Genomic DNA, 114,666 nt, shown 5'->3' with positions numbered 1-114,666 from the left:
TGTGTCGCCACTGGTCTGGATGTCCTTTGTGTGATCGCAAACTCGATTGTGGGCCTTCTCGCGGTCGGCTATCCGCGGGTAGTCTGTCACCCTATAAGTGGTCTGTCCGCTGGGGGGCGCGCGGCCGCGTGTCGTGAGATCGGACCGACGGAGCACGTGTCTGAAACGGGGTAGGAGAAAACCGCATGGCGAGGCGTTGGATCGCAGTCGTTGCCGGGGTCGTTGCTGCGCTGTTGACGGCACCTGTGGCCGCACATGCCGCGCCCACGCCGACGGCGCGGATCGCGAAGTCGGTGAAACTGAGTGCCCTGCGGACCGACATCTGGGTGTACTCGCCGGCGATGAAGCAGCGGGTGAAGCTTTCGGTGCTCACGCCGGCCGGAGCGTCGGGTCCCCGTCCGACCGTCTACATGCTTGATGGCGCAGGTGCCGAAGGCGACGTGAGCGACTGGATCACCAAGGGTCGTGCGGGCCGTTTCTTCGCCGACAAGAACGTCAACGTCGTTCTTCCGACCGGCGGCAAGGGGAGCTTCTACACCGACTGGCAGAAGAACGACCCCAAGCTCGGTAAGCCCATGTGGGAGACGTTCCTCGCCAAGGAACTCCCCGCGCTGGTCGACAAACGCTTCAACGGCACCGGCCGCAACGCGGTGATCGGCTTGTCGATGGGCGGTCAGGCTGCCTTCGCGCTCGCCATTCGCCATCCGTCGCTGTACCGGGGTATCGCGTCGTTGTCGGGCTGCCCGCCGGTGTCGGGGCCCGCGAACGAAGCGTATGTCCGCACCACCGTCGGACGTGACGGCGGCGACGCCACCAACATGTGGGGGCCGTTCGGCTCGAAGGGTTGGCGTGCGCACGACCCGAGCCTGCACCTCGACGCCCTGCGCGGGAAGCAGATCTTCATCTCGGCCGGTTCCGGGGCCGTCGGCCCGCTGGACCTGCAGCGCCGGGTGGAGCCCGACGAGGGGCCGCGTGAGGCCGTCACCGCGTCGTCGTCGGCCCTTGAGCTCGGCGCCTACCGCTGCTCGTTGGAGTTCGCACTCACGATGCGTGCCGCCGGCGTCAACTACACCGACGGATTCCGTCTGATCGGCACTCACACCTGGGCGTACTGGGAACAAGACCTCCCCGCCCTGTGGCCGGTCATCTCGCGCGGGCTCTACAGCTGACCCGGCCACCGCTCCCGGACCCCACCACCGCTCCCTGAGGTGCGAGGAGCGCAAGCGACGAGCCTCGAAGGGCGCAGCGAGATGGCATTGTCATCGCACCACGGGCTCGCAGGCTCGCGTCTAGCCAGCGGTGGAACTCACGCAGCGTGAGGGGGCTGATCTCAGCCCCGCCGCCCGTCCCAGGATTCGGCGAACGCGAGGAACACGTCGTCCTCCTCCGGGTTGGTGACCGTCACTCGAACGCCGTCACCGGCGAACGGGCGGACCACCACTCCTGCCTCGACGCATGCGGTCGCGAAGTCGATGGCTGCATCGCCGAGGTCGAGCCAGACGAAGTTGGCCTGCGAGTCGGGTACGCGATAGCCCGCTTCGCGCAGACGCGCGGTCACTCGTTCGCGTTCGGCGACGACGCTGTCGGTGCGCGCCAACAACTCGTCGGCCGCCGCGAGACTGGCGAGCGCTGCCTGTTGGGCCACGCTGTTCACCGAGAAGGGCACGTGCACCTTGCCGAGGGCGGTGATCACCTCGGGCGTCCCGACGGCATATCCGACGCGGAGCCCGGCCAGCCCGTATGCCTTCGAAAAGGTGCGCAGCACAACAAGATTCGGGAACTCCCGACGCAGGTCGAGGGCGTCGTAGTGTTGCGATTCCGGTAGCCGCATGTACTCGAAGTACGCCTCGTCGAGGGCGACGATGATGTCCGACGGCACGGTCTGCAGGAAGGTGCGCAAGTCGTCGGCTTCGACGACGGTGCCGGTCGGATTGTTCGGATTGCAGACGAAGATCAGCCGTGTGCGGTCGGTGATGGCGTCGGCCATGGCCTTCAGGTCGTAGACGCGGTCTCCGGTGAGCGGTACTTGCACCGGCGTCGCACCGGCCACCCGCGTCGCAAGCGGGTACGTCTCGAACGAGCGCCAGCCGAAGATCACCTCGTCGCCCGGCCCGCTGGTGATGAGAATCAGGTTCTGGCAGAGGATCACCGAGCCGCAGCCCACCTGGATCTCGTCCTCGGTCACACCGAGCTGCTTCGCCAGTGTCGCGGTGAGCTCGACCATCCCGTTGTCGGGGTAGCGATTGACCGACGCGGCCGCGGCGCCGATGGCGTCGAGCACGCTGGGGAGCGGGCCCTGGGTCACCTCGTTGCTGGCCAGCTTCACCGCGCCCGGAAACGTCTTGCCCGGCACGTAGACGGGGAGGTCGTCGAGGTCAGGGCGGATGCGCAGCGTCACCCGTCCAGGGTAGGGGTCGACGAGAACGACCCACAAAGCGGTGGGTATCGGAGTCCTCGCTCTACTGGTTTGCTTCCCGGTGCGCCGAGTGTGTAACCTTTCGCTTCGGCAAGTTCGAAAGGACTCCGCTGGGAGGCGTGCCAGAGCGGCCGAATGGGACTCACTGCTAATGAGTTGTCTCACTAAAATGGGACCGGAGGTTCAAATCCTCTCGCCTCCGCCGCATCGCAGGCGCCACCCGCGATGGACAACTGAACAGCTATAACTGAAGACCACGCGCCCGTAGCTCAACGGATAGAGCATCTGACTACGGATCAGAAGGTTTGGGGTTCGAATCCCTACGGGCGCACGGAGAAGCCCCGTGGAACGCGCTGTGTTCCACGGGGTTTCTGCTTTCTCGACGTCGTCGTGCGCCGCTCCGTCACCGGTCTCGCGATCAAGACCGTTGTGAATTTTCTTCACTGACCTCTCGCGAATGCGGCGAATCGCTGTTCTACTGGAGCACGGGGGTTCCAGGCTGCTCGACCACGCATTCCCTAGCGAAAGGTCTCCATCGTGATCCCAGCTCCTGTGGCAAAACTCGCTGCCGAACTCTTCGGCACGTTCTGGCTCGTCTTCGGTGGCTGTGGTTCGGCCATCTTCGCTGCGAAACAGGTTGCCCAATCCGACAATGGCGCAACCACTTTCCAAGTCGGCATCGGATACCTGGGTGTCGCGCTCGCGTTCGGGCTCACGGTGGTGACCATGGCCTACGCGGTCGGCCACATCTCGGGCGGTCACTTCAATCCGGCGATCAGCCTTGGTGCTGCGGTCAGTGGCCGCCTTCCATGGAAGGATGTGCCAGGCTACTGGATCGCACAGGTTGCGGGCGGTCTGTCGGCCGGCTTGATGCTCTGGATCATCGCCAGCGGCAAGGAAGGCTTCGAGCGGAAGGGGTCGATGGCCGCCAACGGCTACGGCGACCATTCGCCCGACGGATACGGTCTGGTCTCCGTGCTGATCGCGGAGATCCTCCTGACGGCGTTCTTCCTCATCGTCATCCTCGGCGTCACCGACGCAAAGGCGCCGGCCGGATTCGCTCCACTTGCAATCGGCTTGACGCTGACCCTGATTCACCTCATCTCGATCCCGATCAGCAATACGTCCGTGAATCCGGCCCGCTCGACCGGAGTCGCGTTCTTCAACGGCAACGGTGCGCCCGCCCAACTATGGCTCTTCTGGGTGGCGCCGCTCGTCGGCGGGGCGATCGGCGGATTGATCTACGTGACTCTGTTCGCGAAAGAGGGCAGCGAGGACACCCAGTCCGAACTTGCCTGAACGGAGCACCTGCACGTCAAAGCGGACCCGGGTGCCACTTTGGACAGATGACCCACTGGGTCTTGCCCAATGAGTCGTTCTTGTGTGAAGGTGTCTTCAGTTCGCGCTCGTGAACGATGGTGGCCCTGGTCAGGGGGTTGCCGCCCCCCGCGTGGGGTGGGGGCGGCAGCACGGCCCGATGGTCTGCGACAACGGAGTCGATGACCATCACCACGCCACACGGCGCGTGACAGCTCGGCCGTATAGGCCTGACACCCGCGGGCTCATGGGGGTCCCGCGGGTGTCGCATCATCTCAGGGTCCCGCCGCGTGCCCGGCAGAATCGGACACCGGCTGACAGAATCTCCGGTCATGGAGTTGCTCATCCTCGTCCTGGTCGGGGCGATCATCGTGACCGCCGCCGCCGACCGGAGGGGCATGCAGCCGGCGCTGATCATCGTGCTGATCGCGCTGGGCGTGTCGTTCATCCCGGGTCTCCCGCAGGTCGAGCTGGATTCGGACATCTTGCTCACCGTCGTCCTGCCACCGCTGCTGTACTCGGCGGCGCTCGGGTTCTCCTTTCCCAACTTCCTGCGCAACATCAAGCCGATTCTCGGTCTCGGTGTCGCGATGGTGGTCATCACCGCGTTCGCGGTCGGCGCGGTCGCCGCGTTGCTGGTCCCCGAGTTCACCTTCTTGCTCGCGCTGCTCCTCGGCGCGATCGTGGCGCCGCCCGACGCCGTGACCGCGGTCGCCATCGGCCGCAAGCTCGGGCTTCCCAAACGCCTGATGGCGATCCTGACGGGCGAGAGTCTCGTCAACGACGCAGCGGCGCTCTCGCTGTTCGCGATCGCCATCTCGCAGATCGCCAACACCCACGCCTTCATCGACAACCCACTTCTGCTGTTCGGGTACAACGCACTGTTGGGCCCCGTCGTCGGGGTCGTGCTAGGCCTGGTCACCCTGTGGATTCGTCGCCATCTACGCAACCCGGCTCTCGAAACCGTGCAGGGTTTCGTGGTGCCGTTCGCGGCATTCCTCGCGGCCGAGCACCTGCACGCATCGGGTGTGTTGGCGGTCGTCATCGCCGGTTTCGTCGTCGGCTCGGGTTCGGTGCACGCCGGCTACCAGACACGACTGCAGGAACGCTATGTCTGGAACTCGGTGGATGTGCTGCTCGAGGCCTTCGTCTTCGCCTACATCGGCCTACAGCTGCGTTTCATCATCGAGGACCTGCGCGAGGCCCGCGAGTCCCTCGTGCAGATCGGCGTCGCGTCGTTGCTGGTTCTCGCGGTGGTCCTGGTGATCCGACCGATCTGCGTGTTCGCGATGTTCGGGCGCGGGGTGGTGAGTCGTCGGCTCGGGGAAGGCATGGGCGGCGTGCAAGTGCATGCCAACCCCCGACGACCCGCGGCCGCCCGCAGCACCCGGACCACCAAGACCCGGTGGGCGCGACTGCGCGAGCGCATCGACAACCGGCCGTTGACCTGGCAGGAGGCCACGGTCGTGGCGTGGACGGGTATGCGCGGTGTGGTCACCCTCGCGGCCGCCTCCGGTATCCCGGTCACTCTGGAATCGGGTGAACCATTCCCCGAACGCTCGGCCATCCAGGCGATCGCGTTCGTCGTGGCGGTGGGCACCATTCTGATCCAGGGCCCGACCCTGCCGTGGCTCATCGGACGCCTTCACCTGCACAACGAAGACGAGGAACGCTACGACCACGAACAGACCGAACGGGCCGAACGCATCGTGCAGATCGCGGCCCAGGTGGTGATCGACGACTTCGTGAAGAACCCGCCTGCGGGCCTCGACAACGCGACCGTCGACTACATCAAGGAGACGGTGGCGCGGCAATCGCGGGACGTCGAAGAAATGCCCGACCCCGACGCGCACACGGCCCGCACGGACGCGTTCGCCGCGCTGTACCGCGACGTGCTCTTGGCCCAGCGCGACTCGCTGGTGGAGAACCGCGACGCCGGCGCGGTCGAGGACGAAGCCGTGCGGGCGATGCTCGAGCGGCTCGACCTGCAGGAAGCCGGCCTGTCGTCGCGCCTGGAGAGCCGATTCTGACCGATCACCGCGTGACCGGTCCAGCGCATGACGCCGTACTGTCGAAGACATAGGCATCGATGACGCTCGGACCTGGAGGACTCGGACGAATGGGACAACCGCACGACCCGACGAGGTCTTCGGAGTCGTCCGACGACCAGGGTCGGAGTGCGAGCGACGACTACCGCGGTGACCTGAAGCAGTTCTATCCCCCTCTGGGCTACACACCGGACGGCACGCCGCGGTTCTGGCCCGGCGCTGCGCCGCCGCGTCGGGGAACTCGACGGGGTCAGGAAGCGATCACCTCGACGCCCGACGAGGCGTCGGCGTCACCCACCTCGACCTCGACCGCTGCGACGCCGGCGTCGTCGAGATCCGCATCCAGCGTCCCGTCGGTTCGGAGCACGGCGTTCACCGTCGTCGCCCTGCTCGCCGCGGTGGTCGTGGTATTGCTCGTCGCAATGGCCTTCTTCCGCAACGACCCCGATTCCGACACGACGGCGGCCGATCAGCCGACCTTCACCGCCGAATACCCCACCCGTGTACCGACACTCAACCCGCGTTCGACGCCGCGCCCGTCCGGAGTCCCGACCCGACCCCGCTCACCGTCGGGCATCGACCCCAGCGGCCACGAAGTCGTCTACCAGGTGACGATCGAGGGCACCGGCACCATCCTCTACGTCGATTCCCTCGGCTTGCGGACCGAATTCTCCCCACCGGCCACCTGGAGAATCGCCTTCACCGGTGGCTACAACCCACTGCGGCTGATCGTGGTCGTCGGCAGCGGCAGCAGTGCCACCTGCACCATCACCGTCGACGGCGAGACCATCGTCAGCGACGAGGTCAGCCCGTCGTCGACCAAACGCAGCGCCTCCTGCATCGCCTGACGAGTGGTCCGGGGCACAATTGTGCTGCTCACTTGGATTGAGCTTGTCGAAATCACCTGCACATCAGTTGTGTGGAATCGGTTCCTGGTCGCTACCGTAGGAGGGTGAGTTCTCCGCAAGCAGCCCCCCAGACCGCGACACCCACCGGTGAGTACCGGACGATGCTGACGTGGCGGGGCGAAGGAACCGACCGCCTCGAGCAGGTTCGCCTTCATGTCAACGGCACACGGATCAAGGCCTACGGCCGGATCATCGCCGCCGCCACCGACACCCACGAGGCGTTCTCCGCGTCGTACGAGCTGGTCACCAACGATTCCGGTGTGACCAAGCGACTGTCCATCCACCTCGTCCAAGTGAGTGGGGAAACCCAGTTCGCCATCAACCGTGACGAAGAGGATCACTGGCTGGTGCACTCACCGAGCGGCGAATCGATTCGCAGCGACTTCGGGGGCGCGCAAGACGTGGACCTGGCCCTTTCGCCGATGTTCAACGCGCTGCCCATCCGACGCCTCGGCCTTTCCGCCGGCAGCGGTGCCGCAGTCGAGGTTCCCGTCGTGTACGTGTACCTCCCGCAGGGCACCGTGGAGCCGGCCACCCTCAGCTACACGCCGAAGGCCGACGGTGTCGGCGTGGTCTCACCGGTCGCGAACTCCACGCTCTCGGTCGACGAGAACGGGTTCGTGATCGACTACCCCGGCCTGGCCACCCGCGTCTGAGCCGACCCGCCCACCGAAGAGTTGCCCTCCGCTGGCTGAGGTGCTCGAGGCGCTAGCCGAGAGCCTCGAAGCCCTGGTGAGACGACAATGTCAACCCACCCAAACCCGACCCGCATGGGCCTGGCGTCGGAATTCGTGCTGCCAGCCGTCGTCACCGACCTCGACGCCGTTGATGGCCTCCACCGCGCCGTTCGCCATCTCCTCGTAGGCGATGCGCGCGCGGTGCCCATCGTCGATGAGTACCTCCACGGTGCCCTTGTCCCGGAGGTCGTCGCGAGCCGCGATCAGGCGGTCGATCGTTTCGCTCAACACGTTGAGAACGGCAATTCGATTGGCCTCCACCATTGCTCGCTGCAATGCGGGTGCGCTCCCGGCCACGCGCGTGCCGTCACGAAAGCTCCCAGCGGCCAGACGTAGTGCCAAGCCGCTTTCGCCTGCGCCCACCGCCGCGGTGGCGGCCGCCGTCAGATGAGGCAGATGCGAGATCGCGGCGACCGCACGATCGTGTGCGTCGGCCGCCGCAGGAACCACCCGGGCGCCGGTCGCGAGCGCCATGGTCGCGACTGCGAGCCAGTCCCGTGCCGGTGTGGCGTCGTCGGTCGTGACCATCCACATCGCGTCGACGAAGAGGCTCGGGTCGGTCGCCGACCACCCCGACCGGCTCGTTCCCGCCATCGGATGTCCACCCACGTAACGCGCGTTCGGATGCAGTCGCGCCACGATCTCTGCGACCTCCTGCTTGACGCTGATCACGTCGGTGAGCAGGGCGTCGGGTGCGAGGTCGGCGATCGCCGACACCAACGGTTCGATCGTGGTGACCGGGGTTGCGAGCACGATCATGGCGTCCGACTCGGCGGCGCGACGCAGCGTCGCAGCCAGATCCGACGAAGCCTGGTAACCGTCGCGGACGGCGTCGTCAACCGTCTGCGTCGAACGGTTGTAGCCGAAGGCCTGGTGCCCCGCGTCGTGCAGGACGCGAAGCAGCGATCCTCCGATCAGCCCAAGGCCCAGCACGCAGACGGGTGGGAGCGGTTCGGGCCCGGCAGTATTGGGATCACTCACCTGGACAGATTCCCATATCGCGATCGGCGTCTGCCGAGGACTTGGGCGGTTCGCCGTTTACGGCTACCGTGACCTGCATGGCTGGTGCCGGCGCGCAGAAGACGGGCTCGAACACGCAGAACGACGATGACATCGACGGTTTTGCCATAGCCGTGGTTCGCGAGGACGGTGCGTGGAAGGTCACCGCGATGAAGCCCGCCGCGTTGGGGGATCTCTCGGACGCCGAACGTCAACTTCGTGAGTTGCGCGCAGCGGGTGCGGTGTTCGGCCTGCTCGACGTCGACGACGAGTTCTTCATCGTCGTCCGCCCGGCGCCTGGCGGTGCGCGGTTGTTGATCTCCGACGCCACCGCAGCACTCGACTACGACGTCGCCGCCGATGCGCTCGACGCGCTGGACGTCGACGTCCCCGACCTCGACCCGGATGACCTCGACGACATCGACCCGTGGGAGGAGGGCGACCTCGGGCTGCTCGCCGACCTGGGTCTGCCCGACGCGGTGATGAGTGTGATCGTCGGTGACACCGACCTGTACGCCGACGAGCAGATCGGCATGATCGCCGCGCGACTCGGGTTTGCCGACGAGCTCTCCAAGGTTCTCGACTCCCTCGGCCACTGACGGCCCGGAGATGGGTGAGCAGGTGAGCCCGCCGATCTGGGAGTCCATGATGGTGTGTGCTCTCGACGCGGCGGCCGACGCCGGAGCCGACGACGTTCCGATCGGAGCGGTGGTATTCGATCCGAACGGAATCGAACTCGCCCGGGCAGCCAACCGCCGCGAAGCCGACGCCGACCCGACCGCGCACGCCGAGATCCTCGCCCTGCGAGCCGCCGCCGCGGCGTTCGGGGACGGGTGGCGCCTTCCGGGCTGCACGATCGCCGTGACCGTCGAACCTTGCACGATGTGTGCCGGGGCCATCACCCTGGCGCGGGTCGATCTGCTCGTGTTCGGGGCGTGGGAGCCCAAGACCGGGGCGGTCGGATCCCTCTGGGATGTGGTCCGCGACCCGCGTCTGAGTCATCGTCCGCAGGTGCGCGGAGGTGTCCTCGAGGAGCAGTGCCGCGCGCTGATGGTCGGATTCTTCACCGACCGCCGGGATGCGCCACCGGCCGATTAGCCGCCTCGGGGTGGACTCAGGGAAATCTCCGTGACCGCTCCCGATGCGGACACCGCGCACCGGCTGGCAATCTTGAGTCCAGAACCCCCGACGAGGAGTACAAGATGAGTGAGTCTGCCGACAAGATCAAAGATGTCGTCGACACCGCAGTGGCCAAGATCGACGAATTCGTCGAGAGCGGCAAGATCCAAGATGCCCTCGGCGTCGCGCGCGAGAAGGTCGAGGCGTTTGTCGACAACGACCGCGTACAAGAGGTGATCACGGTCACCCGCCAGAAGGCCGGCGAGGTCGCCGACAAGTTCAGCGGGCGCTGATCCCGGCGCGCTGACCTGCGATTCTGGGCAGCTCTGCCGTGCTGTGGCACGGTGGGTATCGGGGGAGTGACTCCCTCGTGGCCTTTCGCGTCCAGCAGCGGCGCGTGAGCAGGCCCGATGTTCGATTCCGGGGTGGCAGCGGGCCACACCGGACCTCACTCGAGGAGGATCAGATGGCAATCTCTGACGATGCGAAGAACAAGGCCGAGGAACTGAAGGGCCGTGGCAAGGAAGCCGCCGGCAGCCTGACGGGCGACGAGGACCTCAAGAACGAGGGCAAAGCCGATCAGGGTGTGGCGCAGGGCAAGCAGAAGATCGCCGACGCTGCCGACGCCGTCAAGGGCAAGGTCGACGACGTCAAGGACAAGCTGACCGGCAACTGAAGGCAATCAGGCCGCTCTGACCAGCCAATTTAAGGCTGGACGCGAGCTGCGGTACAGTCTTCCGCGGTGGCGTGTCCGAGCGGCCGAAGGTGCAGCACTCGAAATGCTGTGTGCGGTAACCCCGTACCGAGGGTTCAAATCCCTCCGCCACCGCCACAGGCACCCTCCCACTTATCTGGTGGGAGGGTGCTTTGTTCTTCGGTGCGATGTCGTGGCCAACAATCGCTCGCGACGAGGGCCGATCCGCGATGATGTGGTGGACGCTGTACCGCCGGTCGGTGGGTTCGGTTCGGTGAAGTAGGAGGCACGGAATGCTCAGCTCGGTGTTCCGGATCGCAGGGGTGGTAGTACTCGCGGTTCTCGCTGTCGTGTCGGTGGTTGCGACCGTGCTCGGAGCATGGCAGTGGATCTTCGCGGCCGTCGTTCTCGTGCCACTGGCGGCACTGGGTGCTCACGATCTGACGCAGCGGCGGCACTCGCTGCTGCGCAATTATCCGATCGTCGGGCGGATGCGATTTCTGCTCGAAGCCGTCCGACCGGAGCTTCAGCAATACTTCATCGAACGCAACTTCGACGGACGGCCCTATGATCGCGACGTCAGGTCGCTGATCTACGAACGTGCCAAAGGGACTACGTCGGACGTGGCGTTCGGCACCGAACGCGACATCGACGCCGACGGCTACGAATACCTGGTCCACTCCGCGGCGCCGCTGATCCCACCCGACGCGCCGTTCCGGGTGCGCGTCGGCGGGCCCGACTGCACACAGCCCTACGACATGGCACTGCTCAACGTCTCATCCATGAGCTTCGGTGCGCTTTCCGGAAATGCGTTGCGCGCTTTGAACAATGGTGCGCACAAGGGTGGCTTTGCGCATGAGACGGGTGAAGGTGGACTCACCCCCTATCATCTCGGCGGCGCAGATGTGATCTGGGAGATCGGATCCGGCTACTTCGGGACCCGCGCCGCAGACGGGCGCTTCGATCCGCGCCAGTTTGCCGACAAGGCGGCCACCGAACAGGTGAAAGGCATCCTGGTGAAACTGAGCCAGGGTGCAAAGCCCGGCATCGGCGGGGTGCTGCCCGCGGCCAAGGTGACCGAGGAGATCGCTCGCTATCGCGGGATACCGGTCGGCGAGAAGTGCGTGAGTCCGCCGGCGCATTCGGCATTCTCGACGCCGCGAGAACTGGTCTTCTTCATTGCACAACTTCGAGAACTCGCCAACGGCAAGCCGATTGGGTTCAAGTTGTGCCTGGGTTCGCGGGTGGATGTGCTGGCCATCTGCAAAGCGATGCTGGCCGAGGGCATCACCCCGGACTTCATTGTCGTCGACGGTGCCGAGGGCGGCACGGCCGCAGCGCCGCCGGAGTACGGGGATCACGTCGGATTGCCCCTGACCGACGGACTGATGACCATGCACAACGCCCTGGTGGGGACCGGCCTGCGAGACCGAATCCGCTTGGGCGCCAGCGGAAAGGTGGCCTCCGGGAACGACATCGTCAAACGTCTGATCCAAGGTGCCGACTACACCAATGCCGCTCGCGCCATGATGATGGCGGTCGGCTGTATCCAGTCGCAGCGATGTCACACCAACCACTGCCCGGTCGGCGTCGCCACTCAGGACGCGCGGCGGGCGCGCGCCTTGGACGTCGAGGACAAGAGCGAACGGGCCTACCGGTACCAGAAGGCCACCGTCGCCCAGGCGATGCGGCTGATGGCGTCGATGGGCGTCAGCGACCTGTCCCAGCTGTCGCCGCACCTGCTGCGCAAGCGGGTGTCGCCGACCGAACAGCGGACGTACGCCGAGATCTACGAGTGGCTGAGTCCCCGCCAATTGCTGGTGGAGACGCCGCCGACCTGGCTCGACGACTGGATGCGTGCCAACCCGGACTCGTTCACGCCGAGCGCACTGATCAGATCCTGACGCCCGCGCTCCTCGGACCTGCGACCCACCCGCTGACGTCGGCGATCGTGGAGCGGGAAGATTTGTCTGCTGATTGAGTAGGCGAGCCCCTCAGGGCGAGTCGTAACGAAATCGGGTGAGATTTCTAAGTCCGCACGTCGTGGTCACCGACAATCTCGACTCACGAGGTTTCGATACGCGCGCGCTCGCAGGCTCGCGCGTCGCTACTCAACCAGCAGGTGATTCGCGCAGGTCAGGAGGCCTGAGGCAGTACCCTTCGAGTCGGAAAGCGACGCGTCATTGCCTCAAACGCCTCGGGGCGCCGGTCTTCGGGCAACATCAGGGCGTGGCTGCGTACGCAGCGGCGAGATCGATGCGGAGCCAGCCGCCGTCGGCGCCGGCCTGGTCGAGCGGATAGCCCGAGCCGATCGCGGTGCGCGTCAGGATTGCCAAGCGTTGGGCATCTGACAACCCGGGGAACCGCGTCCGCAGCAGTGCCGCCGCGGACGCCGGGATGGCGTTGCGCTGACCGGGCGCGATCCGTCCGAATCCGAACGTCATCATCCCTCGGTGTTCGGTGACGGCTGCGTTGGTGCTCAGGTAGGGCCGGTCGGTCGCGATGAATCTCGACAACGGCATACCGACGGCGCGTTCCAGTGCACCGCGAAGTTGGGTGCCGGCCTGCCTGATCAGTGATGCGAAACCAGGGTCGGTCAGCCTGGCGGCGACGATGTCGGTGGCCATGATCCGCCCACCCATCACATCGAGCGGGTAGTGAACTCCGAGCACCATGCGGCTGCGTCCGATCTCACCGGCGCGAGCGATGATCTGCGGACCCAGCTCGGGCAGCCAGTAGGCCAGCAATGCACCCTTCCAGTAGCCCATGCTCGTGTGGCCCGACGGGTAGGAGCCGTTGTTGCGCAACTCCGCGTACAGGTGCCCGCCGGGACGGTCGTAGCGGCGGATGCTCGACGGCGCCACCACAAACGGGCGTGGGTTGTCGAAGTACTCCTTCTCCAACAGCGTCGTTCCGAGAGGCACTCCCACGCGCGCGGTGTCACCCTTCACGAGCGCCGCGACCTTGGGCAGTTGGCCGCCCGCAATGAGCTTGCGGAACGTGGCACCGAGCTTGGCTCCCAACGCCACCGACAACGACTCGAGCCGGTCGTCGTAGTTGATCGCGATGGCGTCGGCCTGTTGCGCGGCGGTCGCGGAGTTGTTGGTGCGCTGCACGATTCGCAGGTTCTGCGCGATGATGTCGGGTCGGTGCGCCCGCAGGTACGAGAAGCCGTCCAGGACGGGGATGTAGGTGCCGCCCGGAGGAATGTCGGACGGGTACGGTCCGACGAGCTGCGCAGTGCTGAATCGGCTCGGCGCCGCGACCGGAGCTGCGACCGCTGAGCCGACGGCGGGTACCGCCAGCGCGATCACCGCGAGGATGGAGACGACGACGGACCGGATGCGCGTGGCGATCATGGTTGGTGATCCTTCCGTCCCGACACCGCCGCGCACAAGCCCCGACGACGACCTTCGGGTGTGAGCACCGTCAGGACGTCAGATGTTCACCGGCCGGACGCGTTCTCTACAGCACCTTCTCGATCGCACCGGAGAGTTTGTCCGGTGTGGTGGTCGGTGCGAAGCGATCGACCACGTTGCCATCGCGGTCGACGAGGAACTTCGTGAAGTTCCACTTGATCCGCCCGCCCAGAAGTCCCTTCTTCTGCGTGCGAAGCCACTCGTAGAGCGGGTGGGCGTGCGGACCGTTCACGTCGATCTTCGCGAACATCGGGAAAGTCACGTCATAGGTGAGTGAGCAGAAGTTCTTGATCTCGTCGGCGTCGCCGGGCTCCTGGTGCCCGAACTGATCGCACGGGAAACCCAACACGCGCAGACCCTGGTCGGAGTACTCGCGGCTCAGCTTTTCGAGTCCCTCGTACTGCGGGGTGAAACCGCACTTCGACGCGGTGTTCACCACCAGCAGCGGCAGGCCCGTGAAGGTCGAGAGTGGGACGGGTTTGCCGTCGATGTCGTCGGCGGTGAAGTCGTAGGCAGTGCTCACGTGACCAACTTTCGGTGAGGATTGGCGACCCATCATTCTGCACGAGACTTCCGCGTCAGGACGCTGCCGCTGCGTCGTCGAGCCCGATGTCGGGTAGTGCCACCACACGCAGCGCCCCGCGCAGCTGCTCGGTTGTGCCCGACCATCGTTCGAGTTCGGTCTGCGCGAAGGCCGCCTCCTCGGCGTCGGGTGATCTGGTCGCATGCCGACGCCAACTGAGACATTGGTATTGGCAGAACTCGACCAGATCGACCAAGAGGTCTGCGTTGCCGTTGCACAGGCGGGCGACCTCGATCGGACTCAGTGTCGTTGCGTCGGGATCGAGCTGGATGAGGACTCGTAGCTGCGCAGGAGTCTCGTCAGGGTCTCCTTCGGCGTCGTCCGCGTCGTCGTTGCCGGACTCGAGGAGCTCGATCAGGAGCGGGACCTGTTCGCTGAGGAACTCGCGCCAATTGCCCAGTGCCGAAATGAGATTGGCGGGATGGAAGACCGTCGCTTCCAGGACGAGCTGGGCGTAGATGTGGCGTCCGCGAGGGACGAGAGTGATGTAGGGATTCAGGTGTCGCTGTTCGGCGACGACCTTGGTGGCATGCGTCGGGTCGGAGATTCGGTGTGTCAGGGGAGCCGACAGGATGAGGCGAGGAACCTCCGGATCGATGTGCAGCCACGTCGGTACCGGTTCGGTCGCGATCGGGATGTCGTTGTCATTGTCGTCGAAGTTGATGGGCTCATCGGTTGCGTTCTCGATCACGCCGATCACCAGTGTGCGGAGGTGTTCGGAATCCCGCACGCGTACACCGACTTCGACGACCGGTTCCAGAACGGGGGTCGACGATCCGTCGGGGTCGGCGAGGAACGACGGGTCGATGACGCGGTAGACCTCGCGCAAGGTGGTGACCACCAGCGTCGCCACCTCGTCGACCCGATCGTCGTACCGTTCCACGAGAAAGGAGTCGTCGTTGAGGAGCCGCCAACCGATGCGCCGCAGTGCGGTCATGTTGTGGGTGAGTACGTGGTTGTCTTCGGAGAACACCGACATGACGTCGACCGTGACCCGGATTCGCTTGGCTGCCGTTCGTGTGACGCGAATGTCGTACGTTGCTGTGCAAAGGTTTTCGTCGTTGCCGATCGTGAACGTCTGGCCCGGTAGCAGGTCCCCGATGCGATCGGCGAGTCGTCCGCGGTACTGCTGCCATGCCTTCTCGACAGGTGTGTCGAATCCGTCTTCACTCATGGTGGCCCCCTGCCGGTGGTTGTGGTCCTTGACCGGACAGTAAACGTGGGCGATGACGGATACGGGCCGCCGAGTCGAGTTGTCCACAGGCAGACGCGGATGTGGATGGCGGTCAGCGTCGCATCGTCGGCACCGCGTGCGTTCGGGTGGCGGTGTCGATCGCACGAGCCGCGTCGGCGACAACAGCGGCAAGGTGATCGGTGCCAACGATGCGCGCACCGCTCATATCACCCGTTCTGGCAAGGTGACTCGCGGCGATGTCGGCCGCTTCGGTGGCGCCCGCCAGCACGATCTCGGGTGCTCGGAACAACACCGCAGACCCGACGTCGATCGCGTCGACGACGGCCGCCTGCTGCTGCGTTCGTGGCCGTGCCAGGGGTGGCGGGTTCTCGACGATCGGCGCATTGAGGGCATCGACGATCTGGGCGCGGCCGGCGTTGAACGCGCGCTGCACCCTGACAGACCCCGCCCCGGATCTCGCGACGTCGAGTACATGCAGCATCTCGACGATGGCCACCTCGAGGGCGTTCTGTGCCCGTGGCAGAACAAGATTCAGATCATTGCCGATGATCCCGGACATCGCGGATCGCGCCGGCGAGGTCACCGAGGTGAGTGCGATACCGGTCGCACGATCACGGGACCCGGTGCGCTGTTGCGCGTCGATGAATACTCGGGGAGCGCCGACGATCGCAGTCGGAACGTCGACGACGAAGTCGATGATATGCGGGCAGATGAGTGCGCAGTACTTGAGTTGGTTGCCGACAACGGCCGACGCGATGGCGCCGGGTGGTGGAACCGGTGCGTCGAGTGTCTGAGCCGCCCCGGCCGGCTGAGGCGCGAGCACCGCCAGAGTCGCGAATGCGGCCACCACCAAGGTGGTCTTCCGGCGCATCGTCATGCCAGCCTCCCGAGAGTCGGTTCGGAGTGTGGCCAAGTGTGCGATCTGTGAACTGAAGAGAAGCTGAAGTCAGTGGTCGCTTTCGGCGAGCGCGCGGAGATGTACCGACGCCCACGTCCGGAACGGTCGCCACGCCCGCGAGACCTCTGCGACGGTGCTACCCGGTCCGTACAGCTTCACGACCTGCGCTTCGAGCCGCTTCTCCCGCTCGGGAACCGCATCGGGTGCGTTGGCGCCCCGCAGGACGATCAGCCCCGACGCGAAGGGCCCGATCCCGGTGATCGTACGCACGGACTCGATCGCTGAGTCTGCCGGCATGGCGCGCAGGGTGGCGGTGTCCAGGCGCCCGTCGAGCGCCGCGGCGGCAACGGCATGCAGATACTCGGTCTTGCGCCCGGGCAGGTCCAGGTCGAGCGCAGCCAGTCGGGTGGGTGTGGGAAAGGCGCCGTCGTCGCCGTAACGGTCGGTGATCTGCTTTCTCAGCCGGGCCGCCTCGGGGATCCGCAGCCGTTGAGACAACACCGCCCATGCCGCCGCCTCGTACGCTGAGTGGAAGCCGCACGGCCGGAACCCCGGGAGCGCTTGCTGCGCACGGCCGATCACCGGATCGCGGACGCCCACCTCCGGCCAACCGCGTGCGTCGACGTCGAGCGACAGGAACCGTGCGACTTGTTCGGTCGCGGCGTCGAGGTCGCCATCACCTCCGACGGAGATCTCGGCGACGCCACCGTCCTGGGTGACGCTCGCGTGCGCAGCCGACCAATCCGCGTCGACACGGAACGTGGTGGTCAGTGCGTCGTCGTCCTGTTGTGCGGCGAGGGCTGCGGGTGTGAAACCTTCCCAGAACCGCCTGCTCACAGGCAGCGACCATGGGCCGAGGACTTCGCGGCTTGTTGTGAGAGAGCTCATGTTGGTGTCCATGCTGTCGACGGGTTGCCACCAAGTTAGGACTCGGGGGTGACATTCGTGCCGTGTCGGCGCGCCAGGTCACGTACGGTCGGGGAATGATCGACCATCTGGCCCTGCAATGCGCCGACCCTGAGGCGTCGCTCGGATTCTTCACGCACGTGTTCGGTGCGCTCGGCGTCCACGAGGCGATGCGCATCGACGGTCCGGATGGCGCGGTCCTGGCGCTCGGCGGGCCCGATGGCTTTCCGAAGCTGTGGTTCGGCCCGCTGGTCGACAGCGGTAACCGCCCGGTGCATCTGGCGCTCGCCGCGCCGAGCCGTGCCGCAGTCGACGAGGTGTATCGGGCCGCCGTCGCATCCGACGTCGAAGTTCTGCACGCGCCGCGTATCTGGCCTGAGTACCATCCAGGCTATTACGCTGTCTTCCTACGTGATCCGGACGGAAACAACGTCGAAGCCGTTCATCACACCTTCGGCTGAGGGCATGCCCGCGATGGATGACGACGCTGCGTTCGCCGCGATCGCCGATGAACGCCGGAAACTGGCCGACGATGTCGCGGGCTTGACCACCGAGCAGTGGGACACACCGTCTCTGTGCGCCGCATGGACCTGCCGGGACGTCGTCGCGCATCTGGTGGTCCCACTGACAGTGTCGATTCCGGCTTTCGGGCTGGCGATGATCAAGGCGAGCGGCAACTTTGACCGCGCCAATCTTGCAATGACCGCAAAGGTCGCCGAGCGGTACCGAGATCGACTGCCAACAATGTTGCGAGACAAAGCAGATAAGCGCTTCACGCCACCCGGATACGGACCGTCGGCCCCGTTGACCGACATCGTCGTGCACGGTCTCGACATCCGACGACCACTCGGAATGCCGTCCGGCGTCGACGCAGAACGTCAGCGTGCGGTACTCGACTTCCTCACCAGTCCCAAAGCGCGCGAGATCTTCTCGACAGTCGGTGACCAGGTGTGTTGGCGGGCAACCGATATCGATTGGACGGCCGGGCGAGGTCCGGTCATCGAGGGGGCTGCGGAGTCACTTATGCTGGTGCTGACGGGGCGTCGTGTAGGAGCGGAAGAAATTGGTGGAGAGGGTGTTTCGATCCTCAAACGCTGACAGCTGGCTGTGTCGGCAAGTGCGCCTCGACCCAGCCGAGAGCCAGCACGACGGTACTGGTGGCGGCGACATTCGCCGGGAGTTCGGCGTGCACGGTACGCCGATGTCCGGCGGTGTCCACAATGGTCACGTCGGACATGCTTGCTCCGCAAAGGGGATGACCGACGATGGCGAGATCGGCGATCACGGCGGTCAGCGGGAGCGCCGTGTCGATGTGTAGTGTCGCCCGGCCCGCGGTGTGACGTGCGGCAGTGACACGGGTGACGAGCGCCGGGAACAGCATCGACGCCGGACATAAGCTCTGACAGGTCGGTTCACCGTCGACGTCGAGGTAGAACGCGACCTTGCGTTGACGGGACTCCTCCCGCAACGAACGCTCACCGACGAGAATGTCGTCGGCTTGGGTGTGGATGGGTAGACGCCACGAGGTGGGATCAAAGGAACGGGCCACGGTTACCCCTTTCAGGGAGGGCAGGACATCTAACAACGTCACCTTTGACGGTCTACGCCTGCGCGGGTCCCACGCCAAGGGGATCGAGCCTTAAGAAGTCGTCAAAATCGTTGACCGTCAGCGATTGTGAGACGCGGGTCACTCTGCGGTCGGTGGTGTTACACCGACTCGCGCGAGAGCCTCCTGGGCGTCGAGACTTGCTGCCGGCAACCCGTCGCGCACCAGTCGGACGGTTTCGGCCTGCACCAGTTCGTTGACCGGTGTCGGCACGCCGTTCAGGCGCCCGAGCAACACGATCTCGCCGGCGAGATAGTCGACCTCGACGCTGCCGGCGCCCCGCTCGACGCTCTGCCACGTCGAGCTTCCGTAGCTGTTGTCGCCGGTGTCGCGGCGCTTGATGAAGTCGGCCCGCCGTGCGATGTCGGACTCCTCGGTGATCACCTCGATGTCGGCGGCATCGAGGACGGCCTCCCCTTCGGAGCGGGCGCGGCGAACGAGCTCGTGGTGCGCGGGGCCGTCGTTCCGGTAGGTGGCGTCGACACCGTTGACCAGATTGGTGATGAGTTTTCGGTACTTCCACGCGGTGATGTTGCCGCGGACCTTGGACGGAAACGACGCCGCGCGCAAGCGGGCGGCGATGGTCTCGGCTGTGTCATCGAATCCAGTTGGGTACCTTCCGATGTCGAGTAGTCCGGGAGTTCCGTCGGATAGCTGGATCACCACTCCGGGATCGAGGTGCAGTGCGGGCAGTACCACGCACAACGAATAGACGTTGGGGAACAGGCGCAAGATGGCGGGCTCGTTGGCCACACCGTTCTGAGCGGACACGATGGGCGTCATGGGGGGTGCGTGGAAACGCAGATCTTCGAGAGCGGCCGCGGTCTGCTGGGACTTCACGCACAAGAACACGACGGACTCGTCCGTCCAGTCGATCTCGGAAGCGGTTGCCGCGGTGTCGATCTGTAACGCCTCGCGACCCTGCGCGGTATCGAGCACAAGACCGTTCGTGCGGATGGCTTCCAGATGCCGACCGCGAGCGATGAGGGTGGTCGGGGTGCCCGACGAGAACAGATGCGCACCGATCACACCGCCGATTGCGCCGGCCCCGTAGATGACAACATGCATGAGTCCAGGCTAGCGATGGCCGGCTCCGAGGCACCCACTCGCTGGTCGAGCGATCCGCGCTGGTCGACTCCGAGCCCCCCCTCTGCTGGTGGACCTCTCCTCTGCTGGTTGAGTAGCGTCGCGCGAGCTTGCGAGCCCGGCGCATATCGAAACCCGGGGCGACGAATGTGTCCGCAACCAGGCACAACACCAGCACAACGATTCTTGTCAGACCCTCCCGATAGTGTGTTCGTAGTTCACCGAGATGACAGTCTCCACCCCTTGTGATGACAGTGCTGATGACGACGGCTCCTTGACCCTTGTCGCCCGAAAGGCACTGCGCGTGTTCACCTTCACCGATCCGCTTACGCTGGTCGAGCCGACTCCGAGTCCCTGGGCGAGGCGCCGTGTCGAGACCACCCCGGTGACCCGAGAGTGTCGGTGACCAGCGCCAACTCGAGCGCGACGATTCTTGTCAGACCCTCCCGATAGTCTGTTCTCAGTTGATGACATGACTGCGCGATTTCTTTGATGACAGTGCTGATGACGACGGTTTGTTGACCCTTGTCGCTCGAAAGGCGCTGCGCGTGTTCACCTTCACCGATCCGCTTACGCTGGTCGAGCCGACTCCGAGCCCCTGGGCGAGGCGTCGTGTCGAGACCACCCCGGTGATCCGAGAGTGTCGGTGACCAGCGCCAACTCGAGCGCGACGATTCTTGTCAGACCCTCCCGATAGTCTGTTCTCAGTTGATGACATGACTGCGCGGTTTCTTTGATGACAGTGCTGATGACGACAGGTCCCTGTTCCTGCTCGCCCGTGAAAGGCACTGCGCGTGTTCACCTTCACCGATCCCGAGGCCGATGACGCGGCGATTCGCGCTGCCTCCACACTCGGGTTGGAACACCACGCGATGCGCGAACTACGCCACACCCGTCGCGCCGAAGCCCGCACCGTGCTGCTGGCCCACAAGATCGGTGCCGGCGTCTACGACGACATGCTGGCCGACCCCGACCCCCACCGCGCCGACCCGGTATCAGCCGAGAAAGCTGCCGTCGGAGAAGTATCCCTACGGGTCGGGGTGTCCCGCTCGACCGCACACCGCTGGATCGAACTCGGTATCGCGCTGGCCGGTATGGACCGGGTGCGGTTGGCCTACCTCGACGGTGATCTGGCGACATCGCGGGCATTGGTGATCACCCGAGCCCTCGAGATCTTGGGCGAGTCGCTGCGGGTGGAGGTGGAGCCACTCGCCCTGGAGTTGGCGGCGCGCCCGACCCTGGACAAGACGTTGCGGTCGCAGTTGGCGGAGTTGATCATCACTCTCGACCCCGATGCCGCTGCGGATGCGCGGGAGGATTTCGCCGACCGCCACCAGAACGTGATCGTGCGGGATGATGCGCACGGGCACTCGTCGATTGATGCGACGGTGCCCGCTGAGCACGGCGAATTCCTGCGCGCACGTCTCGCGCAGTTGATCGGGGCGCGGGTGTGCCGCCACGATCCGCGCACCCTGGGTCGTCGGCGGGTGGCGGCGTTGGCCGAACTCCACGGCCTGCCCGGCGCCCGACTGACCTGTGAATGCGGGCGCCAGGACTGCCCCACCGTGCAACCCGCACCACCCGACGCACCCACCGACCCGGCCGACGTAGAACCCGAAGGACCCGCCCCGGAACCCGATGGACCCGCCCCGGAACCAGAATCGGACGACGCGGAACCCGAAGCAGCACCGGCGAACACACCGGAACCGGAGTGCGAGTCGCACACCGACGACCGCGACCCGGTAGAGGACGACGCCACCGCAGAGCAACCCGACACTGCAGAGCAACCCGACGCTGCAGAGCAACCCGACGCTGCAGAGCAACCCGACGCGGCGGAGGAGGCCGGCGAGACGGACGACGAGCCCTCAGGTGGGGCGCTACGGGACCCGGTGCCGTCGGTGACGGTGATTACCGACCCCACCGGTGTCGAGGTCCCGTATCTGGATGGGTACGGGGCCATCGACCCCGCGCACGCCGCTCAGATCGCCGAGCAGGGCGTCGGTAAGCAGATCGAGCTGCCCGAGACCGGCATCCGACCGGCGTGGTCGGGGTTGATCATCGGGGAACGCCGACCCGCCCCACCCATCGACCCGAGTGGGCACGGCGGACACACCACACCACCCCGCGGGGCCACCACCTACCGGCCGTCAGCCAGTGAACGGGCGACAGTGTTGGCCACGGATCGGACGTGTCGGTATCCGTTCTGCGCCAAACCTGCGTCGGAATGCGAGATCGATCATCCGGTGAAGTTCAACCATGCCGACCCCGAGGCCGGTGGCTGGACCGTGCACTTCAACCTCGCACCGTTGTGCACCCCCGATCACCATCGCAAGCATTTCGGGTTGTGGATACCGGTGATGTGTCCGGGGCGAGCGAAGCGACGGGGTAGTTTCACCGATCGGAGCATCCTGTGGACGAATCCGATGACCGGGCAACAACATCGGACCTACCCGCGGTGAGGGGGGTGGGTGGTGGCTGGTGGGTGCTGACATGGTCGGCTCACCAGGCGGTCTCGACACGACGCCTGGTTTCGAGAGCGAGCCTGCGAGCGCGACCCGTCTCGAAACCGAGGCACCGTGTCGAGATCGACCAGCGGGGGATCGGCTCGGTGGTGCATATGGTGGATGCACATTCCGAGCAACCTGGAGGCGACGATGCCCTCAACCGATGACCTGGCCCGCCGGCTACAGCGATTGGAGCACGTCGAGGCGATCACGCAGCTGAAGTACCGCTATTGGCGCGCATGTGACACCAAGGATCCCAAAGGGTTTCGATCCTGCTTCATCAGGTCGGGAGCACGGATCGACTACGGTCGCCTCGGCGGCTTTGACGACGCCGAGCCGATGGCCCGGATCTTCGAGAAGGTGGCGCTCGCGCGGATCGACGGCAAGTTCGTCGTCTACGACATGCACCACGGCATGCATCCCGAGATCACCATCCTCGACGACACCAGCGCCCGCGGAACCTGGAGTCTGCGCTTCCGGCAGGTCAACACCGTCGAGGCCACCGAGACCATCATGACCGGAGACTATGACGACGAATACGTCGTCGAGGATGGCGTGTGGAAGATGTCGGTCTGCCGGTTCACCGAGCACTGGGCGATCAAGCGTTCGTTGGGTGACGCGCAGATCATCCCGGGACACTTCTCAGCGCCGCCGCTGAGCACCTGATCGGCCGCCATCCACGAAACGCGAGAAGTAGGCGAGAGACTCGGGATCGTCGACAGTGTCGACACCGATGACCTGCTGCAGCGGCTTGCCCTGGATCAGCCGTTTCACCGGCACCTCCAGCTTCTTGCCCGTCCGGGTGTGCGGAATGGCCGGGACAGCGATGATGTCGTCCGGGACATGACGTGGTGACGCGCCGATACCGATGGCCCCAGCGATCCGAGCACGCAGATCGTCGTCGAGGGTGACGTGGTCGGCTAGCACGACGAACAACGGCAACCAGTAACGGTCGTCGTCGAGCTCAACGCCCACCACCAATGATTCACGGATCTCGGGCAGCGCATCGACGACGTCGTAGATGTCCGCACTACCGAGCCGGACGCCTTGTCGGTTCAGAGTCGCATCAGAGCGCCCGGAAATGATCACCGAACCACGCTCGGTGACGGTGATCCAGTCGCCGTGCCGCCATACTCCGGGGAAGGTGTCGAAGTAGGCGTCGCGATAGCGTTGGCCCGTCGGATCGTTCCAGAAGGACACCGGCATCGACGGCATCGGTGTTGCGATCACCAGCTCGCCAACCTCGCCAATTACACTGTACCCCTGGCTATTCCATGCTTGCAGGTCCACTCCCAAGAGTGGTGCCGAGATCTCGCCGGCCCAGACCGGGGTGTTGGGTGCACAACCGGCGAAGCCGCTCACGACGTCGGTGCCGCCGCTTGTCGATGCCAGCTGTATGTGCGTGCCCACATGATCCCGCACCCACTGGTAACTCTGAGCGGGAAGGGGTGCACCGGTGCTGCCGATCGTACGCAACCGGGACAGGTCGAGGTCGCACGCCGGACTCAGCCCGGCCTTCTCGGAGGCCGCCAGATAGCCGGGGCTGACGCCGAGCACCGTGACTCGGTGGTCCGACGCGATCTCCCATAGCCGTTGTGGCCCTGGGAATACTGGACTCCCGTCATAGAGAACGATGGCCGCACCGGTCAACAGCCCGGACGTCACCATGTTCCACATCATCCAGTTCGTCGTCGTGTACCAGAAGAACCGGTCTCCGCGACCGAGGTCGTTGTGCAAGCCCAGAAGTCGGAGGTGGTCGACGACCACGCCGCCGTGCGAGTGGACGATGCCCTTGGGTGCTCCGGTGGTACCTGACGAAAACAGCGCCCACAGAGGATCGTTGAACTCTACGCGGACGAACTCTGGTTCGGCGGGGTGTGCGACCACGTCGTCCCAGCCGGTGACGCCGACGCCGAACCGCGAATCACCGATAGCGGAAACGCCCAGTGTCGCAACGAGTTCGGGCATCGACGACCGAATCGTCTCGACCATTCCACATCGGCTGTGTACCTTGCCATTCCACCGATAGCCGTCGGCGGCGATGAGCACCTTCGGTTCCAACTGCCCCAACCGGGCAAGCGCGCCCGCGGCGCCATAGTCCTGCCCACACGCCGACCAGATCGCGCCGAGTCCCGTTGTGGCCAGCATGCCGACCACCGCGTGGAGAGTGTTCGGGAGGTAGCCGACGACTCGGTCGCCGCGTCGCACACCGTGCTCGACCAGCCAGCGCTGCACAGCGCCGACCATGCCGCGCAACACATTCCAGGACACCTCAGTGGTGTCTCCCGTTTCGCCGAGCGCGATGACTGCCGTGTCGTCACCCCGGAGTCGGAGGGCATGCTCCGCGTAGTTGATCCGCGCACCAGGAAACCACCGCGCGCCCGGCATCGTGCGGTCCGGCAACACGTTTGCCGGCGCATCGTCGATCAGAACGTCGAAATGATCCACCACCGCTGTCCAGAAATCGGCGGGATGGTCGACCGACCACCGCCACAGCTCCCGGTAAGTCGGATAGCGCTCACCGGTACGCTTCTCGACACGGCTGGTGAACCGGGCGAGTTGGCTCACCGCCGACGCCGCAACGTCGGGCGTCCAGATCGCTTCGGCCGGTGTGATGTCGACAGTCATCGGCTGTCCCTCAGGCGGCGCTGTGCGCGCCGGTCATCAGGGCGGCCAGATCCTCCGGGGCCAGGAACGACGGCGGAGGTGGGGGACCCCAGCTGAACAGTCCCTTGGCACCTTCGACCACTTCTGGGGTCCATAGCTGGTCGTCGACGATCGAATCCATGTCGGAGTAGTACTCGCTGAAGTTTCCCGCCGGGTCCTTGAGGTACCAGAAGAAGTTGGAGCCGGCGTAGTGCCGACCGAGACCCCACACATGGCGTCCGGGATCGGCTTCCAGCATGCTCATGGCGCCGCGTCCGACCTCGTCGACATCATCGACCTGCCACGACGTGTGATGGAGGAAGTTGACCGGAGCCTGCTGCACGAGAACGTTGTGGTGATCGGTGGAGCACCGCAGGAAGGCCGCCAGGCCCGGTACTTCGTCACTGACCTTGAAACCCAGGCCGTGGGTGAAGAAGCGTTGCGTGACTGCATGATCGGTGCTTCCGATCACCGCGTGTCCGAGCTTGCGGGGTCGGACCGCGGCCGTCCGCAGCACCCCCGGGGCGCGGCAGGTCTCGCGCCGAGGCGACCAGGCCCGTTGTACGGGGTCGCCGCCACGCGGGCTTGGGTGATGCGCGCTTGAACCTCGACGGTGACATGCAGATCGGTGGCGGCTTCGATCGCCGAGATGCTGTTCGTCGTCCGCTCGAAGGGGATGTCGAGTTGTGTCAGGTTGTGTGCGATGCGTCCGAGATCGTCGGGGTGGTCGGCGCCGACGGTGAGGGCGACCAGCCGCCGGGTTGGCGTCTCGATGATGCGGAGTTGACGTCCGCCGTCGGTGGTCGAGAACCATCCGTCGGCCTGTGGGGTGAGCCCGAATTCTGTGTAGTAGGCGGCAGTCTGGGCGACGTTGGGTACGCCCATGGTGACCGACGCGAGGCGATGCAGGGTCATGGCAGGTCCTTACTGGGGAGCAGAGATGAAGGTCTGATGCAGTTCACCGATTCCGGTGATCCAGCTGTCGAGTCGTTCGCCGGGTGCGAGGAACCGCTTGGGTTCTCGACCCGCGCCGACGCCGGCCGGAGTTCCGGTGAAGATCACGTCGCCCGGGTGGAGGGTGACGTTGCGGGACAATTCGGCGATCAACCGAGGAACGGGGAAGATGAGATCGCGAGTGCGTCCCTTTTGCATTTCCTCCCCGTCGACGGCGCAACCGAGTTCAAGGTCGTCCGGATCGGCGAACTCATCGGGGGTGACGAGCCACGGACCCTGCGGGGAGAATCCGGGATAGGACTTCCCCAGCCCGAACTGTGGTGCGGGTCCGCGTGTCTGGGTGATCCGCTCGGAGATGTCCTGTCCGGCGGTGAGCCCGGCGACGTACCTCCACGCGTCGTCGGCGTCGATCCCGGTGGCCTCGCGTCCGATGACCACGACAAGCTCGACTTCCCAGTCGACGGCACCGCCTTCGGGAATGGTGACCGTGGTATCGGGTCCGGAGAAACTGGAGATGTACTTGGTGAACACGGGCGGCAGATGTGTCGGCGACTCGAATCCCGATTCGGCGGCGTGATCGTCGTAGTTCAATCCGACGGCGAACACTTGACGTGGCCGTGGTGACGGAGCGCCCAGAAGTGCTCGATCGACCGGTGATCCGTCCGCGGCAGATGTGTCGAAAGCGACTGCCCAGCTGATGAATTCATTCCAGCCCCCGTAGACGAGATCGAGGTCCGGACCGAAGCGGCCTCCCGACGCGTCGAAGATGTCGACGCCGACCTCGGCCCCGGACTCACCGAGGATCAGCGTTGCGCGTTGGTTGTGATTGGCGATTCGCATGTGTTGTGCTCCTTGGTCTTCTGAATGTGTGGCCGTCAGACCATCGGGGTGATCGGGTCTTCGACGCCGAGCAAGGCTTTGCCGTACAGCTCGTAGCTGACCGCTGGTGAGACGATCGCGTGCCGGGCCGCGACCGCCGAGTCGCGCCAGATTCGTTGCAGAGGACTCACTTCGGCGAACGAACCCGCGCCGTGCGCCGACAGCAGGATGTCGATGGCGCGGGTCACGCAGTCGGCCACATATCCGGTGTCCGACCGGACGCGCGCCCGGATAAGATAGTCCGGATACTCGCCTCGTGCGGCAGCCTCGTCGATGTCGGCGGCAGCCCGGTATGCGTGCAGCTGGGCGGTGTCGATGAGCCGCGCGGCCTCGGCAATCTGCAACTGGAACGCAGTGGACTCCTGTTGCGAGGTGAAGAAGGTATAGGAGATCGGTTTCTTGGGCGCCTTGGCGATCACGAAATCGAGTGCCGCACGGCCCATTCCGAGTTGCGGCCCGACGAGTACGAGAGCAAGGACTGGGATCAGCGCAGACCGATACAGAACCTCGTCCTTGTGGGGTGTGGCGTAGTGACCGCCGATCGCCGGCGGGACGCTGATCACGCGATGGTCCGGCACGAAGACGTCATCGGCGATGAGGCAGTTACTTCCCGACGATCGCATGCCCGCGACGAACTACGTGTCCTCGAAGCCCATGTCGGAGCGGGGGATCAGCGCGCAGCCCTGGTCGACGACGTTGCCGTCGGCATCGGTGATGGGAATGCCCATGACCGCCCACGTGCAATGGTGTGAGCCGGAGTTGTAATACCACTTGCCGGTCACCCGGTATCCGCCGTCGACCTTTCGGGTTTCGGCGGTGGGAGCGAGCACACCGGACACCTTGGCGTCGGGGTCGGCGCCGAAGACCTCGTCCTGCGCCTGCTGTGACATGAGTCCGACAAGCCAGTTGCACACGTTGGTGAGCGTGACGACCCACGCGGTGCCACCGTCGGCTTCAGCGACTGCCGCCGAGATGTCGAGCATCGTGCGCATGGAGGTCTCGTAGCCGCCGTAGCGTTTGGGTACGGAGATGCGGAACAGTCCGGCGTCGGTGAGAGCCTGGATGCTCTCTTCGACGACTCGCCGATCCTTTTCTCCCTGAGCGGCATTCGCCGCCAGGAGCGGACGGAGTTCCCGCGCGCGGGCAACGAGTTCGGCGTCGGCTGGGACGGTGTGATCCACCGTTGCCGGACTGGTGGTGGTGATGGTCATGGGGTTCTCCTTCTGAGGGTGGGGACTGGGACTGGGTTGGTCAGCTTGCGCAGGCGACGATTTGGTCGACAATCGCGGTCCGCGGGCGGGTGGCAAACCGGGAATGGGTACCAAAGGTTCGGTGGCCGTAGACAAGTGGGGGACGCTGCTCGGACGCGGCGTGGGTCACCGAGCCGATGAGCAGCAGGTGGTCGCCGGCCTCGATGGTCTGCCAGAGCTCGCAGGCGGCCCATCCGGCGACAGCGTCGATCCGGGGTAGCCCGTTCGACGGCGACCACGGCGTCGTGCCGAATCGATCCAGGTCACGTGACGCGAAGGTCATCGCGATGTCGTCCTGTGTGGAGTTGAGCACGTTCACGCCGAATCGTTCGGTGGCGATGATGCGTGACAGCAGACTCGATCGGCGATCGAGCGCGATGGAGAGGAGAGCGGGTCGTAGCGACAGCGACGCCAGCGAGCTGACGGTTGCGCCGTGCGGGCCGTCGTCGTCGGCGGTCGTGACCACTGTGACCGGTGCACACACCCCTGCCATCAGGTTTCGGAACTGTTGGTCGTGCATTGCCGCACCTCCACGTCGACATAAGATTGGAGCAAATAAACATGATTAATTGCTTGGATCACAGACTGAGGGTGACCGGCATCACTTGTCAAGAGGAATCGGCATATTGATCATGGTTATTTCTTCGAGCCGCCGTGACCTGGGGCTCTTGTCGACGTACTACGACCAATGGCGGGAGGACACTCCCGCTCGAGGAAGTGGGAAGTGTGGTTGCGCGGTAGAAGCCGCACTTGTAGCCAGAAACCTTGGTGCACATCGGGTTTCTGACCAGACGTGCGGTATCTGAGATCACAACACGCCGTAGCGCCGCCTCGGCGAACGGTGACATGGCCGCCCATGCGTAGGGGAGGAACTAGTTTCCGGCAGCCGACGCCATCCGGAACCGCTCGCATATCCGCAGTTCAGCAGGCCTTCGAGCCAGCGCCCCACCCGCCGCCACGGCGGCGATCGTGGACCCAATCCGGCACAAAAAGTGGGGGAAGAAACTTCTTCCCCGGGCCTTGGTGTCCTCCCCTACAACTTTCTAGGGGACGACTATGAAACCCACGGAAGAAGTTCGTCCCCTAGTTTTTCTGCGGGCCGGGCGCGATGCGATTTACCCAGCTCAGCGGGATTGGTTACCAACTCTTCGGTTCAGCGGTAGGTTCCTCCAGGTCTGCTGGGCTCCACCTGACCTGTCGATTCAGGTGGAGCTGTCCGCCCGGAGGATCATCGTCGGATCGGTGCGACGGAGAGCGTCGACCGCGGCGTCGGCATCACCGGCGCCCAGGGCATCGACGAGGGACTCGACCACATCGGCAAGGCCGCCAAGGAAGACCGGCACCTGGTTGTCGGCGGCGTCGAGATGGGCGCGCAGATGCGAGGTGCCGACGTCCATGATGCTGAGGTAGAGGCTGTTGAGAAGCTGACTGCTGCCGATTCCGGCGAAGTACTCGTGCACGTGCCACGCCGCCCACACGAATCCGGAGAGGTCGTTCTCCGCGCGCGTGCGACGCAAGTCATCGACTCGCGCGCGCAGTTCGCGAAGATCTCGATCATCAATGGCCGCAAGCACTTCCGCCACCAAGAGGGGAGCCAGCGCGTCCCGGATCTGGATCGACTCGCCAAGTGCCGACCCATCCGCCGGGGCTGCGCGGAACCAGCCGTTCATCCGTGACAGGGGTGATGGGTTGGCGGCAAAGATCCCGCCGCCCGGACCTGGGCGCGAGGTGATGACGCCGCGCTCCTGCGCCAACTTGATCGCCTCGTTCACCGTGCCGACCGAGACGCCGCATACCTGCCGGATCTCGTCCTTGCTGCCGATTCGTTCGCCGGCGGGAGCTCCGGCGGCCAGGCGCGCTATCTGGTTGGCTGCGTACTCGGCACGAGACAAGCCGATCGACACCGTGCCGGGCAGGCTGATCGGGCGCCGCCACAGGTCCGGCGTGTAGGCCGGGATGTCGGGCGGAACTTGATCTGGGGCGTCGGTGGACACGAACCGATGGTAGCCGAATCAATCATGATCATTGAGGTGCAGGGGCCTCGCGATCGTCGAGCGTGAGCTGCAGAAACGCGAGGTCGAGCCACCGTCCGAACTTGGCACCGACCTGCTCGAGCACACCCACATTCACGAATCCGAGCCGTTCGTGTAGGTGGATCGATCCCGTATTGCTCGCATCGATCCCGGCGATCATCACGTGCTTACCGAGCGCACGCGCACGCTCGATCAGCTCGACCATCAACGTCTTGCCGATTCCGCGGCCGCGCTGATCGGACTGCACATAAACCGAGTGTTCGACGGTGTGCCGATAGCCGTCGAACGGGCGATAGTCGCCGAACGTGGCGTAGCCGAGCACCTCGTCGCCGTCGACCGCCACGATCACCGGGTAACCCGCTTGACGACGATCGGCGAGCCACTTCCGGCGATTGTCGACGTCGACGAGTCGCTCGTTCCAGATCGCCGTGGTGTTCTCGACGGCGTCGTTGTAGATCGCGGTGATCGTCTCGAGATCGGGCTCGGTCGCATCGCGGATGTCCATGCGAGATCTCCTGTCCAGAGGTGGCGATCAGAACGTAACAGGCATGATGAGTTGGAGCCCAACATCGACGTGTGAGCGGAGACCGATCATGACCAGCCCCGACATCGCCGGATTCGTCGACGCGATCACCAGCCGAACATTGCGCGTCGTCGACCTCACCACACCCCTGAGCGCCTCGACACCGGCGTTGCGACTGCCACCACCGTTCGCCAACCTCATCGACTTCAGTCTGGAAGAGGTCAGTGCCTACAACGAGCCGGGACCCTTCTGGCGGCACAACAACATTCACACCGGCGAACACATCGGGACCCACCTCGACGCACCCGTGCACTGGATCACCGGCCGCGACGGTGACGATGTCTCGCAGATCCCGGTCCAGCGACTCATCGGGAGCGCCGCGGTCCTCGACCTCACGGCTCAGGTCGACGACAACCCGGACCATCTGCTCACCATCGCCGACGTGCAGACGTGGGAGAACGAGCACCGCCCGCTCGGCGCCGGCGACTGGCTCCTGCTGCGCACCGGATGGGAGTCCAAGGGGCACTCCCAGGAAGCTTTCCTCAACGCCGACGAGACCGGATCGCACACGCCCGGCGTCGACGCAGAATGCGCCAAATGGCTTGCTGCCGAGCGTGATATCACCGGCATCGGCGTGGAGACCGTCGGCGTCGACGCCGGGCTGGCAGGCGGATTCGATCCCGCTTTCCCGGTGCATCACCACTTCCTCGGCCACGACAAGTACGGCATCACATCGCTCCGCAATCTGAATGAACTTCCGACCACGGGTGCGATGCTGATCGTCACGCCGTTGCCCATCGTCGGCGGAACGGGCAGCCCGTCTCGAGTCCTGGCGGTTGTCGACGGCACACCCGAATGACGGCCGCCGACATGACTGTCGGCGACGTGGTGGGCGAGGTCCTCGCCGATCTCGGCGTCGGCCACGCCTTCGGTGTGGTGGGCAGCGGCAACTTCGTCATGACCAACGCCCTACGACGCGGCGGTGTCCCGTTCACCGCCGCCCGGCACGAGGGTGGTGCCGCGATGATGGCCGACGGTTTCTCGCGCATGTCGGGACGGGTCGGACTGCTGTCTGTGCATCAGGGTTGCGGGCTGACCAACGCGATGACCGGCATCGCCGAGGCGGCCAAGAGTCGCACGCCGATGATCGTGCTCACCGCGGACAGCCCGGCGGCCACGCTGCGGTCGAACTTCCGGGTCGACCAGGACGCGATGGTGCGCGCGGTCGGCGCGATCAGCGACCGGGTCTACTCGGCCTCGACGGTGGTGGCCGACGTCACGCGCGCGTACCGCACGGCGGTCACTCAACGACGCACAGTCGTCCTCAATGTGGCCATTGACGTGGCAGCAGGTCCGGCGACGCATTCCGGCCCCGTGAGTGCCGACACCACGTCCAGTGCGGTTCGGCCCGACCCGGAGTTGCTCGCGAAACTTGTTGCCGCACTGAACAAAGCCCAGCGTCCGGTGTTCGTGGCCGGACGCGGTGGCCGTGGTGCCGGACGCGAGATCGCCCGGCTGGCAGCAACATCTGGCGCGCTCCTCGCGACATCGGCGGTCGCGAACGGCCTGTTTGAGGGTGAAGAGTTCTCGCTGGGTATTTCGGGCGGATTCGCCTCGCCGACCTCTGCGGACCTCATAGCGGGCGCCGACCTCATCGTCGGATGGGGGTGCGCGTTGAACATGTGGACGATGCGCCACGGTCGTCTGATCGGTCCCGACACCATCGTCGTACAGATCGATGACGACGTCGACGCGCTCGGTGCTCACCGGCCGATACACCTCGGAGTCCTCGGCGACTGTGCCGCGACAGCTCGCGACGCGCTCGCCGGACTGGCCGAAACGAGGCAGGGCTACCGCACTTCCGAGGTGGCCGCCCGGATTGCGGAAAACTCACGCTGGCAGGATGTTCCGGTCGACGACTCCTCCACCGCCGACCGGATCGATCCGCGCGCACTGTCCATCGCACTCGACGAAATGCTGCCGGCCGAGCGTGTGGTGTCTATCGATTCGGGCAACTTCATGGGTTATCCCGCAACGCATTTGGCGGTGCCCGACGAGAACGGATTCTGCTTCACCCAGGCCTTTCAGTCCATCGGGCTCGGACTCGGCACCGCGATCGGCGCAGGTCTCGCGCAACCGGGCAGACTGCCGGTCCTCGGTACCGGCGATGGCGGCTTCCTGATGGCCATCGCCGATCTCGACACCGCGGTTCGCATCGGTCTCCCGCTCGTCGTGATCGTCTACAACGACTCTGCCTATGGTGCGGAGGTGCATCACTTCGAAGGTGCCGACATGGCGACGGTGACCTTCCCGGATACCGACATCGCCGCCATTGCACGGGGTTTCGGCGCCACCGGAGTGACGGTGCGAACTGCCGACGACCTCGACAAGGTCCGTGATGCCCTCGGCGAGATCATCTCGTCCGGGGCGCCGCGGCCGCTGGTGATCGATGCGAAGATCACCAGCGACGGCGGCTCCTGGTGGCTGGCGGAAGCATTTGCCGGGCACTGAGCGCGTCGTGCGTATTACTCCTGATAACAGCTGAACTCGGCCTGGTAGGCCTTGCTGGTCGTCCTCGTTTCGGCGTCCACGGCCACCCCGGTGACGGTGATCTTGTCACCGTTGATCTCCACCTCGGCGCTGCCGCGGCTTCGGGTGGGATCCGTGACGTAGCGAACGCCGTCGATCTCGAAGACGGTCTTGACCAACCGCGGATGCTGGGTGTTGGTCAGATCAGCGGAGAAGACGGTCTCGCCATCGGAGGTCGCGGTGCCCGTCAATGCGAACGTCGACGAACGGCTACTGCGCGTACACCACAGGTTCGTCTCGTCGAGGCCCGGAATCGGCTGTCCCTCAACCCACACTTGAGCGAACTCGGGCATGTCGATGGCAACCGGAGTGGAGTCGGTACTGGCTGTGCCGACCGTCGCCGCCGACGAACACCCTGTGATCAGTGTGGCCGCCGCAACGAGCGTCACGACGACGCTGACGCCATGCCACAACCGCAAACCCTGGATCCCCGACCTACCCACGCCGCATATGGTAGGTCACACTGGCGGCGATGTCCGAATGGGCGCCACCACACTTCGCCATGGTGAACTGGTTCCGCGACCGTCGCGAATTATCTTGCCGTGCAGCGCTGTTTGCTGGTCAGTTGACTCAGTTGACTCAGTTGACTCAGTTGCCGATCGCGTCAGCGGCCGGGGCTCATGCCGGTGAACGGAAGCACCACTTCGCAGGGGACCCGCTGTCGATGGGCCGGATCAAGGGCGTTCATGACGATGATCGTCGTTCTTCGCGAACCGGCGATGGCCATGTGATCGGAGTAGTCGCGCGAACACGAATCCTGCACGACGATGTTCGTCACCCGCTGTCCAGGACGAGGCGGCGGGATACCGCTGGTGTACGGCGTGGCCATCTCGTCGTAGCGGGTCACGATGTTGGTGTAGGTCACCGGGCGCGTGTAGGGCGAACCGCCGGCATTGATGCGTTGCACGACCGCCGAATCGGCGTACACCTCGTAGCACATCCCGCAGTTCTGGCGGGTGATCAGCGGATTGAGGTAGACGAGGTTGCTCGGCCAGTTGACCCCTTGCAGGATGGCGGCGATGTTGACGACCTTGTCCACGTGCGCAGCGCCGCCGATGACCTTGACGTAATAAGCGGTTACCAGGCCGCCGAGGGAATGAGTGACGATGTCGACGGTCGGCGACCCGGTGGTGCGGCGGACTCGATCGACGAACCGGGAGACAGCCGCCGCCCCGGCGGGCACCGACGACATCCCGGCAATCGCGTTGAACGGCTTCGGGAATGCCGGATTGGCTCCCCATGTGAAGGTGAAGACGCAGTAGCCGGCTGCCCTCAGCGCCGGCCCGTAGACGGCCCAGTCGGTTTGCTGGCTCGCGAATCCTCCGTGCACCAGCACGACCGGGTGTGGATGGCGCGCACTGGGTTTGCACGACCAATCATTGGTGCCCGGTGGTGAGCGGTCGGGGTCGGCGAGATGGTTGAGCGACCCCTGAAGGAAGTTGTAGACCACCGGTGGCGGTGGGCCCTGAGGGCCGGCACCTGGTGCCGCAGACGCAAGTGCGGCGGGGATCGACAGCCCGAGAACCACGGCAAGGATGGTGATGAGCTTTCGCATGGCAGACCTCAATGAAGGAAGGTTGCGGCGGACTCGGTGAGGTCGAGCAACGGCTGGGGAAAGACCCCGAGCGCGATCGTCGCGACGGTACAAACCGCGATGCCGGACGTGGTGAAAATACTCGGCTTGACGACGTGGGGTGCGTCGACGGGGACGTCGCGGAAGAACATCGCCACGATGATCCGCACGTAGAAGTAGGCGGCGATGGCACTGCTGATCACGCCGATCACCACCAGCACTCCACCCCCGCTGCCGGCTGCCGCGGCGAACACGTCGAACTTCGCGATGAACCCGCTCGTCAGCGGTATGCCGGCAAATGCGAGCAGGAACATCGAGAACATCGCGCCGACAAGCGGATAGCGTCGGCCGAGGCCTGCCCACTGCGACAGGTCGGTCGCTTCGCGACCCGAGAGGTGCGGGCTACGTGACGGTTTCGTGCGGCCGGCGGTGGTTGCCTGGCCGACAGCCGCGCGCAGGGATGTGGGGTTGTCGGCGGCGGTGGTGTCGGGCTCCCGGACCACCGCGACGGTGGCGAATGCACCCAGGGTCGAGAAGCCGTAGGCGGCAAGGTAGAACATCGTCGCCGCGAGACCCGCGTCGTCGAACGCGATCACGCCGAGCAAGATGAATCCGGCGTGGGTGATCGACGAATACGCGAGCATACGTTTCACGTCGGTCTGCGTCACCGCCATCACCGCGCCGACGAGCATCGTCGCGATTGCGACCGCCCACATCGCCGGTTCCCATTGCTCGTGCAGTTCACCGAAGGCGACGTAGAACACCCGCAGCAACGCCCCGAATGCGGCGATCTTGGTGGCCGCGGCCATGAATGCCGTCACCGGCGTCGGCGCGCCCTGGTAGACGTCGGGTATCCACGCGTGGAACGGCACCGCACCGACCTTGAACAGCAGTCCGACCGCCAGCATGCCGAGGCCGATCAGCGCGAAGGTGGTGTCGCCGTCGGAAGCGCTGGTGGCGGTGAGGGATTCACCGATGACCGACAGGTTCAGCGATCCGGTGGCCCCGTAGGCGAAGGCGGCCCCGAACAGGAAGAAGGCCGACGAGAAGGCGCCCAGCAGAAAGTATTTGAGTGATGCCTCCTGCGAGATCAGTCGTCGCCGACGCGCCAGACCGCACATCAGGTACAGGGGAAGCGAGAACACCTCGAGGGCGATGAACATCGTGAGCAGGTCACCGCACGCGGGGAACAGCATCATGCCGCCGACAGCGAGCATCGCCAGCGGAAAGACCTCGGTGGTCACCGCGCCCGCGCGGGTGGCCTCGAACTCGGCATCGGTGTTGGGCACCGAGGCGCCGGAAGGCGTGAACATGTCGGCGTCGGTGCCCGAGCCGCCGCTCACCGCAACCATGGCGGCAGGCGCGACGACGCGCTCGAGTCTGCGTTCGGCCATGAACGCGATCCCGAAGAAGGCAACGAGCAGCAGCAACCCCTGGAGGTAGATGGCCGGTCGGTCGATCACGACCGCGCCGGACACCGCGAATTCGCCGTTGCCCGCGCCGATTCTCGTCACCGAGACCGTGATCACGGCGACAAGAGCGGCAACCAGACCGCCGAGTGACAGACCCACCTGCACCGGGTAGCGGAGGCGCCGCGATGCGAAGGCCTCGACCAGCACTCCCACCACGGCGACCCCGAAAACGATGAGCATCGGTGAGAGGGAAGCGTATTGGACGTCCGGAGGAGTGATCGCCGCCAGCGGTGAAGCCGGTGTGGTCATCGTGGTCCTCCCTGGTCTGCCGAGTCGGCCACGGCCGGCGCCGGGTCGTGCACGCCGACGGTGGTCAGGGTGTGGCCGACCGCAGGGTCGACGATGTCGAGCAGCGGTTTGGGATACACCCCGAGCGCGATGAGCAGAGCGATCAGCGGAACCACCACGGCCAGTTCACGTCCCACGAGATCGCGCATCGACGACGCGCGAACATCGGAGAGTTTCGGTGGCCCACCCATCATCCGCTGGTAGGTCCAGAGTATGTAGATGGCCGAGATCACCAGTGCGGCACAGGCGAAGATCGCGGCGACCGGATATCGGGTGAACGTGCCGATCAGCACCAGAAATTCGCTGATGAACGGTGCGAGCCCAGGGAGGGACAGGGTCGCGAGTCCGGCGACGAGGAAGGTGCCCGCCAGGACTGGTGCCACCTTTTGGACGCCACCGTAATCCGCGATCAGACGGCTGCCGCGACGAGACACCAAGAAGCCCGCGATCAGGAACAGCGCCGCCGTCGAGAGACCGTGGTTCACCATGTAGAGCGTCGAACCGGTCTGACCCTGACTGGTCATCGCGAAGATGCCCAGGATGATGAAACCGAAATGGGAGATCGACGTGTAGGCGATCAATCGCATCACATCGGTCTGTCCGATGGCCAGGACGGCGCCGTAGATGATCCCGATGACCGCCAGCACGCAGATGAACGGCGCGAAATACTGTGCGGCGTCAGGGAACAGCTGGAGGCAGTAGCGGAGCATCGCGAAGGTGCCGACCTTGTCGACGACCGCCATCATCAGCACGGCACTCGCGGGTGTGGCGGCGACGGCTGCGTCGGGCAACCAGGAGTGGAAGGGCCACAGCGGTGCCTTGACTGCGAACGCGAACATGAACCCGAGGAACAGCAGTTTGGCCAGTCCGGTGTCGCCGTCGATGGTTCCCGACGACACCGCGTCGGCGATGGTGCGAAGCGAGAAGGTGCCGGCCCCGTCGGCGCCCACGTCGTTCTGCACGGTCACCACATACAGGCCGATGACCGCGGCCAGCATGATCAGGCCACCAAATAGGTTGTACAGCAAGAACTTCACTGCTGCCGCAGATCTGCGCGGACCGTTGCCGAAGCCGCCGATGAGGAAGTACATCGGGATCAGCATCGCCTCGAAGAAGATGTAGAAGAGCAGGATGTCGAGGGCGACAAAGCTCATCAGCACCATCGCCTCCACCGCGAGGGTGAGAGCGAAGTAGGTGTGCGGCCCCTTCTGCGGTCGTCCGCCGGCGTCGTCGAGCGAGCCGGAATCGTCGGCGTCGCGCCACCCCGCGAGGACCAGCAACGGCAGCAGCGCCGCGGTGAGCAGGACCAGGGCAAGTCCGATCCCATCGAGACCGAGCGCGTACCGGGTGCCGAAAGCCGGTATCCAGCTGTGGTCTTCGACGAACTGGTACCGCGTGCCGTTCGGGTCGAAGCCGACGGCGAGCCCGACGGCGAGCACCAGCACCCCGACGGTGACACCGAGGGCGATGCCCTTGGCGACCTGCGGTTGGCGATTCGGCACGGCGAGCACGATGACCGCACCGATCGCCGGCGCGAGCCACAGGATGGTCAACCACGGTGTGTTCACAGCACATTCACCACCATCACCAGCGCCGTGATCACCGCGGCACCGGCGAACATCGACAACGCGTAGGAGCGCACGTACCCGCTCTGCCAGCCACGTATTCGCACGGACAGCCCGGAGATCGTGGCGCCGATACCTGTGGTGGCCCCGTCGATCCCCTCGTCCTCGAGTTGTACCAATCCGGCGGTGACGCGCTGCCCGGGCCGCATCAGCAGGGCCTCGTTGGCGGCATCACCATAGAGGTCGCGGCGGGCCGCGACGGTGAGCGCCGAGACGTCGTCGGGTGCGACCTCCAGCACCGGACGAGTGGCGTACTGGCGCCACGCAATTGCGACGCCGATCGCGACCACCACCAGGATGATGGCTGTCATCGCCCACACCGGGATCGCGAGCTCGTCGTGATGCTCGCCCACTACTGGCTCAAGCCACGTCTGCAGCGCCCCACCGAAAGCGAGGAAGAAGCCCGACGCCACCGAACCGATCGCGATGAGGATCATCGGGGCGGTCATCACCGACGGCGACTCGTGCGGGTGCGGCGCCGGCGCGTCGGTTCCGTCGTGCCAACGCTTCTCGCCGAAGAAGGTCAGGATCATCACTCGGGTCATGTAGAAGGCGGTGATGCCCGCTCCGAGCAGTGCGGCCCCACCGAGCAGCAACCCCTTGGTGCCGCCCGCGCCGAACGCCACCTCGATGATGTGGTCCTTGGAGTAGAACCCGGCGAACGGCGGTACGCCGATGATGGCCAGGTAGCCGATGCCGAAGGTGACGAACGTGATCGGCATGAGAGTGCGCAGAGCGCCGTACCGTCGCATGTCGGTCTCGTCGTTCATGCCGTGCATCACCGATCCGGCGCCGAGAAACAGTCCGGCCTTGAAGAATCCGTGGGTCAACAGATGCATGATGGCGAAGGCGTAGCCGGCCGGACCCAGGCCGGCGGCGAGAACCATGTAGCCGATCTGACTCATCGTCGACGCGGCGAGGGCCTTCTTGATGTCGTCCTTGGCGCAACCGATGATCGCACCGAACAGCAGCGTGACCGCTCCGACGACCACCACCCCGACCTGCGCGTGCGGGGCGAGATCGAAGATGGGGCCGGACCGCACGATGAGGTAGACGCCCGCGGTGACCATGGTGGCGGCGTGGATCAACGCCGACACCGGCGTCGGGCCCTCCATGGCATCACCCAGCCAGGACTGCAGAGGCACCTGGGCCGATTTACCGCAGGCGGCGAGCAGGAGCATGAATCCCAATGCGGTGAGCGTCGATTCGCCCGCCTGACCCGCACCGTCGAACACGGCGGTGAACGACACCGCGCCGAAGGTCGCGAACATGATCATCAGGCCGATGGCCAGCCCGATGTCGCCGACGCGGTTGACCACGAACGCCTTCTTGGCTGCGGTCGCCGCCGACGGCTTGTACTGCCAGAACCCGATCAGCAGATACGACGCCAGACCCACACCCTCCCAGCCGAGATAGAGGCCGAGGTAGTTGTCGGCCAGCACGAGGACGAGCATCGCGGCGAGAAACAGGTTGAGGTAGGCGAAGAATCGGCGTCGGTCGGGGTCGTCGTGCATGTAGCCGATCGAATACACGTGGATCAGTGAACCGACGCCGGTGATCAGGAGTACGAAGCACATCGACAGCTGGTCGAGCTGAAAACCGAAGTCCACGTTGAGCTCCCCGACGGGGACCCACGTGAACAGCGTCTCGGTGACTGCACGCTCGTCGGCCGACCGCGACACCATCCCGACGAACATGACCAGGCCGAGCACAAACGACGCGACGGCGAGCGCCGTGCCGAGGAGGTGACCCCAGCGGTCCGACGCCCGGCCCGAGATCAGGAGCACGACGGCACCGACCAACGGCAAACCGGGAAGCAACCAGAGCAGGGACGCCGTCTGATCGATGGTCACCGAGCCTCCTTAGCGCTTCAGCAGATCTGCGTCGTCGACCGAGGCCGATCGTCGTGCCCGGAAGATGGTCATGATGATCGCGAGTCCGACAACGACTTCGGCCGCGGCCACCACCATCGTGAAGAACGCGATCACCTGACCGTCATACGATCCGTGCATACGCGCGAACGTCACGAAAGAGAGATTCGCCGCGTTGAGCATCAGCTCGACGCACATGAAGACGACGATCGCGTTGCGCCGTAACAACACTCCCGCAGCACCGATGGTGAACAGCAGCGCCGAGAGGTAGAGGTAGTTCTCCGGATTCACTCGCGCACCTCGCTCTCGCGCTGTACGAGCGTGGCATTGACCGACAGCGCCGACGGTGAGCCGTCGGGCAGGCGGGCCGGGGTGTCGACGGCGTTGTGTCGCGCGTAGACGCCGGGACTCGGGAGCGGAGTGAGGTCGACGCCGGCCCTAAAACGGGCCTTGGAGATCTCGCGCTGGCTCATCTTGGGACCGAACCGTTCACGATGGGCGAGCACCATCGCCCCGAGCGTGGCCGTGATGAGCAGCGCGCCGGTCAGTTCGAAGGCCCAGAGGTATTGCACGAAGATCAGTTCCGCGATGGCTTCGACGTTACCGTCACTTGCGGTGCTCGACCCGCCGGGTGCCGGGGCACCGGCGAACGCGGCGACGCTCGCGGTGCCGATGCCGGCGATGAGGAGGATTCCGAAGCCGAGTCCGATGATCGCCGCTGCAACCCGTTGTCCCCGAAGGGTTTCGGTGAGTGAGTCCGACGAGTCGACGCCGATCAGCATGAGCACGAACAAGAAGAGCATCATGACCGCGCCGGTGTAGACCACCACCTGCACCACACCGAGGAACAGCGCGCCCTGCGCGACATAGAAGATGGCGAGGATGATCATGGTGGTCGCGAGGAAGATGGCGGAGTATACGGCCTTGGTGGCGAACACCACACCGAGCGCGCCGAGCACCGCCACCGCGCCGAGGATCCAGAACTGCACCGCTTCGCCCGTCGACGTGCGGGTGAGCTCGGCCGCGAGCAGTGTTGGCCCTGTGCTGATCTCGGTGGTCATGTCGAGGTCTCCCGAGGCTTCACCTGACCGTCGGGGGTGACCTCGCCGCGGTAATAGTTCTCTTCGGTCGAGCCGGGTGCCATGTCGTGTGGCGGTGCCTGTGCGTCGGGTGGCATGGGTGCCAGCAACCGGTCCTTCTCGTAGATGAGGTCGGCCCGGTTGTCGTCGGCGAGTTCGTAGTCGTTGGTCATGGTCAGCGCCCGGGTGGGGCAGGCCTCGATGCACAGTCCGCACCCGATGCAGCGCAGGTAGTTGATCTGGTAAACGCGGCCGTATCGTTCACCGGGAGAGTAGCGCTCGTCCTCGGTGTTGTCGGCGCCCTCGACGTAGATCGCGTCGGCCGGGCACGCCCACGCGCAGAGCTCGCAGCCGATGCACTTCTCGAGCCCGTCGGGATGCCGGTTGAGCTGGTGGCGACCGTGATAGCGGGGTGCGGTGGGTGTCTTCTCCTCGGGATACTGCTCGGTGATCGTCGGGGTGAACATACCGCCGAAGGTCACCCCCATTCCGCTGACCGGCTTGAGGAAATCAGGCATCGGTCTTCTCCTTGCTGCGTTGTGGCGGTGAGATCTTCGGCCCATCTATCCGCTGGCTGGGGAGTGGGGGCACCGGGAATCCGCCGGCCATGGCGTCGAACGGCTTGCCCGGCTGCTCGGCGTCGTCGGGCTCCTTGGGCAGACGCATGGACCGCCAGATGGCGTAGCCGATGAGTGCGGTGACGACGATGCCCGCGCCCGCGGAAATCAGCGCCCGCATGAGATCGTCGCTGCCTTCCGTGGCCGCCCGGATGAGCGCGACCACCATCACCCAGGTCAGCGAGATTGGGATGAGCACCTTCCAGCCGAGGTTCATGAACTGGTCGTAGCGCAGGCGGGGGAGGCTGGTGCGCAGCCAGATGAACACGAACATGAACACCCACACCTTGGCGGTGAACCACAGGATCGGCCACCAGCCGGAATTGGCCCAGTCGAAGACGCTCAGCGGCCAGGGTGCCTGCCACCCGCCGAGGAACATCGTGGTGGCCAACGCCGACACGGTCACCATGTTGATGTATTCGGCGAGCATGAACATGGCGAACTTGAGCGACGAGTACTCGGTGTGGAAGCCGCCCACCAGTTCACCCTCGGCTTCGGGGAGATCGAATGGCGCGCGGTTGGTTTCGCCGACCATCGAGATCGCGTAGATCACGAACGACGGCAGCAACAGCAGCACGTACCAGTGATCCTGTTGGGCGGCCACGATGCCCGACGTCGACATCGTGGTGGCGTCGAGGAAGACCGCGGCAAAGGTCAGGCCCATGGCGATCTCGTAGGAGATCACCTGGGCGGTGGAGCGCAGGCCGCCCAGCAGCGGATACGTGGAGCCCGACGACCAGCCCGCCAGCACGATGCCGTACACCCCAATGGACGTCACGGCCAACACGTAGAGGACGCCGACCGGTAAGTCGGTGAGCTGCAACGGGGTCTGATGCCCGAACACCGACACCATGGGGCCGAACGGGATCACCGCGAACGCCATCACCGCCGGAACGACCGCGATGATGGGGGCCAGCAGATAGATGATCTTGTCGACTCCGCTGGGGATGATGCCTTCCTTGAGCGCGAGTTTCACGCCGTCGGCGAGGCTCTGCAGCAGACCGCGCGGGCCGACGCGGTTGGGGCCGATCCGAGACTGCATGCGCGCCATGATCTTGCGTTCGAGAAGGATGGCCACCAGCGGGTTGGCCACCAGGAAGCCGAATACCGCCACCGCCTTGATGACGATCAGCCACCACGGATCGTGGCCGAAGTCGGCAAGCGTGGGGAAGTCGGCCGCCTGCGGTGTCATGATCCGCTCCCTGTGTCGGGGGCCAGGGCCACCAGATCACCCGACTGGGCGCGCAGGCTCGAATATACCTGCGATCCAGGTGAGTTCGTCGGGAGCCAGACGACGCGGTCGGGCATGTCGGTGATCTCGGCGGGCAGCACCACCGCCCCGTCGACGGTGCTGACCCGGAGCAGCGCGCCGGCGGTGACCCCCGCTTCGGCGGCCGTGGTTTGCGACAGTCGGGCGACGGGCGTGCGCGCGGTGCCGGCCAGATGCGGCTCGCCGTCCTGCAGACGTCCTTGGTCGAGAAGCTGGTGCCAGGTTGCCAAGACTGCTTGACCCGCAAGGGGCGTTCGGGGCGACGGACTTTCGACGGTGTCGGGAGTCGGGGCATCCGTGGTAGGGCGAGTGCCCGACCACACTCCTATGCGACCGAGGTCGAGATGAATTGTGTCGGTTGTGTCACAACGGATGTCGACGCCGAGCCGTCGGCCGAGCGCGTCGAGCACCCGATGGTCGGCAAGACGTCCGGAATCGAGGAGGGCAGCGGTGAATCCGCGTGGTCGGCCTTCCCAATCGACGAACGTGCCGGATTTCTCGGCGACCGTCGCCACCGGAAACACCACGTCTGCGTGGCGGGTGACCGAGCTGGGCCGCTGCTCGAGGCTGATGACGAACGGCGACGCGGCGAGCGCGGACTCCGCATCGGCCGGATCGGGCAGGTCGCCGAGATCGACGCCGCCGACAAGGAGCGAAAGCCCGTGATACTGAGCGGCCTCCAGCATTCCTGCGGTATCTCGACCCGAATGGGATGGCAGGTCGCGCACACTCCACGCGCGGCTCATCTCGGCGCGCGCGTCGGCGTCGGTGACCGGTCGTCCGCCGGGTAAGAGGCCGGGCAGGGCGCCCACCTCGATCGAGCCGCGTTCCCCCGCGCGTCGGGGTATCCACGCGAGCGAAGCTCCCGTCGTCCGTGCGAGCTCCCGGGCGGCGGTCAGGGCCCCGGGGGATGAGGCCAGGCGTTCGCCGACGAGGATCACCGATCCTGGCTGCGACAGCGCGTCGGCGACGGCCTGCGTTGTCAAGTTCTCTGCCTCGGCGCCGGGAACGGTGCGCAGGATTTGTCCGTCGAGCTTGCGCAGGCCGCGAGTTGCGTAGGGGGCCAACGAGTAGACGCGCTGGCCGATCTCCCGCACCGCTCGCCGCAGGCGGAGGAAGACGATCGGCGACTCCTCTTCCGGTTCGAACGCCACCAACAGCACGGCAGGTGCTGCCGAGAGGTCGTCGTAGGTGACGTCCATCCCGTGACCTGCGACGGTGGCGGAGATGAATGCCGCCTCCTCGGCGCTGTGCGGCCGGGCCCGCAGGTCGATGTCGTTGGTACCGAGCACAGTTCGGGCGAATCGGGAGTAGGAGTATGCATCTTCGACGGTGAGCCGTCCGCCGGTGAGTACACCCATGCCGCGCGAGGCGTCGCGGATTCCCTGCGCCGCAACGCCGAGTGCCTGTGCCCAGGACACCTCGCGCAACTCACCGTCGCGGTGCCGGATCATCGGGGCGGTGAGTCGTTCGCCGGCGGTCGCGTAGGTGAACGCCCAGCGGCCCTTGTCGCAGTTCCATTCGGAGTTCACGTCCGGGTCATCGCCGGCGAGGCGGCGCAACACTTTTCCGCGACGATGATCGGTGCGCTGTGCGCATCCACTCGCGCAGTGCTCGCACACGCTCGGCGTGGAGACCAGGTCGAAGGGACGCGCGCGGAAGCGGTAGGCGGCCCCGGTCAGTGCGCCGACGGGGCAGATCTGCACGGTGTTGCCGGAGAAGTAGGAGTCGAACGGTTCGTCGGCGTAGATGCTGACCTGTTGCAGCGCACCGCGATCGGCCAACTCGATGAGCGGATCACCGGCCACCTGAGTGGAAAACCGCGTGCACCGGGCGCACAGCACGCACCGTTCGCGGTCGAGCAGCACCTCCGACGACAGTGGCACCGGCTTGGTGAAAGTTCGCTTGACCCCGTCGAATCGCGATTCGGCGCGGCCGGCCGACATGGCCTGGTTTTGGAGCGGGCACTCCCCGCCCTTGTCGCACACCGGGCAGTCGAGAGGATGGTTGATGAGCAGGAGTTCCATCACGCCGCGCTGGGCGTCGGCCGCGACCTCGGAACTGCGCTGGGTGTGGATGATCATGCCGTCGGCGACGGTCGACGTGCACGATGCCAGCGGCTTGCGCTGTCCCTCGACCTCCACCAGGCACTGTCGGCAGGCGCCGACTGGGTCCAGTAGCGGGTGGTCGCAGAACCGGGGGATCGTGATACCGATCTGCTCGGCCGCACGAATGATCAACGTGCCCTTCGGTACTCGCAGCTCTTGACCGTCGATGGTGATGCCGACGAGGTTGTCGGCCTCGGCCTGCGTCGCGGGATCGTTGTCGTGGGTCAGGGTCATCGGTGCCCTCCGTTCGCGGAGCCGCCGAAATCTGTACGTGGCAGCCCAGCCAAGCGCATAGTGCAGTTCGTCGAGCTGGGAGGTACAGCTTTCCGCGCAAGGCGCGGTCCCCGCTCGCCCACAAAAAGTAGGGGAAGAAACTCTTCCCCGGGGTTTGGTGTCTTCCCCGCAAGATTTCGCGGGGAAGACACCAAGAGTAGGGGAGGAGTTTCTTCCCCTACTTTTTGTGCGACGGTGAGCCGCCACGGCGTGAGGTCGACGGCAATCACGACGCACCCCCGAACACGGTGGACTGTGAATGGTCAAAGGGACAACCGTGGTCGAGGTGGGCGATGTACTCGTCGCGGAAGTACTTGAGAGAGGAGACGATCGGGCTCCCCGCGCCGTCGCCGAGCGCGCAGAATGACTTGCCGACGATGCTGTTGGTGACATCGGACAGGGTGTCGAGGTCGGTTGCGGTGCCGCCTTCGGTCTCGAGCCGCTTGAGAAGCTGCACCAGCCAGTACGTGCCCTCGCGGCAGGGTGTGCATTTGCCGCAGGACTCGTGTGCGTAGAACTGCGTCCACCGCAGCACTGCCCCGACCACGCAGGTGGTCTCGTCGAAGATCTGTAATGCCTTGGTGCCCAGCATCGATCCGGCGGCACCGACTCCCTCGTAGTCGAGCGGGACGTCGAGATGCTCGGGCGTCAGTAGTGGGGTCGACGACCCGCCGGGCGTCCAGAACTTGAGTTGATGGCCCTCCCGCACGCCGCCGGCCCGATCGAGCAACTCCCGCAACGTGATCCCGAGAGCTGCCTCGTACTGGCCGGGCCGAGTCACATGCCCGGACAGCGAATACAGCGTGAAGCCGGGGGACTTCTCGGTGCCCATGGTGCGGAACCATTCGACGCCGTTGCGGATGATCGGCGGCACACTGGCGATGGACTCGACGTTGTTCACCACCGTCGGGCTGGCGTAGAGCCCGGCGACGGCGGGAAACGGCGGGCGCAGACGCGGCTGCCCACGCCGTCCCTCCAGCGAATCGAGGAGTGCGGTCTCCTCGCCGCAGATGTAGGCGCCCGCGCCCGCATGCACGACGAGCTCGAGATCGAACCCGGAGCCGAGGATGCCGGAGCCCAGATAGCCTGCGGCATACGCCTCGTCGACGGCGGTGCGCAGACGCCGGATCACCGAGGTGACCTCGCCGCGCACGTAGATGAAAGCATGATGCGCGCGGATCGCGTAGGCGGCGATGATCACACCCTCGACGAGGGCATGGGGCGTCGCCAGCATCAGTGGCATGTCCTTGCACGTGCCCGGCTCGGATTCGTCGGCGTTGACGACCAGATAGTGCGGAGGGGCGTCCGCATCGTCTGACTCGGTTGAATCCTTTTGGGGAATGAACGACCACTTCATCCCCACCGGGAACCCGGCCCCGCCGCGGCCGCGCAATCCGGAGGACTTGATGGTCTCGATGATGTCGTCGGGCGGTGTCGCCAGGGCGGTGCGCAGGGCGTCATAACCGTTGTGGCGCTGATAGTTCTCGAGAGTCCACGACCGCGGCTCGGACCAGTGGCGGCTCAGGACCGACACCTCGCCCGCGCTCACCTCGACGCTCTCCCCACCGCTTGCTTCCTGCCCGCTCTCCCCATCGCTCCCCCCTCCGCTCCCTGAGGTGCGAGCCTGCGAGCCTCGAAGGGCTGGCGACGACACCTCACCAGGCCCTTCGAGGCTCGTCGCTGGCGCTCCTCGCACCTCAGGGAGCGGTGGGGGGCTTTGTGGCTCGGGGAGCGGTGGGGGGAGCGGTTGGGAACTCGGCGCTTCCGATGCTGGGGAATCGAGTCCCGCCAGGATACGCGCCGTCGTGCGGAAGGAGCACAGAGTGCCGGTTCCGCGGCTGGGTTCGAGTTCGACGCCTGCGCGGAGATCCTCGACGAGTTCGACTGCGGAATCCGGGGTTTGGTTGTCGAAGAACTCCCAGTTCACCATCACCACGGGGGCGAAGTCGCAGGCCGCGTTGCACTCGACATGTTCGATCGTGATCCGGCCGTCGGCACTGGTGTCGCCGGGTTCGATACCGAGGTGATCGCAGATCGTGTCGAGGATCTCGTCCCCGCCGAGCGTCGCACACAGGGTGTTGGTGCAGACGCCGACCAGGTATTCACCGGTCGGGTTTCGGCGGTACATCGAGTAGAAGGTGGCTACCGAAGCAACTTGTGCGGCAGTGAGTTCGAGTTGATCTGCGCAGAAGCGGATACCGGCGCGGGTGATGAATCCGTCTTCGGATTGCACGAGGTGCAGCAGGGGTAGCAGGGCAGAGCGGGCCTTCGGATACCGCGCGATGATCGGCGCGGCATCGGCGGCGAGTCGTCGTACGACGTCCGGCGGGTACTCGATCGGCCCGTCGAAGGTGATCGTCGGCGCGGGGGCGACGGGGGTGGGTCCGGGACCTTCCACGGGCGGATCCACACTCAGTTCGACGAATACGGGCTCACTCATCGATCCACCCCTCCCATCACCGGGTCGATACTGGCGACCGCTGTGATGACGTCAGCCACCATGCCGCCCTCGCACATCGCCGCCACCGCTTGAAGATTCGTGAACGACGGATCGCGATAGTGCACCCGGTAGGGTCGTGTGCCGCCGTCGGAGACCATGTGCACTCCCAGTTCACCGCGGGGTGACTCGACCGCCACATAGCACTGGCCGGCAGGTACCCGCATACCCTCGGTGACGAGTTTGAAGTGATGGATCAGCGCCTCCATCGAGGTGCCCATGATCCTGGCGATGTGCTCGGGTGAGTTCCCGAGCCCATCGGGTCCGAGAGCCAGGTCGGCGGGCCACGCGATCTTTCGGTCGGCGACCATGACGGGGCCCGGCTGCAGCCGTTCCAGGCACTGCTCGACGATCTTGATCGATTCGCGCATCTCCCGCACCCGAATCAGGTAGCGGCCGTACGAGTCGCAGGTGTCCTCGGTGATGACGTCGAACTCGTAGTTCTCATAGCCGCAGTACGGCTGCGACTTCCGCAGGTCGTGGGGCAGTCCGGTCGAGCGCAGGACCGGGCCGGTGATGCCGAGTGCCATGCATCCGGTGAGGTCGAGGTAGCCGACCCCCTGGGTACGGGCCTTCCAGATGTAGTTGTCGTTCAACAGGTCACCGAGTTCGTCGAGCCGACCGGGCAGCAGCCCGATCACCTCGGTGACCTTCTCGACGGCATTCGACGGCAGGTCCTGGGCAACCCCGCCGGGCCGGATGTACGCATGGTTCATGCGCAGCCCGGTGATGAGTTCGAAGAGGTCGAGGATCATCTCGCGTTCCCGGAAGCCGAGGAACATTGCAGTCACCGCACCGAGTTCCATGCCACCGGTTGCCAGCGCAACCAGGTGCGACGTGATCCGGTTGAGTTCCATCAGCATCACCCGAATCACGGTGGCGCGTTCGGGGATGTCGTCGGTGATGCCCAGGAGTCGTTCGACTCCGAGGCAGTAGGCGGTCTCGTTGAAGAACGGCGAGAGATAATCCATGCGGGTCACGAAGGTGACGCCTTGCGTCCAGTTACGGAACTCGAGGTTTTTCTCGATTCCGGTGTGCAGGTAGCCGATTCCGCATCGAGCCTCGGTGACGGTCTCGCCCTCGATCTCGAGGATGAGACGCAGCACGCCGTGGGTGGACGGATGCTGCGGCCCCATGTTCACGACGATGCGCTCGTCGCCGGGTTGCTGCTCGGCCCGGTGCGCGACGTCGGACACGATGGCATCCCAGTCCTGGCCGGTGACGGTGTACGTACGGGTTGCCGTGGGCCCGGCGCCCGATTCGGTTGTGTCGGTGTCGGTCATCAGTTGTAGGCCCTCCGTCGGTCCGGCGGGGCCACGCGGGTTCCCTTGTATTCCACGGGAACTCCGCCGAGTGGATAGTCCTTGCGTTGCGGGTGCCCTTGCCAGTCGTCGGGCATCTGGATTCGGGTGAGCGCCCGGTGTCCGTCGAAGACGATGCCGAAGAAGTCGTAGGTCTCGCGTTCGTGCCAGTCGTTGGTGGGGTAGATGTCGCAGATGCTCGGGATGTGCGGATCCGCTTCGGGTGCAGCGACTTCCAGTCGGAGCCGCCGATTGTGGGTGATCGACGCCAACGGATAGACGGCGTGCAGTTCACGTCCCGCGTCGTCGGGATAGTGCACGCCGTTGACGCCCAGGCACAGCTCGAACCGCAGATCGGCATGGTTGCGCAGGGTCAGTGCGACCTCCCGGAGGTGGTCCCGAACGACGTACATCGTCATCTCGTCGCGGAAGATCACGACCTTCTCGACAGCTTCGTCGTAGCCCCCGCCCAGTTCGGCCGCCAGGGTGTCGGCGATGTCGTCGAAGTAGTCGCCGTAGGGCCGAGAAGTGTTGGCCGGAAGTGTGATCGGGCTGACCAGGCCACCGTAGCCGGACGTGTCGCCGCTGCCCAACGCACCGAACAGCCCGTGTCGGACGCCGATGACCTCGGGGTTCTCGTCTCGATCGGGGCTCATCGCAGCAACCCCTTCATCTCGATCGTCGGGGTGGCCTGCAGGGCGGCGCGCTCGGCCGCCCAGATGGCCTCCTCACGATTGACGCCGAGGGGCATCTCCTGAATCTTCTCGTGCAGCTTGAGGATCGCGTTGAGCAGCATCTCCGGCCGCGGCGGGCAGCCGGGCAGATAGATGTCGACGGGGACCACGTGATCGACGCCCTGCACGATCGCATAGTTGTTGAACATGCCACCCGACGATGCGCAAACCCCCATGGCGAGAACCCATTTGGGCTCGACCATCTGGTCGTAGATCTGCCTCAGCACCGGCGCCATCTTCTGGCTGACGCGGCCGGCGACGATCATCAGGTCGGCCTGCCGGGGCGATGCACGGAATGCCTCCATGCCAAAGCGTGCGAGGTCGTAACGGCCGGACGTCGTGGCCATCATCTCGATGGCACAGCAGGCGAGACCGAACGTCGCCGGCCACAGCGACCCCTTCCGCATGAAACCGGCGAGATCTTCCACGGTGCTCAGCAGAAAGCCGCTCGGGAGTCGTTCCTCCAGGCCCATCGCAAACCTCCTCTGCGTGATCGTTCTCGGCGTTGTGCCCCTAGTCCCAGCTCAGTCCCCCGCGTCGCCACTCGTAGGCGTAGGCGACGGAGACATTGACGATGAACAGCGTCATGGCCAGGAACCCGAACCAGCCCAACGCGTCGAACGCGACCGCCCACGGGTAGAGGAAGACGATCTCGATGTCGAAGATGATGAACAACATCGCGGTCAGGTAGTACTTGACCGGCACCCGATGTACCGGCCCGACCACTACGGCTCCCGCGTTGCGTCGCCGCGCGTCGCCGGAGACGAGACTCTGCTCCACCGGTTCGATACCGCATTCGTACGGTTCGAGTTTGGCGCGGTTGTACCGCTTTGGGCCGATCGCCACCGCGATGAACACCGAGAACACCGCGAAGGCCGCACCGATCGCCCCGAGCACCATGATCGGGACGTAAGCGTTCATAGGGTGGAGCCTCCCCGTAGCCAAGGCTGATGTGAGCTACAACACAACCCTACAGACGGTGTGACCTAGCACGCGACTTTTCACCGACATGTCGCGCGGCCCCGCGAAGTCGAGCCGACACCGAGCGAAGCGAGGCTCGTGTCGAGAGCCCTCTCAGCCGCGATCAACCTTCGAGGTCTTCACCATTTGCACAAAGGCATTTGGCAGCGCAATAGGGTCGACCGGCAGCGTCGACGATGCGTCGGCGCGTGACCAGTCGGCGAGCCAGCGGTCGTCGGCCCGGCCGAGCAGGACCATCGTCGGCGGACAGGGGTCGAGCTCGTCTTTCATTTGCTTGGCGATGCCCATGCCGCCCGCGGGGGTGGCCTCGCCGTCGGCGATCACGGCGTCGATGACGCCGGCGTCGAGCTGGGAGAACACCATCGGTGCCGTCGCGACCTCGATGAAGCTCAGTTCGGGAAGCGCAGGGTCGGGGTGGGTGCCGAGCGCGTTGATGACCTGTGCGCGGGTGTCGGCGTCGTCGGAGTAGACCAGCACACGCAGTGGCCGGGTTGGCGTGGTGTCGGTCACACGGTCGATGCTACGACACGTCGATGCGAATGGCTCCCAACGAGTATCGCGATCCTTGGCGAGTCGAAGGCGTCAGTGCTCGGTCGAGAACCCGACTTTGCGTTGATGCACGGTGAGCGCGAGCGTGACCAGCTGGTCGATCAGATCGGGATAGTTGATGCCCGACGCGTCCCACAGTTTGGGGTACATCGAACCGGGGGTGAAGCCGGGGATGGTGTTCACCTCGTTGAGGAGCCAACCGCGTCCGGACTCCTCGTAGAAGAAGTCGACGCGTGCCATCCCGGTGCAGCGCATCGCGGTGAAGATTCGTGCCGCCAGCTGCTGCACGTCGTGTGCGGCTTCGGGAGACAACGGCGCCGGGATCACCAGCTTTGCGGCGCCGGTGATGTATTTGTCCTCGTAGTCATAGAATTCGCTGCCCGGTTCGATTTCGCCCGGCACCGATGTCTCCGGTGCGGTGTCACCGAGGACGGCCACCTCGATCTCACGGCCGGTCACCGACTCTTCGAGGATGACGACGTTGTCGTAGCGGAGTGCGAGATTGATCGCAGCGTCGAGTTCGCTCTCGTCGTGAGCCTTGCTGATCCCGACCGACGAGCCCAGATTGGCGGGCTTCACGAAGATCGGCAGGCCGAGTTCCTCGACTGCGTGCGTGGTGATGGTGTTCGGGTCGTCGATGCCGTCGCGGAACTCGATCCAGCGGCACTGCGGGATCCCGGCCTGTTCGGCGACGATCTTGGCCATCGCCTTGTCCATGCAGACCGCGGACGACAACACGCCGGCCCCAACGTAGGGCAGGCGGAACAGTTCGAGCATCCCCTGGATGGTCCCGTCCTCGCCGTGCGGTCCGTGCAGCAGCGGGAGCACGACGGTGACCGAGGCATCGGCGTGGCCACGTAGTTCGGTGAGCGGGTCGACGACCGTTCCGGCCACCTCCAAGGCATCGGGCAGCGGCGTTCCGTCGGCGAGTGCAGCCACCGCCTTGTCGTTGCGCAGCCAAGTCCCGTCCTTGGCGATACCGATCGGGACCAGGTCGTACTTGGTGCGGTCGGCGGCGCCGAGCACGTGCGCAGCGGTGACGCGCGAGACGTCGTGTTCGGCGGACGCACCACCGAAGAGGACGACCAGGCGCAGCAACGGAGTGGACATGGGTGTCACGATACGGCCCCGGCGTGGCGTGCTCTCGGCGTGCCGCCTCCGATAGCGTGAACGTCGTGCATGTCATGGCGAGTGAGGTCGCAGCAGCGGTCGGTGGACGGATGGTCGGCGACGACGTCGAGATCGACGGCGTGAGCATCGACTCACGATCGGTGACCAGCGGGCAGTTGTTCGTGCCGATTGTCGCGGCGCGCGACGGGCACGAGTTCGTCCCGTCGGCCATCGGCTCGGGCGCGGTGGCATATCTGAGTTCGGCCGGTGTGGTGCCGGGAGCGGAAGCACGGACCGCCATCGTCGTGGAGGACACCGCTGCAGCGCTCGCCGACCTCGGTGGAGCAATGCGCGACCGCCTCCCCGGGCGGGTGGTCGGGGTGACCGGTTCGGTGGGGAAGACCTCCACCAAAGACCTGCTTGCCGGGGTTCTGTCGACCACCTTCCGGACCACAGCCAGCGCCAAGTCGTTCAACAACGAACTGGGGCTCCCGCTGACCCTGGCCAATGCGCCCGACGACACCGAGGCGGTGGTCGTCGAGATGGGTGCCCGCGGTATCGGGCACATCGACCTGCTGTGCAGCATCGCCCGTCCGACCGTCGGGATCATCACCCGCGTCGAAGGTGTGCACCTGGAGTTGTTCGGCGACATCGAGTCCGTTGCGCGGGCGAAGGGAGAACTCGTCGAGGCGTTGCCGGTCGCCGGCCTCGCGGTGCTCAACGCCGACCACAAGCATGTCGCCGCAATGGCCGACCGCACCGACGCCGCCGTCCTGACCTTCGGCCTGACGGCCGCGGCCGACGTGTACGCCTCGGGCGTCGTGCTCGACGACGAGCTGCGGGCGTCGTTCCGCCTGCACACACCCTGGGGTGAGTCCGACATCCGACTCGGTGCGCGCGGTGAACACCAGGTTCCCAACGCGCTCGCCGCCGTCGCTGCAGCCGGATGGCTGGGCGTGCCGGTCGACGCAATGGCCGACGGCCTGTTCGGCGCCGCGTTGTCTGGGTTGCGGATGGAACTGGTGACCACCGACGGTGGCGTGACGATCCTCAACGATGCCTACAACGCCAACCCGACGTCGATGGTGGCGGCGTTGCGGTCGCTCGTCGCGCTCGACGTTCGCCGGCGGGTGGCGGTGCTCGGCACGATGGCCGAACTCGGCGACGACTCCGCATCCCAACACGAGGCGATCGCACTGCAGGCACGCGAACTCGGTGTCGAGGTGATCGCGGTCGGCGAGCCGTCCTACGGTCCCGACGTCCGGCACGTGCCCGACGTCGAGGCCGCGGTCGCAGAGCTTTCCCGGCTCGAGGCCGGCGACGCGGTGCTCGTCAAGGGCAGTCGCGTCGCGGCACTCGAACGCGTCGCGCAGGCGTTGCTGGACTGACGGCCAATCGGTGCCGTAGATCTACGCCGCAGAGTGACTCGGATCTAGGGCATCAACCAGCATCAAACGCGGCGTTGGCGACGATCACCTCGCGCAGGTAGTTCGCGAGGCCGGGGGCTACCGCGTCGTAGTGCTCGGTGAACCGCGGGTCGGCGACGTACATGTCGGCCAGGCACACCTGCATCTCGCGGCTGCAGTCGTAGAACCGCTCGATCGACGCGCGATGCGCTTCGGCCAGCGCATTCGCCTCGTCGGTGCCCGGGTCGACGCCGCGTCGCATGGCGTCGGCGACCCGCGCCTCGAAGGCGTCGGTGTCGGCCTTGATCTGCTGCCAATCGTCCTTGGTGAACGACGACGTGCGCTGCCTGCTCTGCTTCCAGGCGTCGGTGTCGCCCCAGCGTTCCTCCGCCTCGGCGGCGTACTCGTCGCCGAGCCAGTCGTCGCCGAAGATCTCGGCCTGCTCGGCAGCGGTCAACTGGATTCCGGTCTTCTTCGCATTCATGAGTTCCTCCACAGCGGCGACCATCCGGTGCAGGCGATCGATCCGGGCACGGAGTTGATCACGCTGGTCTCCCAGGCGAGTGAGCATGTCGGTGTCCGGATCGTCGAGCAGGGTCGCGATCTGCTCGAGCGGAAAGCCCAGCTCCCGGTAGGTCAGTACCTGGTGGAGACGCTCGATGTCGGCGTCGTCGTAGACGCGGTAGCCCGCGGGCGTCCGGCCCGACGGTGTCACCAATCCGATGCGGTCGTAGTGGTGCAGGGTGCGCACACTCACGCCGACCAGACCGGAGACCCCACCGACGGTGAGGTCGCGTATCTGCTTTCCATCGCTCACATCAGACACTGTCGGGCCTCACGTCGCGTCAGGGTCAAGCTAGGGCGTGAAGCCGACCGCGTCGTTTCCGCGCACGCAGGCGGCCAGCATGCCCTCGATCTCCGACGGCCCGCATGTCCAGCCGTTCACGGTCTGCTGCTCACCGGTGGCGATCTTCGGCCCGTAGTCGGTGGCCAGTTGCTTTGCGGTGTCACAGTTGACGTTGCCGGCGAGGACAAGAATGCGCAGCGATCCGTCGGGACCCGGAATCTTGCCGCACTCCTGGGCGGCACCGCCCGGCTTCGATGCCGACGACTCTGCGGCCGACGAGGCCGGACGAGGACCTCCGACCACGGGTGCGCTCGACGACAGGGCGGGTGGCTCGGACGCGGTCGTCGAACTTGCGACCTCCTGTTCGGAGCCGCAACCGAGCAGGGCGAGGCTCAGGGCACCGGCGCCGAGCACGCCGACGGGCAGGATCCGATTTCGGGAAAGCAACATGTGTTTCACCGTAGCGAACCCGGCATCGCACGTGTCCTTCTCCGGGTCGCCGTTTTGGGCCTGATGGAGTGGACCTGCGAAGATGCACCGATGAGCACGACCCCGGCAGACCATGGATTCACCCTCGGTACCCGGCTGCCCGATTCCTTGGGCCGCACCGGGGTGATCAGCACCCCGCACGGCGAGATCCACACTCCCGCATTCGTGCCGGTCGGGACCAAGGCGACGGTCAAGACCGTGCTGCCGGAGTCGGTGGCCGCTCTCGGTGCGCAAGCCGTGTTGGCCAACGCCTACCACCTGTATCTGCAACCGGGACCGGAGATCATCGACGAGGCCGGCGGACTCGGCGCGTTCATGAACTGGCCGGGTCCCACCTACACCGACAGTGGTGGATTTCAGGTGATGTCCCTGGGAGTGGGATTCAAAAAGGTCATCTCGATGGACGCCGACCACACTCCCGACGACGACCTGACCGCCAACGGAAAAGAGCGTCTGTCCCGGGTCGACGACGACGGTGTGACCTTCAAGTCGCATCTCGACGGTTCGGCGCACCGGTTGACGCCCGAGGTGTCGATGCAGATACAGCATCAGCTCGGTGCCGACATCATCTTCGCGTTCGACGAGCTGACCACACTGATGAACACTCGTGAGTACCAGGAGAATTCGTTGGAGCGAACCCGGTTGTGGGCGATTCGCTGTCTCGCCGAACACAATCGGCTGACCGCGGCGCGTTCGCATCGCCCGCTGCAGTCGCTGTGGGCCGTTGTTCAGGGTGCGCAGTACGAGGACCTGCGCCGCAAGGCGGCCCGCGACCTCGTCGAGATGAGCCGACGCGATCAGGCTGAAGGCGGACGCGGATTCGGTGGCTACGGCATCGGGGGCGCGCTCACCAAGGACGACCTCGGAACCATCGTCGGCTGGGTCAACGAGGAACTGCCCGAGGAGTCGCCGAAGCATCTGCTCGGCATCAGCGAACCCGACGACATCTTCACCGCCATCGAGAACGGCGCCGACACCTTCGACTGCGTCTCGCCGACGCGCGTCGCCCGCAATGGAGCCATCTACTCGCTCGACGGTCGGTACAACATCACCAATGCTCGCTACCGCAGCGACTTTCGGCCACTCGACCCCGAGATCGACAACTACACATCGCAATACAGCCGCGCGTACCTGCATCACCTGTTCAAGGCGAAAGAAGGACTCGCCGCGACGCTGGCGACACTGCACAACGTGTCGTTCGTCGTCCAACTCGTCGACGGAGCACGGCAAGCCATCGTCGACGGCCGGTTCTTCGAGTATCGCGACGAGTTCCTTGGGCGGTACTACGCCGGGTCGCGCTGAGTTCCCGTTTACCCCACCGGTTTCGGTGATGGCGGGAACCACTGCAGATCGGTCGGCACGTACTGCCGGACGATGAGCCGGAATCCGCCCCTCGGTGCGGGCAGCCAGTTCGGGAACATCCGCACGTCGCGCGGCGCCGTCGACGACAACACGATGTCGACAGATCCGTCGCGGTTGCGGGTCAGCGCGGCCGGGTTGCTGCCCAATGAGTAGCGCCCGATCAGGTTGGGTACCAAGAAGTTTGACGTGTCGTACATCGTGACCGACCACCATCCGCCACGGCCTGGATCGACGGGGACCAGCGGACTGCGGGCGGGTAGGTGGATGACATACCGCTTCGACCCGGTGAGCGCGGCGCCCGTGCTGTCGGTCGCGCTCAGGAAGTACCTCGACTCGATCTCCTCGTTGGCGGCCAGCGCCCACCGGGCGACGGCAGCGCGCGTCGAGAAGTCGGTCCCGAAATGGCCGGCTGTCGCCAGCGTCGTCCACGCGCCGCGGTGAATGAGGTCGTTGCCCACCGCGTCGTCGACGGCTCGGGTGCCCGCTGCCATGCCTGCCGCGAGAGCGTCGGCGTGTGGTCCGGCACTCGGCCGGGCGCCCGGCCGCACGCCGACGCTGGCCAACGACGCCACCGCCGCTCGATCGGCCGCCGGCGGCGGGTTCGAGGCAAGCACATCGGCGAGTTCGTCGAAGAACACCGTGCCGTTCGCGTTGAGCTTCTGGGGAGAACGTCCGGTGCAGGTCGGGGTCTTCAGACGCGGTGGCACCGCTGCCGGATAGCCGATTCGCTTCCCGACGCTCAGCCGGGTCTGGGCCTGCAACACCTGGGCGAGCGGACGCTGGTTGCCGGTCGCGAGTATCCGGCCGAGCATCCACACATCCCACGTCGTCGACGACAGACGTCGTGAGCCCGCAGGTATCGGCCCGCGATAGCCCGGTGGAACGACGGTCACCGACGTCGGACCGAAACCGGCGGTCCGGCTGCCGACGTTGCCGATGACGTTGGTGTACATGTCCAAGAACTGCAGAACGACGTAGCGCCCGTGGGACGCGGGATGGCTCAGGGTCACCGGGCCGCGGCGGAGATCGAGAAAAGCGTTGCTGTACAGCGTGTCCGAGTTCGGTGCGACGATCTGCCGGATCAACGGGTTGGCGGTGATCGGGAGGTTGATCAGCGTGTTCGGGGCGCGGTTGCACAGCAGGGTGGATCGGGTTCGCACGACGGCGACGGGAGCCACGCCGTAGATGTAGCCGTTGGTCGCTGCCTGGGCCGCCGACGCGGCGGGCGCTGCCTGGGCCGGCGTTGGTACCGACATCGTGCCGACTCCGGCCAGCAGAGCGGTGACGAGGATGGTCGCCGCTCGCACCCGAATCCGTGGTCGTCTCATCGGGTTCTCCCTGTCAGGTGTGTACGTGCGGTTGTGAACGCGAACTCTATCGGCATCGGGGCGAGCGAAGCGACGGGGCAGTTTGTCCGTTGGCCGCGGGACTGGTCATTGTGGCCAGGAACTCTCGTCGCCCAAAAGTCGTTGAGTTTGCGAAGGTGCTCGTTCTTCAGGCACCCTGGAATTCTCTTGACCATCTCTTTACGAAAGCAGCGATGAGACGACGCGCCAAGCGCCGAAAACGCCGACGACGACGATCTACCTCTTCTGGTGACTGGGCGGCATCATGCTGCTGACCCTGCTCGGAATCTTCATCGGCATCCTCGTGGTCGCCGCGATCACCGCGCTGACCGGCTATTTTGTGGCCCAGGAATTCGCCTACATGGCGGTCGACCGGTCGCGACTCAAGGCGCGTGCCGCCTCCGGTGACGCCGCCGCACGCCGTGCCCTGTCGGTCACGCGTCGAACGTCGTTCATGCTCTCGGGCGCGCAATTGGGGATCACCGTCACCGGTCTTCTCGTGGGTTACGTGGCCGAGCCGCTCATCGGCAGCGGGGTCGGTGACCTGCTCGGCGACGTGGGAATTCCAGTCGGTATCGGTGTCGCGATCGGCACCGTGATCGCCCTCCTGTTCTCCACCGTCGTCCAGATGGTCGCCGGTGAGCTGTTCCCGAAGAACCTCGCGATCGCCCGGCCCGAACCGGTCGCCCGCTGGCTCGCACGCTCGACAACCGCGTATCTCGCCGTGTTCGGCTGGCTGATCGCGCTCTTCGACAAGTCGTCGAATCTGCTCCTGCGCGCGCTGCGCATCGAACCCGTACACGACGTCGAGCATTCGGCGTCGGTGCGCGACCTCGAGCACATCGTCGCCGAGTCTCGCGACGCGGGTGAGCTGCCCGCCGACCTGTCGGTCCTCCTGGATCGGGTGCTCGACTTCCCGACCCGAACCGCGGAACACGCCATGATCCCGCGCCCGGCCGTCGACCATCTCGACGGCGCGACGCCGGCGTCGGAGGTCATCGCGGCGATGAGCACCGGGCACACGCGCTACCCGGTGATCGACCAGACCGGTGACGAGGTCGGAGGCATCGTGCACCTGCACGACGTGCTCGAGTGGTCGGATGCCGTGAAAAACCGTCCCGCACAATCGGACCCAGATGCGACCGCCGACGACCTGTCCCGAGCCGCGGTCGTCGTGCCGTCGACCCTGCCGCTGCCCGAGGTTCTCGAACAACTCGCGGCTGCCGACGACGAAATGGCGGTCGTCATCGACGAATACGGCGGATTCGCCGGCATCGTGACCGCCGAGGACATCGCCGAAGAAGTTGTCGGCGAGATCGACGACGAACACGACGACGTGTCGTCAGATGCCATCGCACGCGCCGACGACGGGTGGCGCGTCCGTGGCGACGCGCACCTTGACGAGGTGTCGCGGACGATCGGTCGTGACCTGCCAGAAGGTGACTACGAAACCGTCTCCGGTCTGGTCATCGCGACCTTTGTGGGACTGCCGAAAGTCGGCGATCAGGTGACGATCGAACTCGCTCCCGATGCCGCCGCCCTCGCCGACGACGAGAACACGCCGAACGAACACATCGTGGCGACCGTTCTCGAGGTGCGCAGACACGTGCCATCGCTGGTGCTGCTGGCACAACCGGAGGCCGACGATGAGTAATCCCTGGGTCGTGTTGGTCGCCACCGTCGCGTTGATCGCGGCAAGCGCCTTTTTCGTGGCGGTCGAGTTCGCACTGATCGCTGCCCGCCGTCACCGGTTGGAGGATGCGGCGTCGACGAGTCGGAGCGCTCGCGCGGCGTTGCGGAGTGCCTCCGAGTTGTCGGTGCTGCTCGCCGGATCTCAGCTGGGCATCACGTTGTGCACGCTGGCGCTCGGTGCGATCACCAAACCCGCTGTGCACCACTGGCTCACGCCCGCCATCTCCGGGTGGGGCGCGCCCTTGTGGTTGGCCGATGTCGCGGGCTTTGTGCTGGCGCTGATCGTCGTCACGTTCTTACACCTCGTGGTCGGCGAGATGGCGCCCAAGTCGTGGGCGATCGCCCATCCGGAACGTTCGGCGATCTTGCTGGCCGTGCCGATGCGTGCCTTCATGTGGGTGACGCGGCCGGTGATCGTGCAGCTCAACCGCCTGGCCAACTGGTGCCTGCGCAAGGTGGGCGTGGACCCGGTCGACCAGGTCGCAACCGGCCAGGACAGCGACGCTCTGAAGCATCTCGTGGAACACTCCGCGACGGTCGGCACGCTCGACGAGCGGTATCACGCGCACCTCACGAGTGCGCTGGAACTCGAGTCACTGACGGTCGGCGACGTGGTCGCGTCGGAGAACACGGCGCTGGTCGGCACGGTGACCCCGGACGCCACCGCCGATGCGATCCAGACCGCCGCACGAACGTCGGGCCATCAGCGGTTGTTGGTGCTGCCAAAGGAGGCTGGGGCGTCGGTCGAGGGTGTTGTGCACGTGCGTGACAGCTTGCGGTCCAACGCCTGCGCCGCCGAACTGATGCGTCCGGTCCTGTCGGTACCGTCCGACGAACCGGTATACGCCGCGCTCGCCACCATGCGTCGCACCCGCACTCACCTCGCGTTGGTCACCGATGACGGCCGGGCGGTCGGGCTGATCACGCTCAACGACGTGCTGCAGCGGCTGCTCTCGACCGCGCACTGACGCGTCGTATTGACCAACGAGCACCCGAAGGCAGGTTGCTGTATCGGCCTGGAATCCGCCCCGGAAACCTGCCGCTGATTTCCACCCTCCGAGGTGCGGCTGCGGGCGAAACGCCGGTATTGGCGGCGTGTCGCGGGGGGTAGTGCGGGGCGGTTCTCGGGGGGCGTGGGTGCCGTCAGCCCCATTCGTCGGCGGTGAAAATCCAGGGCTCCCGGGGTAGCCGTTCAGGGTCGAATCGCTGCGCCAGGACGTTCACCCCGACCGCCTCGTCGCGTCCACCGAGACCGAGTGAGCACGCGATCCGACTGAGCACGGTCGCCACCGGAACGCCTGCGTCGGCAAGGTCGGGGAGCGTGATGGCGCCGTCGCGTTTGCTCAGCCGAACATGCTCGGCGTTGAGCACCATCGGGACGTGTGCGTAGGTCGGCGGGGTCGCGCCGAGCAGCGTCGCCAGATACGCCTGACGCGGCGCCGACGAGAGCAGGTCGTCGCCGCGGACCACTTGGTCGACTCCCTGTGCGGCGTCGTCGACGACGACTGCGAGGTTGTAGGCGGGGGTCCCGTCGTTGCGTTGCACCACGAAGTCGTCGACCACTCCCTCATACGTTCCGTGCAGCATATCGTCGACCGTGAAATGCGTTACCTCGGAACGTATTCGGATTGCGGGCGGACGTCCGGAGGAGCGACGATCAGCCCTCTGTGCCTCGGTGAGGTCGCGACAGGTACCCGGGTAGGCACCCTGCGGTGCGTGCGGCGCGGAGGGCGCCTCGAGGATCTCGCGTCGCGTGCAGTAGCACTCGAAGGTGCGGCTTTGTGCCTGCAGGCGGTCGATCACCGCTCGATACGTCGCCAGGCGGTCGGTTTGATAGATGACCGGCGGCTCCCAGTCGATCCCCATCGAGGTCAGGTCGGCGATCTGGCGTTGATCCGAACCGGCAGCGCTACGATCCAGGTTTTCCATTCGCAGGAGGAAACGCCGTCCGCTGGTGCGCGCGAACAGCCACGCGAGCAACGCCGTGCGGAGATTGCCGACGTGGAGATCTCCCGAAGGAGACGGCGCAAAGCGTCCGGCGTTGGGGTCAGGCATCGACGACGAGATTACCGTCGGGGCGAGCGAAGCGACGGGGGAAGTCGGGGCGAGCGAAGCGACGGGGGAAGTCGGGGCGAGCGAAGCGACGGGGGAAGTCGGGGCGAGCGAAGCGACGGGAGAAGTCACCGCAGCGATGAGATCCGCCGCGCAGCCCGGTCTGTCTTGGCGACCCGCCGCGCCGTTGCGGTTTGTTCGACGAGTGAGGAACGATGGCACCCATGGATCTCCCGGTCATGCCGCCGGTCGCGCCGATGCTGGCGAAGGCGGTCACAGCGGTTCCCGATCAACCCGATGGCGCGCCCGTCTGGTCGTACGAACCCAAATGGGATGGCTTTCGGGCTTTGATCTTTCGCGATGGCGACGAGGTGAGCATCGGATCGCGGGGCGGTAAGGATCTGGCCCGCTACTTCCCGGAGATCGTCGCGGCGGCCCGCGAAGAACTGCCCGACAAGGTGGTGCTCGACGGGGAGATCGGCGTTCCCGCGCTCACCGGCGACACCCACCGTCTGGATTGGGACACGCTGGCTCAACGCATTCATCCGGCTGCCTCGCGGGTGAACATGCTGGCCGAAACCACGCCGGCCATCTTCATCGGCTTTGATGCTCTCGCGCTGGAATCGGCGAGTCTGATGGACGAACCCTTCGAGGTCCGACGCGAGGCGCTGCTGCGCGCGGTCGTCGAACCCGGCCGTGATCGGCGGTTCCACGTCAGTCGGGTGACGACCGACCCTACCGTCGCGCAGGACTGGTTCTCGGCGTTCGAGGGTGCCGGGCTCGACGGCGTGGTCGGCAAACGGCTCGACGGTCGATATCTGCAGAACAAGCGGGAAATGGTCAAGGTCAAGCACAAGCGGACCGCGGACTGTGTGATCATCGGCTACCGCGTACACAAGAGCGGAACTGGTCTCGGATCAATGCTGCTCGGTCTCTACACCGACGACGGCGACCTGCACATGGTCGGCGGCGCGGGTGCCTTCTCCGACGCCAAACGCATTGAGCTGCAGGAGATGTTCGAGCCGATGCGCAAGGACCCGGACAAGCCGTCGCTGGGTGAACCCACGCGATGGCGCTCGGAGAAGTCGGGGGAGTGGATACCGATCCGGCCAGAACTGGTGGCGGAGTTCGCCTACGACCAGATGGAGAACCACCGGTTCCGGCACACGGTGAAGTTCCTGCGGTGGCGACCCGACCGGGAACCGGAGAGCTGTGGCTACGACCAGCTCGAGGTGCCGCTCACCTACGACCTACACGACGTCCTGGAAGGGTCTTGAGATGGCATCCCGTTCTCCCGCAGAGGAACTCGACGTCGACGGTGTCGCGGTGCGACTCAGCAACCCCGACAAGATCTACTTCCCCGAACTCGGTGAGAACGGTGGCCGCAAACGGGATCTCGTCGGATATTACCGAAGCATGGCGCTCGGCGATGGGGCGCCGGAGTACGGCCCGATCATGCGGGCACTCCGGGATCGCCCGACATTCCTGCAGCGTTTCCCCGACGGCGTCGACGGGGAGGAGATCTATCAGAAGCACATCGCCAAGAAGCGGCCCGAGCATGTGCAGTCCACTCGAATTGTCTTTCCCTCCAGGCGTACCGGGGATGCGATCCGTCCGACCATCCCCGCCGACATCGTCTGGGCCGCCAATCTCGGAACCGTGACGTTTCATTCGTGGCCCACGCTGGACGGCGACAACGATCATCCCGACCAGCTGCGCATCGACCTCGACCCGCAACCCGGCACCACCTTCGACGATGTGCGCCGCGTCGCGATCGACGGACTGCGGCCGCTCCTGGAGGAGTTGGGCTACACGGGCTATCCAAAGACCTCCGGCGGCCGTGGCGTACACGTGTACGTGCCGATCGAACCCAAGTGGGATTTCATCGCGACCCGCCGTGCGGTGATCGCATTGGCCCGCGAACTCGAACGTCGACAACCGGATTCGGTGACTACGTCGTGGTGGAAGGAAGAGCGCGGCGAGCGTATCTTCATCGACTTCAACCAGAACGCCCGCGACCGGACGATGGCCTCGCCTTACTCGGTGCGGCGCAGTCCGACCGGCCGGGTGTCGACGCCGGTGACGTGGGCAGAGCTTGCCGACGTCGATCCGGAAGACTGCACGATGGCCACCGTCCCCAAGCTCGTTGCCGACCGCGGCGACCCGTGGGCCGACATCGCCGGCCACCGCCGAGGCCTGGAACCACTACTCGAGATGGTGGCAGCCGACGACGCGAACGGCTTGGGCGACATGCCCTATCCGCCGAGCTACCCGAAGATGCCCGGCGAACCGCCACGGGTACAGCCGAGCAAGAAGGTCGCCGACCACTGGGACGAGAAGGGCAACCGCATCGAGGGCACCTGACCGTGCGTCCCAATCCGTTGACCGTGCGTCGAAAACCGCTGACTGGGCGTCGAAAACCGCTGACTGGGCTTCGAAAACCGCTTACCGTGCGTCTTGACCCGAAGAGTTCGGTGACTAGCGCTCTGACCTGCACACAAGCGTCCACCACCCCACCGCTCTGAGGTGCCCGAGGCGCCAGGCGAGGGATGCCTCGAAGGGCAGGCGAACGGGCCACGTCAGCGAGGCGCCGGACCACTGAAAGTAGGGGAAGGTTCTTCCCCTACTTTCTGCCCCTGCTTGTTGAGTCGTCCGCGAGAAAATTCGCGGGGAGGACTCCAGGGGTAGGGGACGAGTTTCTTCCCCTATTTTTCGTGGATCATCGTCGCCGCGTCGCGCTCCACGGCCCTCTTCCCGCCTCCACGATCGCCGCCGCAGGCGGCGGGTGGGTCGCTGACTCGAAGGGTTGGTGACCAGCCCCGCTGACCTGTGATCCTTGACCGTGGACGGGTATTCAGGTGCGAAGTGCGATGACCAGTGTCAGGTACACGAGGTAGGTCGCCACAAACGCGATGCCCTCCAGGCGGGACACGCGTCGACCCGTGATGAAGACGGGAATGCAGAGCAGCGCGACCCCGGTCATCAGCGGTATGTCGACGTGGATGAGATCGTCGGTGATCGCCAGTGGTCGCACGAGAGCAGCTGTTCCGAGAATGAAGGTGATGTTGTAGACGCTCGACCCGATCAGGTTGCCGATTGCCAGATCTCGATCTCCTCGAATGGTCGAGACGACCGTCGTCACGAACTCGGGCGCCGACGTTCCGATCGCGATAACCGTCAGACCGATGAGCGCCTCGCTGATGCCGAGGTCGGTGGCGACCCGCACGGATCCGCGGGGACGACTTGGAAGTTAGGGGAGGAAGTTCTTCCCCTTAATTTTGCGGGCACGACGCAAGCGCATTTGCCCAGGTCAGCGGGATTGGTCACCTAACTCTTCGAGAGCGCCCCGACCGCCCACTCGGCAAAGGACTGCCATCCGACGTCGGGGAAGCGTGCATGCAGGGCGGGGATGTCCGCGCTGTAGCCGTCGCCGCTGAGGAAGGTGAACATCGCCCGCATGTCGGGTGATGAGATGCGTTCGGGGTCATAGGATTCGGCGTGCACCGGCCGTCCGAGAACCTCGCTGAGGGTGGTGGCCATCCCGGCGGGGGTGGGTGCGTCGGAGGCGATGTCGAAGCGCTCGCCGGCATGGGCTTGCGGATCCGCGAACAGCGTCGCGACAAACCGGCCCAGGTCGCGTCGCGAAAGTTGTTGCAGCTCTTTGTCGGCGGGCATGGCGATGGGCATCACGCCCGCGGCGAGGGCGTCGGCTCCGCCGAGGAGGTTGTCGTAGAAGTAGGTCGGGCCGACGATGGTGTGCGGGAGGTCGCTCTGCGCCAACAACTTCTCGACCTCGAACTTACTCTCGAAATGCGGTACTCCCGTACCGAGGTTCGCGCTCGCCACCGATGAGAACACCAAGTAGGGCACCGCGGCCTGTTTCGACGCGGCGATGAGCGCGGTGCCCTGGGTGATCTCCGCGTCGACGCCGGTCTCGAACGGCGTGGTGAGTCCGAAGACGCCGGCGGCCCCGTCGAAGGCCTCGGTCAGTCCGTTTCCGGTCACCATGTCGCCGACCGCGAGTTCGACGCCACGCTCGGCCAGTCGTACTGCTCGCGCCGATTCTGCGTCGCGCACAACGGCCCGCACGGGTCGGCCGGCGTCGAGCAGCGCATCGACCACCGCTCCTCCCTGTCCACCGGTGGCTCCCAGGATCACGTATGGCGCGTTGTGGTCGGTCATGACTCCACCCTAGCCCGCGCCTCGTTCAGCAAAGCCGTGGTTTAATACCGCGAATAGTTGGGGCTACTGGTGTCAGTGTGACGCTGGTACCGTCGTCGGCAAGGTGATCTCCTCGAGAGCCCCGCGCTCGATGACGATCCGATGAGAACGGACCAATGACGATGAGGGGATCACACATGCGTATGAAGTTTCTGGCCGGAGCGCTGCTGTCTGTCGGAGCATTGGTGGCCGCACCCGCGGTCACAGCCGAAGCGGCACCCGCCCTGACCGTGCGGTCAGGCATGGAGATCGACGTCGAGGAGACGATCGTGACGGCCAGCGAATGCACGCTCGGCGCAGTCCTCTCGCCCCGCAAGGCACTCACCGCGGGCCACTGCGGCGAGGTCGGCCGCGGGGTCTACGACGCCCGCGGAAACCGGATCGGAACCATCACCGCCAATCGCATCGCCAAGGGCCTCGACATCGCCGTGATCACCCTGGTGCCGCGGGCGCGCGTCCAGATCGACCGCATCAACTGGTCCGGCCAGTTCTTCCGCGGCCAGCCGGTCAGCAAGAACGGCGTGACCACAGGTTTCGGTCGCGGTGTGGTGACCGACCCCAAGCCGACCAAGCGGACGGCCCGCGGATTCGTCTACGCGCCGCCGTTCCTGCTGCAGCACTCGACGATCAGCATCCGGACCAGCCTGCTGTCGAAGGCCGGGGACAGCGGGTCGGGAGTGCGCGACGCGAGCGGCCGCATCGTCGGCATCGTGTCGTCCGGGGCGTCGGATCGCGCCACCGCCGTCGCGCCGGTCTCGTACCTGCCGGGCTACCTCCGCTAGACCTACGCGGGACAGTCGGTTTTGGGCCGCGGTGCCCGGACCGCTATCATCGCGGAGTTGGAGGATTCGCCTAGTGGCCTATGGCGCTCGCCTGGAACGCGGGTTGGGTTAACGCCCTCAGGGGTTCAAATCCCCTATCCTCCGCCAGATGATGCAACATCAGACCCCCGGGCACGCGCGAGCGTGACCGGGGGTTTCTGCATCTGCGCACCGTGATCTCGGGTCAGTGACGTCGGCCGAAATCGGGTGGGTACACTTGTCTCCGGATCCCGCGCGGCGTGCATCCTGTGAACTCCCCCAGGGCCGGAAGGCAGCAAGGGTCAACGGGCTCTCTCGGGTGCGCGGGGTCCCCTATCCCCGACACGATCATCCAGGTTTGCGGCGTCGGCCACCCGCACCGACGTTGCGGCGAGAGGGCCAACGTTGAACTTCCATTCGATGAGTTCGGATCAACTTCACGCCACCGCGCAGGATCTGCGAAAGCTCTATGACGAGCTGTGCGCAGCCGGCCTCAAACTCGACCTCACCCGCGGCAAGCCGGCGCCCGAGCAACTGGACCTCTCGAACGATCTGCTGTCGCTGCCGGGTGACGAGTACAAGGACTCCGCGGGCACCGACACTCGCAACTACGGCGGCATCAACGGCCTGCCGGAGCTGCGCGAGATCTTCGGCGAACTACTCGCCGTCGACCCCAAGAACCTGATCGCCTTCGGCAACTCCAGCCTCGAGCTGATGCACGACCTCACCGCGTTCGCGTTGCTGACCGGAACCCAGGACTCCGATGCCCCATGGCACGGACAGAAGGTGAAGTTCCTGTGCCCGGCCCCCGGATACGACCGGCACTTCGCCATCACCGAGACCTACGGCATCGAGATGATCGAGGTGCCGATGCTGCCGAACGGCCCCGACGTGGACGCGTGTGCCGAGTTGACGCGCAACGACCCGAGCATCAAGGGCATGTGGGCGGTACCCACGTACTCCAACCCCACCGGTGTCACCTTCACCGAGGAGGTCACCCGTGGGCTCCTGGAGATGCCGGCCGCACCGGACTTCCGCATCTACTGGGACAACGCCTACGCCGTGCACACCCTCGTCGACGCACCGCCCACGCCGCTGCCCGTGATCGACATGGCCGCGCAGGCCGGGAATCCGAATCGCGTGTATGTGCTGGGCTCGACGTCCAAGATCACCTTCGCCGGTGCAGGCGTTGCGTTCTTCGGCTCGTCGCCCGCGAACGTCGACTGGTTCGCCAAGCATCTGTCGTTCACGACGATCGGCCCCGACAAGGTCAACCAGCTCCGGCATGCGCGCTTCTTCGGCGACGCCGCCGGGGTGCGCGCCCACATGGCCCGCCATCGCGAGATCCTCGCGCCCAAGTTCAAGCTGGTGCTCGAAATCCTCGCCGACCGCCTCGCCGAGTCCAAGGTCGCGGCGTGGTCGGAACCCGAGGGTGGCTACTTCATCAACCTCGACGTGCTCGACGGTGCCGCCAAGCGGACCATCCAGCTGGCCAAGGAAGCGGGCATCGCGCTGACCGCGGCGGGGTCGACCTACCCGTACAAGAACGATCCCTACGACCGCAACATCCGTCTCGCGCCGACCTTTCCGAGCACCGACGACCTGCGCGTCGCCATGGATGGGGTCTCCACCTGCGTGCTGTTGGCGGCCACCGAGACGTTGCTCGAGAAGGACTGATCACACCGGTCGGTGAGTTGCGGACCGGACTGTGGGACCGGGCAGGGGACTGTCGGGGTTCGCCGGTAGTCTCGACGCGTGGCCCTGTATCGCACCTATCGCCCGGCTACGTTCGCCGACGTCGTCGGTCAGGAGCATGTCACCGATCCGCTGAGCCGGGCACTCGACGCCGGTCGAATCAATCACGCATACCTCTTCTCGGGGCCACGTGGTTGTGGCAAGACGTCGTCGGCGCGCATCCTCGCGCGGTCACTCAATTGCGAGCAGGGACCGACGTCGACGCCGTGTGGTGTGTGCTCGTCGTGCGAGGCGCTCGCGCCGGGTGGGCCGGGCAATCTCGACGTCATCGAGTTGGACGCGGCCAGCCACGGCGGCGTCGACGACACTCGCGAGCTTCGCGACCGCGCATTCTATGCACCGGCCGAGTCGCGCTATCGGGTGTTCATCGTCGACGAGGCGCACATGGTCACCACGGCCGGCTTCAACGCGCTGCTCAAGATCGTCGAAGAACCGCCGGAGCACTTGATCTTCGTGTTCGCGACGACCGAGCCGGAGAAGGTGCTGCCCACCATCCGTTCGCGTACGCACCATTACCCGTTCCGGTTGCTCGCGCCGCCGGTGATGCGCGGGCTGCTGGAGAACATCTGCGAACGCGAGCATGTGACCGTCGCGGCTGATGTCTTTCCACTGGTGATCCGTGCCGGTGGTGGGTCGCCACGAGATTCGCTCTCGGTCCTCGATCAGCTCATCGCCGGTGCCGACGAGAAGGGAGTCACCTACGATCGGGCGCTGTCGTTGCTGGGTGTCACCGACATCGCGCTGATCGACGACACGATCGACGCTCTTGCCACAGCCGACGGAGCGAAGCTGTTCGGGACGGTCGAGAAGGTCGTCGACGCCGGACACGATCCCCGCCGATTCGCCATCGACCTCCTCGAGCGGCTGCGGGATCTCATTCTGCTGCAAGCTGTTCCGGACGCTGCCGATCGCGGGCTCGTGGAGGCGCCCGGCGACCAGCTCGCGCGGATGAACGCCCAGATCGCGTCGCTCGGGTCTGCGTCGCTGACGCGGTTCGCCGAGATCGCGCACGCCGCGCTCGGTGAGATGCGCGGCACCACCTCGCCGCGACTGCTGCTCGAGGTGATGTGTGCGCGCATGCTGCTGCCGGCGGTCTCCGCGGACGACGCAGCGTTGCTCCAGCGTCTCGAGCGGCTGGAATCGGGTGCACGGACATCGATTCCGATCCCGGCGACCCCGGCCGAACCGGAACCGGAACCGAAATTCGTGCGTGCGTCCCAGCGCAAGGCGATCGAGGAGGCCAAGGAGCAGGCCGCTGCCGAACGCACCGCCGCCGAAGAGGCCGAGGCCGACGACCGCGTGCTCGCGCCGGCAGAGTCTGCTGCGCCGGCCGATGTGGTGGTGGCTGAACCGGCTGATGTGGTCACGCCTGAGCCGGCTCCAGTCGTCGCGGATACGACTGCTGCAGAAGCGGTTCGGGGTGGCGGGACGCCGACGGCACCGCAGCCTCCGGCGCGCACACCGGCGGCACGCACCGAGGCGGCACCCGAGCCCGAGCCAGAGAAGACGCCAGAGCCGACGCCGGTTCCGAAGCAACCGACACCTGAACTGACGCCCGAGCCGGAAGTTGCTGCAGCCGACGATATTCCACTTCCTGATGAACCATCCGACGACTACGACGCACCACCCGACGATCCCCGGCCGCGCCTCACGTCGAAGGCAGAACCGGAGCCTGCAGAGCCGCCGGCTCCGGGGCTTGATCTGGACACGCTCCGCAAGCGCTTCCAGGAGGTGCGCACGGCCGTGCGTGGCCACAGTTCGCAGGGCAAGACCGTCGAGCCGATGCTGTCGTCGGCAACCGTCCACGATCTGCAGGATCAGACCGTGATCTTGTCGCACCCGGTGGAGATCCTCGTCGGCCGGTTGTCGGCGCCGCACGCCATCGCGATCATCAGGGAAGCCTTCAAGGATGTCCTCGGGACGGAGTTCGACGTCCAGACCATCCATCAGCCGCCCGGTGGCGGCGCTGCGCCATCCGGCCAGGCGCGTACGTCGGCGAAACCTGCGCAGTCGGCTGCCAAGTCGCGGCAAACCTACGCACGGCGCAGCCAAGCGGCCACGCAAACTCCTTCTGCTGCAACGTCATCGGTGGAATCGGCACCGGAGCCGGTGGCCGAACCCGAGGAGCCCGAGCCGCCGCGCGCCGATGAGGACATCCCCCAGGACGAACGCGAGGAAATGGTCGCCGACGCCCAGGCGGCCACACCCGAAGGCCGGCACGACCCGGGGAAGGCCGCCCTCGAGCTGCTCCAATCAGAGTTGGGCGCACGCCCGCTCGAGTGAGAGAACCCCCGCTCCCTGGTCCCGGATTCCGCTGCCTGAGGCGCGACGAGCGCTAGCGAGGAGCCTCGAAGGCCTGGTAAGCCAACGATGTCATCTCACCAGGGGCTTCGAGGCTCGCAGGCTCGCACCTCAGCCGGCGGGGGCAGGCTCGTACGTCGGCCGGTGGAGGAGTGGGCGCTCGTCTCTACAGAATCACGGTGTCAGGCGTCCCACCACGGGCGCAGCGGGAGGTCGCTGTTGCCGAACTTGTCGAGTTTGGTGGCCAAGACATGATGTAGCTGGATGATGTTGCGGTCGAACCCGATTCGACACCCCGCCATGTACAGGCCCCACAGGCGCGCGGTGCCTTCGCCGACCTCTTCGACGGCCTCGTCCCAATGCTCGACGAGGTTGACGTTCCAGTCGCGCAGCGTCATCGCGTAGTGCTCGCGGAAGTTCTCCTCGTGCACCACTTCCATGCCGCCGATGTCCTGAAGCTTGGAGATGATCTTGCCGGAGCCCGTCAGCTCCCCGTCGGGGAACACATAGCGGTCGATGAACGATCCGGCCCGGTTGCGTCCGGAGTTGTCCGGGCGGGTGATGCAGTGGTTCAACAGCATTCCGCCGTCGCGGAGCTTGTCGCGCATGAACCCGAAGTAGGCGGGGTAGTTGCTCACGCCGATGTGCTCGGTGAGACCGATCGACGACACCGCGTCGAAATCGCCCTCGGGGACGTCGCGGTAGTCGCTGTGTCGGACCTCGGCGAGTTCGCCGAGTCCCTCGTCGGCGATGGCCTTCTGCGCCCATTCGGCCTGTTCGGCGGACAACGTCGCGCCGATGACCTTGACGCCGCGTCGGGCGGCGTAGCGGACCATTCCGCCCCAGCCGCAACCGATGTCGAGCAGCCGGTCGCCGGGCTTGAGCCGCAGCTTGTCGTAGACGAGCCGGTACTTGTTGTCCTGTGCGGACTCCAGCGACGCGTCGCGATCGGGATAGACCGCGCAGGTGTAGGTCATCGACGGCCCGAGTACCCACTCGTAGAAGGTGTTCGAGACGTCGTAGTGATAGTGGATCACTTCGGCGTCGCGGGACTTGCTGTGCCGGAAGCCCTCGGCGAATCGGCGCCAGCGGGGCACGGCCTCCTGGGGCGGCGGTGCGATCGGCTTGAAGTGTTCGAGTCCGATGGAGCGGGCGATCTGCGCGAGCGCCAGGGCGGACGGACGGGTGAACTCGAGGTCGCCGGCCAGCGCGCGCAACGCCTCGTACGGGTCGCCCGGGTGTGCCCCGATGAGTTCGAGGTCGCCGGCGATGTAGGCGCGTGCCAGCCCGAGATCACCGGGCGCGGTGACCAGATAGGTTGTGCCACGCGGAGTTTTGAGATTCAGGCCGTACGGCGCGTCGATCGGGCCGGCGGAACTGCCGTCGTAGGCGGTGATCCGGATCTGGAGGTTCCCGCCGAGGAGCGACTCGAAGATCTCGGCAAGACTCATCTTGGTCGAACCGGTATCGAGTCCCGACGACGTTTCACGGAATGTGGTCATTGGCGCTTCACCGCTTTCGCATAGAGATCCAGCAGACGTCCCCGCGGGTCGTACCGCTTCTTGAGCAGCCGATAGTGTTCGCCGCCGTAGAGCTCGTCGAAATCCTCGGGGCTGTAGAAGGATTCCGAGTACAGCGACTTGTGACCGTCGAGCTCGGCCACCTTGTGTTCGATCATCTTGTTGGCGTGGCCGGGGTCTCCCGGCGTCACCGGGACCGCCGACCAGAAGCCGACGTTGACGTAGGTCTTGTGCGGTTGCAACGGATACAGCGGCCACGGGCGTGCGGGGTCGGAGCCGGAGAGTGCCGGCTCACGTAACCGCAGCGGGCACAGCCAGATCGGCTCGATCGGGATGTTGGCGAGAAACCATTCGAGGTAGGCCGTGGTGTTCTCGATCGGGACCTCGATGTCCTGGACGACGCGTTCGCCGGGCGGTTCACCCTTGCGTGCGTTGAGCCGGTCGCCGATGTCGTACCGCTGATCGAGGCCGATCAGCTTCCAGTAGAAGCTGCTGCGCAGATAGCGTTTGGGCCACAGGCGTCGGATACGCGGGTTCTGAGCGCCGAACGCGCGGGAACACCAGAACCAGTCGGTGTCCCAGCGCCATAGGTAATCGTGGATGGTCAGCCGGTCGGTCTTCTTGCTCTGGATGGACCGGTAATAGATGTCCATGCCGGTGTAGTCGGAGACCGGTCCCGGCTCGGTCGTCGACCGACCCAGCGTCAGGTAAGACTCGGTGGCCGAGAACACCACGCCGTCAAGGTAATCGACCTGCTGCCCGTCGTAGGTGCCGGTGTCGACGATCGTGCTCATCGTCGACTGCAGGTCGGCGAGCCGGTCGAAACGGACATGGCGCAGTTCGACATACGGAGACACCGGCACGAGCTCGATCTTGAGTCGCACCGAGTAGCCGAGTGTGCCGTAGGAGTTGGGGAACCCGAAGAACAGATCGGAATGCTCGTTCGTGGGTGTGGCGGTGATGATGTCGCCGCTGCCGGTCAGGATGTCGATCTCGAGCACGGCCTCGTGCGGCAATCCGTCGCGGAACGACGTCGACTCGATGCCGAGTCCGGTGACCGCGCCGCCGAGCGTGATGGTCTTCAACTGCGGCACCACCGTCGGCGCCAGGCCGTACGGGAGAGTGACCGCGACCAGGTTCTCGTAGGTGCACATGCCCGCGACGTCCGCGGTCTTCGCGTCGGGGTCCACCGAGATCACCCGGTCCAGACCCGAGACGTCCAGACCGGGATATGGATTGGCCGCACGCTTGCGAAACAGGTTCGACGTCTTCTTGGCCAGCCGCACGGTGGCCTCGGGCGGAATGGCGCGATAACTCGCCAGGAGGGTCGACACCCCCTGGTCGAAAGCCTCTGCCCCCATCTCCAACCGGTCAGAGTTCACTTGGCTAGCCTAGGACGTGATCAGTGCACCCGCCAATCAGTTCTAAGGAGAGCCCAATCGTGGGTCAGATTTCCGCAACTCAGTCGGTCGACATCGCCGCCGCTCCCGACGCCGTGATCGGCGCGCTGGCCGACTACAACGAGGTGCGTCCGGCGATCCTGCCCGAGCAGTACCGCGACTACGCCGTGATCAGCGGCGGCAACGGCGACGGCACCGTGGTGCACTGGATTCTGCAGGCCACCTCCAAGCGTCAGCGTGACGTGAAGGCCACCGTGTCGGTGGTTCCCGCCGCCGGGAGCGGAGCGAGCGGGGCGAATGCTGCAGCTACCGTCACCGAACGCGACGAGAACTCGACGATGGTCACGACGTACCAGGTCGTCGCCGCGGGCAACGGCTCCAAGGTGACCACCACGACCACCTGGAACAGCAACGCCAGCGGCATCGGCGGCTTCTTCGAGAAGACCTTCGCGCCGAAGGGACTTGCACGCATCCAGGCTGCGCTGCTCGCGAACCTCAAGACGCGCCTGGAGAGCTGACCGTCGGTGCGTCGGGGCCGCCGGCGACCATCGCCGCTGCCGATTCGTGACGGGGTCGATGCGACGCGTGTGGTCTTGCGCTCCGGCCCGGATCGGACCGTGCGCGAGTGCCTGCTGACCACACCCTCGCTCGACGGCCTCACCGACGATGACCTGAGCGATCGCGCCGACGCCGGAGAGATCGTCGATGCAGCCGGCCAACCGATCTCGCTGGACGACCCGGCCCGCCTGAACACGTCGATCTACCTCTACCGAGACGTCGCCGACGAGGTGCCGATCCCGTTTGACCTGCCGATCCTGTATCGCGACGACAACATCGTCGTCGTCGACAAGCCGCATTTTCTGGCGACGATGCCGCGCGGCCGACATGTGACGCAGACAGCGTTGGTGCGTCTGCGGCGCCAACTCGGCTCCGACGACGTCGCACCGGCGCATCGGCTCGATCGGCTGACCGCCGGAGTGCTGCTCTTCACCCTGCGGCCGCAGGTGCGCTCGGCCTACCAAGAGTTGTTCGCGTCGCGGACCGCCGCCAAGGAGTATCGGGCGCTTGCCCCGGTCGACGCATCGCTGACCGATACCGTCACCGTGCGCAACCGCATCGAGAAAACCGCCGGGGACCTGCGCGCACTCGTCGTCGACGGCCCGGTCAACGCGATCAGCGACGTCACCCTCATCGACACCACTATGGATGGCGGCGTCTACCGGTTGGTCCCGCACACCGGTCGCACGCACCAGCTGCGGCTGCACATGTCGCAGCTGGGCGTGCCGATCGTCGACGACCCGCTCTATCCTGACGTGCGCCCCGAACTGGCGGCGCGGCCCGACAAGGGAGACTTCTCCGCACCACTGCGACTGATCGCGCATGCGCTGGAGTTCACCGACCCGATCACCGGCGAGCGTCGTCGCTTCGAGAGTCGGCGGTCGGTGACCGGATGAGCACAGACGGTCATGATGGATACATGGCGCTTGATCTGTGTTGTCTCCTGTGGGCTCACCCCGGTCGTCGGGCGGAGATGCACTCCTACGAGGACAAGGTGCTTGCCCTGGTCGCCGACCATGGGGGCGTCGTGCGACAGCGCGCTATCCGTTCGGTGCGACAGCGCGCTATCCGTTCGGTGCGACAGCGCGCCCTCTGTGACGATCCGGACGGGCCCGACGAGCTTCAGATCATCTCGATCGGGGACCGAGCGGCGCTGGACCGCTTCATGGCCGATCCGCGTCGGACTGCACTGGCCGCCGAGCGTGACAGTGCGATTGCACGCACCGAACTGTTCGAGGTGGCACTGGTGGCCACTCCCGTCACCGAGGAGACGACATGACGCAGTTGCTGCGAGTCCAGAATTTCGGGGTGTCGCGCGACGGATACGGCGCGGGCGAGGGACAGAGCGTCGAGCGTTCGTTCGGTCATGCCGATCCGGCGAGCATCTTCGCCTGGGCGGGGGCAACCGCGAGCTGGCCCAATCGGACCGAACCCGGCGGCACTCGCGGTCTCGACGACTACTTCACCCGCGACTTCCACCACAACATCGGCGCCGAGATCATGGGGCGCAACAAATTCAGTCCGCTGCGCGGTCCCTGGGAGGATCACGACGAGTGGCTCGGCTGGTGGGGCGACGAACCACCATTCCACACCCCGGTCTTCGTGATGACCCACGATGCTCGGCCGTCGTTCAGTCTGTCCGACACCACCTTCCACTTCGTCGACGACGAACCCGCAGCCGTACTCGAGATGGCGCGCGCAGCGGCCGACGGCAAGGACGTGCGACTCGGTGGCGGGGCGGCGATCATCCGCTCATTCCTCGACGCCGACCTCGTCGACACCATGCATGTGGCCGTGTGCGACGTCGAACTCGGTGGCGGATCGCGGCTGTGGGAGACACCCGACGAGCTGCTCGACCGCTTTTATCTGGAGGTCGTGCCCAGCCCGAGTGGCGTCACGCACCACCTGTTCTGGCGACGCTGACGTCTGGACGCGTCCGCTAGCCTGGCGAGGTGACGATCCGCGCGTCGTATGAACGACATCCCGACCTGGGATGTGAGGCCGTCGTGTTCATCGACGACGAGTCACTGGCCTGTTTCCAGATCCAACGCGACCTCGTCGGCGGTCCCCGCGCCCACGAATACTGCGTGACCACCGGGGCCAGCGCGCCGATCTACGGCGGGATCGCCGACTGGCGCCGCGTCGAGGACCGGTTCGAATTCGCATTGACGCGTCGCGCGAGTCGCCTCTTCGGGGACGAACTGCTGTCCTTCGAGATCAGCCCCGCCGACGAGTCCACCGTCGACGACATCGCGGCGCATGTCGATCGATTGCTGCGTTGAGCTGACGGTTACCCTGGACGGGTGACTCAACCTTTCGATCCCAGCGCACTGTTCGGCGGCGGCGGGGGTGGCGACAACCCGATGGCCGGGCTGTTGGCCCAGGCCCAGCAGATGCAGGAGCAGCTGCTGAACGCACAGAACGAGATCGCCGCGACGGAGGTCGTCGGGACCGCGGGAAACGGCCTGGTCACCGTCACCGGCAACGGCACCGGGGAGATCACCGCAGTGACCATCGACCCCAAGGTCGTCGACCCGGACGACGTCGAGACCCTGCAAGACCTGGTGCTCGGGGCACTCGCCGATCTGTCGACGAAGCGCGAAACGCTCGCGACCGAGAAGATGGGCCCGCTCGCCGGAGGACTCGGCGGCCTGCCGGGACTCGGCTGAGGCCCCACCGAAGAAGCCGGGACCACCGATGTACGAGGGACCGATCCAGGACCTGATCGATGAGCTGGCCAAACAGCCGGGACTCGGGCCCAAGGGCGCCCAACGGATCGCGTTTGCGCTGCTCGCGGGCGAGAAGGTCGACATCGACCGGCTGATCGCCGCCCTCGGTCGGGTGCGCGACGACGTGACCTTCTGCGCCGAATGCGGGAACGTGTCGGCCAACCGGCTGTGCCGCATCTGTTCGGACGCCCGGCGCGACGCCACCAAGATCTGCGTCGTCGAAGAGCCCAAGGACGTGCACGCCATCGAGCGGACGAAGGAATTCCACGGCCGCTATCACGTGCTCGGAGGTGCACTCGACCCGTTGTCGGGGATCGGGCCCGATCAACTGCGCATTCGCGAGTTGCTCCGGCGTCTGGCGAACACCGAGGACGGCAACGACGTCACGGAGATCATCGTGGCCACCGATCCCAACACCGAGGGCGAGGCGACCGCAACCTACCTGCTGCGCATGCTCAAGGACTTCCCCGGACTGTCCGTGACGCGACTGGCGTCGGGGCTTCCGATGGGCGGAGATCTTGAATTCGCCGACGAACTCACACTCGGGCGGGCCTTGTCGGGTCGTCGTATCCTCGCCTGAGCCGCTGCGGCCTTTCCGGCGGCGCGTGCCGGGACGGCGTCTGCTAGAGATATAGGGATGCCGAGACGGGGGAGTGTGTGTTGAAACACCGAATGGGTGTGCGATTGCTGGGTGCCGTCGTGGCGATCGGCGCCGCCGCGGGTGTACTGACTACCCCGCCGCAAGCTGTCGCGGCCCCGCAGTCGTTGCAGTGGGGTCCCTGCCCCAAGGTGCACAGCACCAGCAGTGCCGTCCAGTGCGCAACGGTCGTTGTGCCGCGTGACTACGCCAAGCCGAATGGTCCGACGATCAACGTGACCGTCAGCCGCATCCCCGCCCGCGACCCGGCGCACAAGATCGGGGTGCTGGTCGGCAATCCGGGCGGTCCCGGCGGCGACGCGCTCGGCCTCTTCTCGTGGGCGCCACCTCCCGCACCTGTGCGCGACCGCTTCGACCTGGTGGCCGTCCAGCCACGTGGGCTGTGGAGCGCCACGCCGATTCGGTGTGCGAAGTTCAACGCCGACAACGACATCGAAGCATTGATGAACTACGGCGCGATCAATCGGCAACGCTGCGAGCGGCAGAGCCCGGGCTATCCGTCGACCATCACCACCGAGAACACCGCACGAGACATCGAGATGGTGCGACGCGCTCTCGGAGTCAACAAGCTCAGTCTGTACGGACTCTCGTACGGCACCACGCTGATGGCCACGTATGCGACGTTGTACCCGCAGCACACCGATCGTCTCGTGCTCGACTCGGCCGTCGACCCGACCGGTGTGTGGAATCGTGTCGGCAACGACCAGACGCCCGGGTACAAGGCGCGGGTCAACGCGATGATGACGTGGATTGCCCAGCACGACAACATCTATCACCTAGGGAAGACACCACTCGCGGTGTACCGCAAGTGGAGTGCGCTGGTGGAGAAGCAGGCGGGTGTACCGCCCTCACTGGCCGCGCCGCCTGCACAGGTGGGCGATGTTCCGCCAGGCCTGAAAGCCGTGTCGCAGCAGTACATTGCGGGTGTCAACCTGACCGCCGATGTCCGGGCGCGGTGGGAGAACTTCGTCGCGACGATGCTGACCGGCAAGGAGCAGTCGGATTCGTCGTTGCTCGTCGGGACGCGTCAGCTCGCGCCCGACCGCAACTACTGGCCGATCGTCGCATTGCGCCTGGCCAACAAGCTCCCGCGTCGGAAGGCCGTCAAGCCGACGCAGGAGGAGATCGCCGCCGCCGAGGCGTCGAGCAATATGCACAACATCATCATGTGCAACGAGAATCAGTACCCGGCGCAGCCGTCGCAGATCCCTGCGGCGCTCTTCAGCAACCTCGTCGTCAGTGACGTCTTCGACGCTCCCGGACTGTTCTGGGGCGCCGGAATCGCCTGCGCCGGAACCACTCCTATCGTTCGGCCGGTGGCCACGCGAAACCGTGGGCTTGCGGTGCAACCGCTGCTGATCAACAGCCTCGGCGACCCGCAGACGCCCTATCGTGGCGCGATGAGGCTGCGCGCGCAGATGGGTGCACACCTCATCACGGTCGGCGGCGGCGATCACGGACAACTCGCCCGCGGGAACCGTCCGCTCGACGCTGCCATCGCCCAGTATCTGATCACCGGCCACACGTCGGTGACGTCGGCACCGCAGGCGCCGATCACCACGCCGCTCACCCGTCTGCCCGGTCCTACCTCCGAGTCGCGCAGCGAGCGGGTCGGCTACGGCTGGTGACACCCGTCGCGGCGGCAGGGCTCGATCCTGCAGTCGACGCTCGGCTCGACGCTCTCGCCGCCGAGATGGTGTCGGGGATCGTTGCGATCGACGGACCGTCGGGCGCGGGCAAATCCCGTGTTGCCGACGCGCTGATGGCCAAACTTGCCGCCAACCGCACCGGTGCGGTGCTCGTCCGCACCGACGACTTCGCCACCTGGGACAACCCGGTGGCGTGGTGGCCGGAGCTGGAAACCGATGTGCTGCACGCCTTTATCCGCCGCCACGACTATCAGTACCGGCCACGTGTCTGGCACGACGGGGTGCCCGAGCCCGGAACCCGCGTCTGGTATCGCTGGCAGCCGTTGCTGGTCATCGAAGGCGTGTCGTCGGCTCGGCGTCGGATCGCGAACCGGCTGACGCACACCCTGTGGCTCGACGGTCCACCCGCGGAAGAACGGCTCGAACGTGCCGTCGCACGCGACGGCGAGCAAGCGCGACCCCACCTCGCACAGTGGCAACAGTTCGAGCGCGGGTGGTTTGCCGTCGACCGCACCCGAGAGCGTTGTCGGGTTCTGGACTGATCGGCATAGGCTCGGAGCATGACCATCGCCGACCTCGACCGGGAACTGGTGCAATGCCGCGCCTGCCCGCGGCTCGTCGAATGGCGCGAACGCGTCGCGCAGGAGAAGCGGGCAGCGTTCGCCGACGAGACCTATTGGGGCCGACCGGTACCCGGCTTCGGGCCGACCGACGCCGCAATCGTGATCATCGGCCTTGCCCCTGCCGCCCACGGTGCCAACCGGACCGGCCGGATGTTCACTGGTGACCGTAGTGGCGACATGCTGTTCGCCGCGCTCTTCGAAGCGGGGCTGGCCAATCAAGCGACCGCGGTGTCGGCCCACGACGGGATGAAGCTGTACCGAACGAGAATGACGGCACCGGTGCATTGCGCACCGCCGCAGAACAAGCCGACCCCCGAAGAACGGGACCGTTGCGCGCACTGGATGCATGCGGAGCTCGAGTTGCTGGCACCCAGCATGCGGTCGGTGGTCGCGCTCGGTGCGTTCGGATGGCGTCAGACACTGCACACTCTCGCGGAACTGGGCTGGACCGTGCCGCGCCCGCGGCCGGTGTTCGCCCACGGTGCCACGGCATCGCTGGCTCGGGGGCAGCAGGAGATCGTCGTCTTCGGTTGCTACCACGTCAGCCAGCACAACACCTTCACCGGCCGGCTGACCTTACCGATGGTCGTCGATGTGCTTACTGCCGCAGCAGAATTCGCGGGAGTCGATCCGGGGAACTCAGCCGCGTCGTCCGGCGACGAGCCGTTCGCGTCGTAGGCGGTCGACTTCGGGTAGTTCCAGCGGGTCGAGCCGTTCGACGCCCATCGCCCGGGCCAACAGGAAATCGGCCAACTCCGGATTGCGGGCCAGTGCCGGTCCGTGCATGTAGGTTCCGATCACCGAACCCTGCACCACACCTTCGGTGCCGTCGCCGACGCCGTTCCCGACGCCGTGTCGCACCCGGCCGAGTGGCCGGGCGTCGGAGCCGAGTGTGCTTCCGCCACGGTGGTTTTCGAATCCGGTGAGCGGCGAGGTGAGTTCGTCGATGACGGGGTCGGTGACGAGTTCGCCGATGCTGCGAGCCGCTTGCGGCGACGTCGTGAGGTCGAACAGCGAGATGCCGTCGACGCGCTCGCCGGCCGACGTCTCATACCAGTGTCCGAGCACCTGGATGGCCGCGCAGATGGCCAGGACCGGACGCCCGGCCGCGGCAGCGCGCTGTAACCCGGGGAACTTGGTCAGGTGGCGTGTGGCGAGCCGCTGGGCGTAATCCTCTGCGCCACCGAGGGTGTAGACGTCCAGGGACTCGGGTACCTCGTCGTCGAGCGTGATCTGCACGACCTCGGCGTCGATGCCGCGCATCCGGGCGCGCTGCCGCAGGATGAGCGCGTTGCCGCCGTCGCCGTAGGTGCCCATCACGTCAGGCAGGACCAGCCCGATCCGCACAGTGGACTCGCTCATTGCTCACCCCTCCGGGACCGAGCGGCACGATCCAGGGCGATACCCAGATCGCGGAACGCGGTGTAGTTCGCGAGTACCTCAACGCGGCCCGGCGGACAGGATGCGATGGCGCGCACGGGATCCGGGATGGTGGTGTGTTCGGCGCCCGCGTAGAGCAGCCGGACCGACAAGTCGGCGGCACGTTCGCCGGCGGCGACCACGGCCATGGTCTCGAATGCCTCGAACCGCACATCCCACAGCCACGAGAGATCCTCGCCGTCGGGGACCTGGCCGTTGACGGCGATCACCAAACCGTCGGCGTCCTGGTCGATCATGGAGAGGGCCTCTTGCCAGCCGGCCGGGTTCTTGGCGAGCAGAGTGCGCACGGAGTGATTGCCGACCTGGTGGATGCCATACCGTCCGGCGACCTCGCCGACGGTGCCGACGGCTGCGACGGCCTTGTCCGGATCGGCGCCCATCGCGACCGCTGCCGCGACCGCCTGCGCGGCGTTGCCTCGGTTGGCCCGCCCCGGTACCGCGAGATCGAGGCGCGACCGGAAGCCGTCCGGGCCATAGATGTTCTCGTCGTCGACCCACCAATCCGGGGTGGGTCGACGGAACGATTGGTCGCCGGTCGAATACCAACCGTCGTCGGATCGGACGATGGGTTCGCCGGTGCGTGGACAGCTCACCGAGTCGCCGACCCAACTCGCGCCGGCCGCCACCCACACAACATGCTCCGCGTCGAAGGCGGCAGAGGTGACCAGCACATCGTCGCAGTTGGCGACGACGGTCGTCTTCGGATGGCGCGAGATTCCTTCGCGCAGCCGCCGCTCGATCATGTTGATCTCGCCGACGCGGTCGAGCTGGTCGCGGGAGAGATTGAGCAGCACAAGGACTTCGGGGTCGACGGCGTCGCTGACATGCGGTACGTGCAACTCGTCGACTTCGAGCGCGCACACCGGTGCGCTGCGCTGCAGGGTCAGGGTGGCGATGATCCCGGCGTCCATGTTGGCGCCGTCGGCCTGGGTGGCCACCTCACCGATCTCGGCGAGTGCCGCAGCGGTCATCCGAGTGGTGGTGGACTTCCCGTTGGTTCCGGTGATGATCGCGGTCCGTTTTCCTGCGGCGAGTCGTCGCATGATGTCGGGATCAATCTTTGCGGCCACCAGGCCGCCGATCATCGAACCCTTGCCTCGTCCTGCCGTGCGCGACGCCCAGCGGGCCGCGGCGGCAGCCGTCAACGCGATCGAGGTGCGGACAGGTACACGGTCGGGCATGGGGACGAGTCTGTCATAGGACTTCGGCACGGGTGTGTGCGCAGATGCGCACGCCGCGTAAGGTCCCTGCTGTGAGCCGTGCCACAACGATGAAGCTGTCGCCCCTCGCCCGACCCCAGCGCGCCCTCATGTCGGGGATGGGAAAGCTGCAACCCCTGGTCTCTCCGCTGTTCGGTAGACGCACGCGAGTGAACGCCGACGGTGAACGGCTGGCGCCGGAGATGGCTGCCGTGGGCTGGTCGGCGGCGCACATCCCCGGGATGGGTCTCGGCGGTCCAGAAGTGGAGCCCTCGCGTCGTGGTGTCGACGAGGGTGCTGCGGGACTGGCCGAGAAGTTCCCGCCGTTCGCGGTCGAAGAAGATCTGGTCATCGACTCGCCGAGCGGGCCGATCCCGGCGACGCGATACCGTGCCCGCGAGGAATCGTCCGGTCTGCTGGTGTTCTTTCACGGTGGCGGTTTCGTCCTCGGCAGTCGGATCAGCCACGACGGTCTCGTCCGGCGACTGGCCCTGGGTGCAGACGTCGACGTGCTGTCGGTCGACTACCGGCTCGCCCCCGAGCACCCTTTTCCGGCTGCCGTCGAGGACGCGGTCGCGGCATGGCGGTTTGCGGTCGAGGCGGCGCCTCGCTGGGGGCGCTCGCCGAACCGGATCGTCGTCGGCGGCGACAGTGCCGGTGGAAACCTGAGCGCGGTGGTGGCTCAGCAGGTCCGCGGCGACGGCGTGACCCCGTGCCTGCAACTGCTGCTCTATCCGATCACCGATCTGGGGAATGTGCGGCCGTCGCGCCGCGAGTTCGAGTCTGGCCTGTTCCTCACCGAGGAGCGGCTCGAATGGTTCAACAACCATTACGTGCCGGAACCTGCGATGCTCACCGATCCACGCTGCTCGCCGCTGCTGGCCGAGGATCTGAGCGGCCTCGCTCCCGCGCACGTCGTGGTGGCGGGCTTCGACCCACTCCGCGACGAGGGCCTCGAGTATGCGCAGCGGCTGGTCGACGCCGGAGTTCCGGTCACGGTGCAACGAGAGGGCGCCATGATCCACGCCTTCGCCAACATGACGCTGATCAGCGCCGGTGCACGCGCGGCCGTGGACCGGGTCAACGAGGCCGTTCGTGAAGCGATCGAGAAGGTGCAGCCCGAGGACTGAATCGAAGAGTACTGCTTTCAGGCCTCCTGAACTGCGGAAACGCTTCGACCCCACCGCTCCCTGAGGTGCGAGGAGCGCCAGCGACGGTCCGCTACGCCCCCACCGCTCCCTGAGGTGCGAGGAGCGCCAGCGACGAGCCTCGAAGGGCCTGGTGAGACAACAATGTCATCTCACTGGGCCGAAGCTCGCAGGCTCGCACCTAGCCGGCGGGGAGGCGTTCTTCCCGCCGCCACGATCGTCGCCGTCACCTCATCTCAGCCGGCGACCGGGAGCCGCGGCACCGACGAGTTGGGGCTCGGCGCTGTCGTCGGCCGACGGAGTTTCCGGCAAATGCGGTCGGGACACCGGCGCGGCGAGCACGCCTGCCGCGCACCCCACGATCACGACAGCGGCCCCGGCCAGCTCGACGATCGTCGGCGTCTCACCGAGAAACGCCCACGACGCGCTGATGCCGACGATGGGCACGAGCAGCGACAACGGTGCGACGCGACTGGCCGCGTGCCGGGACATGAGCGAGGTCCAGATTCCCGAACCGGCGATAGTGCCGAGTAGCACCACGTAGGCGAGACCGCACAACGCGAGGATGCCGGTGTGGGTGCCGAGGGTGGCGACCGCGTCGAATCCGGCCGACGGTCCCTCGACCGCAAGGCTGAGGGCATAGAGCGGGATCGGCGGGATCACCGACATCCACAGCGTCATGCGCAGGGCGTCGTCGGGCTGTGCGAGCCGCCCGCCGATGTTGCCGAAGGCCCAGGACAATCCGCCGAGGACGGTGAGCGCGATCGGCAACAACGCGCCGACACCCAGACTGCTGTGCGCGGTCCGATCCACCGCGATGAGTGCCATTCCGCCGACCGCCGCGACGATTCCGATCACCTGCAGCGGCGCCATGCGCTCCCGCAGGAACACGACGCCGAGGATGACGGTGAACGGCGCGGAGGTCTGCAGGACGAGTGAGGCGAGACCTGTCGGCATGCCCAACTCCATCGCGAGGAACAAGCACGCGAACTGCAGTGTGCCGAAACCGACTGCGTACAGGAAGAACCAGCGCAGTTGCACCTTGGGGAACCGCACGAACAGCATCACCGGGATCGCCATGACCGCGAACCGCAGCGCCGCGAAGAAGAACGGTGGGAAGTGGTCGAGGCCCAGGCGGATGGCGATGAAGTTGAAACCCCACAGGAGGACGACTGCCAGGCCGAGGGCGCGATCACGTGGGGACATGATTGCCATCGTGCGGCCTGAATCGGTGAAGGACAATCGAATTTATCCGCATAGATAGTTCATACTTGCTACATTAATTGCCCGGTGGTGAGGCTTGCCACAATGCCGACCCGGTGTGGCATCATTCCGGCATGAGCAGATTCGGGGTCATGCTTTCGGGTGCAGCGACAGTTCTCGCCGTGACGGCGGTGGGGGTGGGCACGACGATCGGTGCGGCCGACGCGCGGGCCGTCGTCGGCCCGCGCATCGCTGTGTCGATTTCGGGCAACACCGATTGGCAGGTCACTTTCGACAAGGGCGACGCACGGTCGGAGAGGTGCAAGCTCTTTGTCGGGAACAAGGTTGTGCCGATCTCGACCGGTGGCACGGCGACCGTGTCGGGTGCGGCGGTGAAGGCCGGCCGGCACCCGGTGGTGTTGAGGTGCGGCCGGCAGAGCAGCCCCACACTGTGGCTCTATGCGCCGCGCGGCCAGATCAACGACATCGCGACCTGGGCGAGCAACACCACCGCGGGCATCCTCGGGATCTGAATTCAGCGCCAACCGAGTTCCGGCGCCACATGCGTCAGGATCGACTCGATCACGTGTGCGTTGTATTCGACGCCTAGTTGGTTGGGTACCGTCAGCAGCAGCGTGTCGGCGGCCGCGATCGCCTCGTCCTCGCGTAGTTGCTCGATGAGCTTGTCGGGTTCGTCAGCGTAGCTCCGACCGAATCGCGCGACGCTGTTGTCGATCACGCCGACCTGGTCGTCCTCGGCACCACCACGTCCGAAGTACATCCGATCGCGATCGTCGATGAGCGCAAAGATGCTGCGGCTCACCGAGACTCGTGGTATGCGCTCGTGCCCCTCGTCGGCCCAGACCTTGCGGAAGCGTTCGATCTGTTCTGCCTGCAGCTGATGGAACGGCACTCCGGTGTCCTCGGTCAGCAGGGTTGAACTCATGAGGTTCATGCCTTGGCGGGCCGTCCATTCGGCCGTCGCACGCGTGCCTGCGCCCCACCAGATCCGATCCCGGAGCCCGGGTGATTGCGGCTCGATGGGCAGCAGGCCGGGCGGATTGGGGAACATCGGCCGAGGGTTCGGCTGCGCGAATCCCTTGCCCTCGATGACCTTCAGGAAGACGTCGGTGTGCTGACGCGCCATATCGGCGTCCGGCGCCGGGAACGGAGCGAGCGGGTCGCGTGTTGCCGTCGATTCCTCAGGTGGGACGTAGCCGAAGTACTTGTAGCCGTCGATGACCTGCTCGGGTGAGCCACGGCTGACGCCCAGCTGCAGGCGGCCGCGCGAGATCAGGTCCGCGGCGCCCGCGTCTTCGGCCATGTACATAGGGTTCTCGTAGCGCATGTCGATCACGCCGGTGCCGATCTCGATGCGGTTGGTGCGCGCGCCGATGGCTGCCAGCAGCGGGAACGGTGATGCGAGCTGGCGGGCGAAGTGGTGCACACGGAAGTAGGCGCCGTCTGCGCCCAGTTCCTCGGCTGCGACCGCCAGTTCGACGGACTGCAGCAAGGCGTCGGACCCGGACCGCACCTGCGAACCGGGGGAATCGGACCAGTGGCCAAAGGAGAGGAAACCGATGTTCTTCATAACCGTCTAAACGTACCGCGGTCCGTTTAATTCCGACCCCGGCGATGCGGTGTCCAGCACCAGTCCCATGACCACGGCGTCCCAGAGTTCGCCGGAGCGGCGCCGGTAGTGCCGCCGCAGACAACCCTCTCGCACAAATCCGAACTTCTCGTAGAGTCCGATCGCCGGACCGTTGTGCGGCCAGACCTGGAGTTCGAGTTTGTGGGCTCCGCGCTCGGTGCTCCACGCGATGGCCTCGGTCATCAGTGCACTGCCGATTCCGCGGTGTCGCCAGGCGCGGTCGATCTGCATGCCGAACTCGGTGACACCGGGCAACCCGAAGGCGATACCGAGACCGCCGACGATGTCGTCGCCGATGAGCGCGATGAACAGTGCCTTGTCCTCCGAATCGACCAGCGACCGGAAGAGTCCGCGCTCGCGCGCCGGGTCGAGTGGGGCCTCGGAGCCGATCCACACCCCCTCGGCGGCCACGCGTTCACGGAGATCGAACAGACCCGCGGCGTCGTCCTCGATCGCCGGTCTGATCACGAGGTCATCGGTCATGTCCAGATCGTAGTCCGCGAAAAACGATAAGACAGTAGCCCTTTCGTCTTACGCTCTCAGCGTCGCACGACCGCAGGTGGAGTCCAGCGGCCATCGAGAACCTCGGGATGGGGTTGGTAGAGGCGCATCGTCACGCCAAGGGTGCCACGCGGTGCGGGCAGCCAGTTGTCCCGTTTGTCCGCGCCCGGATCGGCGTGCTGGAGATACAGATCCAGCGAACCGTCGTCGTTGTACCGCAAGCGATCTCGATCGCCGATGGCGAATCGGTCGAGCTCGTTGGCCACCTGATAGCCCTCCGCGTCGTACATGGTCACCGACCAGAACGCGTCCACCGGTGGCAGCCCGTCGGCCGGGAAGTGGATGACATAGTCGTTGTCCCCGTCGAGTGGTGTGCCGTCCGCGTCGGCCACCAGCACCGGGTACGCGGCGTCGTCGGCCGGGTTCGCCCCGAGGCCGAGCAGCGTGATGCGTGCACGCTGCAGGTAGTCGTTGCCGTAGACCCCGATCGAGTTCGTCAGGGTCATCCATCCGTTCACCGGCTGCGCAAGGTGTGAAAGGTCGGTGATCTTCGCCAGCGCGGCAGCCCGGCCCTTCTCGAGTTCGGCCAACGCTGCGTCGTCGAACTGCGCAGCATCGAACGGCATGCCCGGCACCAGTCCGATGCGCGCGATCCGCGCCAGCACGGAGAAGTCGGTCGGATGCGGAGGATTGACAGCCAGGATCTCGGCCGCCCAGGCGAAGAACTCCACCACAGACAACCCGTTGACGAGTCGCACGGGTTCGGTCTGCACGTCGATGTCGCCGCCGGTCGTCGCGAGGTTGCCGGGTGTGAGTTCGGTGATCGACAGTCCGTCCTGAAACTTGCCGACAGTGGCGTAGTCGGATGGGCCGTTTGTCTGGACTCGGCCGATCGCCCACACGTGGGGAGTCGGAGTGATGATGAGGGTCGCGACGTCGGGGATCACGCCGTTGTCGAGGCCGACGTTCCCCGGACCGACGAGAACGTAGCGCGCGGGACCGTTGCCGGTGGTCCGGGTGCCCGGCGCCGCGAAAACGTCCGTCCACATGTCCAGGAACGGCAGCATGTAGTAGCGATCGGCCTCGGGAACCTCGATCAACACCGGTCCGCCGGTGAGATCGAGCCAGACCATCGAGTACAGGGTGTCGAAGTTGGGGCGGACCACCGAGCGGAACTCGGCGGTGGGGAACGCCCGCAAGTGGTTGAAGCGATTCGCGCCACCGAAGCCCGACGGCGACCGCGGCGATGTCTGCTGTCGCCGGGTGACGTCCATCGTCACGAGTGGGTACAGGTAGGTGTACGCCTCGGCGGCCAATGTGGCCAGGTTGTCGTTCGGGGAGCTTGTCATGTCCGCCCTCGCGGTCGGTGGAGTTTGGGTCGACGGAGCATGGTCGGCGCTGCTCTCACGGCGCCGCCGAATGGCCGCCCTGACCACGTCGGCAGCGTTGTCATCGGGCGTTGCTCGCACCACGGGATGCCCGATGACGGCACCTCGTTGCAGGCGGCCAGGTCGGATCATCTCCACCTCCACACTCTCCGAGCACCACGGTCGACGCCGACCGACCACATCGTCACCGACAATGTTCTGTCCATGCGTCACCCGGTTCGTATGACCGACCGTCTACGATTCCTTCGAGTACGGACGCGTTACTGCAGCGTGTCGTGAAGATCCGGGGAACTGAGGTGCGCGATGGGCCAGCCGGCTCTGCAGGTGGTGCCGGGCGGTGGACGCCCGGCCGTGCCGCCCGGTTTCGTGCGCCGTCCGCGCGTTGCCGACGCGCTGAACCGAGGCGTGCGCCATCCTCTGACCGTGGTCTGCGCGGGAGCCGGCTACGGCAAGACCCTTGCAGTGGCCGCATGGGCGTCGAAGACCGACCAGCACATCGCCTGGCTGGTGGCAGGTGGCGCAAGTGGCCTGCGATCGTTCTGGCTTGGCGTGGTCGCGGCGATCACCGACGCCGACGGTGACTCCGGCAACGCGGCACTTGCCGACCTCACACCGGGCGTCGAGTTCGGTTCGGCCGAGCTCGAACGGATCCTCGACGCACTGTGCGAGTTGAGGGCGGACACGGTCCTCGTGGTCGATGACTTTCACACGATCTCCGATCCGGAGGTGATCGCCTCCATCAGCGAACTCCTCGATCGCCGGCCGTCGACGCTGCGCCTGGTGCTGATCACCAGGACCGAGCCGCCACTGCGTCTGCGGCGCCGCCAGATCGCCGGTGACCTGGTCGAGATCGGCGCCGACGAACTCGCCTTCACCAGGCCCGAGGTCGAGGAGTTCTGCCGTCGAGCGGGTGCCGACGTGTCGTCCGCCGACATCGACGTCATCGTCGAGAAGACGGCCGGCTGGCCCGCAGGCCTCCGGCTTCTGCTGCTCTCTGCCGACCGCGGCGACCTGCACGAAGGTCTGCGCAGGTTCGGCGGCAAACAGCGGCTCGTCGCCGCCTACCTGCTCGAAGAGGTGCTCGATCACATCGCGCCGAGCGATCGTAAGTTCTTGCTGGCCACCAGTATTGCCGACCCTATCAACGCAAACCTGGCGCGGGCGCTGACCGGCCGAGCCGACAGTGGAACCGTGCTCGATGGGCTGGTGGCGATCAACGCGTTGACGGTGCAGCTGACCGATCGGGAGGGCTGGTATAGCTACCATCCGTTGCTGCGTGAGCTGCTGCGTTCCCGGCTCGACGCCGAAAACCCTGACATCGCGGCTCCTTTGCACCGAAAGGCGGCAGCCTGGTTTGTCGGTGCGGGGGACCCGATCGAAGGTCTGCGGCATCTCGGGCTGGCGGCCGACTGGGATCAGATGCTGACGGTCCTGGCGACCGTGGCGGTTCCGTTGATCCTCTCACCGCACGCACCCGCTCTCGTCGCCGCGATGAGTCCGGCCACGGTGCAGAATTCGCGCGGCCCCACCGTGGCCACTCTCCTGATCGCCGCTGTCGCCGAGTTTCAACGTGGCGACTTCGCAGCGATGCATCAGAATGCAATGGCTGCAAAGGAATTCGCCGACGAAGGCCTTCCCGCGCGACTCATCATCGCGCTGTGTGAGATGGTCCACGCGCGAATCAGCCGTCTCGCCGAACTTGTCGACCGCGGTGCGGCGGTCGCGACGATCGTGCGGAGCGTCCCGAGTTCGGAGCTGCCGAGTGCGGCCGGGCTCCTGCTCATCGCCGAGAACGCCCGCGGCATCGGGCTGATGCATCGCGGTGACCTGGAAGCCGCGAGCCAGATTCTGGCCGTGTGTCGGGATCGCGCTGCGGGCGCAGGCATTTCCCTGATGGCGATCGCCGCTTCGGCCTACCTCACCATCATCGACGTCATCCACGGTGCGCTTCCGGCGGTTGGCCGGCAGGTGGGTGAGGTCCTCGCCACGGTGGACCGTCGAGGCTGGAGTCGGGAGCCGCAGGTCACCGCGCTGTACGCCGCGGCGGCGCTGATGCACCTCGAGCGCAACGAACTGAAACTCGCCGAGGCCGCCGTGGAGCGCGGATGTCGGGGCAGCAGGACGCAATCCGATGCGGGGGCGCGAGTCTTGCTCGAGATCGCCGCGGTCCGGATCGCCGTCGTCCGCGGCGATGTGTTCGCGGCGCGAGAGGCGCGAGTGCGGCTGACCGCAGTGTGTGCCGCGGCGGGCGCCCTGCCTGACCTGTTGCGACGGTGGTCGCATGTTGCCATGACCGACGTCGACCTGATGGAAGGCGCGGCGACCGATTCGGTGCTCGTCGAACCGCCCGAGGGTGATGACTACGCCGCCGCCCTGGAACGTACGCTGCTGGCGCAGTTCTACTTACGGACGGGCCACCCGGAGGAAGTCTTTCGTGTGCTCGGCAACGCCGCACGGTTTGCTCCGTACCGGGTGATCGCTGCCAAGGCCGCGGTGCTCGGAGCCGTTGCGGCTCATATGCTGCGTCGCGACTCCGATGCGCTCGTACGGATCGGCGAGGCCATCGCGCTGGCGGAACCGGTGGGTGCGGTGCGACCATTCATCGTCGGCGGCCCCTCGGTTCCGAAGCTGCTTGAGCGATATCACGTTGTCGGAGAACGAAATCAACGCTTTGTCGAGCATGTCTTGGAGCAATTGGCCGACGGTCCCCGCCGTCCGATCGAGGACGACGAGTCGGCCGACAATCACCTCACCGAACGAGAACTGGCCGTTCTCCGCTATCTTCCGACGATGTACAAGGCCGCCGAGATCGCGGCAGATCTGTTTGTTTCGGTGAACACCGTGAAGACGCACCAGCAATCGATCTACCGCAAGCTCGGGGTCTCCACCCGCCGCGCCGCCGTCGAGCGTGCCCGCGAGCGAAATCTACTCTGAGGCGAGGGCCGACACAATCGCCCGACCGGGAATACGGCCGCGCGCCACCAGCTGCGCGCCGCTTGCACGTGCCGCCCTGGTGAAGGATGCGGTCGACAGGTATTCCCACACGATGACGGCGGCCGAACGTCCGGGCGAGATGGACGACGCCAGGTTCTCCACATCCTCCCAGGCGAGGAGTTCGGCAGTTGTGCCATCGAGGACCGTGAGTCCGCTGTCGACGAGTTCTTCGACCTCGACGACGTCGATCTCGCCGGTGTCGCGGCGCGAGAACACCAGGAGGTCGAGAATCCTAATGGTGCCGTCCCGTACGAGCGCGGCGAGCTCGATTGTCATGGCGTTGCCGAAAGATGTTGTACTGTCCGGGAATTCATAGACAACGTAATCCACAGGTCCGAGTTCGGTCGAATCGGGCATCGAACCTCCTCGGCGGTTGTGTGTACCCAAGTGTCGAGGTAGCCGGGTCCGATGTCCTCATCCCGATCGGGTGAACGGGGTGCTGCGCGCAACCGAACGACTCGGATCCGCGGTTAAGCATCATCGAACGGTCTTCGGTGGTTGACGTAGCCTTTCTTCATGGACATCAAGAGGTTGCGCATCCTGCGCGAGTTCGCCGACCGCGGTTCGGTGGGCGCGGTGGCCGACGCCATGCATCTCACGCCGTCGGCGGTGTCGCAGCAACTGAAGGTCCTGGCACGCGAGGCGGGCGTCGAACTCGTCGAGCAGGACGGTCGGCGTATTCGTCTGACCCCGGCCGGACGGGCGCTGGTTCTGCGTGCCGATGAGGTGATCGCCGTGATCGAGCGCGCACAAGAGGAGATGGCGTCCTATCGCGGTGGCAATGCGCTCGTCCGGCTCGCGATGTTCCCGTCCGGATCGACGCTGCTGCTGCCCACAGTGCTCGACGGTGCGGCCGCGGCCGGCATCGACATCGACGCGTCGCACCTCGACGTGGGCTATCCCGAGGCGCCACCGGCGCTCGCCGACCATGACGTGGTCGTCACCCACCGCGACGAGCGAACCGCGTCGGTCAGGTTGCCGCGGGTGGTGGTGACAGAACTGATGCGCGAGCCTGTTGACGTGATTGCCTCCGGGGCATCGGAACTGGCTCTGCGTGATTCGGTATCGGTGTCGGAGCTGGCCGATTTCGACTGGATCTCCGTCGAGGGTGGCTTCCCGGTCGACGATGTGCTTTTGTCGATCTCCGCGATCACCGGAGTGGCTCCACGGGTGACGCAGCGAATGCTGGATTTCACCACCATCGAGGCATTGGTTGCGGGCGGTCATGGGATCGCCCTCATGCCACGCTATGCCGTGCGTCATCCCGGGGTGAGAAGGCTTGAGCTGAAGGGTGTTCGGGCCGCGAGGGTGTACGAGGCGCTGACCCGTCCGGGTGGCCGCAGTGCTGTCGGAAGCGTCGTGGGCCTACTCCGCGAAGCCAGTGACCTCGCGAAGTAGCGCCCCCGACCCGTCGACCGGGCGTTACAGGCCCAGATCCCGACCGATGATGTCCTTCATGATCTCGGTGGTGCCGCCGAAGATCGTCTGGATGCGAGAGTCCTTGTAGGCGCGGGCCACTCGGTACTCGTTCATGTAGCCGTAGCCGCCGTGCAACTGCACACAGGCGTCGATGACGCGCTTGCCGAGTTCGGTGCACCACCACTTGGCCTTGGACGCATCGACGGCCGACAGATCGCCGTCGAGGACGGCCTGCAGGCAGCGGTCGATGTAGACCTCGGCGAGGTCGAGCTCGGTGGCGAGCTCGGCCATCACGAACCGGTTGTGCTGGAAGGTTCCGATGGGCTTGCCGAATGCCTTGCGGTCCTTGACGTATTGCAGCGTCTCGTCGAAGATCGCGCGGGCGCCGGCGATGGCGCCGATGGCGATGGAAAGGCGCTCCGACGGCAGGTTCTGCATCAGGTGGTAGAAGCCCTTGTTCTCCTCACCGAGGAGGTTCTCCTTGGGTACACGCACGTTGTTGAAGTTCAGCTCGGCGGTGTCGGCCGACTTCAGGCCCATCTTGTCGAGCTTGCGGCCGCGCTCGAAGCCCTCCATGCCACGTTCGACGACGAGCAGCGAGAACGCCTTGTGTCCGGCGCCCGGATCGGGGTTGGTGCGGCAGACGACCACCACGAGGTCGGAGTTGATGCCCGCCGAGATGAAGGTCTTGGCGCCGTTGACGATGTAGTCGTCGCCGTCCTTCTTGGCCGACGTCTTGATGCCGGCGAGGTCCGATCCGGCTCCCGGCTCGGTCATGGCGACCGCGAGAATGGTTTCACCGGTGGCAATTCCGGGCATCCAACGCTTGCGCTGCTCCTCGTTCGCAAGGTGCAGGAAGTAGGGGGCGAGAACGTCGTTCTGCAGGCTCAGGCCCGGCGCGGCTCCGTCGAACTTGGCGAATTCTTCGACGACGACCGCGTTGAATCGGAAGTCCTCGCTGCCGCCGCCACCGAACTCCTCGGGGATGTTGAAGCCGAGCAGTCCGGCGTCGCCGGCCTTCTTGTAGATCTCGCGATCGACCTGGCCGTTGGCCTCCCACTCGTCGCTGTGGGGTGCGCATTCACGAGCGAGGAACTCCCGTGCGGTTGCCCGCAGTGCCTCGTGGTCTTCGTTGAAGATGGTGCGCTTCAATGTGATTCAACTCCTCAGATAGGTGCTAGGACAACGGATGTGTTCGGTTGGGCGCCGACGGCGCGCATGGAGGTGGCCGCGTAGGACTGGGCCACCTGAGTCGGGGTACGGGCGCCCCCTGGCCGATACCAGATCGAGACGGCCTGGCAGGCGCCGAGCAGATAGCGCAGGGTTTCCTTGATGTCGCCGTCGATGTGGAAGTCGCCTGCGTCCAAACCGCGTTGGAGGATGCCTTCCACGAGGTCCTCCATCTCGGTCCGAAGCGCCACATACTCCGCGCGCTGCGGGTGATCGTGTTCGACGTATCGGAATTCGCCTGCGGTGCTGGCCAGTTCGAGATCGGCTGTCATATGCAGCACGATGGCCTCGATCGCATTCGAGAGTTGCCCGGCGGGTGTGTCTGCCTCGGCGATGGCTGCACGGACCCGGCTCAACACCGCGTCCATCGCGGCCTGCAGCACTGCGACCAGCATGCCCTGCTTGCTCTCGTGGTGGTAGTACAGCGTCGGCAGGGAAACGCCTGCGCGGGCAGCGATGTCGCGGGTCGAGGTGCCGTGGAAGCCGCGCTCGTGGAACGCGCTCTTGGCGGCGGCCAGGATCGGCGACAGGGCAGTGGGTTCGGTGCTGCGCCAGCCACCGGGCGGGAGCCCGGCGGCCGGTGACGTCTGTGCGGTGATGGTGTCAGACACGTTCGATGATGGTGGCGTTGGCCATGCCCGCGCCCTCGCACATGGTCTGCAGGCCGTACCGTCCGCCGGTGTCCTCGAGGTGATTGACGAGCGTTGCGAGGAGCCGGGTGCCCGACGAGCCGAGAGCATGTCCGAGCGCGATGGCGCCGCCGCGCGGGTTGAGCTTGGCCGGGTCGGCGCCGAACTCGTGCGCCCAGGCCATCGGCACCGGCGCGAAGGCCTCGTTGACCTCGTAGGCGTCGATGTCGTCGATCGTGAGTCCGGCCCGGTCGAGAAGCTTGTGGGTGGCCGGGATCGGCGCGGTGAGCATGAAGACCGGGTCGTCGCCGGCGAGGGCGAACGTGTGGAACCGAGCGCGGGGCGTGAGGCCCAGCTTGGACGCCATGGTGTCGCTCATGATCAGCGCGGCCGACGCGCCGTCGGTCAGCGGCGATGAGTTGCCCGGCGTGATGTGCCAGTTGATCTCGGGGAAGCGCTGGGCGTAGGCCTCCGAGTAGAACGACGACTTCAGGCCGCCGAGTCCTTCGGCGGTCGTGGAAGCGCGGATCGTCTCGTCGACGCGGTGGGTGGCGGTGTTCCCGTCGGCATCGACGACGTCGATCGGCAGGATCTCACGGTCGAAGAATCCGTCGGCTGTGGCCTGTGCGGCACGCTTGTGTGACTCGGCGGCGAAGGTGTCGAGTGCCTCGCGGTCGAGCTTCCACTTCGCCGCCACCAGCTCTGCGGAGATGCCCTGGCCAACCAGGCCGTCGGGGTAGCGTGCGGCGATACTCGGGCCGTGCGGTTTCTGGCCTGCGACGGAGAAGCCCATCGGCACCCGGCTCATCGATTCGACACCGGCTGCGATCACCACGTCGTACGCGCCGGCGATCACGCCCTGAGCGGCGAAATGGGCGGCCTGCTGGCTGGAGCCGCACTGCCGGTCGACCGTGGTGGCCGGCACCGACTCCGGGAATCCGGCCGAGAGCAGGGCGGTGCGGGAGATGTTCAGGGCCTGCTCACCGGCCTGCCCGACGCATCCGCCGATCACGTCGTCGACGAGGGCGGGGTCGAGGTCGTTGCGTTCGACGATGTTCTTGAGGACGTGGGCGAGCAGTTCGACGGGCTTGGTCTCCGACAGGGCGCCGCCGGGCTTGCCCTTTCCGGAGGCGAGGCGGGCGACGTCGACGATGACGGCTTCGGGCATGAGCAGGTCCTCTCAGAAGAACGATGAATCGCCTGACTACAGCGGAATCGGCCGGAATCCCGGTACCGATCTAACGCTCGTTCTACTGGTCTAGCACGTACTCAAGCGCGGAGACAACACCTGGGTCGAAAATCGACAACCCGTGTGGTCAGATCGCGCCCTTGCCGGCATCCCCGGCCGGGACGGCGGTGAAGGTCTTGACGTCGAGCGGGCCGGCGAGGAGGTCGCCGATCGCCGCGCCGAGTTCGGTGAGCGCCGGCGCACCACCGTGCGTGCCGAGCGCCTCGATCGATTGCCAGCGCTCGATCATCACCAGATCGGTCGAATCGCCCGTCGCCTCGTGCAGCGCGTACTTCTCGCAACCCGGTTCGTCGTGGACCTTCGGGATCGCCGCGAGGATGGCTGCCCGAACCTTGTCCTCTTCACCGGGCTTGGGAGAGATGGTCGCGACGACGATGACTTCGGACATGGGTGAGTTCGCTCCTGACGTGGATCAACGCCCGGACGAGGGTCCAGACGTCGATCACGCTAGGCGATCCGCGGGGTCCCCTAGGCGGAATTCGCGAGATGTCCCGGCAGGCGGACGGAACCGGATCGGGCCGAGGTGCGTCCAAGTGAACATGACCGACAACAATCTCAAGCTCCCCGCCCTGGTGTCCGAGTGGCTCGCTGCCGGAGACCGGACCACCGAGATCTTCACCGATACCGTGCACGTCAATCGGACACAGTGGAACGCAGAACTGTCTGCTCACGGTTTGCCTGAACTGACTGCCGATCGGATCTCTCGCCGTGACCTGTTCCGCATGGGCGAGGACGCCGTCAGCAGCCCGGACGCGGCCATCTCGCTGCTCTGGCACACCGTGGCGTTCTGCCAGGGCCAGAAGATGACCGACGCCAAGCGCCGCATCGCCGCGGTCGCTGCAGATCGCGACCACCTCGGTGCCCTCCTCATGCGCACCGCGACGACGAGTCGGACCGATCCTGCCGAGGCGTACGCATTGCTCAAACCTGAGCGCATCGGCAATGTCATCGCGCGGCTCGGCCCCACCGGATTCACCTGGTACCTCTACTTCGCGGGTGCCGGCGCCCCGCACCATCCGTGTCAGCCGATCGACGCCAAGATTGCCCGCACCCTGAGGTGGGCCGGCTGGCGGACAGTGCGTGACAACAGCTGGGCGGCAACAGAATATGCGGCCTACACGCGGCTGGTCGACCGCTGGCGGGTCGAGGCCGGTACCGATCGGAACGACGTCATCGTGCGCGGCCTGTTCTCGGTGTCACCGCCGACCGACTGGGACTATCCGTGGCAGAACTGGGACGACCGCGAAACCTGGAACAGTGATGATTGGATGCACGGACCGCTGAGCGAGAGCGATCTGAAGCAGATCTATCACTGGCTGGCGCTGATCGCCGACATGTACCCGATGTCGACTGCGGCATATGACTTTTCGACGATCGGGGAGAAGATCAAGAACGTTGTCGGCGGGTCGATCGGATCGACATCGCCGCGCCTGCGCGTCGTCGGCGATCCGTACGACGAGCGCGACAGCTTCCGAGGGCGACTCGGGAATCGGTCGTAGTCAAGAGATCCGCGCTCTGCCCATGGATCCGCGGAAACGGAGCCAACCTCCGCTCCCTGAGGTGCTCGAGGCGCTAGCCGAGAGCCTCGAAGGGCCTGGTGAGACAAGACAATTCGGCGACCAAGGTGCGTCGCTCGGCTCATCCTTGCAGGCGCGACTCGAGGGTGATGGGCCGGACACGGCGGACGGGGATCGCTCGTCTCGGTGCCATGTCCGGCCCAACCCGACACGGTGCAGGCAGGGGTCACCCGCGCACCGTGGGTCTTGGGAGCCACCGCGAAGGTGGCATCGAAGGTGTTGTCTTACAGGGCCTTACGGTGCCCAGGTGCGCGGCGCGGCGCCGCTGTCGGCCTCCACCGGTGCGCTCACCCGGTAGGCGCGGTTCACCGCGGAGACCACGGCGCGCAGGCTGGCGGTGGTGATCGACGACGCGACGCCGACACCCCACACCGTCTCACCGTTGACCTCGGCCTCGACGTACGCTGCTGCGCTCGCGTCTCCGCCGGCGGTCAGCGCGTGCTCGCTGTAGTCGAGCACGCGGACCTCGTAGCCGACGGTCGAGAGCGCGTCGACGAACGCGGCGAGCGGGCCGTTGCCGGTGCCGGCGATCTCGCGTTCGTTGCCTTCGACCTTCACGATCGCGGTGATGTTGTCGTCGCCGCCGTCGACCTCGGCCGCGTCGACCCGCTGGCGCATCCGCTCGAGCGGCCAGATCGGCTGAAGGTAGTTCTCCGCGAAGACATCCCACATCTCCTTGGGATTGACCTCGCCACCCTCGCCGTCGGTGATCTTCTGGATCTCCCGGCTGAACTCGATCTGCAGACGGCGTGGCAGGTTCATGCCGTGGTCGGCCTTCATGATGTAGGCGACGCCGCCCTTGCCGGACTGGCTGTTCACGCGGATCACGGCTTCGTAGCTACGGCCGACGTCCTTGGGGTCGATGGGCAGGTAAGGCACCTGCCACAGGATGTCGTCGACGTCCGAGTCGGCGTCGTCGGCGTCGATCTTCATCTGGTCGAGACCCTTGTTGATCGCGTCCTGGTGGCTGCCGGAGAAGGCCGTGTAGACCAGGTCACCGCCGTAGGGGTGGCGTTCGGGGACGTTCAGCTGGTTGCAGTACTCCACCGTGCGACGGATCTCGTCGATGTCGGAGAAAGAGATCTGCGGGTCGACACCCCGGCTGAACAGGTTCATGCCCAGGGTCACCAGGCAGACGTTTCCGGTGCGCTCTCCATTGCCGAACAGGCAGCCCTCGATGCGGTCGGCGCCCGCCTGGAAGCCGAGTTCGGCTGCGGCGACCGCGGTTCCGCGATCGTTGTGCGGGTGCAGACTCAGGATGATCGAGTCGCGACGCTCCAGGTTGCGGTGCATCCACTCGATCGAGTCGGCATAGATGTTGGGGGTGGCCATCTCGACAGTGGCGGGCAGGTTGATGATCATCGGGTTCTCCGGGGTGGGAGCGATGATCGCGGTGACCGCATCGCACACATGCTTGGCGTAACTCAACTCGGTGCCCGTGTAGGACTCCGGTGAATACTCGTACCGCCAGTTGGTGTCGGGGTACTTCGCCTGTTCGGCCAGCACCTTGTGTGCCGCGTCGGTGGCGATCTTGGTGATGGCGTCCTTGTCGGCGCGGAACACCACGCGACGCTGGAGCACCGACGTGGAGTTGTAGAAGTGCACGATCACCTTGTTGGCCCCGCGGCACGCGTCGAAGGTGCGCTCGATCAGTTCGTCGCGGCACTGGGTCAGGACCTGGATGGTGACGTCGTCGGGGATGGCGCCGTCCTCGATGATCTCGCGGACGAAGTCGTAGTCGGTCTGGCTTGCCGAGGGGAAGCCGACCTCGATCTCCTTGTAGCCCATCCGCACCAGCAGGTCGAACATGCGGCGCTTGCGCGCCGGGCTCATCGGGTCGATCAGCGCCTGGTTGCCGTCACGCAGGTCGACCGCACCCCACATCGGGGCCTTGGTGATGACGTTGTCGGGCCAGGTGCGGTCGGGGATGGCGATCGTCTCGACCTCGTCGGCGAACTGCCGGTAGCGATGCACGGGCATCGCGGAACCGCGCTGGGTGTTCCAGGCGGGTTGCCCCTCGGGGATGGGTCCCGCGGGTTCGATGATGCGGCTTGCGCCGGAAGTGAAGGTATCTGCTGCAGCCATGATGGTCAGTCTCCGGATGAAAGTGGAAAGTGACCGGCGCGTGAAAAGGCCCCGCGACGGAGGGCCGGTCGATTCAGACCCCGCCGCGGCAACCGAGAAGGAGTGCACGCTGCATGTGCGTCACCATACTCTTTGCCACCCGCGACGATCAAATGCGGTTCCGGCGCCCATCCGTGCGCAACGGTCTCAGGAGTCGAAGGGTTCACCCCATGTGGTGCCGAACGCCACCTCGGACAACGGCAGTCGTTCGCGCGGCCACGCGTCACGTTCGCGGATCTCGGGTGGAAGAGTGTCGGGGTCGTCGGCCAGCCGACCGACGGCCAGCACCACGAGCGGGCGCTTGTCATGCGGGATGTCGAACCGTTCGGATGCGGCGGCGGCGTCGAATCCGGCCATCGGATGCCCGTGCAACCCCAGCGCCCGTGCCTGGACCAGCATCTGCGACAACGCGAGGCCCAGGTCGACCGCGCCGTAGGTGTGCGCCTTCGCGTCGTCGGGATCGTTGGTGGTGCACAGCAGGATGAACGCGGACGCGCGAGGCGCCCACCCGATGTTGCCGCGATTCAGGGTGCCGGTCAGCCGCGTGAACGTGTCGTCGCCCCGTAGCCCGACGACGAACCTGAGCGGCTGGATTCGGCCCCACGTCGGCGCCCACCGTCCGGCGTCGAGGATCTCGGTGATCTCAGACGCCGAGACGGTGGCGGTGTCGTCGTAGCCGCGCGGACTCCAGCGACTCTCGATGAGTTCGTGCACGCGGCCGAGACTAGTGGGTGTTCTTCCGCGGCGTGCGCATGACGAAGGTCAGCACCACACCGAGGACGGTCAGCGCGATCACTGCGGCGAGTGACGCGGCGTGCATCCCGTCGACGTATGCCTGACGTGCCGCGTCGGCCAAAGCCGTTCCGCCGTCGCCCATGTCGAGAGCGCGATGCAGGGTCTCGCCGAGCGTGTCACCGAAGTCCCAGCCCCCGGAGCTCTCCCGGAACACCAGCGTCGCCAGCGACCCGAGCAGTGCCAGCCCGAGCGCCGTGCCGAGTTCGAAACTGGTCTCGGAGATGCCCGACGCCGCGCCCGACCGCTCGACCGGAACCGACCCGACCACCACGTCGGACACCAGGCTGAACTGGATGCCGTAGCCGATTCCGGCGATGGAGGTGAAGACCAGGTAGATCCAGATCGGGCTCGACGTGGTGAGCAGGAGCAGCCCCAGGTTGCCGGCCGCGGCCAGCGCGACGGAGCCGACGAAGGCCGCACGCGTGCCGATGGCGTCGGCGGCGCGCGTCGCACCGAGGGAGAACACCGCCACCGCGACAGCCATTGGAAGTCCGGCGAGCGCTGCGGACAAGACGTCGTGCCCCATCACCGACTGCAGGTACACGCTGGTGAGATACGCCATCCCGCCGAGCGCCATCATGCCCACGAGGGCTACGACGACGGCGGCGCTGAACTGGGCGTTGCCGAACAGTCGGACGTCGAGCAGCGGGGCGCGGGTGTTGCGCTGGTGCACGATGAACACCACGAGCATCGCCAGGCCGATCACACCGATGACGACCGGGCCGGTGGCGACACCCTCGGCGGCCATCGTCTTGACGGCGTACACCAGCGGCAGGATGCCCAGCATCGACAGTCCGACGCCGACGAAGTCGAAGGGGTCGGAGGTGCGAGCGCGATACTCGGGAATCAGGCGCGGCCCGAGGATGAAGAGGACGGCCAGCACCGGCACGTTGATCAGGAAGACCACGCCCCACCAGAAGTGGTGCAGCAGAACGCCTCCCAGCACGGGTCCGAGGGCGCTACCGCCCGCGAAGGCGGCCGTCCAGACGCCGATGGCCCGTCCGCGCTGTCGGGCGTCGGGGAACATGTTGGCGATCAGCGACAAGCTCGACGGCATCAGCGTCGCACCGCCGACGCCCATCAGCGCGCGAGCGGCGATGAGGACCGCGGCGCTGGGTGCGAAGGCGGCGATCACCGATGCGACGCCGAACAGCGCGGCGCCGGCGAGGAGTACGCGACGACGTCCGATGCGGTCGCCGACGTTGCCCATGGTGATGAGGAGGCCGGCGATGAGGAATCCGTAGATGTCGAGAATCCACAATTGCTGTGTGGCGCCGGGTTCGAGTGCGTCGGTGATCGCCGGCATCGCCAGATAGAGGACGGAGAAGTCCATCGACACCAGCAACACCGGCAGGGTCAGCACGGCCAGTCCCCACCAGGTACGACGGTCAGCGGCCGCGGGTTCGGCAGGTCGCTGGGTCGTCGGATCGAGCTGGGTGGACATGGTGTGATCTCCTGGGTCGTGATGCGTCTCGGCGGACGCATCTGCGTACGCCGTACGCTCGTACGGTACCCAGGTGAGTACGCTGTACGCAACCAATTTATTCCGGTGATGACCCAGGTCACCGCCCTGTGGTCCCACAGAAAGGTGCCGTGTGCCCGAGGCCGACAATGCGAAACTGACGCTGCCGACGATCGTCGACGCCGCCATCGACGTCGCCGATTCCGACGGGCTCGGTGGCTTGTCGATGCGGCGTATCGCCGATGTGCTCGGAGTCGGCGCGATGTCGCTGTACCGCCACGTCGCCGACAAGGACGCGCTGCTGCAGGAGATGTCGGAGGAGATCGGCCGACGCTTCCCGTATCCGGTCGACCAAGCGGGTCCGTGGACGTGGCGAGAGCGGGTGCAGATCGCCGTCGACGTCGACTGGCAGCTCTATCGGCGCCACCCGTGGGTGGTGCTGGCGTATTCGTCGCCCCGGCACAGTTTCGGTGAAGAATCGCTGGTCTGTCTGGACTGGCTTGCGGCCGGATTCACCGATCTCGGCGTCGACGTCGAGCGGTCCATCGAGATGGCGCTGACCGTCTGGAGCTTTGTCCACGGCGTGGCGCTGGTCATGGTCAGCGACGCGCTGTTGCGGCCGGACAATCCGAGCGCGCCGCCCGACGGTCTGGCCGAGCTGGCCCGCGGCAACACCGATCCCGCGCTACCTCATCTCTCCGGACTCGCCACCAGCCCCGACGCCGCACGGCTGCTCGACCCGCGCAACCGGCTCGACGCGGGCATCGAATTCCTGTGCGCGGGGTTCGAGGCCGCGGCGCAAGGGTCTCGCCGCACCGACTGATCCACTTCACCCCGTCGGATATCTGTACGCGTCAGCCCGACGAAGTGGACTGTGCACTTGGCTGGGCCGCCAGGTACAGCTTTCCTGCGGGGTGGTCGCCGGCCTGCGACTCAGATCGCGTACGGAAACACGGTCAGCATGTGCGCACCGAACCACGAGCTGCCGACGACCACCGGGACCAGCATCGCGACGGCCGCGGCCGGCCGCACTCGCGCGAGCGCCATCGCCAGCGGGATCAGCAGCACGAATGCCGGCAACAGCAGGCGGGTGCGGCTGATGATGAGCCCCGTCGACAGCAGGATCGAGACCACCACGAGGGTGCCGTAGACGAGAACCGGCCAGGGCAGTCGCGACCAGCAGGCGATGGCCATCAGGACCACCGAGGCCACCATCACCCACGCCGTCGCGGTGGCCGCCACCTCACCCGATCCGACGATGGTTGCGTTGACGAAGTTGAATGCCGCTCTGCCCCAGTCGATCCGGGTGTCCCACCCCTCGCTCTGCACCCGGAACCACCCGGTGGGGGAGCCGGTCTGACCCCAGACGATCGCGAGGTAACCGAGGTATCCGAGGGGGCTGAGGACGATCGCCGCCCACGCCCGCCATCCGTCGCGATGGGCGATGATCGCGGCCAGCATGACTACGCCGATGAGGACCACCGAGGTAGGGCGCGTCGCTCCGGCGAGGAGAGTCATGGCTCCCGCCAGCAGCCAGCGATGCTCGAGCACCCCGACCAATGCCCACACGGCCAGCGCACAGAACAGCGTCTCGGTGTAGGCCATGTTCAGCACGATCGACATCGGCGTAGCGGCGAACAGCACGACGAGGATCAGGCCGGTGGCATGCGGCGAGGCCGGTCCGATCGGTGAGCGCTCCGACATCTGACGTGCACACACGGCACCGAGGCGTGCTGCTCCGGCGGCTGCCACGCATCCAAGGATCAGGTTGAGGCCGATCGCGGCACCGAAGGGTGTGATGAGCGGCAGCTTTGCGATGGCACCGACCAGATACGGATAGCCGGGGAAGAACGCGTAGGCGGTTTCGGCGGTGTGCACCCCCTGCGCATCGGTGAGCGACAGCGGAACACCGCCGTAGCCGTATTCGGCGATGGCCAGCATCCACTGTCCGTCCCACACGGTCAGACGCCCGCCGACGGTGCCCCCGTTCAGGTCGGCGAACCGGGCCAGCACGATCACGCCGATCGCGCGGACCGCGAGGAACACGACGACCGCCTCGATCCACCACAGGTGCGGCGAACCGAGTGGCCATGGCCGGTGTGGCGAGGAACTCACCTGGTCGTCGGGCCGGTCATCCTGCGCACGCGCGTCGTCGGCACTGCCGGCATCGGTTGAGGTGACCACGTGAGCGATCGTAGGGCCTGCGCTCGGCGCGGCTCACGTGGATCAGGTCACCACGAATCGGACGTGGTCGCGCTCGCCGGTAAGGTTGTTGCGTCAGCGAACGCCGCAGATCGACCGACAACCGTCGGCAAGGAGGTAACTCGACGTGGCACTGGTGGTGCAAAAGTACGGCGGATCGTCGGTCGCAACGGCCGAACGCATCCGGCGGGTCGCCGAGCGCATCGTCGAGACCAAGAAGCAGGGCAACGACGTCGTGGTGGTCGTGTCGGCGATGGGCGACACCACCGACGAACTGCTCGACCTGGCCCAGCAGGTCAACCCGACGCCGCCTCCTCGGGAGATGGACATGCTGCTCACCTCGGGTGAGCGGATCTCCAACGCTCTAGTCGCGATGGCGATCAGTTCGCTGGGTGCGCAGGCGCAATCCTTCACCGGTTCGCAGGCCGGCGTCATCACCACCAGCAGCCACGGCAAGGCCAAGATCATCGACGTCACGCCGGGCCGCGTCCGCAGCGCACTCGATGAGGGCAAGATCGTGCTGGTCGCCGGGTTCCAGGGCGTCTCTCAGGACACCAAGGACATCACCACCCTCGGGCGCGGCGGGTCGGATACGACCGCTGTGGCGCTGGCCGCCGCGCTGGAGGCCGACGTCTGCGAGATCTACACCGACGTCGACGGTGTGTACTCGGCCGACCCGCGCATCGTTCCGGATGCCCGCCGCCTCGAGACCGTCTCCTTCGAGGAGATGCTCGAACTCGCAGCGTGCGGCGCCAAGGTCCTGATGCTCCGGTGCGTCGAATATGCGCGCCGCTACAACGTTCCTGTTCACGTGCGCTCGTCGTACTCGACCAAACCCGGCACCCTGGTGACCGGATCGATGGAGGACATCCCAGTGGAAGAAGCCATTCTGACCGGAGTCGCCCACGACCGCAGCGAGGCCAAGATCACCGTCGTCGGCCTCGACGACAAACCCGGCTATGCCGCCAAGGTGTTCCGCGCGGTCGCCGACGCCGAGATCAACATCGACATGGTGCTGCAGAACATCTCGAAGGTGGAGACCGGAAAGACCGACATCACCTTCACGTTGCCGCGGGAACTGGGCCCGACGGGAATGGAGAAGCTGGCCAAGCTTCAGCAGGAGATCGGCTTCACCGATCTGCTCTACGACGATCACATCGGCAAGGTGTCGTTGGTGGGCGCGGGCATGAAGTCGCATCCGGGCGTCACCGCCACCTTCTGTGAGGCGCTGAGCGAGGCCGGTATCAACATCGAACTCATCTCGACCTCGGAGATCCGCATCTCGGTGCTGTGTCGCGACACCGAACTCGACGACGCGGTGCGCGCCCTGCATGCCGCCTTCGATCTCGGTGGCGAAGAAGAAGCCGTCGTCTACGCGGGAACAGGGAGGTAAGTCATGGGGCGAGCGAAGCGACGGGAGATGTGATGGGTGTACGTATCGGAGTGGTGGGCGCGACCGGTCAGGTAGGCGGCGTCATGCGAACCCTGTTGGCGCAGCGCAACTTTCCCGCTGACGAGGTGCGGTTCTTCGCATCGGCGAGGTCGGCCGGCAAGAAGTTGCCGTGGGGTGACGGCGAGATCGTGGTCGAGGATGCTTCGACCGCCGACCCCAGCGGTCTCGACATCGCCTTGTTCTCCGCCGGTGCGACGATGTCGCGTGAGCAGGCACCGAGGTTCGCCGCGGCCGGAGTGACGGTCATCGACAACTCCTCGGCCTGGCGCAAGGATCCGAATGTGCCCCTGGTGGTTTCGGAGGTCAACGGCGAGCTTGCGAAGAACCCGCCGAAGGGGATCGTCGCCAACCCGAACTGCACCACGATGGCGGCGATGCCGGTGCTCAAGCCCCTGCACGACGCGGCGGGCCTGCAGCGTCTGATCGTGTCGAGCTATCAGGCGGTATCCGGTAGTGGACTTGCGGGTGTCGAAGAACTTGCGACTCAGGTGCGCGCTGTCGACGGAGACGCGGAAAAGCTTGTCTACGACGGCAGTTCGGTCGAATTCCCGGCACCGAACAAGTACGTCGCCCCCATCGCGTTCAACGTCATCGCGCTCGCCGGCTCCATCGTCGACGACGGTTCGGGCGAGACCGACGAAGATCAGAAGCTGCGCAACGAATCTCGCAAGATCCTGGGTCTGCCCGAGCTTCTGGTCAGCGGAACGTGTGTCCGCGTGCCGGTGTTCACCGGGCACTCGCTGTCGATCAACGCCGAGTTCGCGAACCCGCTCTCGGTGGCGCGCGCCCAGGAGATCCTCGGTGCCGCGGCCGGCGTGGAGTTGGCCGACGTGCCGACGCCGCTCGCCGCGGCCGGCAAGGACAACTCACTGGTGGGTCGTATCCGGCAGGACCCGGGTGTGCCCGACGGTCGAGGACTGGCGTTGTTCATCTCCGGCGACAACCTCCGAAAGGGTGCCGCGCTCAACACGATCCAGATCGCCGAACTGCTCGTCTGACGCAGTCGCAGAAAGTAGGGGAGGAGTTTCTTCCCCGACCCTTGGAGTCCTCCCCTAGAAACTTCTAGGGGAGGACTTTGAACTTAGGGGAGGAAGTTCTTCCGCTAGATTTTTCAGGACCCGTCCCCGGGCAGAGACTTCAGTTGGGCGTGGGAGAGCCCGCGTCGAAGACTGGACATGACCCCGATCACGCGTCCAAGTTACTGTGTGGTAGCTTACTTCCTCATGAGACAAATCAGGGGGATCTTCTCAAGAAATGGTCGGCGGAAACTGTCGTCCGCTGTGCTCGTCGGTGCCGTGGTGGGGGCGGGACTCGTGGTGGCGACGCCGCAGGCCGACGCTGCCACCGACTTCTACACGCCGCCCGCACGGTTCGCGAACGCGCCGGGTTCGGTGATCCGCAGCGAGGCGAGTCCGTTGCTGCTGCAGATTCCGGGGATGGCCAATCAGTGGCCAGGTACCGCCAAGCGGATCATGTACACCTCGCGCTACCAGGACGGTAAGCCCGCGGCGGTCACCGGCACCGTGGTCGAGCCGACCGCCCCGTGGCGAGGTAAGGGGCACCGTCCGACCGTCGTGGTGGGACCGGGCACCGTCGGCCAGGCCGACAATTGCGCACCGTCGAAGATGATGGCCTTCCCGATGTCGGTGGACATCACCAAGCCCAGCATCGGCGTCAACTACACCGCTCCGGAGATGTACTACCTTCTGCTGCAGGGTGTTCGGGTGGTCGTCACCGACTACATCGGATTGGGTACTCCGGGTATCCACACATATGTCAACCGGGCCGAGACCGGCCACGCGATGCTCGACGCCGCACGCGCCGCACTGCGTCTGGCGGGAGCGCCGACGAATGCGCCGGTCGGATTCGCCGGCTACTCGCAGGGTGGCGGCGCAGCCGCGTCTGCCGCTGAACTGGCGTCGACCTACGCCCCGGAGCTCAATGTTCGTGGCACCTATGCCGGTGCTCCGCCGGCCGACCTGGCCAAGGTGATCCCGGCTATCGACGGCTCCACGATCGCCGGCGCGATCGGCTTTGCCATCAACGGGTTGATGGCGCGCTATCCGAACGTGGATCGTGTGGTGCAGCGCGAGACCAATGCCGCGGGTAAGGGTGCGCTGCACAAGATCTCGCAGCAGTGCATCGGCGACATCATCCTGAGCTTCGCCTTCCAGCGCACCCAGAATTGGACGCGCTCGGGCGAGACCTTGTCGGCGCTCATCAACCGCTATCCGGACGTGCAGAAGGTGGTCGGCGAACAGCGCATCGGGCGCTACAAGCCGAACGCGCCGGTCTTCCTCGAAGGCGGGGTTGCCGACGACGTGATCCCGTACGGACAGGTCGCGCAACTCGCCCGCGACTGGCGTGCCCAGGGCGCCAATGTGCACTTCGTGGCAAACCCGACACCGCCGATCCTGACCAAGACGATCGTCAACCACGTCGTTCCCATGCTGGAGACGCTGCTCCCGGGCCTGGAATTTCTGATGGCCCAACTGAATCGCTGACGACCTAGCAAGGCGTCGGTGCCGCTCACAATGAGCGGCACCGGCGCCTTTGTGGATCCAACGCCCGCTGTGCGTGGTCACGGGTACGGCGCTCTCGTTGTGGTGTCTTGACACTGACACGCATCGATCATACGGTCAAGCATACAATGTATGACCGTCGGTTGCGGAGGCGCGATGAGCGAAACGACGAGGGCTGTGGTGCTCGGCGGCAGTGTGGCCGGATTGTGCGCGGCGGGTGTTCTTGCCAGGCACTTCGACGAGGTGGTCGTCCTCGAACGCGACGAACTCCCCGAGGGCGCCGAACATCGCAGGGGTGCTCCGCAGAGTCGGCATCCACATTTCCTGCTCGATGCCGGACGTCGCGCCATCGAGCAGATCTTCCCCGGCGTCGAAGAGTATGCGTGTTCCCTTGGCGCACAGGTTCGTAACCCCGCACTGTGTACCGCATCGTGTGGTCCGTATGGGTGGTCGGCCCGGGCGCGCGGCGAGATGACGATGCTCTACACCTCGCGGATCACGCTGGAGCGCGCTCTGCGCGACAAGGCGCGTGAGTTGCCCAATGTGATCGTTGTCGAGCAGGCGATCGCCAAGGGGTTGATCACCGATCGTGCTGCGAATCGGGTGTGTGGCGTGCGCTGGGTCGGACCCGACACCGGCGGCGACACCACCATTGATGCCGACCTCGTCATCGATGCCCTGGGTCGGGGGTCCAAGGTGTCCGACTGGCTTGGCGGCGCAGGTTGGGAGCAACCACCGGTGGACACCCTTGATGCCAAGGCGACCTACTCCTCGCGCTGGTACCAGGCGCCGACCGGTGACGACCGACCGAGTGAGTGGTGGTGGGATCACCTTGCCGTGATGCCAACCGCGGACCGCGGATCGCACCCGCTCGAGCACGATTACCTGTCGACGATCTTCCCGATCGAGGACGATCGCTGGATCGTGTTCATGGGATCGTGGGGACTCGACATGCCCCGAACCGTCGAGGATTTCGAATCCCGTGCGGAACGCGTTCGCGCGCCGGCTTTTCCGAATGCGATCAAGCAGGCCGAGCCTACGTCCGAGGTCTACGTGACGAAGTCGACCGGGAACAAATGGCGGCGTTACGATCTCATGGCCGATCCGCCCCGCAGCCTTGTCCCGGTCGGTGACTCGATCTGCGCGTTCAACCCCCTCTACGGCCAGGGGATGAGCGCGGCCGCGGTAACGGCCACCATTCTGGACGAGTGCATTCGCAGCACAACGGAACTCGATGAGGTGAGTGCGGAGTTCCTGACCAGGCAGCGAGACTACCTCAAGATCCCGTGGAGTCTGGCGACCGCGCGTGACCGCGGTTACGATCACGCAGAGGGTACCCTCGCGATCGAGTCATCGCGTCGTCGCGCACTGACCGGCCGAATGAGTTGGCCGGCATTCAGTTTCATCATGCGTGCGGCTGCGGAGGACTCCGTCGTCGAAGAACACTTCGCTCGTGTGTTCAACATCGAAGAGTCCTTGGCGGACATGATGCGCAATCCGAAAGTACTGGCGCGACTGGCGATCTTCGGAGTTCGGCTTGCGCTGCGTCGGACTCGACTACCCGAACCTCTTGACCCACTGCAGGACCCGCCGGGCGCGGACCTGTCACAACTGGTCGGGAAGTGATCGGCGATGTTCGTGATCCACAATCCTTCCGACATCCTCTGGTATCAGAATCTGCTCGACGTCGTCTACCTGACGATCGCGGTGATCGCGGCGGTCTACAGCCGGCGCCGATATCGCGATGGACGGCCGGAATATGCGGTGTTGATGGTGGCTGCCTTCGTGTATGGCCTTCTGCTGGAACTGTGGGGCATGGTGGTTCACCACAGCTACACCCAGGGCACGTTCGCGGTGATGCTCGACTGGCGCTGGGTGCCCGGCTTCTCCGATAGCACGCTGATGCCGCTGTATGTGCCATTCTTCTACCCGGTCATGCTGTTTCTCGGGTACAAGCTCGTGGAGGCGCTCGGCATCGAATCACTCTGGCAGAGAGCCATTGTCGGCGGACTGATCATGAGTTTCCTCGATGCGCCCTACATCATCGAGGGCAACCTTCGTCACGTGGTGTGGTGGACGTGGCACCAGTGGGACCTCTACCAACTGTGGCTTGGCTGGCCGCTGGTCGACATGTGGTGGCAGATGACGTGGGATGCGCTGATCTTCTACCTTCTTCTGCGTCTCCTGCCACGGTTGACCCGTCGTGCATCGGTGGGCGGCGCGCAGGCCCATGCCTCGGTGCTGATCGTCGCACCGGTGGGCATTGCCGTCGTCGTCAACCTGATCGGGCCATTCCTGCATCTGCCGATCGTCGTCGCCACCTACGTCGGCGGACGACAGTGGCCCGTCGTCGTGGTGCTGTACGTGGTCTATCTCGCGGTGGCGGTGCGAGCCTTGCGCTCGGCGAGGCCGCTGAGAGTTGAGACGGTGACGGCCGTCTGCGCCGGGATCTACGTTGTGGCCTTCGTGGCGATGGTGATCGGCAATGACGTGCACGAGGGTCGCGTGCCCTTCTATGCGGTCGTCCAGGTGATCGGCCTGGTGATGATCGGGGTGACCTTGGTGTTCCCGGCCGTGGTCGCCAGCCGGCGGACCGACGCCGCGGCTTCCCAGCGCGGTCTTCTGACAGGATGAAGGGGTGAGAACGCGCGGGTGGGGCGGCAAGCTGCCCCGTGACGAGGACGAGGCGAGGACACGGACCGTCGAAGCCGCCATGCGATGCGTCGATCGTTACGGCCCCACCAAGACGACACTCGCCGACGTCGCGAACGAACTCGGGGTCACCAGGCAGACGGTGTATCGGCTGTTCCCGACCACTGCGGACCTGCTGTCGGCGGTCGGCGAGGCGGGAACCGACCAGTTCCTCGATCGGCTGGCCGACCATGTCTCCGGAATCACCGATCCGAGCGACGCGGTGGCCGAGGCGGTTGTCTACACCCTGGAAGCGCTGCCCACCGAGCGCTATATCGGTCTGCTGCTGCAGGCCGGAGAGACCGAGGTCTTCAGTCGCGGTGCGACGTCGTCGCGGGCCATGTCCTTCGGAAAGTCTGTGTTGCAACGCTTTCCGATCGACTGGGTCGAGATCGGGCTCGACGACGAACTGGAAGGACTGGCGGAGTTCATGTTGCGCTCGTTCATGTCCTTCGTGCAGTACCCTTCGGATCCGCCACGGACCTCGGATGAGTTGCGCGCCTATGTCAAACGCTGGTTGGGTCCGGCGCTGGGCGCGCCGGTTAGTCGCGAAAGAACTGGCCGAGCATCACGCGCCGGTTGAGGCCTACCGCTGGCTGAGGTGCGAGCTTGCGAGCCGCGAAGCCCCGGTGAGAGAACATCGTTGTCTCACCGTCTCGACACGACGCCTCGCCTGGGGCTCGGTGTCGGCTCGACCAGCGGGGTGCTATCGCGCTCCTCGGATCACGACACGGAGAGTTCGAGCTCGGCCAGCCGCCGGACCACCAGACTGGGTACGTAGCGGACCACACCGGTCGACATGCGCACGTCGCTGGTGGCCGCCAGGAGCAATTCGATTGCGCGACAGGCCTCGAGCCGCGCCAGATGCGCGCCTATGCAGAAGTGGATGCCGCGACCGAAGCTGTGATGCAAACGTGGTTGCGGGCGGTCGAAGTTGATCTCTGCGGGATGATCGAAGGTGGAGGAGTCGCGGTTGGAGGCGCCCCACAGGAGCATCAGCCGCGCGCCCTCCTCGATGTCGACTCCGTCGAGTGTGGTTGCGCACGTGGTGGTTCGGAAGTGTCCGCGGAAGGGGCTCTCTAGACGAACCGCCTCTTCGACGAGCGCCGGGATGCGCCCGGGGTCGGCGCGCAGCTCTGCTTGGACCGAGGCGTCCGACGCGACCAGCCGCGCGCACGTGCCGAGCAGGCTGGTGGTGGATTCGGCTCCCGCCGTGACCAACTGGACCAGGAACATCGTGCCTTGATCGCGCGTGAGGGTTCCGTCGGCGACGGCGTCGGCGATGATGTCGAGCATCGCACCGGTCCTGATCTCGACGGCTGCATCCAGGTGTTTGCCGAGGTACGCACTGAACTCGATCACCCTCATCATGGCCTCGCCGATCCGCTCCGGCGTGGCGACTCCCGAGACCAGGGCGATGGCGTCGTCGGACCATGCGGCGAGCTGGTCGAAGTCGTCCTCCGGCAGGCCCAGGATGTAGCCGATGACGCGCACGGGCACCGTCGTGGCGATCGAACGCATCCAGTCGCCACCACCGTCGGCGACCAGCTGCTTGATGCGTGGCTCGAGCAGGGCGTCGATGTCGCTCTGCAAGTCGCGCACCGCGCGTTGAGAGAAGCGAGGCTGCACCAGCGCCCGGTGCGTCGTGTGCGTGGGTGGGTCGGAGGTGGCCAAGACATCCACCCCGCCGGTATCGGCGACCTGCAGTTCGGCGGACTCGGCGCCCGTGGTCAGCAGGGCCACGAGATTGCTGGAGTATGTGGCGGGGTCGGCAAGGACCTCGCGAATGGCGTCGAAGCCGAGGACGACGTAGAGCTGCTGATCGGCGAGGTAGTGGACGTTTCCGTCGGCGAGCAGCCGGTCGAAGGTCGGGTACGGGTCTTGCAGAACCTCGTCGGAGAAGAGTTCGCTTGCCTGGATCATCGGCACTCCTCGAACTGTGGTAACGTGTGATGTAACATGTTATACCACATGTGCGACGACGGACTACGATGGTGCGCATGGCTGCTGACGACATACGCTCCCGCCTCGAGTCCTCACGCGACTCGATCACCGTCGTCCGGTCCTTCACTGCCGACGAGCGCGCACGGCGCGACGAGATCATCGACGAAGCGCGTCGGTTGGCGTCTGCCCAGGGCTATCAAGGGCTCACGATCCGGGCGGTCGCAGCGGCAGCGAACACCACACCGGTCACGATCTACCGGTACTTCGGCTCCAAAGACGGCCTGGCGCAACAACTCATGGCCGAGTGGGCGTTACAGACGCTGACCCGCTTGGAGGAGCTGCAGTTTGCCGACGACATTCCAGAAGGTGGCAGGATCGCGTCGGCGTTCGGAGAGATCATCGGCTGGGCCGCCGAGGACTTGAATCTACTTGGGGCAGGCTTGAACTCGATCCACACCAACGCCACGGGCGGTGGTGGTATCGGATTGTGGAAACCGCTGTTCATCAGTTTGGTCCGCGCAGCGTTGTCCAACCAGGACTGGCAGGACACCGACCATCGGGCAACCGTCCTCGGCTACGTGCTCACAACGTGCCTGATCGATCTCACGGCCGGGTCGGGAGACGTGGCCGACATCAGCGAGACGATCCGGACCGCGGCGCGACTGATCTTCGACGCTTGAGTGGTCCTCAGATCGAGAATCGTCCGGCAAAGGCGCGCAAGGGAAGATCGGCACTGGTGATGATGCCCGGTCGTGCGTCGACCACCGAACGAATCGAGTTCAGCGCAGGCAATCCCGTCACCGTCATGCCGATCGACGCGAAGTTCTCCGGCTTGGACAGATCGAACCCGGGCTTGGGGAAGATCATGTGCTTGCTGTAGATGCTCGGGTCGCCGGTGACCTGGGTGATGTAGCACGCCTTGATATCCCAGGACGGATCGGTGTGCGGTGTCATCTGCCATTCGAGATGGTTCTCGATGCGCGGCACACCGTCGACCATGCCCTGGTACTTGATGTAGTTGGCGCCGAGGGAGCCCTTGGGCATGAAGTACCAGCCGAGGTCGACATCCTTTGTGCAGGCACCGAGTTCGTAGCTGAAGGTCACCTCGTCGAGTTCAAGGCCAAACGCGTCCGCCATCAGGTAGACCGAATCGGCGAACACGGCGGTGTACTTGTAGAGCGAGTCGGGAATGGTCGGGTCGTCGACGGGACGTCCGTAACCGACGGCCTTCCAGGTGTCCACCGAGTGGTGGCAGGAGACGTCGACCGATTCGGTCACTGTGACGTTCTGGATGTCGGCCACGTCGGCGGTGTGCACGATGCCCAGGATCTGATTGAGACCGGGATTCATGCCGGTTCCGTAGAACGTGGAGTTTCCTCGCTGACAAGCGGATTCGAGAATCTCGCTGACCTTGCGGCCGGACGGGTGCTGCCAGTTGTTGTCCCGATGGAATCCGGTGATCCAGTCGGCGGTGGTGACGACGTTGATGCCGGCCTCCAGGACCTTCTCGTACAGGCTCTCGTCGGGGAAGACGCCGTGGAAGGTCAGGACATCGGGCTGCGCGGCGAGGATATCCTCGACGGTCCCGGTGGCCTTGACTCCGACCGGATCGATGCCGACGATCTCGCCTGCATCGCGCCCGATCTTGTCCGCGGTGTAGCAGTGCAGGCCGACCAGTTCGAGGTCGGGGTGATTCTGGATGCGCCCGATCATCTCGGTGCCGAGATTGCCGGTGGCGACCTGAAAGACGCGGATCTTGTCGGAACTCATGTGTGTGCTG

The 114,666-nt window shown here is 65.9% G+C and carries 106 protein-coding genes, 4 tRNA genes, 1 other RNA gene and 2 pseudogenes (1 of these 113 running past the window's edge); 53 read left to right on the top strand and 60 right to left on the bottom strand.

The window, feature by feature from the left end; translation table 11 throughout:
• Positions 1-11, bottom strand: partial view of an acyl-CoA thioesterase gene (locus ACWDTF_RS09500; protein WP_308221043.1) — the 5' portion only. Its footprint begins 424 nt before the window's first position; 11 of the gene's 435 nt are visible here — the first part of the coding sequence; its start codon is at positions 9-11; the stop codon falls past the left edge of the window.
• A 174-nt stretch (positions 12-185) separates the two neighbouring features.
• Here ACWDTF_RS09500 and ACWDTF_RS09495 point away from each other — a divergent pair, with 174 nt between their 5' ends.
• A complete protein-coding gene (locus ACWDTF_RS09495) occupies positions 186-1,169 on the top strand; it encodes an alpha/beta hydrolase (protein ID WP_355272735.1) in 984 nt (327 codons plus the stop codon).
• Between the two features lie 161 nt (positions 1,170-1,330).
• Here ACWDTF_RS09495 and hisC read toward each other — a convergent pair whose 3' ends face one another.
• Positions 1,331-2,398, bottom strand: coding sequence for a histidinol-phosphate transaminase (gene hisC / locus ACWDTF_RS09490; RefSeq protein ID WP_240857923.1), 1,068 nt, complete (start codon positions 2,396-2,398; stop codon positions 1,331-1,333).
• A gap of 131 nt (positions 2,399-2,529) precedes the next feature.
• On the opposite strand from hisC, the gene ACWDTF_RS09485 reads away from it, so the two are divergent.
• The 6 genes from ACWDTF_RS09485 to ACWDTF_RS09460 all read left to right on the top strand — a co-directional run bounded on the left by ACWDTF_RS09485 (position 2,530) and on the right by ACWDTF_RS09460 (position 7,345).
• Positions 2,530-2,618: transfer RNA gene (locus ACWDTF_RS09485), tRNA-Ser, on the top strand.
• A gap of 56 nt (positions 2,619-2,674) precedes the next feature.
• Positions 2,675-2,747: transfer RNA gene (locus ACWDTF_RS09480), tRNA-Arg, on the top strand.
• 206 nt (positions 2,748-2,953) lie between these two features.
• Positions 2,954-3,715 carry an aquaporin Z gene (gene aqpZ / locus ACWDTF_RS09475; protein ID WP_374247031.1) on the top strand — a complete coding sequence of 254 codons (762 nt, stop codon included), beginning with the start codon at positions 2,954-2,956 and terminating at the stop codon, positions 3,713-3,715.
• Positions 3,716-4,065: 350 nt separating this feature from the next.
• Positions 4,066-5,763 carry a cation:proton antiporter gene (locus ACWDTF_RS09470; RefSeq protein WP_240857924.1) on the top strand — a complete coding sequence of 566 codons (1,698 nt, stop codon included), beginning with the start codon at positions 4,066-4,068 and terminating at the stop codon, positions 5,761-5,763.
• Positions 5,764-5,852: 89 nt separating this feature from the next.
• A complete protein-coding gene (locus tag ACWDTF_RS09465) occupies positions 5,853-6,629 on the top strand; it encodes a hypothetical protein (protein ID WP_433257486.1) in 777 nt (258 codons plus the stop codon).
• A gap of 161 nt (positions 6,630-6,790) precedes the next feature.
• On the top strand, positions 6,791-7,345 hold the full coding sequence (locus ACWDTF_RS09460; protein WP_240858005.1) for a putative glycolipid-binding domain-containing protein: 555 nt from the start codon (positions 6,791-6,793) through the stop codon (positions 7,343-7,345).
• Positions 7,346-7,435: 90 nt separating this feature from the next.
• Here ACWDTF_RS09460 and ACWDTF_RS09455 read toward each other — a convergent pair whose 3' ends face one another.
• Positions 7,436-8,407, bottom strand: a complete 972-nt coding sequence (locus ACWDTF_RS09455; protein ID WP_433257488.1) for a prephenate dehydrogenase — start codon at positions 8,405-8,407, stop codon at positions 7,436-7,438.
• Positions 8,408-8,484: 77 nt separating this feature from the next.
• On the opposite strand from ACWDTF_RS09455, the gene ACWDTF_RS09450 reads away from it, so the two are divergent.
• From ACWDTF_RS09450 to ACWDTF_RS09425, 6 genes are all read left to right on the top strand, one after another.
• Positions 8,485-9,024, top strand: coding sequence for a tRNA adenosine deaminase-associated protein (locus ACWDTF_RS09450; RefSeq protein WP_355272745.1), 540 nt, complete (start codon positions 8,485-8,487; stop codon positions 9,022-9,024).
• Between the two features lie 22 nt (positions 9,025-9,046).
• Entirely contained in the window at positions 9,047-9,523 is a 477-nt protein-coding gene (locus tag ACWDTF_RS09445) for a deaminase (protein WP_433257490.1), read from the top strand.
• A gap of 104 nt (positions 9,524-9,627) precedes the next feature.
• A complete protein-coding gene (locus ACWDTF_RS09440; RefSeq protein WP_240857929.1) occupies positions 9,628-9,837 on the top strand; it encodes a hypothetical protein in 210 nt (69 codons plus the stop codon).
• 173 nt (positions 9,838-10,010) lie between these two features.
• Complete coding sequence (locus tag ACWDTF_RS09435; protein ID WP_355272748.1) at positions 10,011-10,220, top strand: CsbD family protein; 210 nt, start codon at positions 10,011-10,013, stop codon at positions 10,218-10,220.
• A 65-nt stretch (positions 10,221-10,285) separates the two neighbouring features.
• Positions 10,286-10,376, top strand: a tRNA-Ser gene (locus ACWDTF_RS09430).
• A gap of 155 nt (positions 10,377-10,531) precedes the next feature.
• Positions 10,532-12,142, top strand: coding sequence for an FMN-binding glutamate synthase family protein (locus ACWDTF_RS09425; protein ID WP_355272751.1), 1,611 nt, complete (start codon positions 10,532-10,534; stop codon positions 12,140-12,142).
• A gap of 318 nt (positions 12,143-12,460) precedes the next feature.
• On the opposite strand, the gene ACWDTF_RS09420 is transcribed toward ACWDTF_RS09425, so the two are convergent.
• The 5 genes from ACWDTF_RS09420 to ACWDTF_RS09400 all read right to left on the bottom strand — a co-directional run bounded on the left by ACWDTF_RS09420 (position 12,461) and on the right by ACWDTF_RS09400 (position 17,221).
• Positions 12,461-13,597, bottom strand: a complete 1,137-nt coding sequence (locus ACWDTF_RS09420; protein WP_433257493.1) for a phosphatase PAP2 family protein — start codon at positions 13,595-13,597, stop codon at positions 12,461-12,463.
• 106 nt (positions 13,598-13,703) lie between these two features.
• Complete coding sequence (locus tag ACWDTF_RS09415; protein ID WP_308221044.1) at positions 13,704-14,180, bottom strand: glutathione peroxidase; 477 nt, start codon at positions 14,178-14,180, stop codon at positions 13,704-13,706.
• A gap of 55 nt (positions 14,181-14,235) precedes the next feature.
• Positions 14,236-15,414: a TY-Chap domain-containing protein gene (locus ACWDTF_RS09410; RefSeq protein ID WP_240857932.1), complete on the bottom strand. Its 1,179-nt coding sequence runs from the start codon at positions 15,412-15,414 to the stop codon at positions 14,236-14,238.
• 112 nt (positions 15,415-15,526) lie between these two features.
• On the bottom strand, positions 15,527-16,312 hold the full coding sequence (locus ACWDTF_RS09405; RefSeq protein WP_355272757.1) for a hypothetical protein: 786 nt from the start codon (positions 16,310-16,312) through the stop codon (positions 15,527-15,529).
• A 69-nt stretch (positions 16,313-16,381) separates the two neighbouring features.
• Complete coding sequence (locus ACWDTF_RS09400) at positions 16,382-17,221, bottom strand: DNA-3-methyladenine glycosylase family protein (RefSeq protein WP_355272760.1); 840 nt, start codon at positions 17,219-17,221, stop codon at positions 16,382-16,384.
• 95 nt (positions 17,222-17,316) lie between these two features.
• Between ACWDTF_RS09400 and ACWDTF_RS09395 the strand changes: the two genes are divergently transcribed.
• Together ACWDTF_RS09395 and ACWDTF_RS09390 are read left to right on the top strand one after the other, a co-directional pair.
• Entirely contained in the window at positions 17,317-17,700 is a 384-nt protein-coding gene (locus ACWDTF_RS09395; protein ID WP_433257497.1) for a VOC family protein, read from the top strand.
• A 4-nt stretch (positions 17,701-17,704) separates the two neighbouring features.
• Positions 17,705-18,337 (top strand): maleylpyruvate isomerase family mycothiol-dependent enzyme, encoded by a 633-nt coding sequence (locus ACWDTF_RS09390; protein ID WP_449754307.1) that lies wholly within the window; start codon positions 17,705-17,707, stop codon positions 18,335-18,337.
• On the opposite strand, the gene ACWDTF_RS09385 is transcribed toward ACWDTF_RS09390, so the two are convergent.
• Complete coding sequence (locus ACWDTF_RS09385; protein ID WP_433257501.1) at positions 18,327-18,788, bottom strand: hypothetical protein; 462 nt, start codon at positions 18,786-18,788, stop codon at positions 18,327-18,329. The genes ACWDTF_RS09390 and ACWDTF_RS09385 overlap by 11 nt on opposite strands.
• Before the next feature lie 138 nt (positions 18,789-18,926).
• Positions 18,927-19,913 carry a 2-dehydropantoate 2-reductase gene (locus ACWDTF_RS09380; RefSeq protein ID WP_433257503.1) on the bottom strand — a complete coding sequence of 329 codons (987 nt, stop codon included), beginning with the start codon at positions 19,911-19,913 and terminating at the stop codon, positions 18,927-18,929.
• An 812-nt stretch (positions 19,914-20,725) separates the two neighbouring features.
• Between ACWDTF_RS09380 and ACWDTF_RS09375 the strand changes: the two genes are divergently transcribed.
• Together ACWDTF_RS09375 and ACWDTF_RS09370 are read left to right on the top strand one after the other, a co-directional pair.
• Positions 20,726-22,390 (top strand): HNH endonuclease signature motif containing protein, encoded by a 1,665-nt coding sequence (locus ACWDTF_RS09375; RefSeq protein WP_433257505.1) that lies wholly within the window; start codon positions 20,726-20,728, stop codon positions 22,388-22,390.
• A gap of 195 nt (positions 22,391-22,585) precedes the next feature.
• Positions 22,586-23,101, top strand: a complete 516-nt coding sequence (locus tag ACWDTF_RS09370) for a nuclear transport factor 2 family protein (protein WP_355272773.1) — start codon at positions 22,586-22,588, stop codon at positions 23,099-23,101.
• Here the strand turns inward: ACWDTF_RS09370 and ACWDTF_RS09365 are convergent.
• The 8 genes and pseudogenes from ACWDTF_RS09365 to ACWDTF_RS09330 all read right to left on the bottom strand — a co-directional run bounded on the left by ACWDTF_RS09365 (position 23,078) and on the right by ACWDTF_RS09330 (position 30,702).
• Positions 23,078-25,063, bottom strand: coding sequence for an acetoacetate--CoA ligase (locus ACWDTF_RS09365; protein WP_355272776.1), 1,986 nt, complete (start codon positions 25,061-25,063; stop codon positions 23,078-23,080). The genes ACWDTF_RS09370 and ACWDTF_RS09365 overlap by 24 nt on opposite strands.
• Positions 25,064-25,073: 10 nt before the next feature.
• Positions 25,074-25,996 (bottom strand): annotated as a pseudogene (locus ACWDTF_RS09360) (VOC family protein).
• Between the two features lie 9 nt (positions 25,997-26,005).
• Positions 26,006-26,875: a fumarylacetoacetate hydrolase family protein gene (locus tag ACWDTF_RS09355; protein ID WP_355272779.1), complete on the bottom strand. Its 870-nt coding sequence runs from the start codon at positions 26,873-26,875 to the stop codon at positions 26,006-26,008.
• 35 nt (positions 26,876-26,910) lie between these two features.
• A complete protein-coding gene (locus ACWDTF_RS09350; protein WP_355272782.1) occupies positions 26,911-27,537 on the bottom strand; it encodes an acyl-CoA dehydrogenase family protein in 627 nt (208 codons plus the stop codon).
• Between the two features lie 12 nt (positions 27,538-27,549).
• Positions 27,550-28,125 (bottom strand): acyl-CoA dehydrogenase family protein, encoded by a 576-nt coding sequence (locus ACWDTF_RS09345; RefSeq protein ID WP_355272785.1) that lies wholly within the window; start codon positions 28,123-28,125, stop codon positions 27,550-27,552.
• Positions 28,126-28,165: 40 nt separating this feature from the next.
• Positions 28,166-28,684 (bottom strand): flavin reductase family protein, encoded by a 519-nt coding sequence (locus ACWDTF_RS09340; RefSeq protein ID WP_240857951.1) that lies wholly within the window; start codon positions 28,682-28,684, stop codon positions 28,166-28,168.
• A gap of 682 nt (positions 28,685-29,366) precedes the next feature.
• Entirely contained in the window at positions 29,367-30,158 is a 792-nt protein-coding gene (locus tag ACWDTF_RS09335) for a FadR/GntR family transcriptional regulator (RefSeq protein WP_240856307.1), read from the bottom strand.
• A gap of 28 nt (positions 30,159-30,186) precedes the next feature.
• The gene (locus ACWDTF_RS09330) at positions 30,187-30,702 is read right to left on the bottom strand and encodes a GNAT family N-acetyltransferase (protein ID WP_240856306.1); all 516 of its coding nucleotides are present in this window, start codon (positions 30,700-30,702) and stop codon (positions 30,187-30,189) included.
• Between the two features lie 88 nt (positions 30,703-30,790).
• Between ACWDTF_RS09330 and ACWDTF_RS09325 the strand changes: the two genes are divergently transcribed.
• On the top strand, positions 30,791-31,579 hold the full coding sequence (locus ACWDTF_RS09325; protein WP_355272790.1) for a cyclase family protein: 789 nt from the start codon (positions 30,791-30,793) through the stop codon (positions 31,577-31,579).
• An 11-nt stretch (positions 31,580-31,590) separates the two neighbouring features.
• Entirely contained in the window at positions 31,591-33,231 is a 1,641-nt protein-coding gene (locus ACWDTF_RS09320) for a thiamine pyrophosphate-binding protein (protein WP_355272793.1), read from the top strand.
• Positions 33,232-33,245: 14 nt separating this feature from the next.
• On the opposite strand, the gene ACWDTF_RS09315 is transcribed toward ACWDTF_RS09320, so the two are convergent.
• The 17 genes from ACWDTF_RS09315 to ACWDTF_RS09235 form a co-directional block, all read right to left on the bottom strand.
• Positions 33,246-33,752, bottom strand: a complete 507-nt coding sequence (locus tag ACWDTF_RS09315; protein ID WP_240856303.1) for a lipoprotein LpqH — start codon at positions 33,750-33,752, stop codon at positions 33,246-33,248.
• A 161-nt stretch (positions 33,753-33,913) separates the two neighbouring features.
• Positions 33,914-34,864 (bottom strand): esterase/lipase family protein, encoded by a 951-nt coding sequence (locus ACWDTF_RS09310; protein ID WP_355272796.1) that lies wholly within the window; start codon positions 34,862-34,864, stop codon positions 33,914-33,916.
• A gap of 8 nt (positions 34,865-34,872) precedes the next feature.
• Positions 34,873-36,603 carry an NADH-quinone oxidoreductase subunit NuoN gene (gene nuoN / locus ACWDTF_RS09305; RefSeq protein ID WP_355272799.1) on the bottom strand — a complete coding sequence of 577 codons (1,731 nt, stop codon included), beginning with the start codon at positions 36,601-36,603 and terminating at the stop codon, positions 34,873-34,875.
• Positions 36,600-38,210: an NADH-quinone oxidoreductase subunit M gene (locus tag ACWDTF_RS09300; protein ID WP_355272802.1), complete on the bottom strand. Its 1,611-nt coding sequence runs from the start codon at positions 38,208-38,210 to the stop codon at positions 36,600-36,602. The genes nuoN and ACWDTF_RS09300 overlap by 4 nt, the downstream gene beginning before the upstream one ends.
• Positions 38,207-40,120, bottom strand: a complete 1,914-nt coding sequence (nuoL, locus tag ACWDTF_RS09295; RefSeq protein WP_355272805.1) for an NADH-quinone oxidoreductase subunit L — start codon at positions 40,118-40,120, stop codon at positions 38,207-38,209. The genes ACWDTF_RS09300 and nuoL overlap by 4 nt, the downstream gene beginning before the upstream one ends.
• Positions 40,121-40,129: 9 nt before the next feature.
• Positions 40,130-40,429 (bottom strand): NADH-quinone oxidoreductase subunit NuoK, encoded by a 300-nt coding sequence (gene nuoK / locus ACWDTF_RS09290; protein ID WP_240856298.1) that lies wholly within the window; start codon positions 40,427-40,429, stop codon positions 40,130-40,132.
• The gene (locus ACWDTF_RS09285) at positions 40,426-41,199 is read right to left on the bottom strand and encodes an NADH-quinone oxidoreductase subunit J (RefSeq protein ID WP_240856297.1); all 774 of its coding nucleotides are present in this window, start codon (positions 41,197-41,199) and stop codon (positions 40,426-40,428) included. The genes nuoK and ACWDTF_RS09285 overlap by 4 nt, the downstream gene beginning before the upstream one ends.
• Positions 41,196-41,735: an NADH-quinone oxidoreductase subunit NuoI gene (gene nuoI / locus ACWDTF_RS09280; protein ID WP_355272809.1), complete on the bottom strand. Its 540-nt coding sequence runs from the start codon at positions 41,733-41,735 to the stop codon at positions 41,196-41,198. The genes ACWDTF_RS09285 and nuoI overlap by 4 nt, the downstream gene beginning before the upstream one ends.
• Entirely contained in the window at positions 41,728-43,026 is a 1,299-nt protein-coding gene (gene nuoH / locus ACWDTF_RS09275; RefSeq protein WP_355272812.1) for an NADH-quinone oxidoreductase subunit NuoH, read from the bottom strand. The genes nuoI and nuoH overlap by 8 nt, the downstream gene beginning before the upstream one ends.
• A complete protein-coding gene (locus ACWDTF_RS09270) occupies positions 43,023-45,446 on the bottom strand; it encodes an NADH-quinone oxidoreductase subunit G (protein ID WP_355272815.1) in 2,424 nt (807 codons plus the stop codon). The genes nuoH and ACWDTF_RS09270 overlap by 4 nt, the downstream gene beginning before the upstream one ends.
• A 265-nt stretch (positions 45,447-45,711) precedes the next feature.
• Positions 45,712-47,925, bottom strand: a complete 2,214-nt coding sequence (gene nuoF, locus ACWDTF_RS09265) for an NADH-quinone oxidoreductase subunit NuoF (RefSeq protein ID WP_240856293.1) — start codon at positions 47,923-47,925, stop codon at positions 45,712-45,714.
• Positions 47,922-49,265, bottom strand: coding sequence for an NADH dehydrogenase (quinone) subunit D (nuoD, locus tag ACWDTF_RS09260; protein ID WP_240856292.1), 1,344 nt, complete (start codon positions 49,263-49,265; stop codon positions 47,922-47,924). Before nuoD ends, nuoF begins: the two co-directional genes overlap by 4 nt.
• Positions 49,265-49,939 (bottom strand): NADH-quinone oxidoreductase subunit C, encoded by a 675-nt coding sequence (locus tag ACWDTF_RS09255; RefSeq protein WP_355272819.1) that lies wholly within the window; start codon positions 49,937-49,939, stop codon positions 49,265-49,267. The genes nuoD and ACWDTF_RS09255 overlap by 1 nt, the downstream gene beginning before the upstream one ends.
• A complete protein-coding gene (locus ACWDTF_RS09250) occupies positions 49,936-50,490 on the bottom strand; it encodes a NuoB/complex I 20 kDa subunit family protein (protein WP_240856290.1) in 555 nt (184 codons plus the stop codon). Before ACWDTF_RS09250 ends, ACWDTF_RS09255 begins: the two co-directional genes overlap by 4 nt.
• A gap of 40 nt (positions 50,491-50,530) precedes the next feature.
• Entirely contained in the window at positions 50,531-50,938 is a 408-nt protein-coding gene (locus tag ACWDTF_RS09245; protein WP_240856289.1) for an NADH-quinone oxidoreductase subunit A, read from the bottom strand.
• Between the two features lie 153 nt (positions 50,939-51,091).
• A complete protein-coding gene (locus ACWDTF_RS09240) occupies positions 51,092-51,508 on the bottom strand; it encodes a hypothetical protein (protein ID WP_240856288.1) in 417 nt (138 codons plus the stop codon).
• Between the two features lie 72 nt (positions 51,509-51,580).
• Entirely contained in the window at positions 51,581-52,657 is a 1,077-nt protein-coding gene (locus ACWDTF_RS09235; RefSeq protein WP_240856287.1) for a D-alanine--D-alanine ligase family protein, read from the bottom strand.
• A 65-nt stretch (positions 52,658-52,722) separates the two neighbouring features.
• Here ACWDTF_RS09235 and ACWDTF_RS09230 point away from each other — a divergent pair, with 65 nt between their 5' ends.
• Positions 52,723-54,045 (top strand): UDP-N-acetylmuramoyl-tripeptide--D-alanyl-D-alanine ligase, encoded by a 1,323-nt coding sequence (locus ACWDTF_RS09230; protein WP_240856286.1) that lies wholly within the window; start codon positions 52,723-52,725, stop codon positions 54,043-54,045.
• Positions 54,046-54,097: 52 nt separating this feature from the next.
• Here the strand turns inward: ACWDTF_RS09230 and ACWDTF_RS09225 are convergent, their stop codons facing one another.
• Both ACWDTF_RS09225 and ACWDTF_RS09220 read right to left on the bottom strand, forming a co-directional pair.
• Entirely contained in the window at positions 54,098-54,880 is a 783-nt protein-coding gene (locus ACWDTF_RS09225) for a MerR family transcriptional regulator (protein ID WP_355272824.1), read from the bottom strand.
• Between the two features lie 39 nt (positions 54,881-54,919).
• Positions 54,920-55,360: a hypothetical protein gene (locus ACWDTF_RS09220; RefSeq protein WP_355272827.1), complete on the bottom strand. Its 441-nt coding sequence runs from the start codon at positions 55,358-55,360 to the stop codon at positions 54,920-54,922.
• A 90-nt stretch (positions 55,361-55,450) separates the two neighbouring features.
• Between ACWDTF_RS09220 and tgt the strand changes: the two genes are divergently transcribed.
• Positions 55,451-56,701: a tRNA guanosine(34) transglycosylase Tgt gene (tgt, locus tag ACWDTF_RS09215; protein ID WP_355272830.1), complete on the top strand. Its 1,251-nt coding sequence runs from the start codon at positions 55,451-55,453 to the stop codon at positions 56,699-56,701.
• 8 nt (positions 56,702-56,709) lie between these two features.
• On the opposite strand, the gene ACWDTF_RS09210 is transcribed toward tgt, so the two are convergent.
• A complete protein-coding gene (locus tag ACWDTF_RS09210) occupies positions 56,710-58,089 on the bottom strand; it encodes a DUF1254 domain-containing protein (RefSeq protein ID WP_355272833.1) in 1,380 nt (459 codons plus the stop codon).
• A gap of 286 nt (positions 58,090-58,375) precedes the next feature.
• On the opposite strand from ACWDTF_RS09210, the gene ACWDTF_RS09205 reads away from it, so the two are divergent.
• Both ACWDTF_RS09205 and ACWDTF_RS09200 read left to right on the top strand, forming a co-directional pair.
• Positions 58,376-59,761: a hemolysin family protein gene (locus ACWDTF_RS09205; protein WP_355272852.1), complete on the top strand. Its 1,386-nt coding sequence runs from the start codon at positions 58,376-58,378 to the stop codon at positions 59,759-59,761.
• A complete protein-coding gene (locus ACWDTF_RS09200) occupies positions 59,754-60,767 on the top strand; it encodes a hemolysin family protein (RefSeq protein WP_355272836.1) in 1,014 nt (337 codons plus the stop codon). Before ACWDTF_RS09205 ends, ACWDTF_RS09200 begins: the two co-directional genes overlap by 8 nt.
• A 175-nt stretch (positions 60,768-60,942) precedes the next feature.
• On the opposite strand, the gene gluQRS is transcribed toward ACWDTF_RS09200, so the two are convergent.
• Positions 60,943-61,854 carry a tRNA glutamyl-Q(34) synthetase GluQRS gene (gene gluQRS, locus ACWDTF_RS09195; RefSeq protein WP_240856280.1) on the bottom strand — a complete coding sequence of 304 codons (912 nt, stop codon included), beginning with the start codon at positions 61,852-61,854 and terminating at the stop codon, positions 60,943-60,945.
• A gap of 221 nt (positions 61,855-62,075) precedes the next feature.
• Between gluQRS and ACWDTF_RS09190 the strand changes: the two genes are divergently transcribed.
• Both ACWDTF_RS09190 and ACWDTF_RS09185 read left to right on the top strand, forming a co-directional pair.
• Positions 62,076-63,128 carry an ATP-dependent DNA ligase gene (locus ACWDTF_RS09190; protein ID WP_240856327.1) on the top strand — a complete coding sequence of 351 codons (1,053 nt, stop codon included), beginning with the start codon at positions 62,076-62,078 and terminating at the stop codon, positions 63,126-63,128.
• A gap of 1 nt (position 63,129) precedes the next feature.
• Positions 63,130-64,215, top strand: coding sequence for a DNA polymerase domain-containing protein (locus ACWDTF_RS09185; RefSeq protein WP_355272840.1), 1,086 nt, complete (start codon positions 63,130-63,132; stop codon positions 64,213-64,215).
• Positions 64,216-64,705: 490 nt separating this feature from the next.
• On the opposite strand, the pseudogene ACWDTF_RS09180 reads toward ACWDTF_RS09185, so the two are convergent.
• Positions 64,706-65,083 (bottom strand): annotated as a pseudogene (locus ACWDTF_RS09180) (sodium:calcium antiporter); the annotation flags it as partial.
• Positions 65,084-65,178: 95 nt separating this feature from the next.
• Entirely contained in the window at positions 65,179-66,033 is an 855-nt protein-coding gene (locus ACWDTF_RS09175) for an NmrA/HSCARG family protein (RefSeq protein WP_240856276.1), read from the bottom strand.
• Positions 66,034-66,209: 176 nt separating this feature from the next.
• Between ACWDTF_RS09175 and ACWDTF_RS09170 the strand changes: the two genes are divergently transcribed.
• The 5 genes from ACWDTF_RS09170 (at position 66,210) to ACWDTF_RS09150 (ending at position 70,910) form a co-directional block, all read left to right on the top strand.
• Complete coding sequence (locus tag ACWDTF_RS09170) at positions 66,210-66,854, top strand: S1 family peptidase (protein ID WP_240856275.1); 645 nt, start codon at positions 66,210-66,212, stop codon at positions 66,852-66,854.
• Positions 66,855-66,913: 59 nt separating this feature from the next.
• Positions 66,914-67,001, top strand: a tRNA-Ser gene (locus ACWDTF_RS09165).
• Positions 67,002-67,115: 114 nt separating this feature from the next.
• Positions 67,116-67,210, top strand: an RNA gene (gene ffs / locus ACWDTF_RS09160) — signal recognition particle sRNA small type.
• Between the two features lie 67 nt (positions 67,211-67,277).
• Entirely contained in the window at positions 67,278-68,549 is a 1,272-nt protein-coding gene (locus ACWDTF_RS09155) for an aminotransferase class I/II-fold pyridoxal phosphate-dependent enzyme (RefSeq protein WP_276614559.1), read from the top strand.
• A gap of 78 nt (positions 68,550-68,627) precedes the next feature.
• Positions 68,628-70,910, top strand: coding sequence for a DNA polymerase III subunit gamma and tau (locus ACWDTF_RS09150; protein WP_449754306.1), 2,283 nt, complete (start codon positions 68,628-68,630; stop codon positions 70,908-70,910).
• 200 nt (positions 70,911-71,110) lie between these two features.
• Here ACWDTF_RS09150 and ACWDTF_RS09145 read toward each other — a convergent pair whose 3' ends face one another.
• Together ACWDTF_RS09145 and ACWDTF_RS09140 are read right to left on the bottom strand one after the other, a co-directional pair.
• The gene (locus ACWDTF_RS09145; protein WP_240856272.1) at positions 71,111-72,430 is read right to left on the bottom strand and encodes a class I SAM-dependent methyltransferase; all 1,320 of its coding nucleotides are present in this window, start codon (positions 72,428-72,430) and stop codon (positions 71,111-71,113) included.
• Positions 72,427-73,809, bottom strand: a complete 1,383-nt coding sequence (locus ACWDTF_RS09140; RefSeq protein ID WP_449754313.1) for an FAD-binding oxidoreductase — start codon at positions 73,807-73,809, stop codon at positions 72,427-72,429. Before ACWDTF_RS09140 ends, ACWDTF_RS09145 begins: the two co-directional genes overlap by 4 nt.
• Before the next feature lie 80 nt (positions 73,810-73,889).
• On the opposite strand from ACWDTF_RS09140, the gene ACWDTF_RS09135 reads away from it, so the two are divergent.
• From ACWDTF_RS09135 to ACWDTF_RS09090, 10 genes are all read left to right on the top strand, one after another.
• Complete coding sequence (locus ACWDTF_RS09135) at positions 73,890-74,366, top strand: SRPBCC family protein (protein WP_240856271.1); 477 nt, start codon at positions 73,890-73,892, stop codon at positions 74,364-74,366.
• 69 nt (positions 74,367-74,435) lie between these two features.
• Positions 74,436-75,302 (top strand): pseudouridine synthase, encoded by an 867-nt coding sequence (locus ACWDTF_RS09130; protein WP_240856270.1) that lies wholly within the window; start codon positions 74,436-74,438, stop codon positions 75,300-75,302.
• A 23-nt stretch (positions 75,303-75,325) separates the two neighbouring features.
• Positions 75,326-75,685: a hypothetical protein gene (locus ACWDTF_RS09125; protein ID WP_449754305.1), complete on the top strand. Its 360-nt coding sequence runs from the start codon at positions 75,326-75,328 to the stop codon at positions 75,683-75,685.
• Complete coding sequence (locus ACWDTF_RS09120; protein ID WP_240856268.1) at positions 75,682-76,329, top strand: dihydrofolate reductase family protein; 648 nt, start codon at positions 75,682-75,684, stop codon at positions 76,327-76,329. Before ACWDTF_RS09125 ends, ACWDTF_RS09120 begins: the two co-directional genes overlap by 4 nt.
• Positions 76,330-76,358: 29 nt before the next feature.
• On the top strand, positions 76,359-76,688 hold the full coding sequence (locus ACWDTF_RS09115; protein WP_240856267.1) for a hypothetical protein: 330 nt from the start codon (positions 76,359-76,361) through the stop codon (positions 76,686-76,688).
• 21 nt (positions 76,689-76,709) lie between these two features.
• Complete coding sequence (locus tag ACWDTF_RS09110) at positions 76,710-77,075, top strand: YbaB/EbfC family nucleoid-associated protein (RefSeq protein WP_240856266.1); 366 nt, start codon at positions 76,710-76,712, stop codon at positions 77,073-77,075.
• 28 nt (positions 77,076-77,103) lie between these two features.
• Entirely contained in the window at positions 77,104-77,715 is a 612-nt protein-coding gene (recR, locus tag ACWDTF_RS09105; RefSeq protein ID WP_240856265.1) for a recombination mediator RecR, read from the top strand.
• Between the two features lie 92 nt (positions 77,716-77,807).
• Positions 77,808-79,421 carry an alpha/beta fold hydrolase gene (locus tag ACWDTF_RS09100; protein WP_355278916.1) on the top strand — a complete coding sequence of 538 codons (1,614 nt, stop codon included), beginning with the start codon at positions 77,808-77,810 and terminating at the stop codon, positions 79,419-79,421.
• Between the two features lie 65 nt (positions 79,422-79,486).
• Complete coding sequence (locus ACWDTF_RS09095; protein ID WP_355278919.1) at positions 79,487-79,984, top strand: uridine kinase family protein; 498 nt, start codon at positions 79,487-79,489, stop codon at positions 79,982-79,984.
• Between the two features lie 18 nt (positions 79,985-80,002).
• Positions 80,003-80,743: a uracil-DNA glycosylase gene (locus ACWDTF_RS09090; RefSeq protein ID WP_355278906.1), complete on the top strand. Its 741-nt coding sequence runs from the start codon at positions 80,003-80,005 to the stop codon at positions 80,741-80,743.
• Here ACWDTF_RS09090 and ACWDTF_RS09085 read toward each other — a convergent pair.
• Both ACWDTF_RS09085 and ACWDTF_RS09080 read right to left on the bottom strand, forming a co-directional pair.
• Positions 80,705-81,427: a type 1 glutamine amidotransferase gene (locus ACWDTF_RS09085; RefSeq protein WP_240856263.1), complete on the bottom strand. Its 723-nt coding sequence runs from the start codon at positions 81,425-81,427 to the stop codon at positions 80,705-80,707. The two genes, ACWDTF_RS09090 and ACWDTF_RS09085, sit on opposite strands and share 39 nt — an antisense overlap.
• Positions 81,424-82,686, bottom strand: a complete 1,263-nt coding sequence (locus ACWDTF_RS09080; RefSeq protein WP_240856262.1) for a MurT ligase domain-containing protein — start codon at positions 82,684-82,686, stop codon at positions 81,424-81,426. Before ACWDTF_RS09080 ends, ACWDTF_RS09085 begins: the two co-directional genes overlap by 4 nt.
• 71 nt (positions 82,687-82,757) lie before the next feature.
• Between ACWDTF_RS09080 and ACWDTF_RS09075 the strand changes: the two genes are divergently transcribed.
• Positions 82,758-83,834: an alpha/beta hydrolase gene (locus ACWDTF_RS09075; protein WP_240856261.1), complete on the top strand. Its 1,077-nt coding sequence runs from the start codon at positions 82,758-82,760 to the stop codon at positions 83,832-83,834.
• 249 nt (positions 83,835-84,083) lie between these two features.
• Here the strand turns inward: ACWDTF_RS09075 and ACWDTF_RS09070 are convergent, their stop codons facing one another.
• On the bottom strand, positions 84,084-85,058 hold the full coding sequence (locus ACWDTF_RS09070; RefSeq protein WP_240856260.1) for an EamA family transporter: 975 nt from the start codon (positions 85,056-85,058) through the stop codon (positions 84,084-84,086).
• 131 nt (positions 85,059-85,189) lie between these two features.
• On the opposite strand from ACWDTF_RS09070, the gene ACWDTF_RS09065 reads away from it, so the two are divergent.
• Positions 85,190-85,588: a hypothetical protein gene (locus tag ACWDTF_RS09065; RefSeq protein WP_240856259.1), complete on the top strand. Its 399-nt coding sequence runs from the start codon at positions 85,190-85,192 to the stop codon at positions 85,586-85,588.
• 2 nt (positions 85,589-85,590) lie between these two features.
• On the opposite strand, the gene ACWDTF_RS09060 is transcribed toward ACWDTF_RS09065, so the two are convergent.
• From ACWDTF_RS09060 to ACWDTF_RS09050, 3 genes are read right to left on the bottom strand one after another with little or no spacing between them, the layout of a single operon-like run.
• Positions 85,591-86,646, bottom strand: coding sequence for an LLM class flavin-dependent oxidoreductase (locus tag ACWDTF_RS09060; RefSeq protein WP_240856258.1), 1,056 nt, complete (start codon positions 86,644-86,646; stop codon positions 85,591-85,593).
• A 6-nt stretch (positions 86,647-86,652) separates the two neighbouring features.
• A complete protein-coding gene (locus ACWDTF_RS09055; protein WP_240856257.1) occupies positions 86,653-87,189 on the bottom strand; it encodes a GNAT family N-acetyltransferase in 537 nt (178 codons plus the stop codon).
• 56 nt (positions 87,190-87,245) lie between these two features.
• Positions 87,246-88,556, bottom strand: a complete 1,311-nt coding sequence (locus ACWDTF_RS09050) for a DUF1254 domain-containing protein (protein ID WP_240856256.1) — start codon at positions 88,554-88,556, stop codon at positions 87,246-87,248.
• Positions 88,557-88,898: 342 nt separating this feature from the next.
• Between ACWDTF_RS09050 and ACWDTF_RS09045 the strand changes: the two genes are divergently transcribed.
• On the top strand, positions 88,899-91,529 hold the full coding sequence (locus tag ACWDTF_RS09045) for a LuxR C-terminal-related transcriptional regulator (protein WP_449754304.1): 2,631 nt from the start codon (positions 88,899-88,901) through the stop codon (positions 91,527-91,529).
• Here ACWDTF_RS09045 and ACWDTF_RS09040 read toward each other — a convergent pair.
• A complete protein-coding gene (locus ACWDTF_RS09040) occupies positions 91,521-91,946 on the bottom strand; it encodes a DUF6325 family protein (RefSeq protein WP_355279523.1) in 426 nt (141 codons plus the stop codon). The two genes, ACWDTF_RS09045 and ACWDTF_RS09040, sit on opposite strands and share 9 nt — an antisense overlap.
• Before the next feature lie 159 nt (positions 91,947-92,105).
• Between ACWDTF_RS09040 and ACWDTF_RS09035 the strand changes: the two genes are divergently transcribed.
• Positions 92,106-92,987: a LysR family transcriptional regulator gene (locus ACWDTF_RS09035; RefSeq protein ID WP_240856254.1), complete on the top strand. Its 882-nt coding sequence runs from the start codon at positions 92,106-92,108 to the stop codon at positions 92,985-92,987.
• Positions 92,988-93,011: 24 nt separating this feature from the next.
• Here the strand turns inward: ACWDTF_RS09035 and ACWDTF_RS09030 are convergent, their stop codons facing one another.
• The 4 genes from ACWDTF_RS09030 to ACWDTF_RS09015 form a co-directional block, all read right to left on the bottom strand.
• Positions 93,012-94,160: an acyl-CoA dehydrogenase family protein gene (locus ACWDTF_RS09030; protein WP_449754303.1), complete on the bottom strand. Its 1,149-nt coding sequence runs from the start codon at positions 94,158-94,160 to the stop codon at positions 93,012-93,014.
• A 14-nt stretch (positions 94,161-94,174) separates the two neighbouring features.
• Complete coding sequence (locus tag ACWDTF_RS09025; protein ID WP_374246103.1) at positions 94,175-94,849, bottom strand: TetR/AcrR family transcriptional regulator; 675 nt, start codon at positions 94,847-94,849, stop codon at positions 94,175-94,177.
• Positions 94,842-96,035, bottom strand: a complete 1,194-nt coding sequence (locus ACWDTF_RS09020; RefSeq protein WP_240856252.1) for a thiolase family protein — start codon at positions 96,033-96,035, stop codon at positions 94,842-94,844. Before ACWDTF_RS09020 ends, ACWDTF_RS09025 begins: the two co-directional genes overlap by 8 nt.
• Positions 96,036-96,183: 148 nt before the next feature.
• On the bottom strand, positions 96,184-96,504 hold the full coding sequence (locus ACWDTF_RS09015; RefSeq protein ID WP_240856251.1) for a putative quinol monooxygenase: 321 nt from the start codon (positions 96,502-96,504) through the stop codon (positions 96,184-96,186).
• Positions 96,505-96,655: 151 nt separating this feature from the next.
• Between ACWDTF_RS09015 and ACWDTF_RS09010 the strand changes: the two genes are divergently transcribed.
• Entirely contained in the window at positions 96,656-97,615 is a 960-nt protein-coding gene (locus ACWDTF_RS09010; protein ID WP_449754302.1) for an 8-oxoguanine DNA glycosylase OGG fold protein, read from the top strand.
• A 312-nt stretch (positions 97,616-97,927) separates the two neighbouring features.
• Here ACWDTF_RS09010 and leuA read toward each other — a convergent pair whose 3' ends face one another.
• From leuA to ACWDTF_RS08995, 3 genes are all read right to left on the bottom strand, one after another.
• Positions 97,928-99,778, bottom strand: coding sequence for a 2-isopropylmalate synthase (leuA, locus tag ACWDTF_RS09005; protein ID WP_433257561.1), 1,851 nt, complete (start codon positions 99,776-99,778; stop codon positions 97,928-97,930).
• Positions 99,779-99,964: 186 nt separating this feature from the next.
• Positions 99,965-100,531, bottom strand: coding sequence for a nitroreductase family protein (locus tag ACWDTF_RS09000; protein ID WP_240856247.1), 567 nt, complete (start codon positions 100,529-100,531; stop codon positions 99,965-99,967).
• A 10-nt stretch (positions 100,532-100,541) separates the two neighbouring features.
• On the bottom strand, positions 100,542-102,056 hold the full coding sequence (locus ACWDTF_RS08995) for an MFS transporter (RefSeq protein ID WP_240856246.1): 1,515 nt from the start codon (positions 102,054-102,056) through the stop codon (positions 100,542-100,544).
• 151 nt (positions 102,057-102,207) lie between these two features.
• On the opposite strand from ACWDTF_RS08995, the gene ACWDTF_RS08990 reads away from it, so the two are divergent.
• On the top strand, positions 102,208-102,897 hold the full coding sequence (locus ACWDTF_RS08990; RefSeq protein ID WP_355278217.1) for a TetR/AcrR family transcriptional regulator: 690 nt from the start codon (positions 102,208-102,210) through the stop codon (positions 102,895-102,897).
• Positions 102,898-103,007: 110 nt separating this feature from the next.
• On the opposite strand, the gene ACWDTF_RS08985 is transcribed toward ACWDTF_RS08990, so the two are convergent.
• A complete protein-coding gene (locus ACWDTF_RS08985; RefSeq protein ID WP_374246098.1) occupies positions 103,008-104,258 on the bottom strand; it encodes a hypothetical protein in 1,251 nt (416 codons plus the stop codon).
• A 145-nt stretch (positions 104,259-104,403) separates the two neighbouring features.
• Between ACWDTF_RS08985 and ACWDTF_RS08980 the strand changes: the two genes are divergently transcribed.
• From ACWDTF_RS08980 to ACWDTF_RS08955, 6 genes are all read left to right on the top strand, one after another.
• Positions 104,404-105,669, top strand: coding sequence for an aspartate kinase (locus tag ACWDTF_RS08980; RefSeq protein WP_240856244.1), 1,266 nt, complete (start codon positions 104,404-104,406; stop codon positions 105,667-105,669).
• 32 nt (positions 105,670-105,701) lie between these two features.
• Complete coding sequence (locus tag ACWDTF_RS08975) at positions 105,702-106,727, top strand: aspartate-semialdehyde dehydrogenase (protein ID WP_240856243.1); 1,026 nt, start codon at positions 105,702-105,704, stop codon at positions 106,725-106,727.
• Between the two features lie 225 nt (positions 106,728-106,952).
• Positions 106,953-108,233, top strand: coding sequence for a lipase family protein (locus ACWDTF_RS08970; protein WP_449754301.1), 1,281 nt, complete (start codon positions 106,953-106,955; stop codon positions 108,231-108,233).
• 174 nt (positions 108,234-108,407) lie between these two features.
• Positions 108,408-109,877, top strand: coding sequence for an NAD(P)/FAD-dependent oxidoreductase (locus tag ACWDTF_RS08965; RefSeq protein WP_449754300.1), 1,470 nt, complete (start codon positions 108,408-108,410; stop codon positions 109,875-109,877).
• 6 nt (positions 109,878-109,883) lie between these two features.
• A complete protein-coding gene (locus ACWDTF_RS08960) occupies positions 109,884-110,885 on the top strand; it encodes a hypothetical protein (protein ID WP_433257570.1) in 1,002 nt (333 codons plus the stop codon).
• Between the two features lie 4 nt (positions 110,886-110,889).
• Positions 110,890-111,525, top strand: a complete 636-nt coding sequence (locus ACWDTF_RS08955) for a TetR/AcrR family transcriptional regulator (protein ID WP_240856239.1) — start codon at positions 110,890-110,892, stop codon at positions 111,523-111,525.
• Positions 111,526-111,665: 140 nt separating this feature from the next.
• Here the strand turns inward: ACWDTF_RS08955 and ACWDTF_RS08950 are convergent, their stop codons facing one another.
• On the bottom strand, positions 111,666-112,865 hold the full coding sequence (locus ACWDTF_RS08950) for a cytochrome P450 (protein WP_355278228.1): 1,200 nt from the start codon (positions 112,863-112,865) through the stop codon (positions 111,666-111,668).
• Between the two features lie 77 nt (positions 112,866-112,942).
• Between ACWDTF_RS08950 and ACWDTF_RS08945 the strand changes: the two genes are divergently transcribed.
• On the top strand, positions 112,943-113,566 hold the full coding sequence (locus ACWDTF_RS08945; RefSeq protein WP_355278230.1) for a TetR/AcrR family transcriptional regulator: 624 nt from the start codon (positions 112,943-112,945) through the stop codon (positions 113,564-113,566).
• 7 nt (positions 113,567-113,573) lie between these two features.
• Here the strand turns inward: ACWDTF_RS08945 and ACWDTF_RS08940 are convergent, their stop codons facing one another.
• Positions 113,574-114,656: an NAD(P)H-dependent amine dehydrogenase family protein gene (locus tag ACWDTF_RS08940; protein WP_355278233.1), complete on the bottom strand. Its 1,083-nt coding sequence runs from the start codon at positions 114,654-114,656 to the stop codon at positions 113,574-113,576.
• Positions 114,657-114,666 lie beyond the last annotated feature (10 nt).

The sequence above is a fragment of the Gordonia sp. NPDC003422 genome (assembly GCF_053588675.1).
The sequence above is the reverse complement of the archived record's forward strand: the minus strand, read 5'-3'. Positions and strand labels throughout refer to the sequence as shown.

Excerpts from the sequence above, each read along its gene's own strand:
- ACWDTF_RS09495 (WP_355272735.1), top strand. The coding sequence starts at position 186 with ATGGCGAGGCGTTGGATCGCAGTCGTTGCCGGGGTCGTTGCTGCGCTG.
- ACWDTF_RS09470 (WP_240857924.1), top strand. The coding sequence starts at position 4,066 with ATGGAGTTGCTCATCCTCGTCCTGGTCGGGGCGATCATCGTGACCGCC.
- ACWDTF_RS09465 (WP_433257486.1), top strand. The coding sequence starts at position 5,853 with ATGGGACAACCGCACGACCCGACGAGGTCTTCGGAGTCGTCCGACGAC.
- ACWDTF_RS09460 (WP_240858005.1), top strand. The coding sequence starts at position 6,791 with ATGCTGACGTGGCGGGGCGAAGGAACCGACCGCCTCGAGCAGGTTCGC.
- ACWDTF_RS09450 (WP_355272745.1), top strand. The coding sequence starts at position 8,485 with ATGGCTGGTGCCGGCGCGCAGAAGACGGGCTCGAACACGCAGAACGAC.
- ACWDTF_RS09440 (WP_240857929.1), top strand. The coding sequence starts at position 9,628 with ATGAGTGAGTCTGCCGACAAGATCAAAGATGTCGTCGACACCGCAGTG.
- ACWDTF_RS09435 (WP_355272748.1), top strand. The coding sequence starts at position 10,011 with ATGGCAATCTCTGACGATGCGAAGAACAAGGCCGAGGAACTGAAGGGC.
- ACWDTF_RS09425 (WP_355272751.1), top strand. The coding sequence starts at position 10,532 with ATGCTCAGCTCGGTGTTCCGGATCGCAGGGGTGGTAGTACTCGCGGTT.
- ACWDTF_RS09420 (WP_433257493.1), bottom strand. The coding sequence starts at position 13,597 with ATGATCGCCACGCGCATCCGGTCCGTCGTCGTCTCCATCCTCGCGGTG.
- ACWDTF_RS09410 (WP_240857932.1), bottom strand. The coding sequence starts at position 15,414 with ATGAGTGAAGACGGATTCGACACACCTGTCGAGAAGGCATGGCAGCAG.
- ACWDTF_RS09405 (WP_355272757.1), bottom strand. The coding sequence starts at position 16,312 with ATGACGATGCGCCGGAAGACCACCTTGGTGGTGGCCGCATTCGCGACT.
- ACWDTF_RS09400 (WP_355272760.1), bottom strand. The coding sequence starts at position 17,221 with ATGAGCTCTCTCACAACAAGCCGCGAAGTCCTCGGCCCATGGTCGCTG.
- ACWDTF_RS09395 (WP_433257497.1), top strand. The coding sequence starts at position 17,317 with ATGATCGACCATCTGGCCCTGCAATGCGCCGACCCTGAGGCGTCGCTC.
- ACWDTF_RS09390 (WP_449754307.1), top strand. The coding sequence starts at position 17,705 with ATGCCCGCGATGGATGACGACGCTGCGTTCGCCGCGATCGCCGATGAA.
- ACWDTF_RS09380 (WP_433257503.1), bottom strand. The coding sequence starts at position 19,913 with ATGCATGTTGTCATCTACGGGGCCGGCGCAATCGGCGGTGTGATCGGT.
- ACWDTF_RS09370 (WP_355272773.1), top strand. The coding sequence starts at position 22,586 with ATGCCCTCAACCGATGACCTGGCCCGCCGGCTACAGCGATTGGAGCAC.
- ACWDTF_RS09365 (WP_355272776.1), bottom strand. The coding sequence starts at position 25,063 with ATGACTGTCGACATCACACCGGCCGAAGCGATCTGGACGCCCGACGTT.
- ACWDTF_RS09355 (WP_355272779.1), bottom strand. The coding sequence starts at position 26,875 with ATGCGAATCGCCAATCACAACCAACGCGCAACGCTGATCCTCGGTGAG.
- ACWDTF_RS09350 (WP_355272782.1), bottom strand. The coding sequence starts at position 27,537 with ATGCGATCGTCGGGAAGTAACTGCCTCATCGCCGATGACGTCTTCGTG.
- ACWDTF_RS09345 (WP_355272785.1), bottom strand. The coding sequence starts at position 28,125 with ATGACCATCACCACCACCAGTCCGGCAACGGTGGATCACACCGTCCCA.
- ACWDTF_RS09340 (WP_240857951.1), bottom strand. The coding sequence starts at position 28,684 with ATGCACGACCAACAGTTCCGAAACCTGATGGCAGGGGTGTGTGCACCG.
- ACWDTF_RS09330 (WP_240856306.1), bottom strand. The coding sequence starts at position 30,702 with ATGGACATCCGCGATGCGACCGAGCCCGATCTCGAGACGATCACCGCG.
- ACWDTF_RS09325 (WP_355272790.1), top strand. The coding sequence starts at position 30,791 with ATGACCAGCCCCGACATCGCCGGATTCGTCGACGCGATCACCAGCCGA.
- ACWDTF_RS09320 (WP_355272793.1), top strand. The coding sequence starts at position 31,591 with ATGACTGTCGGCGACGTGGTGGGCGAGGTCCTCGCCGATCTCGGCGTC.
- ACWDTF_RS09310 (WP_355272796.1), bottom strand. The coding sequence starts at position 34,864 with ATGCGAAAGCTCATCACCATCCTTGCCGTGGTTCTCGGGCTGTCGATC.
- nuoN (WP_355272799.1), bottom strand. The coding sequence starts at position 36,603 with ATGACCACACCGGCTTCACCGCTGGCGGCGATCACTCCTCCGGACGTC.
- ACWDTF_RS09285 (WP_240856297.1), bottom strand. The coding sequence starts at position 41,199 with ATGACCACCGAGATCAGCACAGGGCCAACACTGCTCGCGGCCGAGCTC.
- nuoI (WP_355272809.1), bottom strand. The coding sequence starts at position 41,735 with ATGCCTGATTTCCTCAAGCCGGTCAGCGGAATGGGGGTGACCTTCGGC.
- nuoH (WP_355272812.1), bottom strand. The coding sequence starts at position 43,026 with ATGACACCGCAGGCGGCCGACTTCCCCACGCTTGCCGACTTCGGCCAC.
- ACWDTF_RS09270 (WP_355272815.1), bottom strand. The coding sequence starts at position 45,446 with ATGACCCTGACCCACGACAACGATCCCGCGACGCAGGCCGAGGCCGAC.
- nuoF (WP_240856293.1), bottom strand. The coding sequence starts at position 47,925 with ATGAGTGAGCCCGTATTCGTCGAACTGAGTGTGGATCCGCCCGTGGAA.
- nuoD (WP_240856292.1), bottom strand. The coding sequence starts at position 49,265 with ATGACCGACACCGACACAACCGAATCGGGCGCCGGGCCCACGGCAACC.
- ACWDTF_RS09255 (WP_355272819.1), bottom strand. The coding sequence starts at position 49,939 with ATGAGCCCCGATCGAGACGAGAACCCCGAGGTCATCGGCGTCCGACAC.
- ACWDTF_RS09250 (WP_240856290.1), bottom strand. The coding sequence starts at position 50,490 with ATGGGCCTGGAGGAACGACTCCCGAGCGGCTTTCTGCTGAGCACCGTG.
- ACWDTF_RS09245 (WP_240856289.1), bottom strand. The coding sequence starts at position 50,938 with ATGAACGCTTACGTCCCGATCATGGTGCTCGGGGCGATCGGTGCGGCC.
- ACWDTF_RS09235 (WP_240856287.1), bottom strand. The coding sequence starts at position 52,657 with ATGTCCACTCCGTTGCTGCGCCTGGTCGTCCTCTTCGGTGGTGCGTCC.
- ACWDTF_RS09220 (WP_355272827.1), bottom strand. The coding sequence starts at position 55,360 with ATGTTGCTTTCCCGAAATCGGATCCTGCCCGTCGGCGTGCTCGGCGCC.
- tgt (WP_355272830.1), top strand. The coding sequence starts at position 55,451 with ATGAGCACGACCCCGGCAGACCATGGATTCACCCTCGGTACCCGGCTG.
- ACWDTF_RS09210 (WP_355272833.1), bottom strand. The coding sequence starts at position 58,089 with ATGAGACGACCACGGATTCGGGTGCGAGCGGCGACCATCCTCGTCACC.
- ACWDTF_RS09200 (WP_355272836.1), top strand. The coding sequence starts at position 59,754 with ATGAGTAATCCCTGGGTCGTGTTGGTCGCCACCGTCGCGTTGATCGCG.
- gluQRS (WP_240856280.1), bottom strand. The coding sequence starts at position 61,854 with ATGCCTGACCCCAACGCCGGACGCTTTGCGCCGTCTCCTTCGGGAGAT.
- ACWDTF_RS09190 (WP_240856327.1), top strand. The coding sequence starts at position 62,076 with ATGGATCTCCCGGTCATGCCGCCGGTCGCGCCGATGCTGGCGAAGGCG.
- ACWDTF_RS09185 (WP_355272840.1), top strand. The coding sequence starts at position 63,130 with ATGGCATCCCGTTCTCCCGCAGAGGAACTCGACGTCGACGGTGTCGCG.
- ACWDTF_RS09175 (WP_240856276.1), bottom strand. The coding sequence starts at position 66,033 with ATGACCGACCACAACGCGCCATACGTGATCCTGGGAGCCACCGGTGGA.
- ACWDTF_RS09170 (WP_240856275.1), top strand. The coding sequence starts at position 66,210 with ATGCGTATGAAGTTTCTGGCCGGAGCGCTGCTGTCTGTCGGAGCATTG.
- ACWDTF_RS09145 (WP_240856272.1), bottom strand. The coding sequence starts at position 72,430 with ATGACCACATTCCGTGAAACGTCGTCGGGACTCGATACCGGTTCGACC.
- ACWDTF_RS09140 (WP_449754313.1), bottom strand. The coding sequence starts at position 73,809 with ATGGGGGCAGAGGCTTTCGACCAGGGGGTGTCGACCCTCCTGGCGAGT.
- ACWDTF_RS09125 (WP_449754305.1), top strand. The coding sequence starts at position 75,326 with ATGGCGCTTGATCTGTGTTGTCTCCTGTGGGCTCACCCCGGTCGTCGG.
- ACWDTF_RS09120 (WP_240856268.1), top strand. The coding sequence starts at position 75,682 with ATGACGCAGTTGCTGCGAGTCCAGAATTTCGGGGTGTCGCGCGACGGA.
- recR (WP_240856265.1), top strand. The coding sequence starts at position 77,104 with ATGTACGAGGGACCGATCCAGGACCTGATCGATGAGCTGGCCAAACAG.
- ACWDTF_RS09100 (WP_355278916.1), top strand. The coding sequence starts at position 77,808 with ATGGGTGTGCGATTGCTGGGTGCCGTCGTGGCGATCGGCGCCGCCGCG.
- ACWDTF_RS09095 (WP_355278919.1), top strand. The coding sequence starts at position 79,487 with ATGGTGTCGGGGATCGTTGCGATCGACGGACCGTCGGGCGCGGGCAAA.
- ACWDTF_RS09090 (WP_355278906.1), top strand. The coding sequence starts at position 80,003 with ATGACCATCGCCGACCTCGACCGGGAACTGGTGCAATGCCGCGCCTGC.
- ACWDTF_RS09085 (WP_240856263.1), bottom strand. The coding sequence starts at position 81,427 with ATGAGCGAGTCCACTGTGCGGATCGGGCTGGTCCTGCCTGACGTGATG.
- ACWDTF_RS09080 (WP_240856262.1), bottom strand. The coding sequence starts at position 82,686 with ATGCCCGACCGTGTACCTGTCCGCACCTCGATCGCGTTGACGGCTGCC.
- ACWDTF_RS09070 (WP_240856260.1), bottom strand. The coding sequence starts at position 85,058 with ATGTCCCCACGTGATCGCGCCCTCGGCCTGGCAGTCGTCCTCCTGTGG.
- ACWDTF_RS09065 (WP_240856259.1), top strand. The coding sequence starts at position 85,190 with ATGAGCAGATTCGGGGTCATGCTTTCGGGTGCAGCGACAGTTCTCGCC.
- ACWDTF_RS09060 (WP_240856258.1), bottom strand. The coding sequence starts at position 86,646 with ATGAAGAACATCGGTTTCCTCTCCTTTGGCCACTGGTCCGATTCCCCC.
- ACWDTF_RS09055 (WP_240856257.1), bottom strand. The coding sequence starts at position 87,189 with ATGACCGATGACCTCGTGATCAGACCGGCGATCGAGGACGACGCCGCG.
- ACWDTF_RS09050 (WP_240856256.1), bottom strand. The coding sequence starts at position 88,556 with ATGACAAGCTCCCCGAACGACAACCTGGCCACATTGGCCGCCGAGGCG.
- ACWDTF_RS09045 (WP_449754304.1), top strand. The coding sequence starts at position 88,899 with ATGGGCCAGCCGGCTCTGCAGGTGGTGCCGGGCGGTGGACGCCCGGCC.
- ACWDTF_RS09040 (WP_355279523.1), bottom strand. The coding sequence starts at position 91,946 with ATGCCCGATTCGACCGAACTCGGACCTGTGGATTACGTTGTCTATGAA.
- ACWDTF_RS09035 (WP_240856254.1), top strand. The coding sequence starts at position 92,106 with ATGGACATCAAGAGGTTGCGCATCCTGCGCGAGTTCGCCGACCGCGGT.
- ACWDTF_RS09020 (WP_240856252.1), bottom strand. The coding sequence starts at position 96,035 with ATGCCCGAAGCCGTCATCGTCGACGTCGCCCGCCTCGCCTCCGGAAAG.
- ACWDTF_RS09015 (WP_240856251.1), bottom strand. The coding sequence starts at position 96,504 with ATGTCCGAAGTCATCGTCGTCGCGACCATCTCTCCCAAGCCCGGTGAA.
- ACWDTF_RS09010 (WP_449754302.1), top strand. The coding sequence starts at position 96,656 with ATGACCGACAACAATCTCAAGCTCCCCGCCCTGGTGTCCGAGTGGCTC.
- leuA (WP_433257561.1), bottom strand. The coding sequence starts at position 99,778 with ATGGCTGCAGCAGATACCTTCACTTCCGGCGCAAGCCGCATCATCGAA.
- ACWDTF_RS08995 (WP_240856246.1), bottom strand. The coding sequence starts at position 102,056 with ATGTCCACCCAGCTCGATCCGACGACCCAGCGACCTGCCGAACCCGCG.
- ACWDTF_RS08975 (WP_240856243.1), top strand. The coding sequence starts at position 105,702 with ATGGGTGTACGTATCGGAGTGGTGGGCGCGACCGGTCAGGTAGGCGGC.
- ACWDTF_RS08970 (WP_449754301.1), top strand. The coding sequence starts at position 106,953 with ATGAGACAAATCAGGGGGATCTTCTCAAGAAATGGTCGGCGGAAACTG.
- ACWDTF_RS08965 (WP_449754300.1), top strand. The coding sequence starts at position 108,408 with ATGAGCGAAACGACGAGGGCTGTGGTGCTCGGCGGCAGTGTGGCCGGA.
- ACWDTF_RS08960 (WP_433257570.1), top strand. The coding sequence starts at position 109,884 with ATGTTCGTGATCCACAATCCTTCCGACATCCTCTGGTATCAGAATCTG.
- ACWDTF_RS08950 (WP_355278228.1), bottom strand. The coding sequence starts at position 112,865 with ATGATCCAGGCAAGCGAACTCTTCTCCGACGAGGTTCTGCAAGACCCG.
- ACWDTF_RS08945 (WP_355278230.1), top strand. The coding sequence starts at position 112,943 with ATGGCTGCTGACGACATACGCTCCCGCCTCGAGTCCTCACGCGACTCG.
- ACWDTF_RS08940 (WP_355278233.1), bottom strand. The coding sequence starts at position 114,656 with ATGAGTTCCGACAAGATCCGCGTCTTTCAGGTCGCCACCGGCAATCTC.